This window comes from Pedobacter nyackensis (assembly GCF_032678475.1).
Classification (GTDB): Bacteria; Bacteroidota; Bacteroidia; order Sphingobacteriales; family Sphingobacteriaceae; genus Pedobacter; species Pedobacter nyackensis_A.
Map to the genome: position 1 here is coordinate 288,358 of NZ_JAVTSF010000001.1, position 115,343 is coordinate 403,700.

A 115,343-nucleotide genomic window follows, 5' to 3' on the forward strand; every position below is an offset into this window, starting at 1 on the left:
AAAAGCTTGCAGGTTCTCCCTCAGGACAGAAATATCCGTTTCTTTACAAAAGACACTTAATTTTTCTGCATCCAATTCAAACAACACGTCAAGAAATTTCCTTTTCCCGCAGTACAGTACCAAACCAACATTAATAAATTCTTCACGCTCAACCCTCGGTACAACGCGAACTACAGCATACTCAAATAAGTCCTTCTCTTGCATCTTGTGCTGCTTTTACAAAAATTTCTGAATTAGCGACCCTGGTTTCGAGGAAGTGAACATAAGCTTGCCGGTGTACTTCAGAGCTTTCAAATGAATACTCATCGGTTAACCATTCGTCGGGAACAGCCGCTGCAATCGATTCAATAAGCGAAGGGGTTACTATCGCCCGGAACTCCGCGTCTACCTCCTCCAGTTCTGTAGCCAGCGGTAGCAATACGTGATCTTTTATTAAAGCAAAAGGGCGTAATGCCTGCTCTTCCCAGTTCTGCCAGGAATGGTGGAAATACAATGATGCTCCATGGTCAATCAACCAAAGTTCCTTGTGCCACATCAACATATTTGTATTTCTTGCTGTACGGTCCATATTCATCAACAGACAATCCAACCATACAATTTGTGAAGCAAGCTTTGCATCGACCTTAGTAACCAGCGGATCAAAAGTAATTGCGCCGGACAAATAATGTAACGCCAGGTTCAAACCTTCACTCGCTCTTAACAAATCCTGTATTTCTTCGTCTGGTTCTATCCTTCCAAAAGCTTCATCCAGACTTGCAAATACAATCTCGGGAACACGCAAGCCAAGTGCCCTGGCTATCTCACCTCCAAATATTTCAGCGATAAGCGCTTTAGTGCCCTGACCAGCACCCCGGAATTTAAGTACATAAAGAAAATCATCATCTGCTTCTGCAATAGCCGGCATGGAACCTCCTTCTCTTAAAGGAGTTACATATCGTGTTACGTTAACAGATCGCAAGGTCAATACACTATCGTTCATATTGTGCTTTGTAATCATTAATAAACGGAGGTAAAGATATAGAAACAATTATAGATTGGAGCGCTATGACCGATACATCTGTTGGGAACAGTTTTCCGGCATCATTGTTCTATTGAGGTTCCTGGGCCAACGGCCCAGGTTATGATCAGCAGTGTAATGCAGTATTGATAAACAATTATTGCTTTGCTACGCGTTTTTCGGACATCAATTCATCTACTACTTTCTTTAATTTCGCTGGGTCCTTAGCGTATTTTTCAAGGTTGATGATCTCCACTTTACGAAAATCAATAGGATGACTTTCACTTTGCAACGAAATACTTCCACTTTTTATCAATTCACCTTCTGCAGCATTTCCTACGGGATCAAGCTGAGGTCTTTCGTAACGTAATACCTCTTCTCCGTTTACATAATGTACAATTAGAGAATCGCCCAATACCAGCACTTCTACTCGTACCCATTGTTCACCATTAAATGTTTTAGAGCTTGATTCAATACAGTGATTTTTAATCACTTTGCCATTTTTAACAAACTGGGTTCCTGGTGTACAAAGGTTGGCTGTCGAACGCTCACCGTTACCTGCACCACCTAATAACTGCACTTCTATTGAATTAGGAAAATCCTGATCTTTCTTCATCGTCAAAGGATCCTGACCATGGATCATAATTCCGCTATTGCGATACGCCCATCCTGGTCCGTCTTTCAACTGCTCACCTACAAAACGGTATTCAACACCAATCAGATAGTGCGAATATGGCTTATTGAAAAACAAATGCCCAAATTGTTCACTAAACTTACCTCCTGAATATTGATCGTATCTTACTTCGATGTTTCCATTCTGAACACGAAATGTATTCCCATAATTCTCCTTAAAATCATGATATCTTATTTTAGGCTCCCAGCCTTTCAGGTTCTTCCCGTTAAATAATTGGGTCCATTTAATAGTCGATGGAGGCTCAGAAGCCTTAAAGCCAGAAAATAGAACAAATGAAGATAAAATAAGGGCCGTGCCCAATAAAATTAAGGATTTAGGATTTGGTTTCATTCTACTAATATAGTTTCAGTATTCATAAAATCATAAAAAAATATGCAAAAAGCGTATATCTTTGGGCTCAAATTTTACAACTATATTTTTATGGCAAAGGCATCTGAAATTAAAACAGGAAATATTTTACGATTTAACGGCGAATTGGTAACTGTTACCGAAATCTTACACCGTACCCCGGGTAAAGGCGGCGCTTTCTATTTAGGTAAATTTCGCAACATTAAAACTGGAAAAATTGTTGAAGCAAGGTTAGGTACCGACGAGCAGGTTGAAATTTGCCGCGTAGAAACTAATGACTATCAATATTTATATGAGGAAGGTGATTATTTCGTAGTAATGGACAATGTTACCTTCGATCAGTTCAATATCCCTAAAGTATTATTTGGTCCGGCGGCTAAATTCTTAAAAGAAGGCATGGACGTAATCGTTTCTATTGAAAGTGAAGAGCCAATTATGGCACAGGCACCAAACTTCGTAGAATTGGAAATCACTTATGCAGAACCGGCAGTTAAAGGAGATACTTCTTCAGGTGCACTGAAATCTGTTACGACCGAAAATGGCATTGAATTGAAAGTACCTTTATTTGTTAACCAAGGTGATAAAATAAAAGTAGATACCCGTACCGGCGAATACGTAGAACGTGTAAAGTAACCTGATTTTCAAAATCAGACCGATACCTGAATAACAACTTTCCCGCTGACTCCATGAGATTCTACCGCCTGATGTGCCTGGATGACATCATTCAGTGGGAAAGCTTTTTCAACTTTTACTTTTAGCTTTCCTTCTTCCAGCAGATTTGCAAACAATTGCAGGGTTTTCTTTTCGGGATGCATCATCGACCAGATCAATTCGACATTCCTTTCTTTAGCCAAAGCAATGGCCTTAGGATCGTCTTTTGTTGACGAAGGCAAACAAAGCACTTTCCCTCCTCGCTTAACACAACCTATGGAACGATACAGTACTTCTCCGCCCATCGTATCCATTACCACATCAAGATCCTTGGCTACTTCTTCAAATTTTATCGTTTTATAATCAATCGGCACGTCTACACCCAAATCTGTTAAAAAGCTTGTATTTTTTTGAGAAGCGGTTCCATATACAAAAGCTCCATTGAGCTTTGCAAATTGTACTGCAAGATGTCCCACTCCCCCCGCAGCAGATTGTATTAAGACCCTTTGTCCCGGCTCAACTTTTAAATGATCATGAATAGCCTGATAAGCAGTTAATCCCGCTAAAGAAATTGCAGCTGCCTCATTAAATGATATATTTTCCGGTTTTTTAACAATTACATCGGGGCTGGCAGCTACATATTCTGCATAAGTGTTATTTATGCATCCAAAGACAGCATCACCAGGCTTAAAACCCTGTACATTTCTGCCTGCTGACTCAATAATTCCGCTCATATCCTTACCCAGAATTGCAGGCAGCTGAAGGCTTTTACAAGACACATGAGCTCCAGACCGGATTTTTGTGTCAACAGGATTTAAGCCTGCGGCCATAATCCTGATTAAAACCTGATCATCATTAGGGGTAGGTTTCAGAACCTCCATCAGTTGTAGCTCTTCGGCAGTTCCAAACTTGCTTATAACAATTGCTTTCATAAATTTATTGGGTACAACAAAGCTAAAGCTTATTTTTATAAGCTGATATTCAATTTGTCATTAATTCGCATTAATCAATACTCGTGTGCATTGATTAACGTGCCAATTTGTTCCGCCACCTGAAGGGAAATTTTTTCAGCTGCCCAGCAAATACCTGCAGCAGTTATATCAAGCCATAAGCTTGCAATACGCCTGGCACCATCTAGTATGCTATAAGTACCGTCATCAAGGGGAACTACTGTTAGTTTTTTTCCAGAAATTGTAATCTCATAAGGTTCCATGAGTATTAGCTTTAGGGATTCACACCTAAATTTAGCACAAATAAATGATATTTTATTCGTTTAATATCTGATTTTACAAAATTATTGCCGGAAAAAACAATATTCCCCGGCAATTTAAAGTAAACCTATTTCAATGGTACCTCTATTTTTTTAGCAGATTGGGCCCTGAATACCTCCATGGCCGCTTTTGAATGAAACTGCAGTCCCATTTTTATGTTCAACAGCTCCTTCACATTCTTTACAGGCAATTCATTTAATTTGAGGATCACGTCATTTGGATAGACAATCCCCCTAAGGATACTCTTCTCAGGTACGTCCAAAACCAATACACCAGTTTCACTTGCCATTCCGGTTGCAGAGCGTTCGCCCAGCGTATTTAAGTTTTTTACTTTCGCACCTAAAAATTCAAAGCTGCCCTGCTCCTCCGTTTTCATTTCTCCTTTAAATGCTGGTATACTTACTTTTTTTGCTTTCGCCTTCAACACTGGAGAAACCACACCAAAATTATCCATCGGGAAATTTTTAAAGCCAACTTTGATTGCTAAAGATCCTGGCTTTACACGATAATCGCCGATAGTAGGATCTATAAACGCGGCAGAACCAAAGACCGAATGTTTGTCAGTACCGGCTTTTTGCGCTTCATTAAGGGCTTCCTTGTCAGGAAAAAGATTATAATCAACTTCCTTACCCCAATCATTCACCCTAATAGGAAAATAATTCCTCGTTACAATATTGTGTTTAAACACATCACCACTGTTCTTAAACCATACGTGGGGATGAAAAGAGTTGTTGATCATTATGTTATTCTCCACCGTCCTGAAAAAGCCTTCTCTAAGCTTTAATCCACCATTCAGACAAACATTATTATAAATACGGTAATTGCTCGAACCATCATCTAAATCTATATCCCAACCATGATCACAACGGAAGCGGTTGTTACGGATGGTAATTGTTTTAACAACATCAGCAGTAATCAAATCAGGTAGGTTTTTAGCAATATTTTCCATCGCATTATAATCAGGATGCCAAAAACGATCACGTCCCCAGGAATTGAACGCACCGTGATCGCCAGACTCCAGCACCGTATTAAATACATCATTGTATTCAATCAGATGCCCGCCCCAGGTACCTTCACTTACATTGATGCCGGCCCTTGGCACGTCATATATTGTATTGTGACTAACCTTTATGTCCATAGACATAGAAATTTCCACACCTGCTATTTGCTTTTCAACCTGACCTAGCCCATACATCAGGGTATTCTCTACAGTACAGTTTGCAGGATAATTATTTGTTTTTGGTCCCCTGACTGTGTCCATCTGATTTAATGGAACAAATTCATTGTATTCAAAACTAGGTGACCGTACAGCTTTAGGGTCACCGACGAAGCAAACACCACTTGCCCCGGCATATGCGATATGGCAACCAGAGACCTGGTTATTCCTGTTGTAATTACTCATGAAGACGCCATTTCCGCCAACTGTATTCAGAAAGCAATCTTTGATAACACAATTTTCCGCACCTTCCATAACCACTGCACCACCACGGTAAATAGCCCAGTCGCTCCGCAACAAAGGTTCTTTAGTCTCCATAAAAGTCCTCAAAGTATGACTAAGCTCGATACCTTCAATACGGATGTTTCTAACCGGATGTGTTGCAGTTCCACGAAATTCAAAAAGTGATTTTAATTGAGGTACTTCTATTGATGCTTTAGTTAAATTATCTTTCTTTGTGGGATAGTAATAAAGCATTTTTTCCCCCTTATTAAAGTACCATTCCCCTACAGTATCCAGCTCTTCAAAAACATTCTCCACGAAACGATATTTATCATGCATTCCCATCTGGCGGTTATTTTGAAATCCACCTTCAAGTTTTAAAACGCCCTGATCGTCTTTTCCTGAGATCAAATACTGATATCCTCCCCATTCATGTTTATGGAGCGCATGTACAAACCCACCTTCAGGATGGGCCCAGCTTTTAACTCGCTCCGGACTAATCGCATCCGCAGCATGACCACCAAAAAACCTGACCTCGGGATTATAGTTTGGATACCTGGCCATGCGCTGCTGATGTCCATCAACAAATAATTGATCGAATTGAACATCACGATCAACTTTAGCTCTCACCATTCCACCACGGTAGCTTTCCCATCTCAAAGGCAGTTGCACGGCACCACTTATGCGTACCTTTTCTTTCGGGTAGGCCTTATAAGTAACCTCTGATCCTTTTACCCGCGAATCCTGCGCTGTAAAAATTATTGGCTCAGCAAGATAGTAAGTACCACCACGTACATACACGACTACAGCGCCCTTAAGGGACCGGACTGCCATTTGGGCCTTCTTCAATGTTGCAAAAGGCTTTTCCTTACTACCGGGATTACGGTCGTTTCCTTTAGCCGAAACGTAGAGGTCTTTTGCGAAACCTGTCGTGCTAAAAAATAAAGAGACCAGACAGGAGGATAAAATCGTTCGAAATCGTATCATAGATTCATTTAAGTTAAAAAAATTATTTATATAATGGATTTTGGGGAATGTCATTATTTTCTACTTCTGTATCCGGGATTAACCAGGTTTGATTATAAAGTCCAATTGGATTAACTAAACCTGTACCTCTTAAAGTTTGTATCCGTTGAAAACTATTGGTTCTTTTTAAGTCAAACCAGGAGCTTCCTTCCAAAGATAACTCCCATTTCCTTTCCATCAATACCGCTTCACGAAATTGTCCAGGTGTTAAGCCGGTCAAGTCAGGCACATTTGTCGCATCTGCTTTATTAACACGTGCTCTTTTCCTTATTTCATTGATATATTGATAAGCATTTGCCGGGCCTACTGCCTCATTTTCTGCTTCTGCTGCAATTAAGTACATTTCAGCCAACCTTAAATACGGAAGAGTATAACCTACAATTGCGCCTGAAGAATTCACACCGCTGGCCACTCCAGATGCATCGGCGAATTTGTAAAAAAAGGTATTCAGCTTTGTGTTACCAGGACCTGGATAATTCTCTACAATCCCCCATTCTTTTCTGCGGTCTCCTTTTGGGAAGCTATTGATAAACCAATCCGCAGGAACCAGTAATGGATTGTAAGTTGCTGCTGTTAGTGTAATCGAATGTACCGGATTACCACCTAAGGCTGGGTCATAGAGTTTTTCCCATATAGATTCAGTGGTATAAGTTGTTTTATGAAAAACCTCTGCAAAGTCTGATACCAAATGAAACTTTGGAGAATTAATTACCGCAAGGGCCTTATCTCTGGCATTTACATAAAACTGGGTTTGTTTAAGGGGGTGACCAGCCATAGTCAGGTATACTTTAGCCAGCAAAGCCGTTGAAACTATTTTATATACCCTTCCTTGCATTGGGGCTACATCAGGAAGATTAGTTTCAGCGAAATTCAGATCATCCAGTATCAATTTATATACTTCTGCCTGGGGAGTACGGGGCATCTGAAGACTTGTATAATCCGCTGCAGGTTTAACAGGCATGGGAACATCTCCATACAATTGCACCAAATGAAAATAAGCATAAGCTCTCAGGAAACGGGCTTCTGCCATCAACTGATTTTTCTTATCGTCAGCTAAAGGCCCCTTAGGCAGTTCTTCAATAATGAAATTTGCATTCTTAATGATAGAGTAAGCTCCTGACCAGCTCTCTCTGGTATTGTAGTAGAATGCCGTCGGGGCATTTTGATACATAGGGAGTGCCTGTTCGAAAGCAGAGGATGGCTGACCGTAAATATCAGTACACATTTCCAGCAACATCGCTGTGTTACCTGAATATAATGGCAAGCGCGAATAAACACCTACAACAGCTAGCTCATAGCTCTCTGGATTAGTGAAAAATTTGTTTGGTGGAATAAATGTTTTCGGATTTTCATCCAATGCTTTTTTACATCCTGTAATACCAAATGACAGGACTACCAAGCTAAATAAAGAAAAAATAATATATCGTTTCATAATCTATTCTTTTTATGATTAAAAATTAACCTTAACGCCCGTGGTAATTGATTTTGTAGAAGGATAGTTCCCCCTATCCCATCCATTTACAGAAGATGAAGACCAGGAAACTTCCGGGTCATAACCGGAATAATTTGTTAGGGTAAAGTAGTTCTGGGCACTTGCAAATACATATACAGACGAAATTTTAAGTGATTTAAGTAATTTCGGAGCAAACGTATAGCCTAAGGTAATATCCCTAAGTTTTAAGTACGATCCATTTTCAACCCATAAACTATTGGCATAATCTCGGGTATACTGCATACTATTCTTCGAAGGTTTGTCTCCTGTATTACTGGTTCCAGGCCCTTTCCAACGTTCGTTAAATGCTTCCTGGCTAGTTGTCCACAATCCGTTCAGTGCAAGATTATATTTTCTAAATTCGTTTACAATGTCGTTACCAAAAGATCCGACAAAAAGAAGGGACAAATCAAAATTCTTATAGCTGAACGTATTATTAAAACCAAAAGTAAATTTAGGCGTTAGGTTAGCGAGTACATGTTTATCCGAATCATCAACCACTCCATCCTGATTGTAATCTAAAAATCTATATTCCCCAGCTCTTTTTTGCACTTCGCCATTTGCAATGGCCTCTTCGTCATTCTGATAAACCCCGGTAACGGTTTGACCATAAAATGAAAACATAGGTCTGCCAATAATCATCGGAAACCAGTTACCACCCGCCCCAACTTCTTTATAACTGATTGGGTTCCCATTAGCTGCTTTTCCTAAATCGACCACTTTATTCTTATTGTGTGAAAAAGTCAGGACTGAGGACCATTTAAAATCTTCCCCTTCAATATTTTTAGAGGATAACTGGAACTCAAAACCACGGTTCTGTACCGAGCCTACATTTTGTAAAACCGAGCTAAAGCCTGATGACGGCGGTAGTGTTACATTTAGCAAAAGGTCTTTAGTTTCTTTACGATAATAATCTGCAGTAAATTGTATCCTGTTATTTAACAAGCCCAGATCAAACCCCAGATCAAACTCAGTAGTTGTCTCCCATTTCAAATCTTTGTTAGGTAATGTGCCCAAAACATAACCAAGTATAGGTTTATTGTCAAAAATAGGGTTCACACTACCAACACGGGCAAGCGTTTGATAGGGTTCTATAGCCTGATTACCGGATGCACCGTAGCTGGCCCGTATTTTTAAATCAGAAACTGTCGCGTTATTTTTCAGGAAATCTTCTTCAGATATTTTCCAGGCCAGTGCGCCGGAAGGGAAAAAACCGAACTTATTATTTTCACCAAAAACTGAAGAGCCGTCGTATCTGCTGGTAAATGTCGCAAAATACTTTCCTTTATAATTGTAATTCAACCTACCCAGATAAGAAATAAGATTTCTGTCGCCATAGGAAGTCTCAGGTTGTCCCTTAACGGTAGCAGCCTGAATGTTGTTGTTCTGATAATCGTTGGTCACAAATCCCCTGGCCAAGCCACTATATAAACCTTCGCTTTTATCAAATTGATAAGTGATACCTGCCAATGCATCGAAATGGTGGTCTCCAAAAGTATGGTTATAGTTTAGGGTATTCTCATTTACAAAAGAAGAAGTATTACCATAAGTTTTTGAGGCATTTCCGGCAGGCTGACCAAATGTAATACTTGGTGGATTGTACACATCGGCTTTGTTGCTGTTTGCATCAACACTTGCGCTTGTTTTAAAATTCAAGCCTTTAATGATTTCATAAGTAAAAGCAGCATTTCCAAGGATACGTAGCGTATTGCTAGGGTTATATTGTTCTTTTGCCACTCCAACGGGGTTAGTTTGTCCCCAGCTTACTCCAGTAAAAACAGTATATTTCCCATTAGCATCATACACGCCTTGCGTGGCCGGCATTACCATCGTCTGAAAAGGTACGCCTCCAAAATCAGCTCCCTGATAGTTTGCCCTTAAATATCTGTCTTGCACTACTGATAAATTAGCTACAAATCGTAGTTTCTCGTTTAGTTTATGCTCCAGGTTAAGTCTGGATGACAACCTGCGGTAATTTGAATTTTCAATAATTCCATCCTGATCAAAATAACCAAGGGATGTATAGTACTTTGTATTTTCAGATCCCCCGGAAAAAGACAGTGTATGATTTTGAACAGGTGCGGTTTTATACACAAGCGCTTGCCAATCCGTTCCCTTACCAAAAGCCTTAACTTGTTCAGCTGTATAAGGTAATGGCTCACCATCATTCGCAGCGACTTCATTTTGCAATTGTGCAAATTCTGAAGCATCAATTAAGTCTTTTCTTTTTCTCAGGTTCTGAAAACCATAATATCCATTATAATCCACCTTCACTTTACCATTTCCACCAATTTTTCCGCTTTTGGTTGTAATGATGATTACCCCATTCGCCCCTCTCGAGCCATAAATGGCTGTAGAAGAAGCATCCTTTAATACATCAATAGAAGCGATATCATCCACATTTACCTGGGCGGATATACCTTGAGAAAGGATCCCGTCTATCACGTACAAAGGTGCGTTGCCACCACCAATGGAGTTTGTCCCCCTGATGGAAATCAACATCCCTTCACCAGGCTGCCCTGAGCCTTGATTCACACGTACTCCGGCCATCTGCCCCTGCAAGCTTTGCGCAACATTTGATATAGCTTTCACTTGCGTAACCTTATCTGCACCGATGGAGGACACAGATCCTGTTAGATCTGTTTTTTTTACGGATCCGTAACCGACTACCACTACCGCGTCCAGTTGCTCAGGTTCCTCTTCCAACGTAACATCTACTACCGTATTGTTCCCTACTTCAACTTCTTTCTTTTTAAAGCCTATAAAAGAAAAAACCAGAATATCCCCCTGTCTGGCGACGATAGAGAATTTACCCTCGCCATCAGTTGTAGAACCCTTGCCTGCTATACCTTTTACCATTACGTTCACACCTGGAACCGGTTTACCTTTTATGTCAACCACTTTACCACTAATGGTAATAAACGCACTTGCCCGGCTATTCAGCAAATTGGGAACTTCCTTTTCCCTTTCTATAATGGCTATGTTTTTGCCAATGATTTTAAAAGTTAATGGAAGATCTTCAAAACACTTACTCAACGTTTCATTAATTGTCTTATTCTTAACCTGGATAGAAATATTGAGATTGCTTACATCATAATTCTTCACCAGAAACACATAATCAGTTTGTTTTTCAATCAACCGAAGAACTTTATCTAAAGTAGTATGTCGTTCATTCAGATTGATTTGACCATATCCTTTTGCATGCACATACATCAGGCTTATCATCATCAGAAAAGTAGTTAACTTCATTACTAGTAGTATTTTTTGTGGTAGCCGCGTTTTGGGCATAGCTATGTTAAAAGCATTTATTTTCATACTTTTGAATGTTTGGGTTAAAACGAGAATTAGTTATCAATTGGTTTTTCATTCCTGATTTTCAGAAATCGGGGCTAACTCAGATACTTGCCGTAGAAGTACTTCGACCTACTTCTGCGGTTTTTTCTTTTCAGCCCATTGTCAGTACTCAGCCTGGTTCATTTGGTCTTTTCATTTGTTTAGATTTAATTTGGTTAGGATTGCTGTTTTAGTCTTAAGGATGAGGGATAATGCTAATTTTCTTCCCTTCTATTTTAAAATTGATTTCTGAAAAACTGAGTAACTCCAATGCCTGGGCCAGAGTTGTATTACGATGTACTTTGCCTGTAAATAGGGTTGCCGGAATATCACCTTCATATTTTACTTCCACATCATACCACCTGGATAATTCAAGTAGCAGCGCCTGGAGACTTGCGTTCTTAAACATAAAATATCCATTTTTCCAGGCTACAGCCAAATCCAGATCTGCCGTACCTACATCAAATTTATCTTGCTTGAGCGTAGATTGCTGTCCTGGCTTAAGTATCACGGATTGATTATGCTGGCTAACCTTTACCTTGCCTTCCAATAACGTAGTCTTAATGCTATGCTCATCGGCATAAGCATTGATGTTAAAGTGAGTACCTAAAACTTCTGTTTCCTGTTTATTGGCGATTACTTTGAAAGGCCTCTCTTTATCGGAAGATACTTCAAAATAGCCTTCTCCTTTTAACTCCACTCTTCTTTCTTTTGCTGCGAACTGAACTGGATATTTCAGAGATGATGCAGCATTTAGCCAAACCTTGGTGCCATCTGGCAAATTGATCTGATACTGACCGCCCTTTGGTGTCTCAATCGTATTATAGACTAACTTACCGTCTGTAATTTGTCCTTTCGACTTATCCATTGTATAGATTAACTGTCCATCAGCCGTTTTAGTGATACTTATACCGGCCTGTTCCGCAATCTTAAGCGTATTTGCATCTGTTAAAACAACCTTTTCCCCATTTGCAAGCGTGAGAATAGCCTTATTGCCACCAGGATTTACATCCTGTACATACTGCTTACCCTGACGCTTAACCGGTTTATTTTGCGTGTTATAGAAATATATGCAGATTCCTATAGTGAGAAATAACACTGCAGCAGAAAGAATGGGCCATATTTTAGAAAGTTTCCTTCTTTTAGAAATACCTGCACGTTGCAGGGTCCCCATCCAGATTTCATCATTTAAATGTTCAAAGTCCTGCGCATCTGACAAACTCCTCCCGGAAGCTTCATTTAAATACCAATGTTCAACCCATGCCCGTTCCTCCGGGCTTGCAGTATGCTCATTATATCTATCGATAAGTTTCTGTGCTTCTTGCTTGTTCATACGGTTTAGTATTTGGCAGGGACTATGTACCCTTTTAATAAAACACATGAAAGAAGTCGAGGGGGTATCGAGACTGAAAAAAAATCTAAATATTATGATGTTAACGCAAAAAGGTAAGCAGCAATACCGCTGCCCCACCCGTTTCCTTCAGATTCATTTTTATCATTTTCATGGACTTATGAATTTGTTTTTTGACTGTTTCATCAGAAGTTCCCAAACGCGCTGCAATCTCTTTATAAGACAGGTTTTCTTTGCGGCTTAATTCAAATACTTGTTTCATTCTCGGCGGCAGACTTTGAATTTCCCGTTCAATTGCCGCTGCCAGGTCACGCTCATTCAATTCGTCAAGCGTTACCGTACAGGCCTCGTCTACATATTTGGCTAAAGAAGTTAAATAAGCATTTTGATATTTATTGTTCCTGATCAGGTTTAATACTCTATTTCGGGCAGCTGTATAAAGGTACCCGGGTAAATTTAAATTGTCGGGAATATTTTTGGACTTTATCCATAACGAACTAAACAGTTCCTGAATTACATCTTTAGCTTCCTCTTCATCTAGCAGCATTTTATAAACGTGGCTGTACATAATCCGCCAGTATCTGTTATAAATTTCGGTGAAAGCAGTTTCATTCCCTTTTTTTAGTAAAGAAACCAGCTCATGATCACTAAAAGCAAGATAAGATGTCATTTTAAGTTTTGGTTCAGATTAAATCTACCAAAATAAATGACACCCGTTCGCGTCTTGCCAAAATAGCAGAATAAATAGACAAAATGAGCTAATAAAAACGCCCTACAAACTGTAGGGCTGGGTTTAATGAAAAAAATCGACATAGTTTATTACAAAATCTCATTTTAACATCTTCGAACTAAGAGCGTGATCCTTAATGCCGATATTAAATATATCGACACTAAAGGATCAATAAATTATAGTTTACAATAAAAGGTTTGCGTAAAAAATTACCTTTAAGTGTGTATCCGTTATTCCCTAATAGTGTTAAAATAAACACATCTATTACTAATTTTCGACAATGTTAACAATCAAAATCTCTTTTAGTGGTGACATAATAAAATAAATAATTACAACTGTCTGTATAAATTTTACAAACAACGTAAAAGCATATCGTTAATTTTAACGGCTTATATTTTCTGAGAAAAATGGCCCGTAAAATACCTGAAGGTGAAATTCGCAATAAGGAGCGCACTAAATTAAAACTGATTCATGCTGTCGGAGAAATTATTCGTGTTCACGGATATACTAAACTGGGTGTTAATCGAATTGCAGACACAGCAGATGTCAGTAAAAAACTGATTTATAGATATTTTGGCAGTGTCGAAAACCTCATCGAAATTTATGTTAAACAAAAGGATTATTGGATTTTATTTCCTCCCGATAATATAGAAGATACTCCAACTTTTGATACTGATCAAGGGAAAGAACTTTCAATTAAAATGTTTCATAACCTGTTTAGGTACCTCTCAGCAGAAACTGAAATGCAAAAGATACTCATCTGGGAAATAAGTGAAAAGACCAATATCATGAAAGAAGTTACAGCATTAAGAGAAAAGCTTGGCAGCGACTTATTCAAAATGATAGATTCATTCTTTGAAAAGAGTGATGCTGACTTTAGGGCCACTTATGCAATTATTCTTGGGGGAATATATTATATGATACTTCATTCAAATGGTACCGGAGGCCCTTTTTGCGAAATCGACATTAAAAATCCATCGGAACAAGCGAGAATTGAAGAGGTGATTCGAAAATTGATTAGCTGGACATACCAGGAAGCCAAAAATACAGCATTAACTACTGACTATCAACACTATACAGAATAAAAAATATATAACGATTAGACACGCCCTGGAGGATGATGCCAACATCATTCGTAGCTCAGCCCTACCTTGGAAGAGGCTACACCTACGAGGCACCTGCAATGTACGGCTGAGGTACCTACAATGTACCTACATGTACCAGACCAAACCTGGACCAATGCAGTGCCCGGCTATGGCCCTAATGCTTCTTTTACAGCGATGAACAGCCATTAGTAAGATCGAAACTAAGGAAAATTTTCACAAAAAACTGGAACACAAAGGCCGGAGTCTTACTTAGTCCTATAAAGTCTGCATTTGTCCAACGGAACAGATATATGGCTCAAACTGAAATTATCTTAATAGCTTTTAACTATGTAACATAGATTTAATTGATTGTGATTATTTGATCCAATACCTTAAATTTATAATGCTTTATAATTATCGAGGCACTAGTATAAATGTTCAATATAAATTAATTTAAATATGGAAAGAGATTCTAATGACATCAGCAAATGCCCCTTTCATAATGGCAGCATGAAACACAATGTTGGCGGTGGTGGCACCCGAAACCGCGATTGGTGGCCAAATCAGTTAAAGCTGAATATTCTTCGTCAACACTCCTCTTTATCAAATCCTCTCGCTGAAGATTTCAATTATGCTGAAGCTTTCAAAAGCCTTGACCTTTCAGCTGTAAAACAAGATCTTAATGCACTCATGACCGACTCGCAGGACTGGTGGCCAGCAGACTTTGGTCATTACGGCGGTTTGTTCATACGAATGGCATGGCATAGTGCGGGGACATACCGTGTTGGCGACGGACGTGGCGGTGCCGGAGCAGGACTGCAACGTTTTGCACCGCTTAACAGTTGGCCGGACAACGTAAGTTTAGATAAAGCGCGAAGATTGCTTTGGCCGATTAAACAAAAATATGGCAACAATATTTCATGGGCAGATCTCATGATCCTTGCAGGTAACGTAGCTTTGGAATCAATGGGCTTTAAAACCTTTGGCTTTGCAGGCGGGCGCGAAGATGCATGGGAAGCAGATGAATCCGTATACTGGGGAGCAGAAAACACCTGGTTGGGTGGCGACCTCCGTTATGCGCATGGATCACAAGGTGTGGAAGGCCAGGGTGTATTGGTATCTGACGATGATGCAGACGGCAACACCCATTCCCGAAACCTGGAAAAACCACTTGCTGCTGTACAAATGGGATTGATTTATGTCAATCCGGAAGGGCCTGATGGAAACCCTGATCCTATTGCTGCGGCTAAAGATATCCGCGATACATTTGGCCGAATGGCTATGGATGACGAAGAAACTGTAGCACTAATAGCTGGCGGTCATAGTTTTGGTAAGACTCACGGTGCTGCTTCTGCTGATCATGTTGGCAAAGAGCCGGAAGCTGTAGACCTGGAAATGCAGGGATTAGGCTGGAATAGCAGTTATGGTTCTGGCAAAGGTGCCGATGCGATCACCAGTGGACTGGAGGTTATATGGACCAAAACACCGACCCAATGGAGCAACAACTTTTTTGAGAATCTATTTGGCTTTGAATGGGAGCTTACTAAAAGCCCGGCGGGTGCACATCAATGGGTAGCTAAAGATGCTGAAGCTTTTATTCCTGATGCCTTTGATGGCTCGAAAAAGCATCGTCCAACAATGTTGACTACAGATCTTTCTTTAAGGTTTGATCAGGCTTACGGAAAGATTTCGCGACGCTTCTTCGAAAACCCTGATGAGTTTGCAGATGCTTTTGCACGTGCATGGTTTAAATTAACCCATAGAGATATGGGGCCTCGTGAGCGTTATCTCGGACCTGAGGTTCCACAGGAAGAATTATTATGGCAAGACCCTATTCCTGCAGTTGATCATGTACTAATAGCTGAAAATGATATTACAGCATTAAAAGCTAAAGTACTAGCCTCTGGTTTAAGTGTATCAGATCTTGTTTCAACAGCATGGGCATCCGCCTCTACCTTCCGCGGTACTGACAAACGTGGCGGTGCCAATGGCGCCCGTATTCGACTTGCCCCTCAAAAATACTGGCAAGTGAACAATTCGCCACAATTGCAAAAAACATTGGATACACTGGAAAGCATTCAAAAAGAATTTAATGCGGCTCAGTCAAATGGTAAAAAAGTTTCCCTTGCTGATTTAATCGTGCTGGCAGGTTGTGCCGGTGTTGAAAAAGCGGCCAGTGACGCAGGTCATGCCACTACTGTTCCTTTTAGCCCTGGTCGCATGGATGCGTCACAAGAACAAACTGACGTAGAATCGTTTGGTTACCTGGAGCCACTTGCCGATGGCTTCCGTAACTATCGCAAATCAAAAATCCCCGTGTCTACCGAAGAATTACTAATTGATAAAGCGCATTTACTTACACTCACAGCACCTGAACTAACTGTTTTAGTGGGCGGCATGCGTGCATTAGATACTAATTTCGACGGCTCTAAACATGGTATTTTCACCTCGCGCCCAAGTGTACTCAGTAACGACTTTTTTGTAAATCTTCTGGATATGGGTATTGTATGGAAAGCTGTATCTGAAGACAAAGAACTTTATGAAGGTCGTGACCGTAACACCGGGGAGGTAAAATGGACAGCCAGGCGTGCAGATTTAGTTTTTGGTTCTAATGCAGAATTAAGAGCTGTTGCTGAAGTATACGGAAGTAAAGGCGCTGAAGGCAAATTTGTAAAAGACTTTGTATCAGTATGGAATAAGGTGATGAATCTGGATAGGTTCGATTTAAAGTAGTAATTAAACTTAAATCTACCCCGTCTCGGGCACACAGCACAAAAGCCGAACTAAAAAAGTTCGGCTTTTGTGTTTGGAGTCGAAGGAGTTTTGCCAACTTGTTATTTCATGTACTTATAGAAATCCGCCATTAGATCATTATTCTCGTAAACTTCAATATCATAGCGACTAAAAGTTTCGGGAAATAACTTCCAAAGACAACAAAAACAAAATCACATCAATTCTGTTCTCCATACACAAACTTTAGCGTTATGGAAAAAGACCTCAACCCTTATGAGTTTACTCTTGAAATAGACGGCGAACCCCATGCAATAAGAATTGAACATCCCAAAGCACAGGACTTTATTGTCTACATAAACGGAGAACGCCTAGGCCATATTTATCCAGTCGTTTCAAATACCAGCCTTAAATGGAAATCAGAAGACGATATGGATCAAAATCTGGTAAATGAGATTGGACAACACCTAGAAGCAATGGAAAAAAAATCCCTTTAAAATGAATAAAGTAATTTTGTTAAATAAACGCCCGGTAGGCAAACCTACGGCAGACGACTTCAAATTTATAGAAGAAGAGCTCCCCGTTGCAATGAACGGACAAGTGCTGTTAAAAACACTTTACGTATCTGTAGACCCCTACCTAAGAGGTAGAATGAGTAGTGCAAAATCTTACATTCCACCGTTTAACTTAAATGAACCCATTCAATCGGGCATTGTTGCCGAGGTAATTGAATCCAAAAATCCTGATTTCAAAGTTGGCGACCATGTTTCCGGGATTTTGAGCTGGAAGGAACTACAAGTTTCAGATGGAAATGGCCTTATGAAGGTAAACAGTAGCGCAATCCCTTTGTCTGCTTATTTAGGCATATTAGGTTTGACCGGATTAACTGCATATCTAGGCTTAATGGAGATTGGTAAACCGAAAGCAGGTGAAACGCTTGTAGTTTCAGGCGCCGCAGGTGCCGTAGGCAGTGTCGTAGGACAGATTGGCAAGATTTTGGGATGCCGGGTAATCGGACTAGCAGGTTCTGATGAAAAAACCAAAATGCTGACATCTAAATTTGGTTTTGATGTAGCCATCAACTACAAAACAACTACGGATATGCAATCAGCTATTGCGACTGCTGCACCTAATGGCGTTGACATCTATTTTGACAATGTGGGTGGAGAGATTTCTGATGCAGTATTGGCAAATGTAAATCAATTAGCTCGTGTACCGGTATGTGGAGCTATTTCAGTGTACAATGAGACAGAGGTGCCTATGGGACCCAGGATCCAAACAACACTGGTAAAAAGTAGTATACTAATGCAAGGCTTTGTAGTATCTAACTACGCTGCAAAGTTTCCGGAAGCAATTAAACAACTAAGCATCTGGTTACAGGAAGGAAAATTGACTTATACCGAAACTATTGTACATGGCTTTGACCAGATCCCTCAAGCCTTCATTGACTTATTCGAAGGCAAGAATGAAGGCAAAATGGTTGTTAAAATATAGAAAAACCACTTTTTAAACGTAAAACAAAAGAATCTGCCTCATCATAAAGATGAGGAGACTCTTTTGCAATTTCTTTCCCTATACTTTTGGGAATTTACGTTCCAGAGTTTAACCGCATTTGGATGAACCACAATCCGAACAAGTCAAACAACCTTCCTGATAATGTAAATTAGTGGAATTACAATTCTGACAATGTTGCTTACGTGCTTCAGTTCCATCAGGCACATAGCGTTTCAATGCTCTGGCTACCCCATTTTTCCAGGTATTTATCGCTTCATCAAGCTGCAGACTATTGATCAGGTCCACTACCTTTTCAATAGGCATTCCATGTCTCAATGTGCTTGATATCAACTTGGCATAATTCCAGTACTCGGGATTAAATTTATGGGATAGTCCCTCGATGGTTGTTTTATGACCGCGTTTGTTTTTATACTGGAAGTCATATCTTGAGCTACCGTCTGCTTCACGACTTTTAATGATTGCACCATCATTTACCCATCTAGGTAACAATATACCGTCTTCATCGTCTACAAAACCAGTAAAAATCTCGTACGGTTTTCCGTCAATGAGACCAATAAAGGCAATCCATTTATCTTTACTATTCTGGAAACGAACTACATCAGCTTCCAATACCTGAGGTCTTTTAGTTGAAAAAACCTGATGGCCTTCAGTTTGCGTCTCTTCAGATTCTGGCTTATCATTAGAAATGAGTACTCCCGAACGTGAACCATCTCTGTAAACTGTAACCCCTTTACATCCTGATTTCCAAGCCTCCATGTAAACTTCACCAACCAGTTCTTCGGTTACGTCCGATGGCATGTTGATGGTTACACTAATGGAGTGATCAATCCACTTTTGGATTTCGCCCTGCATCTTAACCTTTTTCAAATAATCAACATCGTTTGAGGTAGATTTATAATATGGCGAAAGTTCAACAAGCTTATCAAGTTCTTTCTGTGCGTAGTTTTTGGTAAGATCATGGCCATTTACTTCCATCCATTGTTTGAAACGAGGGTGAAAAACCACATATTCTTCCCATGAATCTCCTACTTCATCTACGAAGTCTACACGTGCATCTTTATCGTTAGGATTTACCTTTCTTCTTCTTTTGTATACCGGCATAAACACAGGCTCTATACCCGAGCTGGTTTGCGACATTAGACTGGTTGTTCCTGTTGGAGCGATAGTTAACAAGGCGATATTACGTCGGCCATATTCCATCATATCATTATACAAACCAGGATCTGCAGTTTTAAGACGCTGAATAAATGGATTATTTTCTTCGCGCTTAGCATCAAATATAGTAAAGGCACCTCTTTCTTTCGCCGTAATCACTGACGAACGGTAAGCTTCAAGCGCAATAGTTTTGTGGATTTCTACAGCAAATGCGGTACCTTCATCACTACCATAACGCAGTCCCATTGCCGCAAGCATATCGCCTTCAGCAGTAATACCAATACCTGTTCTTCTTCCTTCTTTAGCTTTGGTTTGAATGTTTAACCATAGATTCATCTCAGTACGCTTAATTTCCTCCCCTTCAGGATCTTCAACAATCTTCTCTAAGATGGCATCTATTTTTTCCAATTCCAGGTCGATGATATCATCCATCATACGCTGTGCGGCATGGATATGTTGTTTAAACAACTCCCAATTGAAGAAAGCCTCTGAAGTAAACGGCTTTTCTACATACGAGAAGAGGTTAATCGCCAGTAAGCGGCATGAATCGTAAGGGCACAATGGAATCTCGCCACAAGGATTCGTCGAAACCGTTTGATAACCAAGATCTGCATAACAATCTGGCACAGAATCTCTAATAATAGTATCCCAGAACAAAATACCTGGCTCTGCAGAACGCCACGCATTATGAACAATCTTCTTCCATAACTGTGCCGGATCTATATTTTTTTTATAAAGAGGATTACTACTGTTTATTGGATACTGTTGCTGATAAGATTCACCCGAAGCAACAGCATTCATGAATGCATCGTCAATTCGCACAGAAACATTTGCACCAGTTACTTTCCCCTGCTCCATTTTCGCATCAATGAAATCTTCTGAATCCGGATGTTTAATCGCTACTGAAAGCATCAGGGCCCCTCTTCTACCATCTTGTGCTACTTCTCGTGTGGAATTTGAATAACGCTCCATGAAAGGAACTATACCGGTAGAAGTTAAAGCCGAATTTTTCACCGGAGATCCCTTAGGGCGGATATGTGAAAGGTCATGCCCCACGCCCCCACGTCTTTTCATTAACTGTACCTGCTCCTGATCAATTTTCATGATCCCACCATATGAGTCTGAATCCCCCTCATTACCGATCACAAAACAGTTGGAAAGAGACGCGATCTGATGTGGATTTCCAATACCCGTCATAGGGCTTCCCTGAGGAATGATATACTTAAAATTCCTGATCAGCTCAAATACTTCAATTTCTGTTAAAGGATTAGGATATCTTTGTTCTATGCGCGCAAGCTCGCTTGCAATTCTACGGTGCATATCATCAGGTGTACCTTCGTAAATTATACCAGCTGAGTCTTTCAATGCATACTTATTTACCCATACCCGCGCCGCAAGATCATCCCCCTGAAAATAGTCAAGAGATTTACGATAGGCTTCGTCAGAAGTATAAGTGATTTGGGCTTTTTCCAGGGTTTCGGCTTTCATAATATATAGTGTTTCTTTAAGTAAATATTAGATCACAAAGATACTTATTTGAAAACCCAACACAAACACCAACTTTACAAAGTTTCAAAAATATAACAACAAATATCTAATCATCAATATATTAACTTTTTAAACATTACAAAAAGTTTACAAATTTTTAAAACATAAAAAAAACAACAAAATCAAAAACAAGCTTAATAACCAATCCCTCAGTCTATTAACTTTTTTAACGAAATCATCTGTTATTTTATCCCCCCGAATGCAGCGAAGTTTGAATTTTTGTGCAATATTTCTGTTTCTCTAAACCCAACTTTCTGCAATAACGCAAGTTGATAATTCAGGGAACGCGGAGTATCCTCATATGCAATGTAATCAAACACCTTTTGTGCGTACGTCTGACCATCCAGACTTTCAAGATATGCCCTATATTTGTCTTCAAAGAGTTTGTTGACCGGTGCTGAATTATGCGTGATTAAATCAGAAATCCACAAGCTTCCTCCCGGTTTTAACGCCTTGTAAATTTTAGTAAAAACAAGTTCCCAATCAGCATCATCGCGTAAATGATGAAATGTCGCAGCAGCCAATACAATATCAAAATAATTATTGGGTAAATCCAGATTACGCATATCGCAGTGCATGATGGTCACTTTACCTTTTGTTTTCACTGACACCCGCTCCTTTGCACGCTGTAACATAGGCATACTCAAATCATTCAACGTACAATTTAAGTCTGATATCTTACTCAAGATGTTTAAGCTATAATTACCAGCCCCACAACCAACATCAAGTAATTCTCTCGCATGGGGATTGATATAACTAGCAGCATCAGTACATAACTCCATAGTAAGAGGCGCATCAATAGTGGACTGCTGACCTGTTTCCAAATTTGAAAAACGTTCAACATCGTTATCAAATCTTAACCTGATTTCTTCGTTAGTTGCCTTTTGGGAATAATCTGTTTTCATTAGTTCTTTTTTTGTTAAAGCTAATTGCATTTATCATATTTGAAAAATATCAATTTAATCAATAATTGATACCTTAAAGGTATTAGAATATGGAGATCAGACACCTATTGTATTTTAAAACTGTCGCTGAAGAATTGCACTTCACAAAAGCTGCTGCTAAACTTTTCATATCACAACCTCCCTTAAGCCGACAAATCAGAGAGCTTGAAGAAGAGCTGGGTGTATTGTTATTTAAGCGTAACAATAAAAGAATAACTTTAACCGATGCTGGCAAATACTTTAAAAATGAAGTCGATGGAATCTTCCAACGACTTGAAGAAAGTAAAAGCATTGTACGTCAAATTCACCTGAGTGTAAGTGGAGAACTGAAGATAGGCTATATCAGTTCTGTATATCAATCTGACCTTGCTGAAATTCTAAAGGACATGCGCAAAGAATTTCCATTCATAAAAATAGGTTTATTTGAAATGCCGACCATCGCTCAGGTAAAAGCCCTTGAACAAGGAAAACTGGATATTGGAATTTTACGAGCTCCTGTCCTATCAGAAAAGTTAGTTATTAAGACATTATTTTTCGACCCATTTGTAGTTGTAACCCCTTTAAATAATCAGGAATTCAATAGTGATGTAACGCTTGCAACCTATTTAAAAACCACTCCATTTATATTCTTCAATAAGGAATTTGCTCCCCATTACAACGAGAAACTTATAGAGATCTGCAAACGTATGCAGTTTACGCCCGACATTACCCACGAAGCCAATAACATTCATTCCATACTACAACTGGTAGAGGCTGGCCTTGGTGTATCCATTCTTCCTTTGTCACTAAAAAAGCAATACGCACACTTAAATGTCAGATTCATTGATTTGAAAGACATACTAATAAACACTGAGGTTGTGGTTGCCTACGAACAGACTAATAGAAATTCAGCATTAACATGGTTTATTGACCATTACAGTCAAAAGCAAAATAACAAAACACATAGCTTATCTATTGATTAGGGATCGTTATCTGAATGACAGTCCCCTCACCAGGCCTGCTATTGATCTCAAATTCTCCTTTATAATATTTCACTCTTTTTTCGATATTCTCAAGGCCAAACCCTTTTACAACTTCATTTAAATCAAAGCCCTTACCGTCATCGCTAAACTGAAACACATAAGCATCAGGATATCCGTAAAGCTCTAAAATAATAGATTGTGCAGCTCCATGCTTCAAAGCATTATTTATAATTTCTAAAGCGATTAGGTAAAGATCATATATCCATACCGCGTCCAGTTTTTCCGGAAAATCATAGACAAACAAGTCAATTTTTGCATTTGGAAGTCCGGTATTCAAACTAAAAATCTGACTATTCAAGCTGGATATCAAAGCCCCTTCATCTAAAGATTTAGGCAATATCCTATGTGATATTTCCCGGATATCGCTGGTTAACACCTTGATATTTTCTTCAGCAAGCCTGATGTTTTTAAGCTGGATCAATTGTAGTATATAAGCAAGTTTACTACCGAAATTATCATGAATAATATTAGCAATGGACCTACGCTCCCTAATCTGGACCTGAGTTATTGCCTGCAAGGATCTTTCCTTTTCAAATATGATTTCTTTAATGAGATTATTGTTTTTCTGAAAGGTATCTATATAATTTTTAGTAAGTACATATCCAAAGAGCAAAGCTTCGTATAAACAAATATACATTAACCAATCGGTGTGAAGATCAGTAGGTATCCAACTGAAAAATTTCAGTATAGAACACACACCCCATACAATCTGAGGAAAAAAAGCAATGATAACATAGATTGCAGCAGGCTTATTAATTTTTAAATGTAATATCGTACTCCAGTAAACCAAGACTATGGCTATCAAAAAATTAAAATACCCAATTAACATAGGGATTTTTAATGCACCTCTTTTATCTAAAGCAAAAAAGATAAGTGTTAATACCATAATAAAAATATTCATGGTATTAGCCCCCACGACGATCTTATATTTTACAGGCTCATATTTCCTTAGATTAAGATAATTGGACAGAAAAGCACATATCGCAACAATCCAAAGGCATGATGCATACATCCTGAATTCACTATAATATAAAAATTCCGGGAATAGCACATGTTTTGCATAATTGGCAGAAATCAAAATATAAACTATACTTAAAATCGAGTACAGAATATAATAGAGAAACAATCTTTTGCGGGAAATGGCCAGCAGAAGCGTGTTGAAAAGAATAAGCAAAAAAACTATGCCGACAAAAAAGGATACTACCGCAATTTTTAGATCCGACTTGCGGGCTAAAGCATCGGCATCAGTCAATTGATAAGAAAATGTTAATGCAGATATTTCCTTTTTCACCCTTATATAAAATACTTTCTCCTCACCAGGATTAAGTTTTAGGGATAAAGCCAGAGCTGTTAAAAAGGGACTTCTGTTTGCTGTTCGATCTCCAAGGATAACCACAGGCTTCATCTCTTCATACTTGATCAAACTATCGATATGACAGTTATCAAATGACAACCACGCATTTGCGGGACTGCTATTATCAGTATTTTTTATCCGAAAGTGGCACCAAACAGAGCTGTTTTTATTGTAGCCGATATCAAGCTGCTCACCCTGGTCAAAGGACTGGAGTTTTTTTGATTTAACGGTTGTAATATTCCAGGAAGAATTGGTATCTATCGCATATTTAGCATCAACCTCTAATTTATCCTGCCCATACGCAAATGATAAAACATGAACTAAAATGAAACTAAGAAAATAGATTATTTTCATTTGCAAATTTTATCAGTGACGCGCTATTACCTATTTCCAGCTTTCTGTTAATGTTTCTCCGGTGTGTATCTACTGTAGTTTTACTAATAAATAGCTTATCAGCAATTTCCTTACTTGTTTTACCTTCAATAATTAAGCGGATGATCTGCTTCTCCTGACCAGACAATTTGAACTTTCCTGCAACACTCAAATCAATTTCCTGAAACAAATTACTTGGCCTTTTAACTTCTTTATTGGTGTAAAAGGGAGCATCTGTACTCATTTCAATAACTGATATTAGCTCTTTGGCTTCCGTTTCTTTTTTTAAGAAAGCATGAATCCCTGCTTTTTCAGCTTTTTGTATTAAAAAATCTTCGTAATATGCGGTAAGAATAATCACTTTTGTTTCTTTTAACTCCTTTCGGATCTCATTGATTAAAATAAAACCATCTATATTATCAATATTTAAATCACATATAAATATATCGGCTTGCTGCTGCTGTAAGTGATGCTTACAAGAAATGGACTCATTAAAGCTGATGATATCATAACTGCTGTTATTTTTCTTTAACAACTCGGTTAATCCACTGGAGAAAAGGATGTGGTCATCACAAATAACAATTTTCTTAGTCATCGTTAGCTGATTTTTATGTTTTTTGTAAAGGTCTTTACAAAAAACAAGGGATGTAATTCTGCATCTGCGTTAAGTTCACAGCTAATGTAAGTAAAAAATCAAATCTAAAGGGGGAAACTTTTTTAACACAATATTGTTATTTTTAATTGTAATAACCCAGCTCTATCCCATGAAGATATTTGACCATAAAAGAGACGGCGACTGGTCTGCCGCTCAATATACTAAATTCGAGCAGGAACGAAATCGCCCGATAGCAGACCTCCTGACTCAAATCCCTACAGAAACGTTGAACAAAGTAGTAGATATTGGATGTGGCCCGGGTAACTCAACTGAATTACTAGCTTCCTATTTCCCCAACATCAAAGACATTTCAGGAATAGACAATTCTGCAGATATGATAAAAGCCGCTCAAAAGCGTTTACCACATTTCCATTTTGAAATTGCTGATATATCCACGTGGGAAGGTAAAGGACATTACGACCTTATTTTCGCTAATGCATCATTGCAATGGGTTCCTGACCATCAGGCCTTGTTCCCTGCAATGCTAAAGAAATTAAACCCCGGTGGCACCCTCGCAGTCCAGATGCCTGATAATTTTAACGAACCTGCACATGTGTTAATGAGAAGTGTAGCGGCAAATGGAACATGGGCATCAAGACTAAAGGATGCTTCAAAACGTATTGCCAGAGAAGATGCCGGGTGGTACTACCAGATGCTTAGAAGTAAGATTTCAACTTTAAACATCTGGAGAACAACTTACTTTCATTCGCTTTCAGGAGGCCATGAGGCTATTGTTGAATGGTTCAAGGGGACTGGCTTGCGGCCATATCTAAATGCGCTTGAGGAAGCTGAACAAGCTGAATTTCTTAAAAAATATACACAAGAACTTGCAGGTGCTTATCCCAAATATGAAGACGGGACTGTATTGCTTCCATTTCCACGTCTGTTTATTGTAGCCACCATTTAGTAAAAAGTTAAGCATTGTACTTTCAGGAGACTTTGGTATAACTGAAGATGATTTAAATAGTAAGCTTTACTATCTTTGCCGGACTAACTTATTATGTCGTTATTTAAAGAAATCTCCAATACCTATAAACAATCTTTTACTGGATTAAGTCGTGAAACCTGGATACTGAGTATCGTTATGCTCATTAACCGAAGTGGTTATATGGCAGTTCCCTTCATGGGGCTTTTTGTTACCCAGTCGCTACACAGACCAGCGTCTGATGCAGGACTCATCATTACACTTTTTGGCCTGGGCTCAATTTTGGGCTCCGCTGCGGGCGGCAAACTTACTGACGTGATCGGGTTTCGTCCCGTACAGGTAGTTGCAGCAATAGTAAGCGGTATATTCTTCCTCATATTCGCCAATGTTACACATTTTCATATCCTGTGTATTCTTGCGGTTGTAATCAGTTTTTTCTCCGAGGCGTTTCGCCCAGCTAACTTTGCAGCAATTGCAGCTTATGCAAAGCCGGGGTTAGAAACAAGGTCGTATTCATTAAACCGTCTTGCCACTAATATAGGCTGGGCGGTCGGCGTAAGTATGGGTGGATTAATCGCATCATACAATTATAAAATGTTATTCTTCGTAGATGGAATAGTGAGCATCATTGCCGGACTGTGCATCCTATGGTTTCTTCCGAAAATTAAAGGTTATCGAAAAGCAATTAAAGAAAAAACCAAAGATCTGACTGTAAGAAAGCCATGGCAAGATCCAGTATTTATCAAATTCGTATTACTAAGCACTATATTCGTCATTTGTGTACTCGTGATATTTAGAGTCGTTCCAGTATTCTTTAAGGAGGTATGGAAGATTGACGAGTTTATGATCGGATTGATTTTAGGGCTAAATGGAATTATCATCGCGCTTTTCGAAATGGTAATGATTCATAAAATCGAGAAAAAGCGACCAGCAATATTCTTCATCATTGTAGGTGTTTTCTTTATCGCAGCTTGCTTCCTTGTGCTATTATTACCTTTCAACCTTCCAATAGCATTAGGCTCTCTATGTATTGTTTTATTTACCATTGGAGAAATGTTCGCCCTACCTTTCATCAACACGTTTGTAATGAACCGCTCCAATGAATTTAACCGGGGCCTGTATGCTGCAGGATATATGCTGTGCTGGTCAGTAGCTCAACTTGTAGGGCCAACAGTAGGGTTTTTTATCGCCGAAAATTATGGTTACAATACACTTTGGGTGGCGATCAGTGGAACATTACTTCTTTGCGCCTACTTCTACTACCTGATGAGGAATGAGCAGTAACATTAATCTACAATACCATTTGCATCACCGCTAAGCACCGCACTCATGTAATCTAAAAACGGTCTCATTTCCCGGAATGACTCATTAACTAAATCAGCAAAATTACTGCTCAACAATTCTGTATCATTAAATCTTCTGATTAATAGAAACTGTTTATAACGCAATAGATCAATATCCGGGTGAGTAACTTCAAACCCCTTAGGTGCGGTTTTTAGCTGTTCACCTTGAAGGCTTCCAAAATTTGCGACAAAACTATTACTGTTAATAATCTGCCTTAATGGCTCAGCATCAAAAGCGATATCAGCTCTGATGAGTTTTAGATCAGGGGCTGAAGGTCCCCAGAAAGCAGCAGCAACAAAACTATTCCCTTTCTCAAAATGGTAATAATATCCACCTCTGCGTTGCTTTCCAGCCCTGGTAAAACTGCCACCCCAATAAGTTTTAAATGGTGTTTTATCTTTAGAAAACCGAATATCACGATAAGGTCTATACAAGCTCTTCTTGCCTGAAGCTGTTTCAATCACATCATGCAGATTCAATTTTTTCAATAAATAATCGACAAATTGTTCTACCTGATCCTGTTCTGCAAGAAATTCAGCCTTGTGTGCATTGAACCATTCACGATCATTGTGTTTTTTTAATTCTTCGAGGAAATCAAGGTTAGAATTGGATAAGGTCGGGACTTTCATTTGTTCAAATATACCTGCATCTATTAGGATCACAAAGAATAATAGTAAATATTGAAAATTATAGACTTAGTTAAAACAATATATACCGTTAACTAGTTAATTAAACTCATTATCTTTGAAAGAACAGGACGAAACATTAAAACACATCGTAAACCAGACATTATAATGTATGCTTAAAAGAAGGTTAATTTTATTGTTATGTCTGTTTACAGGAACCGAATATCTATATGGACAGGTTCAACCAATTACCGACTCTCTTAAGACAGCGGTTGTAAAAAAAGATACGGTCGACAACCAATATGATGTTGGAGATCTGTTTGTAAGCATCTTTCACCCAAAAAAGAAGGCAGATGTCACTCGCAAAAAATCAGCCGTGACCATTATACCCAATGTGGCTTACAACCCTAGTATTGGCGCACAAATTGGCATCAAGGCCGTTGCAGGAAAAGTACTCGGCAAAGACACGAAAACATTAATGTCAATTGCTGCTACATCTGCATCAATAACCACTAAAGGGATCATCTATTTTTACCTCAACCATAATGTTTACACCCCTGGCAACAAATGGAACCTCCAAGGAAGTCTGGTGGCAGCAAAAACAGTTGTCCCTGATTTTGGCCTGGGCATCGGAAACCCAGCACAAGGAAGTGAAGAGGATTTGATATTAAGCAACCCTGACCGGAAGAGTTATGTTCTACGTGCTGAATACTACAATTTTCGAGAAAAAGTATACAAACAGATACAACCAAACCTATTTTTAGGCGCTGGTGTCTCCTTCGAAATCAGAAAAAAAATTGAAGTTCGGGGAAGCGAAAATGCATTAACCCCATACAATATCTATAGTGATCGATATGGATTTGAAAGAGATCATTATCAGTCAAATGGGATGCTTTTCAATGTTCAGTACACTACTCGAGATAATCAGAACCGCGCATATAAAGGCATTTATGTAGATGCTGGAATCCGTATGAACCAAAGCTGGATGGGAAGTACAAGAAATGCTGTACAAATTACCACCGATTTTAGAAAATACTGGAGCTTATCTGATAGAAATCCTGAACACGTGATCGCCTTTTGGAACTGGGGATCTTATCTGGTTAGTGGCGCCTTGCCTTACCTTGAGCTCCCGGGAACAGGTAGAGATACTTATTTCCGCAGTGGACGCGGCTATACTGTTACTTATTTTAAAGGACCTCAGTATTTTTACTCGGAGCTGGAATATCGCTTTCCTATCATGAGAAACAAATTTATTAGTGGTGTAACCTTCTTCAATATACAAACGGCCAATGATGAAATGGGTACCCGCTTGTTTGAACAATGGCAACCTGCCGGCGGTGCTGGTCTAAGGGTACTGTTTAACAAAGCAACACGCACTAATTTATGTTTAGATTATGCTATCGGTAGATATGGTTCGAAAGGTCTCTTTCTAGGACTTACCGAAGCTTTCTAACTAAATCCTTATCTTTGGTAACGAAATGAATAGTAATCGACCAATACACACAAAAGGAAACCTTTACAGGCTAACATTAGTCCTGTTAATGGTCTTGTCCATTTTTAGTGTATCCGGATCAATCGGTTTGTCTTCCTATCAGCCACAAAAACCCACAACAGAATTACTGTTGACTGCAGGCCAAAAATCTATCTCTTGTTCAGGATATTACTGCAGTTTAAAGCGCAATCACAAAGTTGCTACGGAATACCAATTACAAAAACAGCAAAAGTATGCTGTGATAAGATTTAACGAACTATTTACCATTCAGTTCATTCATCAGTCCTACAAATTCCTTGAGATTAAACCAGCTATTCGGCATAACCATTCTTCAATACGCGTAACCAGACTCCAGTACAAACCATTACCTGCTTGATTAAGCCTCAAGTCGGCTACAAACCGACTTCATTTTTAAACTAATCAACGTTGTCTGAAAGGCAGCAATTCCTTATTTTATTTATCCATCAAAATGAAAAGTCTAAATAGAACTTTCAGGTTGATATGCTTGTCGCTGCTTATAATTCTGGCCTCCATAGGAGTAGGTATCGCAGGAGGTATAGCAATCCCCTTATCTCGAAAAAAAGATGATGAACCCGTGCAGATTGAACTACCTGAAACCAACAGAGAACATCAGGAAAACAGCACATTAGAAGCATTTAAGCAATAAATACACTTAAATCTTTCTATTATTAATTTGGTGAATATAGAATCAATTAAACAGGCATCGGCAACATCAGCGCTTCTACAAGTCCATAACTATCTTCCTGCAATCTGTAACGGATAATTTGATCACCACTAACTGTAAAATGAGCAGAAAACATAGACGAATAGATTTGTCCTGAACGATTCATTTTTGAACTGAAAGAGCCAGTAGCTATCGCAAAATCATCATCCACCAGGATTCGATCTATTTGTGCAGCTATTGGCTCAATATTCTGCCAAAGTAATTCAAAAGAGTCCTTCACTTCATTTCGTTTTGTACGTTTACCCAACCATGGTGCAAGTTCTTCATTGCCTGGAATATCCCAATCTATTTCTTCTGCAAATAATTGGATTAAAACAGCTAATTCCCTGCCAGCTAAGGCCTGGAAAAAGTTATTAATGACTTCTCGTGTCTGAATAGTTTGTGTTTGGGACATAATTCGTTTTGTTTAAGTTCAACACAAAGAAAATAACAGCCACTGACAACCTTATGGCAGTCGAATATTTATTTTCAAATAAAATTTCTTAGATTAGATATATAAATTATCTGCTATGGACGTTCAACAAACCCTCATTCCCTTCCTAGTAATCTTACATATCTACTTGTGTATCAGATTTAGCTTCCGTGCTTCTTTTAAATACGCATCAGTCTATTCATTTCCATATATACTACTCGTTATACTATTACCTATAGCAGGCTATATCATTGCCGATCGTATGCTCAACAAGGAACTTCTTAAATGCTCAGAAAAATAACTTTTCTTTTCGCACAACATTTCAAGTTCATCATCACATTAAACCTTGCTGTGACGCTATTCTTTTCAGTCCTTTTTTGGCTCAAAGGATATGATCATTATTTTCTTTATGTGGTGGCTATATTGTTTAAAGCTGTAGCTTATTCAATTTCCATTGGTACCGAGAAACTACTTTTTAAAGCCAGATCATATCATTATCGAAACCTTGGTTTTAGCTACAGAATGCTATTTGGCTGGCTTTTAGGCGTAGACTTTATTTTTTTTGTGTTTTTTTTAACTCTTAGTGGTATATGCAGGAGCTTTATATAGATAGTGTTGCACACAGGTATGAAAAGGAATACATACTTAACAATGTTTACATTAATTGTAAAATTGGTGAAATAGTTGGCTTGCTCGGTAGAAATGGCTCCGGAAAATCGACCTTACTAAAGATCATATTTGGCAGTATCCAGCCCAATTATATGCATATGCGATTAAACGACGAGCAAGTAAAACGTGCATATATTACAGGTAAAGTAGCTTATCTACCTCAGCATTTTTTCATTCCAGCTCATTTACGGGTTAAGCAGTTGGTCGAAATATATTCCAATAAGTACAAGAAAGAGTTGTTTGCTCAGGATATTATCCGGGAAAATATAAATCGGGCAATGGAGGATCTTTCGGGAGGACAAAGGCGTTTAATTGAATTTATGCTGGTGCTATATGGTGACAGCGATTTTGTACTTTTAGATGAACCATTTACACAACTGGCGCCAATTGTTATTGAAGAAATGCAAAGGCAACTATTTAATTTCAGAATGCTAAAGGGAGTTATTTTAACTGATCACTATTATCAGGAAATCATTAAAACCGCATCCCGAATTGTATTGCTTCACAATGGATGTAATTATAGGATCAATGGTGTTGCAGATTTACAACTACACGGGTATTTAAGTCACATCGTTCAGGAATATACATCATAATAAAAATTATCCTTACCTTTGCAACAATAACAAAAAACACATTTATGTAGGATAAAATTTCTTTCGGAAAAAATAGACACAACCGGCAACACAAAGCCGGTGTAATTGTTCAATCCCTAACAAGAAAGAAATTATGCTTATTCTTCAGGATACAACCTACATACACCCCAATAGAGATTTATTGTTTACGGATTTAAATCTCGTTATAAATAAACAAGAAAAAGTTGCATTAATTGGCAATAACGGAGTCGGCAAATCTACGCTTCTAAAAATACTGGCAGGAAATCTCCGGCCATCTGAAGGACATGTAAAAACTGACGCTCCCCCCTATTATATACCACAGATTTTCGGACAGTTTAATGATTACAGCATTGCCCGGGCGATTCAGGTAGACGTTAAAATTCAGGCCTTAAATGAAATTTTGAGTGGCAATGTTACAGATGAACAGTTTACCCTGCTCGACAATGATTGGTCCATCGAAGAACGCTGCAAAGAAGCGTTCGCACACTGGAAACTTGATGATCTTGATGTAAACCAAAAAATGGATACACTCAGCGGAGGCCAAAAGACAAGGGTTTTCCTTGCTGGTATAATGATCCATCGTCCGGAAATCGTATTGCTGGATGAACCAAGTAATCACCTGGACACCTGGAGCCGAAGCCTTTTATATGACTATGTACAGTCCACTAAAAGCACTTTGGTAATTGTAAGTCATGATCGAACCCTATTAAACTTACTCAACAAGGTATATGAACTCGGTAAAACTGGCATCACATCATACGGTGGAAACTATGATTTTTACGATGAGCAAAAAAAAGCAGAGCATGAACAGCTTAACCATGAATTAAGAACCAGGGAAAAGGCACTGAGAAAAGCAAAGGAAGTGGAAAGGGAAGCTGCAGAAAGGAAGCAAAAACTGGATGCACGCGGAAAGAAAAAACAGGAAAAAGCGGGACTGCCTACTATATTAATGAACACACTTAAAAACAATGCAGAAAAGAGTGCTTCAAAGATGAAAGGTGTACATGCAGAAAAGATTGGCTCAATTTCAAAGGAACTTACCCAACTGCGAACAACATTACCCGATATAGATAAAATGAAAATAGACTTCGAAAGTTCTAATCTTCATAAAGGAAAGGTTTTGGTTACTGTCAAAGATGTTAATTTTGGATACAATGGAGATCTGCTTTGGTCGACGCCGCTAAACTTCCAGATCTTTAGTGGAGAACGCATCGTAATTACCGGCCCTAATGGTTCCGGAAAAACCACATTGGTTAAACTGATCTTAAAAGATCTTTTGCCAACGTCTGGAGTATTAGATAATTCAGCTTTTAAAGCCATGTACATTGATCAGGATTATTCATTGATCAACAATGAATTAAGTGTTTACGAACAAGCGGAACAATACAACTCTGGTGCTTTACAGGAACATGAAATAAAAATCCGCTTAAATAGATTTCTGTTTACCAAAGAATACTGGAATAAACCCTGCAAAGCGCTAAGTGGAGGAGAAAAAATGAGACTCATGCTTTGTTCTTTAACAATTGGCAGTATGGCACCCGATATGATTATTCTAGACGAACCAACCAATAACCTGGATATTCAGAATATTGAAATTCTAACCAATGCCATCAATGAATACCAGGGAGCGCTAGTAGTAATTTCGCACGACGAATACTTTTTAAAACAAATAAATGCGGAACGTGTGATTACGCTTAAATAAATAAGCGTTAAATACAAAGATGGCTTGTCTTTCCAGACAAGCCATCTTTTAAATATCAATGTTTATTACCTTGTGCAATCTGCAGTCCATGTAGCCCCATCTTTCGAAACCAACATTTTTAATGTGTTGGCATCGATGGTAATACCAGTTAAACCACTCCCAATACTTACATAAGTATTGTCGCCACTTTTTTCGAATTTCACCCCTGTAATATCAGGAATATTGCTGCCGAAAAAGAAATTATAAGTGTCACCAACTTTGCTAACCGTAACTTTGCCTTCGGAATTGGTAATGGAGGTCTCATCCTTGTTATAAGAAACAGAACCATTATAAGTACCCACGAAGAAGTCTGCGGTTGCAGGATCTTTATCCTTTTTACAAGAAATCATAACCGTTGTTACAATTAGGATTAAGCTTAGAATTTTTAATACGTTTTTCATGATATAATGATTTAATGTAACATGATAGTTACAAACGCTATGCCAACTGGAGAATACCCTATTTACAGAACAGCCTTGAATAGCCTTTAAACAATGTTTATAAATTGGATTTATTTTAATAATTCATTATCATGATATTTGATAAAATGAACTTAATGTTTCTGTTTACAAGTCCCTACCAGCTATTTATATGTTTATCCATACTGGTCGTAATCGTATTAAGTGTAAAAAAAAGAAAACTAACTTTTCAGGCAGCTATTACAGCCACAATTATTGGTCTTTTGGTATGGCAGTCGGCCCAATTAAAGGGCGTTTTTATGTTAATGACATTCTTTCTTCTTAGTGTTTTTGCTACTGCACATAAAAAAGCAGTAAAAACTAAAATCCACAAGGACAATTTAAGTAACAAAGCAAGGGATAGTAAACAGGTACTTGCAAACGGAGGCGTAGCTGGCTTGACTGCGATTATGGCGATTATAGACCCTCTGCACCATGAATTTTACATGATCATGATGGCAGCAAGTCTGGCTTCAGCACTTGCCGATACGTTATCGTCAGAACTTGGAATGATTTATGGACGTCGGTTTTACAATATAATCACCCTAAAAAAAGAACCCAATGGTTTAGATGGCGTTGTAAGCCTGGAGGGCCTTTTAATAGGTGCACTGGGTAGCGGAATAATTGCTGTAATCTATGCTGGATTTGAAAAGCCGGGTTTGCTTGTGTTTATTGCTGGCGTCACCGGCAATCTTGCAGATTCGATACTAGGTGCTACACTGGAAAGAAAACACCTCATAGGAAATAACATTGTAAATTTCTTAAACACACTTATCGCGGGGCTAATCGCAGCCTTTATCTTTTGTTTAATTTAGCATATAACAATATATTGTGTAACTAATTCACACTTACATTATCTATAACAGAAAGCATAACTATGAATTTATTAGGCAACATCATATGGATCATCTTTGGAGGAATATTCATTTTCTTTGAATACATTATAGGCGGTATCATTCTATGTCTGACCATCGTAGGTATTCCTTTTGGAATCCAATGCTTTAAATTTGCCATAGTTGGTCTTGCTCCATTTGGCTTTAAGATCACAGATACGTCTTCTAATACAGGCTGTCTTTCGACTATAATGAATATAATCTGGCTAGTATTTGGCGGCTTCTGGATTGTATTAACTCATCTGTTCTTTGGGATATTGCTTTGTATCACTATCATTGGTATCCCATGGGGAAGACAGCATTTCAAATTAATGAACCTTGCTTTTTCACCTTTTGGCAAATCCCTGAATTAACCTTATTTCGCTAATGCCCCAAAAGAGAGTTGAATATAAACAGGGACATGGTCAGAAATTGCCCTTGCATGTTTAAGGGTCTCAAAATCCCTATAAAAGTGAACAATACCTGCTTTTGATACCTGGAATACGGAAGCCTTTAAAAAGAAATTATCGTATTCAGAGGCCAGACAATTGTCATTCACACAATCCTGTTTTAAAGAAGTCTTCTGCCCCATTAAAGCTGGGAAATAGCCCATTTTCTTCAAAGGACTAAATACATTATGGGATTGAGGCAAATTAAAATCACCACAAAAAATAAGATCATGATCAGGATAAAGACCAGGTATGAACTTAAAATATTTGATTTCCGTTTCCGGTTGCTTTGATTTCGGCACCGCATGAAAGCTGGCTAATGTGAATGTCTTTTTTCCAACTGAAAACTGACAAAAAAAAGGCTCCCTGTCAATTTCCTCATGATGCGTTTGATCCAGCCAGGCAATGCCAATTTGTTTAACCTTAGCTGTTTTCCATAAAAAAGCATAACGTTCCTTTGAATTTTTTAAACTTGAAGTAGGGTTACTAATTACATAAGCCCACTTAGTACCCAAACGGTTTAATTCATCGGCTAACCTGGCTACAGCCTGACTACCACCATACCCAGATACAACTTCCTGAATTGCAACCACATCAAATTCTTTAATTACATTAGCAATATAGTTCAATTCAGCATCATCTTTAGATTTACCGAAGTTCTGGATATTCCAGGAACAAATACTTACATTTTGGGAATAACAGGAAAAGCTTATAAATATAAGCAGGAGGAAAATATACTTTTTCAAATCGGAAACGGAATAAATTGCAGTCTATAGTTGATTAAACGACTTCATAAAAGTCTCATAATCTTGTCGGGAAATTACTAAAGCAGTCTGGTAAAGGTTAACAGGTTCATTCTGTTCATCCAATGATTCAAAGATCAGCTTCATGGATTTATTGCCAGCCTGAAAATCCTCGTGAAAAGGAATCACACGAATAGATTTGTTTATTTTAAAAGTTTTTACGGCAAACTTCAAAAAGCCGTATTGTCGCTGATAACTTAGCGTGTTTCGGGTTAGCATGATTGTTTCGGCCCCATAAAGGTTCCAAATAGAATACCTCAAAAATAAGATTTCAAACACCAAAATGAACATTACAATTACGCCTACTCCACCAATTGTAAATAAAATTATGATGGCTATGAATAAAATATTCAATACATAAAGAGAGATTTTTAAAGCGATGGACGGTTGCACGCTTATCGTCATGGAGAGTTTTTCTCCATCATGGCTCACTTTAAAATTACCTGGTGTCATACTTATTTTTCGGGCAAAGCTAATAAATCATTACAAAAAGAGACAGATTAAAAAAATCTGTCTCCATTGATTATACCTTTTTCGGAGGAAGCTCAAATGCAACAGCCTCATGCTCAAAATGTCCATTATGTGCACCATCACAAAACGGTTTGTTTTTTGATAATCCACAACGGCAAATTGACAATACTGTTCTTCCCTGTAAACCATAAACGTCGCCGTTTCTATCTACAATTTCAAAATCTCCTTCGATCTTCACTGAACCGTTATTATTGATTGTAAGTTTTGTTTTTGACATACTTTGTTAGTTTGCCGCAAAACTAAAACATTGCCCGTACAGTCAGCAATATCATTTTAATTTAGAACCGTTATCTTTTAGAAAGATATTTACTGGCCAAATATATTTTTATAAGCAGACCAGCAGGCATTTTTTATTTCCTGAGGAAGATTATCCTTCACGTAAAACTGGATCCCCTTATCAGTATAAAAATATCTGAAGTAATTTCCAAGTTTATCAGGCTTTTCACCTGTATGGATATTTTCACGCTTATTTAACCAATGCGCATAGGTAACTTCAACCCCATTCAAAGCATCTTCAAGATCCTTTATTTTTCCCGAGTTTTTATCGACCAACATCAAATCACTGTAATCATTCATAACACCTATGGCTTTAATTGACAAAGGTACTCAATAATATTAGTCTTTAACCTATAACTCCCAATAAAGCAACCAGATTGGTGGTAAAAATGATTTTGTTACAACTAAAAATGAATAGAATATCCCCCCAATATGTAAATTTGCATGATTATGAATTTAAATGAAGGGATGTTTGGGTACGGGCAATCAAGTTCAAAAGACGAGTTAATTAATGTTTTATCCGCCTATCAAAGAGCAGTTGACAACAGTGTAATATCCTCAATAACAGACATCAAAGGCAATATTTTATATGTAAATAAAAAATTCTGTGAGGTTTCACAGTATAACCACGATGAACTGATCGGCAAAAACCATAGTTTGATAAATTCAGGCCATCATTCTAAGCTTTTCTTTAAAAACATGTGGCGTACAATTGCCCAGGGTGAAGTGTGGTATGGTGAAATAAAGAACAGAGCTAAAGATAACAGCCATTATTGGGTGGATAGCATTATTGTGCCGATCAAAAACAACATAGGTAAGCCTTTTCAGTATTTGTCTTTAAGGACATTAATCTCTGAACGAAAGGCAAACGAAGAACAGGAACGCATACAAAATGGAAAGAACCTGGAAGAAATGCTTTTTAGAATCTCCCATCAAATGAGGCAGCCCGTTGTTCAAATTCTTGGCCTGGCAGACGTAATCAGCTACAACAGTGAGGCTACAGCCGATTTAAAACAAAGTGTTGAGTACTTAAAAACTGCCGCTCTATCCTTAGATAAATACATCAGGGAACTCTCCGGGTTTGTAAATCAAATAAAGGAATAATGCTGTAATGCTGCGAACGCATAAGGAATATGAAATTTCTTAGATGTAATTATTACACTAACGTGTTTAAAAATCTGCTACCTGGAACAATGAAAACCTAACTTTGGACCATTAAAAATAACATCAGCTACGTTTTGAACAATACAAAAGTACTTACCCAACAACATCAAGGCATTTCAACCATACTTGCATTCGCGCTACTCCCATTATCTGGCTTCGCTACAGACATTTACATCCCCTCCTTACCCAGTATGGCGTCGACAATGCAGGTAAGTAGCTTACAAGTACAACTTACATTAAGTTTATTTTTAATTAGCTATGGGGTTTCTCAACTCTTTATAGGGAGTGTGCTTGATAGTTTTGGTCGATATAGGCTAAGCCTCATCTGCCTTGTCATCTTTGCTGTAGCCAGCATTATAATCGCCAATACGCATAACATATACCTCATTTATCTGATGCGTATTATCCATGGTTTTACTGTGGGGACTGTAATTGTTGCAAAAAGGGCTTATTTTGTAGACCTCTTTTCCGGTGACCAACTCAAACACTATTTAAGCCTTTTTTCAATTATCTGGTCAACCGGACCAATTGTCGCGCCATTCCTGGGCGGATATTTACAAACAGCTTTTGGCTGGGAGTCCAATTTTTATTTCCTGGCCACACTGGCAGGTTTACTTGCCATTCTGGAATATATTTACAGTGGCGAGACGCTAACTCATTTTTCGGAATTCTCTTTAAAGCGGATTACAGGCGTTTACATAGATATGATAAAAACCGCTAGCTTTAGTCTCGGTATAGTAATGCTGGGTCTGGCCTATACAATGGTAATGATCTACAACATGACGGGACCTTTTATCATTGAGCACCATTTGCATTTAAGTCCTGTCGTGGCCGGTTATAGCTCATTAATACTTGGATTTGCCTGGATGGTAGGTGGATTTATTGGTAAAGCCACCATAAACAATCCTTTCTTTAAAAAAATGGCGACAAACCTCCTGTTCCAAATTGTCTTTGTATTGATGATGATTGTAACGGTTCAGTTTATTTCCAGCCTCTTTACAATGGTATTATTTGCTTTCCTGGTCCACGTAACTGCAGGTTATATTTTTAACAACTACTTTACTTTCTGCCTCGGATTGTTTCCGAAAAATGCAGGTATTGCAAGTGGTTTGACTGGTGGAATAACCTACGTAATCGTATCTTTTTTAAGTTACAGCGTCATCTCTATTTTGCCAGCAAAAGATGAACATCATCTTAGCGAAAGCTATTTGGTTCTAACAGTACTATCAGCAATAATCATGTTTACCATCTATAAAATCAGCAAAAGAAAACCTGAGCTTATAAATTAAGCTCAGGTCAATCAGGCTTTCAATACGGTAAGCTTTTTAATGATGTGAAATTTCTTTTTTCCAGGTTATCCCACTAATATCGGTTAGTGTCAAAATGTAGCGGCCTGCCGACAAATTAGCAAGAACGGGATCAGCTATGGTGAGCTTTGCCTTTGCACCCAAGGGTATCACCAAACTATGTTTTCCAGGCCTTATTTTAGCTACATAGTTATTTACGATTGACGATTCAGGCAACTTTGCCAGCTCAGCTCCGTTTTTTTCTATTATCACGACTCCCTTGTCGTCTGACAGCATTAAGCCAATTAAAAATGAACCATAAACATCTGCTCCTTCTGTCCTGAAAGCTGTAAATGATATTTCCCCCTGCTGAATTACAACCTCTGAAAGCTCAACTTTCGGCTTTACGGACATATTGTGTAACGTTCCCCATACACCACCATGGAAATACTGATTTGTAAAGAGTGTAACAGAGAGAATTGTCATTGCCCCAATAAATGCCCAGCTGTGCAGCTTTTTAGCAAGCACAGGTAAAGCACCTGAGCCTACCCAGCTAAACCAACTATTTTTTGTGATTTTAAATGATCTGGACCGCATTAAATGATCAAGGCTATGTTTTCCAGATCCCGATAAAAACACTGTAAAACCAGCAGCAAGTCCTAAAATACCAATCTGCCACTCGTCCAGACAAGTTGTACCCAACCAACCCGCACCAAGCAAAATGCCCATTGCCAAACCAAATACACCTACGCTCATTAACCTGGTAAACAGTCCCAGCATAAAAAATAAGCCTACTATCCCCTCAATAATGGTAAATGCAACCATTGACCACCATAAAGACTCCGGATTAGAAACCAGGTACTCAATCATAGGCTTTATGCCTAGTGCATTAGGTAAAAAATGGTTGAATTTTTCGCCGATATAACCTGCCTCTTCCGGATCAAGTTTATTTTCAAGAATTAAGCGTCGCCAAAAGGCAGAAAAATAAGTCCAGCCTGCAACCAGACGTAGTGAAAGTGTAAATAACCCGGATAAAGAATAGGCATCAGCCATTCCGGAATGTTCATTTTTAGTATGCATTCAATATAGATTTAAGATTAAAAAATAACTAAACTACCTGCCAAATGCAGGTACAATAAAGTCATTATCTCAAATCAGTATTTTCCGATAAAGAATAAATAGTGTGCGCTGAATCCCCAAATCCGCCTTGCGGTTCAGGTGTAATAGTTGTACGCTTTCGTCTAAGACCTGAAAAGCCGGCAAGACGATTAAATCATCGCTAGTACGAACATCCGTTTTCAGAGAACGTTGTTGACTATGATTGGCTTTTCTATAATTACTACAAAATGAATTTAGACTGCTTTTGCTAAGTTGTACCTCTGTAGATAACGGAATACCTATATCCTGCTTAATCCCACGTTTTATCGGACAAGACAGACAAATTAACACCAGTACCAGGCAGGTAACAATTTGACTGCAGATATATTTATTGAAAAACTTCATTTTGTAATCTTGCAAGAATAGCCCTTTTATCTCAATTAACGTTGTTTTTAATGACTTTGTTACTTTGAACCAACTTTATACTGCATGTGAAAATACTTTCCACCCATAAAATCTTTTTTTTCTGCTATTACAAACCCTAAGTTCTCGTATAATTTTCTGGCTTGTGGATTTTCTTGATTGACCAGCAGACCTAAAGTATTTTGCTGATTGCGCACTGCGTGCGCAATCATTGCTTTAATTAATTCTTTTCCAATACCTTTTCCCTGTTTATCTGGAGAAACACTAACGCAGTCGATATAGTATTCACCGGGTTGCGTTTCATCTTCAGGATTGTGTTTAAAACCATAGGCCGTTTCAAGATACGCTAAGAATGGCGCTCTTAAGCTGTCAAGCTGAGCACCATCATAAGCGCTTATCATCCCATATACCATACCCTGGTCCTCGTAAACCAATATATTCTCATAGCTATATTGATTGGCTGGCAATGCTGCAAACTTCTCAAATAAGGGTACAGCATCATATGGATCATCAGCGCCAACGAATTTTGCTGCGAGATCATCCATTGCAAGAATAATTAGTTTGGCTATTTCGGGTGCGTCATTTACACAGGCTTCTCTTATCATTTCTTATTCGTTTTATTGTTTGTTGTTCTTATAAAATTCAGATATACAGATAACGTTGCTGCAATCGCAAAACCTATCGCGGTCGCTCCATCAATAAAATCAGCCGATACGTCAAGTCCCGTTACTTTATCTACATAATATTTTATAAAGGAATTCGGCAAATTGGTTTCTCCTAATTGCTCCTTAATCTGCCATTGCCAGTCTGTAACCGGACAATAACCTAAACCATACCAAATCCCCAATATTAACCAGGAGCAAATCGTAAGTAACACCAATACAAAATGTAACCTTCTTGTCCGCTTCCATATCCACCCCAACAAGTTGAACCCAACAATAAATAAATGCAATATTGTAAAACAGAAATCAAAAAGGTGATACATCATGCAAAAATATTTATTTTCTTAAAATGGCTACTCTTGTTTTTCTTATCTGCCGTGCTGCCTGCTGATTTAATTGCTGATTATGTAACAGCCAACCTCCCAGTACTCCAATTAAACTCCCCACTACAATATCGAGTAAACGCGCTGATATCAACTGATCCGGATTGATCTGCATCCCTCTTCCTATCTCGGCCAAAAAGACAGTCATTGGGGTGATAAAAATAACCGCAAGTCCGTAATGCCTTACAACAAGCATTTCTATTACAAACTGCAACAAAAGGATACTGATACAAATATTTAAAGGCGTAAGATTAAGCTGCAGAAACAGCCAGGTTAGCCCCATCCCGACAAATGTACCTGATATCCGGTGAAAACTTCTATGCCAGACATGCGTTACACTCACCCCCTGCATAATGGCTAAACATGAAATAGGAACCCAATAAGGGTTCTCCAGTTTAAAAGCATGTGCAATAAACAATGAGAGCGCAATGAAGCACCCGATAATTATAGACTCAGTGATATTGGCGTAGTTTCTTTTCTGTGGTACGACAATATTCAGTTTATATGGATATTTTTTTACGATATACAGGCTATAAAGAAAAGCCAAAACACAAGCAAGCATAGTCCCCAAAGCAACCAGACCTACCTTTACAGGGACGTTCATTAAATCAAAAGGTATACAGCTCCCCATAGAAGCGAGCATGATAAAAAAGAAATTTCGCGGCGACTGTAGTCTAAAGTAATTAGTTACCCAATTCACAGCGAAAGCATATAAACCCAAGGCGATTGCCGAAAAATAAGGATTAAAGCTAAATGCCAGTCCTATGGCAAAGCTTAAAATAAAACCAAAAGCGCACAACAATAAGGTAACCATGCGGTGTTCCAGTTTTGTTGAAGGCATGTACAAGATGACCAGGCCTCCAATACAGGCTTGAATACCATAATCTAACCTATCGGTGTAAAAGCCGATTAATAAAGGAATACCGGTTGACAGAGAGGCTAAAACAGGGATATGCCACAGTCTTTCAGTCTTCTTTAACTGGAACAGCTGCTTCAGCTCTCTGCCAATAATTACTTTTAGTTTTTCTACCATCTGATAAGCCATACAAAGATAAGACTTATCAGGAGCAACGCTTAATATTTGTTATGTCCGGTTAAGACAGTCATTAATGTGCGTCGTATATGATAACTTTCTCAAAAAGCACTCTAAATTCATCTAAAAATGCTTTGTGTACTTCATGCACCTGGTAAACATCATGTGCGGCAAGGTCTTCAAAAAACAAAACTAATGAAAAAGTATAAGTGGTATCTACTACAGCACGCTCAATTGGTGCAGGTGTACCGATGTGAAAGGTTTTAACTACTTCAATTTTTTCCAGTGATTGCAATCCGTTACGAAAAGCAGCTTTTTGTTCTTCTGAAGTGTCGGCTTTTAGCCAGAATAATACGTGATGAGCTATCATGATCTATTTTTTTATGCGAATATAATAATGATCTTGTAGCATTCTGCATGTGTGCTTTATTTAATAGAACTTAAGTAATTCCGAACAACGGGAATATCTGCGGCGGCCCAATCTAAATCAATTAGTTCATTAGTTTGTAACCAACTGTAAGCAGCATGTTCTTTTAAAACAACAGTGCCACTTGTTATTCTACAGACAAATGGGATTAACCTAATTGAAAAATCGGCATATTGATGTTCATTTATAGCTAATTGAGACACAGGTATTATAGCCACACCTAACTCTTCAAATACTTCCCTTATGATACAATCCCTTGCTGTTTCCCCGGGTTCGATCTTACCACCGGGAAATTCCATTTTCAAAGGGAGTTTCATTTCAGCACTACGCTGTGTTACAAGAACCTTTCCATCGTCACGTACAATAACCGCACAGGCAACTTCAATCATATCGACAATACTTTAACGCTGAAGTGTAAAGGAAACAGGCACATTGTGAGACACATTAACAGGCTTCCCTCTTTCTATCCCGGGATCCCAGGGTGGAGAAGCCTTAAGCACCCTAACCGCTTCGCTTGCCAAAGCAGGATGCACATCGTTCAAGACCTTAATATCCTCTATCACACCTTCCTTTGTTACCGTAAACTTCAACAACACTTTACCTTGTATACCATTTTTATAGCACTGCTCCGGATACCTGACCGTCTTCTTCAGGTAAGTATAAAATGCATTCATTCCCTTTTTAAACTGGGGCAATACAAACGTATTTGTATAGGAATAAACGGTACCATCATTATCGGTACTCTCACCCGAAATCAACTTACCATCAGCATAAATTTCCTTGTATTTACAATCTGTCTTTGTTCCCTCACCTACCCATTCCCCATCATAAACTCCATTCTTTATCCGGCCCCGTTCGGTAATCCTTTTAAATTGCGCATCATAAAAAGCACAGTCCCCATTGCCATCTATAACCAGATCCTTTCCAGTCGAATCTTTAACACTTTTTATATAAGCTGCCTTCTGCTTTCCGTCGACAGTTTCATCATAACTCACTGTCGTGTATAAATTACCATTAGGATAGTAATTATGTGCCGTATCTATTAGCTTTCCCTTTTTGTAATTGGCTATCATTTTCTTTTTGCCATTCGCGTAAAAGCAGATGTATTGTCCTTCATACATTGGCGGATCTATTTTACTGGAATAGCCCATGCTTTTTTTGGATCCGTCCAGAAAATGTTCATTTACCGGATACAGCTCAGATCCTTGCTCCGGTTCCTTAACAATGCGTAAATAATCAGCACTGTCTCGCTGTTTTACATATTCTCCGGTGTTCTTCAGGAAATAAAGGTTTTGTCGTTGCGCAGTTGCGGCCAGCGAAAAAAACAAAAGGGAAAAGAATAGAAAGGGCGTTTTGTTCATGTGAGGTAAATTGCTAGTGCAAGATAAAATAAAAATTCCTTTAAAAAAGAAACGGGAATAAGTCGGAGAGACTATTCCCGTTAATAAGGTCAATCCACCACAGATCAACCTAAACCAAACTAAACCGAAATGTTAAATACAAACACTGTGCCAATATTAAAAAACAATGAAATTCCTTGTTTTTAGCACAAAAAATGGCACTTTTTGCTATTTTTAGACACTGTTGTATTTAGGTCTGTCCACAAAAGTTAACGCCACCGTATTATTTTAGGAGCTTATCAATTGCACGGTAAGTCATCGGATGATAATTTGGTCTCGCTTGTTTATAAATATCCCTGGCTGTCTTTGCACCCTCCGCAGTTGTCATATATTCTTTATACAATGGTATAATGTGCCACATTCTACCATTCTCCAGCAAATAAGCTTTGATGTTATCCTTAGCTGCCGTATAGTGATGGCGGATGGCTAATGTATACCAGGCTCGCTGCAAATCTGTATTCTTTGAATTAGTGAATTTAAATTCAGCATCTAAAGTCGCCATATCACTAGCTTTCAGATCTTCTGGTAGCTGACTAATGAAATACCGTTTTTCATTGCTTGAAACGATCTCCTTGCTCAAGCCTTTCGCTACACCTGTTTTACGCCAGTTCGCTACCAGGACGTCAATTGCTTTAAATCTTTCCGAACTCGAAGCCACTACGTTCGATGGAACACCTGCCCCATATACCCATTTATCTATATTAATTTTAGCCTCCAGTGCTTTATCACCTTTTATTAAATGTTGATTCAAATAGTCTAAAAATTGCTCAGTCGTTAACGATTTAAAAGCATTTGTATCAAAATACCCTCTTAAAAAAACATCGAATTTCTCTCTACCTACCGCAGCCTCGATGGTTTTCAAAAAGTAAAATCCTTTTTCATAAGCAATATCATTCGTTCCATCATCAGGATTTCTACCTGTATAATCCGTTTTTAAATGCGTATCCTTGCTTTCAGCGCCCATATCTTCTACCGTCGCATCAAGTGCCTGCCTCGCAAACACTTCCTGCATTTCAGCTTCCTTACGGCCAAATATCTCTTCATCAATTCTACGCTCAAAATAGTTAGTAAAACCTTCATTTAACCAGAAATCATTCCAGTTAGAATTGGTCACTAAATTACCACTCCAGCTATGCGCTAATTCATGACATATGATGCTAACCAGCGATCTGTCGCCCGCTATAATTGTCGGCGTTATAAAAGTCAGGTTAGGGTTCTCCATACCTCCAAAAGGAAAACTGGGTGGCAATACCAGTAGATCATACCTACCCCAACGATACGGACCATATAATTTTTCAGCAGCATTTACCATTTTGCCCATATCAGCAAACTCATAAACAGCTTTATCCAACACTGATGGTTCAGCATATACACCTGTACGCTCGTCAATGGCCTTAAAAGTAATGTCCCCTACTGCTAAAGCCAGTAAATAAGAAGGAATTGCATGTGTTTGTTTAAATTGATAAACCCCTGTATTGTTCTTTGTCTGCGGATTTTCCGCGCTCATTAATGCCAGCAAATCAACAGGTACTTCCACTTTTGCATTATAGGTAAACCGTATTCCCGGGCTATCCTGACAAGGCACCCAGCTTCGGGCTGCGATAGTTTGCGATTGAGTAAACAGATAAGGTTTTTTCTTTCCCGCTGTTTGCTGTGGATTCAGCCATTGTAACGCACTAGCATCTTTATCCGTAGTGTAATAAATATTTACCAGTTTGGTCTCTGGCGAAATAGCCACTTTGAGTGCCCTACCAAGGAATTCTGTTTCAGGACCAAAAGTAAAGGTTGTTTCTTTTTCGTCAGTTCCCAAAGTCACTTTTGAGACACTTAGCTTACTGTTATCAAAAATAATCTCATTGGCTTTTGCTTTATTGTTTATTGTCCAGCTTGCCTTACCAGTAAGTTTTTGTTTTTCAAAATCAACTTTTAAATCCAGATCCAGATGCTCGACATAGGCTATTGATGGCTGAGCAAAAGAATGTGGATCTTCCGTTTTTTGCTGATCTGTCACTGTTGTTTTTTTATCCTTCTGCTGACAAGATAAAATCATCAGAATGGGAATCATTAATGTTAGTCGTTTCATGAAATAAGATTTGCACCCGCAATCTATACATTTTTTTATTGAAGAAATACCTTATGGGTTACTCACTTCCTGAACGTCTATCAATTCAGGGCCGCCATCAACGGGGTAACCAGCTACTTTTAAACCTTTTACCACCACATTTTTCCCTGCGTAGGTCTTTAAATCAACCTTACTACTTTTCAAGGCATAAGTTGTAGCACCAGAATTTAAAATATGAGTGCCATATTGAAAGGTTGACATACCCAGTGCCTCAAGTTTGCCACCTAAAATCACAAGATTTTGATCCGCGGCAGGCTTTACACCCGAGCAGCCAACTATGGCAAAGCCAATAACTAACAACAATACTATCTGTTTCATGATATGATATTTTTAGATTTTTACAACAAATCGTTGGCTAAATTTGCCAGTTCACTTCTCTCCCCTTTATCTAATGTTACATGTGCATACAAGTCATGATCTTTCGCATTTTCGATTAAATAAGAGAGTCCATTACTTTCCGCATCCAGGTAGGGCGTATCAATCTGATAAATATCTCCTGTAAAAATAATCTTGGTATCCTCTCCTGCTCTCGAAATAATCGTCTTTATCTCGTGTGGCGTTAAATTCTGTGCTTCATCAACAATAAAAAAGATTTTGCTCAGCGTCCTCCCTCTGATATAGGCCAAAGGTGTAATTACAATCTTTTCTGTACTTACAAATTCGTCAATACGTCCCTGCATTTTTGGATCATCATTGTACTGTTCTTTTATAAACCTAAGGTTATCCCAGATTGGTGCCATATAGGGATCTATCTTCGATTTTACATCGCCTGGTAAGAAACCAATATCCTTATTGCTTAACGCAACAATAGGCCGGGTTACATAAATTTGCCTATAGTCTTTCCGCTGTTCAAGCGCACTCGCTATAGCCAATAACGTTTTACCGCTTCCAGCTTTCCCTTGAATAGTAACCAGCTTAATATCGGGGTTAAGTAAAGCATTTACCGCAAAAGACTGTTCATCATTACGTGGTGTTATATTAAATATGGTTTGAGGAGCAACAGAATAAAGTTTGCCCGTTTTAGCATTGTAATAGGTCGTAACCGTTTTACGCTTACCTTTCAAAATACAGAAATGGTTGGCATCTGGCTCTATAATATTGAGTCCGGTAGAATGAATACTACCATCGGCTTTAAGTTGTTTAAAAACCTCATCACCAACATTTGTAAGTACAGCCTTTCCGGTATACAGCTCATCAACATTCTTGATTTTACCGGTCTCATAATCCTCGGCATGCAATTCCAGCGATTTGGCTTTTAACCGTAAACAAATATCCTTAGACACCAGTATCACTCGTTTTTCTGGAAATTCCTGCTTAAGCATTAAAGCGGCATTTAATATGCGATGATCAAACTTCCCTTTCCCAAAAACTTCTTCCGCATCAAACCTATCAGGTTTATGATCCATTACAACCTTAAACCGTCCACTTTTACTGCCATTAAAAGGTATCCATTCGTTCATGATCCGATCACCCGAAGTATTGTCCATTAACCGGATAAAACTCCGCGCCTCCGCATTTCGGGTTTCATTGCCGTTCTTCATGTTATCCAATTCTTCCAAGACCTGGATAGGAATGGCCACATCATGTTCCTGGAAGTTTTTAAAAGCATTGTGGTCGTAAAGGATAACGGAAGTATCGAGAACAAAAATCTTTTGCTCAAAGGAAGGATGTTTTACAGCTTTACTCATGATATATAAAAATAACAAAAAAGATTTGTATAGCTATGGGCAAAAACAATTAAAGCACCCCGAAGAGTGCTTTAACCATTGTATTAATTTGGGAAATTAATGTTTAGAATAATACATAAATTTTAAAGCCAAGGTTACTGAAAACGCCGCTACTGTTCAAATTAAAACTAGTATAATTATTTTCGTAACTACCTGGAGTACTTTGATCAATTCCTTTTTCCTTATTGGTCATATAAAATGCATTTGCAGATAATAAATTAGATTCAATGGCAAACCTGCGAGAAAAAAACCAGGTAACCCCGCCATTTACACCAGCCGAATAAGACCTGGATATCCTATCTGCATTATTAGGATCTTTATTATCAGTTTTCGAATAACTATAACCAACTGATCCCCCGGCAAACGCATAGAGCTTTTTAATAAGTGGATAATAATGCTGATAATTTACGCCAGCACCATAACTCTTAGAATCCCAACCTGAAACACCCCCCTCATAAAAATACTCTTGGTTACCGTAATTAACATCTATACCTAGTTTGGCATTGTCTTTAATAAAAAAGCCGTAACCTAATGTAAAGTTATTTAGGGTTCTTTCATCGGTTCTGATTATTCCAGTTTGATCCCGATAATCAGTTTTACTTTTGTCGGTGGTGATTCCAAAGCCGAGCGCACTGGTTCCCTTGGTCTGGGCGTATCCGCATAGGGATGCCATTACTGCAATAGCAGTTAAGATTTTGTTTTTCATTTGTGTATTTGTTTTTAAGTGTTAATCCTAAGATATGAGTAATAATTATCTCATTAGAACAATACCTTTCAAATTGAGTAACATATCAAATACAAACAAAAAATAATCTGAATATCAATTAGATAACTTATCTACCAGTAATCAAAAAAAATAATGTAATTAATAATTTAAGGTCAGTTACGAAATGCCGGACCATTTAGATATTCTGGAAAGTAAATATAGGATTCGTGTAAAAAAAAGAAAACGGAGACTCTCTTCTTTCGATTCAAGTTCTCCGTTTCCACCTTTCTTCAAGCCGTAGCTTTAAGAAAAGCACCAATTCGATTATATACTTAACATTTCGTAGTATTCTTAGTTCCTAAAAACTTTGAACCCCGTCTAAATTATTCTCCTGATCCTTTCCGTAGAATGTGATCATTTGCTGTAATGTCTGTCCTGACTACAATTCACCTCCGTATCTTCTCGACATCGGCGCGATTTAAATCTTCTTCTCCGTTTCCTTTGAATCCGATTCGTATTGTGTCTTCGAAATTTCCAGAGTCTTTTGCCCGGAGGCTAAGTATCTCTTTTTAGAACATTTCTTCAGACTGTCAAAGTACTTCGTAATTGATAGATCTAATTTACAGACAATTAGATCAAAAAACAAATATATTTAGATTTATTTTATTAACATGTTATCAACCTCTTATCAACAGTTTTTCCACATTAATTAAGCCTGATTTTATCTAGTTCTGCAACGGTAAACGCCTTTTCTCTCCCCTGATTATGTTTACGCACTTTTCCTACTTCATCAATACTAACCTTATCCGCATTATTTTGCCATGAACCACGGATAAAACTCAGCACCTGGGCCACATCATCGTCTGATATTTCCTCACTATGTGCTATACCCGGCATATCAGCAGATATTTCAGGGGCCTCATAAACATGTCCATTAATCTTTATTGGTCCGGTTAATCCATACAACACAATTGAAATGAGTTTATTCTTATCGCCAGTTACCCATTCTGATTTGTTTAACGGTGGAGCCAGCGAACTGATTCCATTACCATCAGCAGCGTGACAAGTCTGACAGCTCGATGCAAACAAAGCAGCACCTTTAGGAAATTCCTTATTCAATAGATCCGGATCCCGGTTCTTGCGCGTATTTCTAATCCTTGTAATCAATTTTTTTAGCTGTTTATTGATGACAACATTTGTATCAGGAAGCACTTCCATAATCATATCAGCAAAAGATTCCTCTCTATAGGTAAGGTTACTTAGCACAGCACTGGAAACATAAGCATCCTTCGGATACTTCTTTAACAGCGCAATCAATAGTTCCTGAGCTGCATCAGCCTGATACGGTTTTAGATATTCAGCCACAAAAGCGAGGTATGGGGCAATTTTGGGATCGCCTTTTTCAAGCAACTGCTCCAGTAGAGCAATGTAATACTTATGTGAACCGGCATTAATTACCGAAGGCAAAACACTTAATGCCTGTATTTTAACAGCAACATCCTCCGACTTCAATAAAGTAAGCACCTCGTTCGTCTGTAAAGCAGAAAGTCCTTCAAGTACCCACATAGCATGGATAACCATTAAAGGATGAGCATGATTAGTAATTGCTTTCCTCAAATACGGAATAGCCATTTTATATCTGCCATCAATTAATTGCTGTTGAGCCATGTCCCGCACAAGTCCATTTTCATGGCCGAGCAACGCAACCAAGGCTTCCGGATCAGCACTAAACTTAACTGCAGACAATGCTTTACCCTTTGGAACTACTTTATAAATCCTTCCACATCCCAAAGGCTCAGTAAGCTTTCTTTTCAGTATCTCATCCTTTAAATAAGGAGTAACATAAGTTTTATGCTGTATAATACCCCGGTACATGTCAACCACATATAAAGCACCATCAAGACCGTTATACAAACTTACCGGCCTGAAACGTTCATCAATACTAGCCAGGAACTCTCTTCCTTTATAAGCCTGTTCACCAGTTACAACAGTGCCCCTCTCCTGAAGTATATTTCTTTTAATTAAGTTAGCCGTAGGTTCGGCCACAAATGCATTGAATTCAAATGCTGCACCAAAGAGATCTCCTCTGTAAATCACCGGTCCACAAGCCGCAGTAAAATTCTTTAAGCGTAAACTATCATCTAAGACATCTGGCATGTATCCCCTATTTACGCCAGGTGTAGGACGCATCGGATACACCCTGTTATCATTAACTGTTCTTTCTTCATACCCTTCTACATGCTGCATATTTGGATTCATTGCACCAAAACCAGGAGTAAAATAATCACCTATGAGGTTGGTGGAGTTGTCGTTATAATACAACCTGCCATAATTATCCTGACTAATCCCCCACTGCCCTCTAAAATGAGTCTTCTCTATCAACCATTGCTTTCCTTTTTTACGGTACCTTTTGGTCGACTTTGCATTATAAATCCAATTGTCTATTGCACGCAACAGACCGTTTGGCTGATGTTCCACATTCCCGGCTGCAGCATATTTAGCGTCTACCAGCGTTCTATTGCCCGGTTTATCACCCTTAATTTCATAAAACCATAAGTTTGGCGATTCTGCGACAAGAATCCCTCCTTCAACCAGGCATATAGCCCTGGGTAACACCAATGAGTCCAAAAATACTTTTCTGGTATCCATCAAACCATCACCGTTTTTATCTTCCAGGATTACGATTTTTCCACTGGGTTTATCTTCTCCTTTTCCATAAACATCAGGCATATATCCAACCATTTCCACCGCCCATATACGACCTTTTGTATCAAATGTTAAGGCTACCGGTGCCGTAACTAAAGGCTCGGAGGCGACCAGTTTCACTTCAAAACCATCTTCTACTTTCATTAGTCTTATCGCCGCATCAGCAGGTATTACCGGAGATTGTGTGGTGTCGGGGAGAATTATATTGCTGGCATCGATGTTTTTTTTATGTGTCTGACATTGGTACAAGCTAAAAACAACAAGGGCTAGAATCGCGTAGACGTATAACTTCATGCAGGCTTACAATTCATTATTTTCCAATGATGTTATCTTCGCCAGTCTTTTGACATGTCGTTCTTCGCGCGAGAATTCAGCACTTAAAAATGCAAAAGCGATATCTTTTGCCAATTCAACACCAATGACCCTTTCTCCCATACAGAGAATATTTACATCATCGTGTTCTACAGACTGATGTGCTGAATAAGTATCATGACAAACCCCAGCTCTAATACCTTTAAATTTATTGGCAGCTATGCTTACACCAACAGCACTGCCGCATACAAGAATACCTTTTTCTCCTTTTTTTGTTATAATTGCCCTGGCAACATCAGCTGCATGATCCGGATAATCACTGGGCAGCTCAGTGTCTGTCCCTAAATCGATCACCTTATAACCTTTTTCCTGTAATGCCGCAACCAGTACTGTTTTATATTTAAAGCCAGCATGATCTGAACCTATTATTACCTTCATTATATTCTTTTTTACTAGTGAAACTGAGGTGTTTCTTTTAAATGCTCTAATGTAACTACATTTTTTTTAATTTTATTGTAGCGTTAGCATGACATTCTACGTCTTTATTAAAGTTAATTTCACAAACCCTAATCATTATGAACATGAACAACTTTACCACGTCACTTACACGAAACTTTAGAAAACTAGGTGCATTAACGTTATTTTCAATGGGAACTTTATTGGTGCAGTCCTGCTCAAAAAATGAAGTTCAACAACAAGAAGTCGCTTTTTTAAACATTACTAATACCTCACCTACAACAGGTACATTTAATATATATGTAGACCAAACCAAGACCAATACACAAGGAGCTGTTGATTTTGGTGGAACATTAGGTTATATGAGACTAACACCGGGCAATCATAGCGTTAAATTCACTACTGCCAGTAGCACTGAAAGCCTGATCACTAAAAATGTGACTTTAGAAGCCAATACTGCAAACAGCCTGTTTTTAATTGACAGAGGAACCAATCTGGATTTCCTAACTATTAAAGATGAGTTAGGGAATGTAACTTCCACAAAAGCCTTTATAAGATTCATTAACCTTTCACCTGGTGCACCGGCATTTAATCTGGCTGTTAAAGACGGTAATGTAATCGTATCTGACAAAGCATACAAAGCAAGTAGTGCCTTTATTGAAGTTGAAGCTAAATCTTATGTACTTGAAATTAAAGACAAAGCTACATCAGAAACGAAAGTAACTCTGGAGAGTTTTGAATTTAAAGCTGGTAAATCTTATACTGTTATTGCTACAGGATTATTAGAGCCTTCCGACGCAGAGCGTTCACTTGGAAGCAAGATCATTACCAACCAATAAAAGAAATCTACCTATGAAGAAAAGGGTGCAACCATTTAATATGGACTGCACCTTTTTTATTTTATCCGTAAGTTTCGTTACAATACAGCTCACTCCCCTGAATATCTCCATCTGCATCCAGCCAGATGTCAAATGAATTGTCATTATCTACAAAAATACTCAGGGGTACAATAAAGGTAAACCCTCCCAATTTTAATATTTTTTTCAATGTTACTTCGTCTTCAACCCATTCTGACATCATCATATCATCAGCTATACCTGGTATAATAGACACATCTATATATAAAAAGTACCAGCGTATAGCAAGGTCATTCAAATCTTCTTCATCCCAATCCATAACAATAGTGATTTAGTATTTAGGTACAGTCCTATTTGTAACAACAACGATACACACAAAAAAGTTTGTCATAAAACACCGCATCATTAAAAAACGTTATGCGGTGTGCTATACCCGAATTGAATGCAGATGATGGGTATTAGAAGGAAATTTCAGGATAACCTCAATCAGCTTATTAAAACGACTTTTTATTGCCTTATTAACCTGTCCTATGACTTTATTAAACTTATCAACGACCTCCTGGAAAAGCTTTTTTTCTTCCGGCGTTTTTGGCGTACGGAATACAGTTTCAAAATAAATTGTATCCATTTCGCGATAAATTTTCAAATGTTTATCAGCATGATGTTCATTCAGATAAGTTACAATATGATCAATCAACTGGTCATAATGATATGTCCTTATATGATCTTTACTTATGGAGCGCGGAACACTAAAATCCGAATAGTTATTTAACTTTAGTTTATGTTCGGGAACCACTGTACCTTCAAAATCGATCATATATGATCCATCATTAGCATTAACTTCCCTGATAAAAGTAAATACCTGATCACCTTCCTCTGTTACATAAATAACCCTGGTAGTTGGCTCGAATTCCATAACATTCAGTTTTTAAATGTTTAATAATTTAAAAACAATGTTGACCCGAAATTGATTTGAGTTCCTAAAAAAAGTGATACCTGCGTAGGGATGTCGATTTTTATAGTCGATACCGGAGCTTGATATTTCTTGCTATTGCCTTCAGCAAGTCAGGTTGATCACCAACCGTTGTATCAGCGGCATCCCAATCACCTTTTAAATTACGCGAAAGTGAGTATTCTACACCACTGAGGCTAATCTGAATCGAACTAGTTTCTTTTGTTATTGATTTCGTTAAAACAATGTAGGTATAATCCTTTTCCTCAAAGGTGATGCGTAATGGTAAACTCATAATGCAAATATAGCGTTGAGATCACAATTTTATTGTGTTGTTAGAAAAACAATCTGTTAACTTCGTTAGAAAAAAGGTTAAAACCCGCTGCAAGATCCTATAACAAAAAAGGGTGCACATTTTAACATGTAGCACCCTTTCGGTTTTAGTGTGTGTTTATTAATCTCTATTTTTAATCTCTATCCCGGCCACGCCCTCTGTGGTCTCTGCCGCCATGACCATGATCATCACGATCTCTACCTTTTTTCCATTTTCCATGTCCACGATCATTATCCCATCTGTCATGTCTCCTGTCATTATCTCTCGAATAGTATTTTTTCCCATGTCCGTAATGTGGATGTCCCTTTACAACATAGTACCTTGAATCATCGCTGTATCTGATTACCCTCTGTCCTCTATAATTTCTATATCTTGAATAGTGTCTTCTGTCGTAATCAAAGTTCCTGTAAGAATCCACCACTACTTTATAACCGCCGTAGAGGTCATAACCTCTGTATCTCGAAGGTAAAGAAGCCGAAAACCTCCACCTGTTACCTTCCATATAAATAAACTGACGTCTAGGCACATGATAATAACATTCGATATCAGGCATATAATAATAATCTACATAATCATAGCCGACCGGTCCCCACAAAGGCTGTGAGCCAATATTTACATTTATACTCACCTGCGCCTCTGCCTTGAATGGCATCCATCCTAATATACCGAGCATCCCTAATAAAATTAATCTTTTCATAGCCTTGTTATTTTAATGTTTCATTTGTGTGTTGTTAGGTCAAATCTCCACACCGAACATGAAATCAACATGAATTTTTTAAATTATTATTCTTTTTATTTTTCATGTTAATTTCATGTTCAGTAGTCAACTTTGTATCAATCTGTGTGGCGCAGATTATAATAGTACACCTGTTCTTATAATTAGGGTGCGTTAGTTTGCCTCCGAGGAGGCAAACTTTCCATATATTTACATCATGAGCATAAATCGTTTATTCCGATCCATTACAGCTGCACTACTTATAGTAGGACTTCCATTTGGTGCTTTCGCCACTAACATCACTCCTATACGTATAAAGTCTGACGTTGATTTTTTTCAGGATAAAAAAGGGAAAAAACAAGACCGTGGCAGAGACAGTAAGAAACCTGAAGTAAAAGAAGTCCCTCAGTCCCGCCGACAAGAGAAACCGGGAGAAGTTAAATCAGACAAAAAAGGAAAATCTGATAAGGATAACAGAAGAAGAAACTAATTAATTACGTGCATGAAAGTTTTGATTGTTGAAGATGAAAAAACACTGGCGTATGAAATGGTAGACTTCCTTAAAAAGGCTTTCTATATATGCGACCTCGCCCATAACATTAAAGACGGAGTTGACAAAATGGAGATGAACAGTTATGATTTCATCTTACTTGATCTCGGTTTGCCCGATGGTGATGGCCTTACCTTATTGCCAAAAGCAAAAAAACATAATCCGGATGCTGCATATATCATTTTAACAGCAAGAGGTAACCTTGAAGACCGCATTACCGGACTGGATCTGGGGGCAGATGACTACCTGCCTAAGCCCTTCTCCTTACTTGAATTACAATCCAGGATGCAGGCCATTGCACGTCGTAAATTTAATGTTAAAGAAGAGTTGCTTCCACTTGGAGATTTTAAACTTGATCTTCAAAAAAGATTTGTGCTCTTCAATGAAAAACAAATCGAATTGTCGCGTAAGGAATTCGACCTGCTCAGTTACCTCTTCCTGCATAGCAACCGTGTGCTTACCCGTATGCAACTTAGTGAACATATCTGGGGTACTTTTGCTGACGATGATTATGACTCCAATTATATTGACGCCCACATCAAAAACATAAGGAAGAAATTAAATGCCTGGGCACCTGCAGATTTTCTGGAGACGGTACGTGGTGTGGGCTATAGAATAAAAAAGTAAAGTGAAATTATCATCAAAACTAATCCTGTTTATAACCGGCTCGAAATTAGCCGTTGTATTGCTGTTTATCATATCATTACCTTTTCTGATCGACAGTATCGTTTCTGAATACACCAATTATTCACTGCGCCGACAACAGGATAAGGTAATTAATGTGGTACAGAAAAACGGGATAAACCATTACCTTCAGGGTGATGACAGCTATGGTAGTTATACCATGTTAAAGGAAGAATATATTGCTTTAGAACCAGCAGCTGTCGGTGTACCTGTAGACACCATAAAAACTGAACGTCGAGTGGTGGAGAGGGACACACTCACCTACAGAATTTTGATGCATACCTTTAATTTCCAGCAAAAACCCTACCTGCTCGAAATTGGCAAGACCGTTTCCAGTATCAATCAATACAACAGGCCCTTACAACGTATTGCTTTATACGTATTAATGGGATTAATTGCACTTAGTTTATTGTTCGACCTGCTCTTCACCCGAATGCTCATCAGGCCGCTTGGAAAAATTATCAAATCAAAACTAATCAATAAAAAATTCCCTTTTAAAGACCATACTTCTCCGGTACTGACCACCACCTATGATTTTAAGTACCTTGATGCTTCGTTAATATCTTTAATGGACCAGATCAATGAAGCTTTTGAAAAGGAACGTGAATTTACAGCCAATGCATCACATGAACTAATGACGCCAATTAGCATCCTTCAAAATAAAATGGAGAACCTGCTTGGCGATGAACAACTAAGCGATGCGGTGATACTACGAATAGTAGAAATGATGAAAACGCTGAACAGGCTAAAGAAAATTTCAAACTCATTGCTACTCATCTCCAGGATAGACAATGAACAGTTCGTAAAGTCTGACACCCTGAAACCAAGCGAACTTATAAATGAAGTAGTTGAAGAAATAACCCACCGGTTGGAGGAAAAAGAATTAAGCATCACATTGAACCTGATGTCGGACTTATCTTTAAATCATGTAAACAAAGACCTGTTGTTCCAGCTATTTTATAACCTGATTAACAATGCGATTAAGTACAACGTTACAAAGGGAAACATTACAATTTCCGACCAGTTATTAAATAGATCCGGATATCAGATTACGATCGCAGATACTGGTATTGGGATTGCTGTTGACGAGCAGCCTTTTATATTTGATAGGTTCAGGAAAACGAATCTTGCAGAAAATGTAGGACATGGGCTAGGTCTTTCGATAGTGAAAAGTATTTGCTTATACCATGGAATAGAGATTAAAGTAAGCTCTGAAGTAAATAAAGGCAGTATATTTAACCTTACTTTTCCTTCAGAGCTGTATAGTGGAGCTATTTAAAAATAGTCTTATAATATCCTGTTCACAATAGCTCCTTTACTATCTACCACTATATTTTTCTCCTGGGTAAGTGTTTTTAACTCAATTTTGTAAAAAAACTGTTTACCAACCTCGTATTTATCAACGTCATCAATCCAGAATCCTTTAAAATTTTGTTTTAAGCTATTGGCTACTGCCGCCGGAAGCTCTCTGGATTTAATTTCCTGCTTATGTTTAACAATAGCGCCTTTACTATTTATCCAAACCTCATGGTCTCTGCGTTCAACATCAAAATCAGCATTGTAAAGATCACCTTTCATTTCCCACTCTACCTTAACAGCTTTAGGAAAAGCTTTATTAAATGAGTTCATGACTACGGCTGGTACGCTGCTTACCGGAATATCCTGTGCATAGCTTAAACTTGAAAAAAGCAGGCAGGCTGCTAAAAATAATCTTTGTTTCATAAGAAATTGTTTACATTAACTGATATCATTGTCAGATACAAAACAACCTGAGGGTACATTTGTTTCATCCGATAATTGAATTAAAATGACAGTAATATTTAAATAGAATCAGATATTAGCAAACTAATCATCGACTATGAGAAAACTATTCCTTGCACTGATCGTCACAGCTTTTACATTAAATGCCAATGCGCAAAAACCAATCGTTGGAACAGATATGCCTAAGGCAATATTCTACAAGGCCGATGGCAGTAATTTCTCAACTGACTTAATTCCTAAAGGGACTAAATCAATGATCATATTATTTGACGCAACTTGTGACCATTGCCAGAAAGTAGCTACCAATATATCTAAAAGAAGTAAAGAATTAGAGAATGTAAACCTTTATATGGTTTCACAGGATGAATTTCGCTCTATCAATTATTTCATGGACAACTTTGGAAAACCATTGAAAACCATGAAAAACGTCTCCACGCTACAAGATCGTGATCATGTTTTCATCCCATTGTTTCATCCTAAACAATATCCTGCGTTGTATTTATATGGAAAAGAAAAGAAACTGGAGTTCTATTCAAGTGATGAAAGAGATGTCTCCAGGTTCTTTAGTCGTTTAAAATAAGTAAAGGGCAACTAGTAGCTGATTTTAAAAGAACGTCGGGCCAGTAATTTCCAGTCCTGGGTTCTTTTTTCCCATACCAATACCACACCCAGATTAACTTTGGCAGGAATCCCCCCATCATTGGTATTTCCTCTTAAAAGATGGCGTACTATAGCCGTATTACCAGCTATGGTAATGGCTACTTCCGATAGTTCAATAGTTTTAAAGTCTGATGTCTTAGTAGACAAAGCCGTAACGAAAGCCAACTTATCTTCAATATGTCCGTTTGAATGCCCATAAGTCAGATCATCCCAAACAAGGTTCTCCAGATCAGCTTTATTCCCGCTAATCATTGATGCGCGTAGTTTTTCAGTTAATTCTGCAATTTTAGTTTCGTCCGTTGATTGTGCCGAAGCAAGTGTACTCATAAAAATAAATGTAAATAAGATGATGGTTCGTTTCATGATCTGATATGTATTAACAGACCCAATATAGTTATAAATTATTGCAGGCTTTTGTATTCAAGTCCCATGTTGTAAAACATAAATGCCCATTTATCGGCAATTTCTTCAATCGCCTTATCTGTAGGTTTTCCAGCACCATGTCCTGCATTGGTTTGAATACTAATCAATACCGGAGCAGTTCCCCCCTGATCTTTCTGTAGTGTTGCTGCGAATTTGAAAGAATGTGCAGGTACCACCCGATCATCATGATCTGCCGTGGTAACCAAAGTTGCAGGATACGCCACACCTGATTTTAAAGCATGTACTGGTGAATATTTATACAAATAGTCGAACATTTCCTTCGAATCCTCAGAAGTTCCATAATCATAGGCCCAACCGGCACCAGAAGTAAATTTGTGATACCGCAACATATCCAGCACACCTACTGCCGGGAACGCTACTTTAAATAACTCCGGACGTTGTGCCATCACAGCCCCAACCAGTAAGCCGCCATTCGAGCCGCCCATTATAGCCAGATAATCGCTGGAAGTATACTTTTCACGGATCAGAAATTCAGCTGCAGCAATAAAATCATCAAATACATTTTGTTTTTGCAGCTTGGTTCCCATAAGGTGCCAGTTCTCGCCGTACTCGCCCCCCCCTCTTAAGTTAGCTACTGCATAAATCCCTCCCTGTTCTAACAGTGCAAGCACAGAGGTACTAAATGCTGGAGTAAGGCTCACATTAAAACCACCATATCCATATAAAACTGTAGCATTTTTACCGTTTAAAGGGATATCCTTTTTATAAGTGATGATCATAGGTACTTTTGTACCATCTTTTGAGATATAAAAAACCTGCCTGGATTCGTACATCAGCGGATCAAAATCAACACCGGATTTTTTATATACAACAGAGTTACCTGCAGTCACGTCATATTTAAAGATTGTGGTCGGATACACATAAGAAGTAAAGACATAAAACAGCTCCTTCTCCTCCCTTTTACCACTAAAACCTCCTGCGGTCCCTAACCCTGGAAGTTCAATTTCATGTTCCAGTTTACCCTCCATATCATATTGCAGAACTTTGCTTACTGCATCCACAATATAATTAGCAAACAACTTTCCTCCGCCTACCGAAGGTGTTAAAACGTTACTTGTTTCTTTAATCAGTTCCTTCCAGTTAGCAGGTTTTGGATCAGCTGCGTCTACCGTAACAATACGTCCGTTAGGTGCCTTTAAATTCGTATAAATGTATAACTTACTATCTCTGTTATCTATGATTGAATGATTCTGATCAAAACTATCGACAACAGTAATAATTGCGGCATTCGGATCTTTAAGATCTTTAATATAAAGCTCATTACCTGAAGTTGTATTTGCAGCCGAAATGATCAGATAACGTTCGTCTTCCGTAAGATCAGCACTAACATACCTGCGTGGTGTTTTTTCTCCGCCAAACACCAGTATATCTTCCTTTTGAGGAGTACCTAATTTATGGAAATATAATTTGTGGTATTGGGTTAAACCAGATAACTGACTACCGGCAACAGGTTTATCATAACTCGAATAATAAAACCCATCATTGCCCTGCCAGGCTATACCCGAGAATTTAACATCTGTAAGCGTATCACCTACAATTGTTTTATCTGCTGTTTTCATGACCACTACACTTGTCCAGTCCGACCCTCCGGCAGAAAGCTGATAAGCACACAGGCTCCCGTCTTTCGAGAAATCAATACTCGACAAAGAAGTTGTCGCGTCTTTAGAAAAGGAATTCGGGTCTAAAAAAATCTCGGGTTCCCCTCCTTCTAACTGACGGTACAATACACTTTGATTTTGTAGTCCTGTATTCTTATAGAAATAAGTGTAAGCGCCTTCTTTAAAAGGCTGGGAATACTTTTCGTAATTCATTAAATGGGTCAAACGCGCCTTAATATCGTTGCGATAAGGGATTTGGGCCATATATTTCTGAGTAACAACGTTCTGTGCAGTTACCCATGCTTTTGTTTCTTCAGATCGATCATCTTCAAGCCAGCGATAAGGGTCAGCTACCTCGGTGCCAAAATAATCGTCTTTTACAGCAATTTCTTTCGTTTCTGGATACTTCATTATAGTTTTTCCTGGCTGCGTTATTTGAGCATTAGCCAGTATCGGCGATAATATAGCCAAAAGTAGTAACCCTTTATTGGTAATTTTTTCCATAATTCAGATGTTTAAATACTAATTACTGAATTATAGCAAGTTACTAAAAAAGATAAATTTATTATTCCTCTATGCAGCTATCGCCAGTCTTTTATTCCTTGAAATGAGCATCCATGCAAACAGGGCACCAGTTAATGCCATTAGCGTTCCCACTGCAACTGGTGATGTATAACTATAACCAGCAGCTAAAGGTAAACCACCTAAGAATGCACCAAGTGCATTACCGATATTGAAACTGGCCTGACTAACAGATGCGGCAAGCATCTCTGAGCCTTTCGCTGTTTTAATCATTAACATTTGTATAGGCGCCGCTAATGCAAAAGCAACTGCACCGGTAACAAAGGTCATAACCAATGAAAGTGTCTGATTCGTAGAGATAAAATGTACGATAAATAAGGTGATTGCCATGGCAATCAGTAAGGAAACTGAGGCTTTAGCAGGAGAAAATTTATCAGCTAATTTACCACCGATAAAATTACCTACCAACATTCCCAATCCTGCCAATACTAAAATGTAAGTAATTGAATCTGCTGAAAAACCAGCTACATCTGTCAATAAAGGTGCAATATAACTGTACCAGGAGAACAAACCACCTGTTCCGATGGCAATCATAAGGATGATCAGCCATGCTTCAGGAAGCTTGAAAAACCCTAGTTCTTTCTTCAAATCCCTGTTTTTGGTTGCCGGAATTGCTGGCATCCATAATTTTAAACTTAACAACGTAATCAAACCTACAATAACGATGATGACAAAAGTGTATCTCCAGGAGTAATTGTGACCAATAAAAGTACCCAGGGGTACACCAATTACGTTTGCAATGGTTAAACCGGCAAACATTAATGATACTGCCTGAGCTTCTTTTCCTTTTTCAGCAAGCTTACTAGCTACAACCGACCCCACACCAAAAAATGCACCATGAGGTAGACCAGCTAACAAACGTGCAATAAACATGGTGGTATAATCAGGAGAAAATGCTGAAAGCGCATTAAAGGCTACAAACATTGACATCAAAGCCATTAGTATCTTTTTTGGAGGATAGCTACCTGCAATGGCAACCAATACCGGAGCACCAATAACCACGCCCAATGCGTAAGCGGAAATTAGGTGACCAGCTTGCGGGATGGTGATGGCTAAATCCTTAGCAATATCTGGTAACAAACCCATCATTACAAATTCTGTAATGCCAATACCCAGCCCCCCAAGGGTTAACGCAAGTAAACTTTTCTTCATTTTCCGTATCGTAGTTAGTGTAAAAAATACACTATACAAAAGTAGACAATAAATCGACGCTATTTCGTCTGTTTAAGGTAAATTTTAGGTTAATTATCAAACAAAACTCCAATGTTCGATAGGAAACCAATGGAGTTTCTGTTAGTTTTTGGTCTGTGTTTGTATGTTCCTGTTCTGAGTTTATATTTACCTAGGCATTAACTTATACTTAACAGGGCATTACTAGGGCCTTAGTAGGGCTAAGGGGTAAAGCAAGGCCCTAGTAACGCCCTACTAAGGCCCTACTAACACCCTAGTAAGACCGAAGGCAGAAACTCAGGTGAATTAACTCTTACGAAATTTTTCACAGTGTTTTTTTCAAGCATTAAAATCTTTCTGTCGGAAGAGGTGATTTCTATAATAAGTTGGTATTTGCTGTTCCAGCATCCTGCTCAATTTTGCTTTTGTACAACACATAATTGTAGCTACATCTGTTTCATTAATCGCCATAAGCACAACTCCTGCAAAAGCATAATACTCATTTATATCCTTTAAAGTCAGCAACTGAATACCTTCAGTCATGCCATGAGGCAGTTGCTTGTTCTTTCTGCGTTCTTTAACCAACATTTTACTGATCGTAAAATGGCAGGCCCAAATAAGCATTTTATTGTCTTCCGGCCAATGACTTGCAGAGTTTTGCCATAGGTTATGCATTATTGCCTTTAATTCGGCTAGTTTTGGCTCAGCTCTATTTTTGCTATTATAATTCAGGAACTTAATTAATTTACCAATATGATAATGGTACCGCTGGTGTTTAGGTTTTTCGGCTTCGATGATCTCCGCAATCAGCAATTCATCATCTTCTGGTTTAATCTGGGTCGTTTCCATATAGTTCTCGGTTTTAATTACTGTAAATCAATTTTTTGCTTGCCTGAACAAAGGCTTTCGGTTTAAATTCCTTACAAGCGAAAGCTTTATCTCTAATTTTTTGCGCAGTTTGTAAGGCTTCTTTTTCAGATACAGCCATTACATAAACGCAAATTTGTTCTTCTTCAAAGAAGTAATGTCCGTTAACGGCCAGTTCCGATCGTTCTAAATCATTCACGAGAGAAATAACGTAGACATCATTTTGCCAGTTCAGCTGGACAAAAAAGCAGTCTTTAGTGATGTTCGTGTAAAAGCCCGGATTAAGGCGGCATTTCACAATTTGCCCATCACTGTATGTTCTAAAGCGGTTTAAATAGGCCTTAGCTGCATCTGCATCATCAAAGGCTACATGTACAGGAATATCTGACTCGCAGCTTGGTTCCAGAATAAAAAAGATAGTTTCGCAATTTTCTTGCTGATTGAGTTTCATATTATTGTTTTTAAGAATTAATAATATGAGTCCCGACGGGGATTTAGAAAGAAGCTTGACGACCTGTTTTAACTATAAATAAGTTAAATGAAGATGCACTATAGCGGACTCTAAATACCGTCCCTCTGGGCTTCTCACGGCCTGGCAAAACGGATTAACAATAGAGCCCATAACGCTATAGTGCACCTTCAAAAGTACAATAATATTTGTTATGGGCATTAACCTATTGTCTCGTTTGCGAAAGTGTGAGAATTCAGAGGGCGAGACTCTTTAATTAATACCTCATTTAAGAAGTAATCGATATGTTATTTTAATTTTCTATTTCATATAGTGGATTTGAAGGTTTATAATTTTGTATTTAATTTACTATTCTATTCTCAGGGCTTTCCTGATACTTTGTATCCTATTTGCACTCTGGGATCATCATTCTTATCTACAAATTTGCTCAGATATGTAAATAACAGTTCTATTTTCTGGTCTTGTTTCATCATTTGCTTTTCAACCTGTTCTACTCGTAAAAAAACATCCTTATGTGCCAAGAGGAGTTCCCTTAATTTTGTATAAACACGAATAATGTGAATATTGACTTGAATAGCACGATTACTATTTAAAACACTTGATAGCATAGCAACACCTTGTTCTGTAAAACAAAATGGCATATATCGCAATCCTCCGCGCCCTTCATTTGAGGTGCCAATCTGGCACCTCAAAGCTGCATATTCATCAGGAGACATTTCAAACATGAAATCGTGAGGAAACCGTTCCATATTCCTTTTGACCTGCCGTTTTAATTGTTTTGTTTCTACACCATAGAGTTCCGCCAAATCACTATCCAGCATTATTTTCTGGTCCCGAATAATGTAAATTTTATTCAAAACAACTTCATCTGGAATGCCAATAAGTTTAGTCATAATTTCATGGTTTTGCCTGTCTTTATTCCATTACACCGAAAATGTAAGTTAATGCCTTTGAGCATTCAAGTTAATTCAAAGGTTATAATAAAACTTATAATAATAACAATTTATTTATCATAAAATTAATATTTATTTTTATATGAATTATTTGAAGCTATTTTAGAAAAATTCAAACTATGCCAGACCGGAACTCCTCTGCAGCCGTTACACGTGTCGAACACTTTTAATCAAGACTTGATGCTCTACTTTTGTAATGCGGAGCCGTACCTCAAGCCTTACATTTATCGAACACTTTTCAGGAAGATTTGATTCTTTTAGCTTTTTTAGATGGCAGTGGCGTTAAGACCAAGGTCAAGTGGAATTCCCAGGGGATGAAATTAAGGTGAAAATCAGTATTTTTAACTAGAAATATTTGTATTAGACTTTTACAGAAACAACGCACTTTACGATAAACCTTCTAAATGTAAATAAGATAATTATGAAGCGAAATAGAATTATGATTGTCCTTATGGGTTTCTTTTGCCTGTATTCCTTTTCAGCCGTTAGTCAGTCAATCATAAAGGAAAAGCTATTTTCTAAAATCCTTAATGACACACTGCTATTTAACGTATGGCTTCCTTACGGTATTGAAACTAGTCATAATCCTTTCCCGGTCTTATATTTACATAATTATGGGGCTCTTGATAACTATGGGATGAACATTGCCGCAGAGCTCAATAGGCGAGGCAAGAAATATCCAAAATCTGTAGTAGTAGAAATGACTGGAACATCAGATGGCATGAGCGGCTCATCACTTACTAAATTCAGTTATTTTGATAAAAACCTACCAACGGAAGGCGAAAAGTATATCAATGCACTTAAGAATGAATTATTTCCTTACGTTGAACTAACTTATAAAACATCTGGATTTAGAGCGTACTTAGGACATTCTTATTGTGCAACATATGCAAACTGGCTTTTCTCTCATCATCCAGACACTTTCGATGGGTATTTACTATTTGCCCCTGAATCATTGAATACCATTCAGGAAAAATTTGAGATGAGTAAAGATCAAGGGAAGCTGTATTTCAATAAATTTTACTGGATATCTACCGGCGCAAAGGATATCGAGCGAAGGCTTAAATTCAATGAGCTAGCAGCACAGCGGATAAAACCTGTTAATGGAATTTTCTTTTCAAATCAAATCAATGAATCTGCCGATCATAACTCGATAGTTGATGAGAGTTTAGGTACAGCGTTAAGCTTTCTGTTTAGTAAATATTTTACACCTTCAACTCTAGACTCTACTAATTTATGGATATCGCTCCAAACTGAACTCAAAAGAGTAAAATCATTATACAAAATGAAAGATTTTACGTTAAAAGATTACGCATACGATCTCTACGATCGTGGAGCAGAAGCCCGAGACAGTTCTTTTATTAGGAGATTAGCTGAAGCAAATGACTGCATAACTAATAATTACCTACATCTTTTTAATATTGGTTATATTTATATGAATGTTTTCAAGGATAAAGTCTCCGCTTTAAAATACTACAGAAAAAGTATTGATGTTTGTCTTTCTGATAACCGTCCTAAACATGCTTTCAATGCTTACTCGTGGATGGCAAAAATTTATTCTGATGAAGGAAATTACGAAAAATCGTTTCAGTGCTGTGAGGAAGGATTCAAAGTAACTTCGAGCTACATGCTGCTATATCAAGCCTCAAGCCTTGCAAAAAAAAATATTTCTTTGATTGATCAGAGTATAAAATATTTGACAGAAGTTATTAAGAACTATAAAGGATCAGATCTGGAAATATTTGGAGTTAAAGAAGCCGACCTAGTTACAAGTCTAAACAATTTGAAGTCTATTAAGAGAAAGCTTTAGTTTTGGAACATATCCCAGTAAACGAAAAAAAGTTGGTATTCAGCGGTATCGCCTTAAACCAACTTTCTTATTTCCCTGTAGCCCGTAGGGGAATCGAACCCCTGTTTCCAGAATGAAAATCTGGCGTCCTCACCCCTAGACGAACGGGCCATTAGTGCTTTTCAGCGCTGCAAAGGTAGTATTCTGTTTTAATCGTGCAAACTTTTTTTGAAAATTTTTAAGCACATAAACACCACTATTCCGGATAACTCTGATCCTGTTGCAATTACGCTAAAGATGAGCTTTAGCTCATCTTTAGTTTCTTTTCAATATCATTCACGTAAGCTCTGAATTTCTTATCTGTCTGGATCAAATCTTCCACAGTCTGACATGCATAAATTACTGTTGAGTGATCTCTTCCTCCAAAAAATGCACCGATTGTTTTCAATGAACTTTTCGTCATTCCTTTTGCCAGGTACATAGAAATCTGACGAGCTTGTACAACCTCACGTTTACGTGTTGGTGCCTTTAACAAATGAACAGGTACTTCAAAATAATCACAAACCAGTTTCTGTATATAATCCATAGAAACTTCTTTAGTGGTATTCTTAATGAAGTTTTTAAGCATTGATTTTGCCAATTGCAAATCAATTTCTTTCTTGTTCATGGTTGACTGTGCCAATAACGATACCATCGCTCCTTCCAGCTCTCTCACGTTATTATCGATGTTATGAGCAACATATTCAACTACCTCATCTGGTAAGTCAATACCATCAGCATACATTTTCTTTCTCAGGATAGCAATTCTGGTTTCCAGTTCCGGAATCTGAAGATCCGCAGAAAGTCCCCATTTAAAACGACTCAACAAGCGTTCTTCCAATCCTGATAAATCTTTAGGCGCCTTATCAGAAGTAATGATAATCTGTTTACCTGATTGGTGTAAATGGTTAAAAATATGGAAGAAAATATCCTGGGTCTTTTCTTTTCCTGCGAAGTTGTGTACATCATCCATAATGATCACATCCATCGCCTGGTAAAAGTTCACAAAGTCGTTGATGGTATTGTTCTTCAAAGACTCTACAAACTGCTGGCAGAATTTCTCGCAGGATACGTAGATAACCAATTTATCTGGTAAACTTCTTCTGATCTCATTACCGATAGCTTGTGCAAGGTGAGTTTTACCTAAACCCGAAGCACCGTAAATCATTAACGGGTTAAATGATGTTGCACCTGGTTTTGCTGCCACAGCGTGTCCGGCTGAACGTGCTAAACGATTACAGTCGCCTTCAACATAAGCCTCAAAGGTATAAGTTGGATTCAACTGAGGGTCTACATTCATCTTTTTCAATCCTGGGATCACAAAAGGGTTTTTGATATCCCTGTTGATGTTTACCGGAACTGGCATAGATTGTTTTCTGTTGGTAGAACCGTTTCCATTTGAAGGCATGTTAGTGGTATAAGGCAAAGCGCCATTTGTTGATTTGTCAACAACAATATTATACTCTAAACGTCCTTCATCTCCTAATTGTTGTTTTACTGTTTTGCGCAATAAGCCTACGTAGTGTTCTTCTAACCACTCATAGAAGAATAAACTCGGTACCTGTACAGTTAAAACCCTGTCCTCCAGTTTAAGGGCTGATATCGGTTCGAACCAGGTTTTGAAGCTCTGGGCCGGGATATTATCCTTTATAATTTGGAGACAGTTATTCCATACTTGTGTACAAGTGATTTGCATATAATTCTTTAATATTTTAAGGTTTCTTAATAATAAAACAATGGAACGACCCATCGTTTTGGGAGTGCGAAGATGGCAATTTTTACTAACATTTGGAGGAAAAATTTGACCTTTCTCATAACTCCTTAAGCAGCAAAAGAATAGAAAATCACTAAATCAGTTTCGCTGTTGATAACTCTGAAGAGTGTGCAAAACTTTTACCATTTCATCAGCTCCATCACCCTTAAAAATTCTGATTGCACGGGTGCCTTCAACTGAATTTCTTGTTTAGTAACAGGATGTAAAAACGTCAATTCTGATGCATGAAGCAACATTGTTGTCATTTCCCATGTTTCTTTAAAGAATTTATTCTGCTTATTACAACCGTGTTTTCGGTCGCCTATAATTGGATAAAATATATGAGCAAAGTGCCTGCGCAACTGATGCATACGGCCTGTTGTAGGCGTGGCTTCGACCAAAGAATATCGTGATGTTTGATGCTTACCAAAAGCAATATCAAGCTCCGCCCTTTTTAAAGTTACAAATGATGTGAAAGCTTCCTGAATCGTACCATTCTCTTTAGCCAGTGGATAATCAATATCCAACTGCTCCGGAGCATGCCCCCGTAGTATTGCAAGATACTTTTTTTGAACTTCACCATTTTGAAACTGTTGGTGCATCGCGATCTCTACATCCTTCTCAAAAGCGAACAAAAGAAGACCTCCTGTTTTTCTGTCTAAACGATGTACCGGACTAACATGTCGGTTCACCTGGTCCCTCAGCATCTGTAAAGCAAACTCTTTTGCATCATTCGCTATCGATGAGCGATGCACAAGCAATCCATGGGGTTTATTAATAGCAATTAGATGATCGTCCTGGTATACAATTTCAAGCATTTACTTTTTTGTCGCGAAGGTAAAGCTTTTGTTGTCTATTTCGCAATCCATGCTTCCGGATTCAGCTTTGTCTGTCCACGCATGATTTCGAAATGCAATACCGGACCATCCTCTTTGGTTGCTACTACACCCAAAACCTGTTTGGTTTCAACTTTATTGCCTCTTGCCACATTTACCGTCTTCAAATTCTGATAGATGGTAAAATAATCACCATGACGCAAAGCAACAATATAAGTACCATATAATTCTCTAACAAACAAAACATCACCCTCAAACACCGCTTTAACCGCTGCTCCGGGTTCCGTTAAAATATTGACGCCGTCGTTGGTATAATTAGCTTGTCCTTCGGTATGGTTACCAAACCTTTCCACAATAGAATACTGACTTACGGGCCATGGCAAACGGCCTCGGTTATTTTCAAATCCGGCAGATAACTTCGCCGATTCCGGAGAAGCTGTTAAATAACTACGAGTTGTTTTTTCTTTAGCAACAGGTACCGGTCTCCCTTCGGCAGCAGCTTTTTGCGCAGCAAGACGCTCTTCCTCTTCTGCCTTTTTACGGGCCAGTTCTATTTCACGCTGAATTGCAGAGCGGATGGCCCTGTCAATTTCACCTTGCTTACGTTTACGTTCAGCAATATCCTGGCGGAATTGTTTCTCCTGTTTACTGATCTGATTAAGCATCTGGGATTGCTCAACTTTATTCTTTCCCAGTTTAATTTTCTCCTGCTCCTGCTCTGTCAGCAAATGACTTTTCTCTTTCAGGTTTTTATCAAGAACAACAATCTTATACTCAATCTTCTTTTGGGTTCCCTGGATATAATCGGCTTGTTTTTTACGGTACTGACCAAACTGCTGAAAGTATTTTATGCGTTTATAGGCTTGATTAAAATTATCAGAAGCAAAAATAAACATCATTTTATCATAGGCATTCTTATTGCGTTGAGCAAAACGTACCATTCCGGCATATTCTTTTTTTAATTGCCCGAGTTGCCCTTTTAAGGTATGAACTTCATTGGTATTCTCATGAATCTGATTGTCCAGGTTCTTCACTTCCGAGTTGATGATCGAAATCTTATTCTGCATCAACCGAATCTTGCTATTGATGGTCCTGATTTGTCCCATAGTCAACTTCTTACTACTTGACGTTGCATTCAGGTTTCTTTGCAATAAGTCTATCTCACGCTGTATGGCCTCCTTATTTCTCTTCAGTTCAGAACTGGTTTGAGCTATGGCAGCAGTAGTAACGGAAACAAAAAGGAATAATAAAAGTAATCTCTGTAGCTTCATTGTGTAATCAAAAATAACACATTAAGGCTATCCAAACAAGTCACTGCTTAAATATCTGTCCCCTCTGTCACAAGCAATAAATACAATAACCCCCGATTCCAATTCCTCAGCAAGCTTTAAAGCACAGGCCAAAGCACCTCCACTACTCATTCCGGCAAATATCCCTTCAACTTTTGCCAGCTCTCTGGCTTTTTGAGTAGCCTCCTGTTGCGAAACGTCCATAACACGGTCTACCCTACTCGGATCAAAGATTTTAGGTAAATACGCTTCCGGCCAGCGACGAATACCTGGGATTGAAGATTCTTCGGTCGGCTGACAACCGATAATCTGTATAGAAGGGTCTTGTTCCTTTAAAAACATTGAAGTACCCATGATACTGCCAGTGGTCCCCATAGAACTCACAAAATGCGTTACTTGCTGCTGCGTATCACGCCAGATTTCAGGCCCTGTGGTTTTGTAATGCGCCAAATAGTTATCAGGATTGGCAAACTGATCCAATAAAAAGTAACCATTCTTATCGCGTTGTTCTTCCGCATAATCACGACAAACCTCAATAGATTCCAATAAAGTTACCTTAGCACCAAAAGCTTCCATCGTCAACGTCCGCTCCCTGGTAGAACTTGCAGGCATAACCAATTCAATCTCCAGATTATATATACTGGCAATCATCGCCAGCGCTATACCTGTATTTCCACTGGTAGCTTCAATTAATCGGGTCCCCTTTTTAATCTCACCACGTTCAATCGCACTGCGGATCATATTCAAAGCCGCTCTGTCTTTTACGCTACCGCCAGGATTATTTCCTTCCAGTTTTGCAAATAGCTTCACTTTAGGGTTAGGATTCAGTTTACTGATCTCTACCAAAGGTGTATTCCCTATAAATTCTACAATGTTTCCCATTAATGTTTGGTATCTTTTGTTTCTATAACTTTTACTGACGACTGATGGTATACCGTTGATCCCGAAGGGACACTTTTGGTTAACCAAACGTTTCCACCAATGATGGAATTTGCACCGATTACCGTTTCCCCACCTAAAATTGTGGCACCTGAATAAATAATAACGTAATCTTCAATGGTAGGATGACGTTTGGTATCGCTCATGTATTTTTCCACGCTCAAAGCACCTAAAGTTACCCCCTGGTACATTTTAACATGGTTTCCAATTACCGTAGTTTCTCCAATAACCAATCCGGTACCGTGATCAATGTATAAATACTCTCCTATTACGGCACCTGGATGAATGTCTATTCCTGTAACGGAATGTGCATACTCAGTCAATATTCTAGGTATCAATGGTACTGCTGCCTTTAACAATGCATGCGCAATTCTATATAAAGCAATAGCCAAAAAACCGGGATAACTTCTGATAATTTCAAATTCACTTTTAGCTGCGGGATCTCCAGTCAATATGGCCTGAATATCGGTATTCATCTTCCTATACAATTCAGGGACCCCTTCAAAAAAAGTCTGTACAATCAACTCGTTATTGAAATCTTCACATGCCTTTGTTGCATTTAACAATCTGGTCAACTCTCTTTCCTGCTTTAAAAACAAACGTTTAATCTCGTTTATTGAATAATCAGGTGTAGTTAAACGTTCAGGATACAACAAGTTCATCAGGCTCATCGCCCATTCGGCAATTTCCTGGTTAGAAGGAACAGGCTCAATGCTGTTTTGCTTACTAAAAATATGAAGATAAAATTCCTCGTTCATTGGTTTATGATTACTACTTACATTTAGATATTACAAAGAAATGAAATTAATGTCTATTTAACTAGTAGGAATTTCTTCTAATACATTTAAAAGGTAGTGCCAGAATTTATTAACCGAAGAAATCTGAACGGTTTCGTCAGGTGAATGCGCTCCATGAATGTTGGGGCCAAAAGAAATCATATCTATTCCAGGCAAGTGTGCTCCTAAAATTCCACATTCTAAACCGGCATGACAAGCATTCACATTAGGTTCATCGTTAAAACTCACCTTATATAATTTACTCATCAACGAAAGGATCTCAGAATCAGCATCCGGCTTCCATCCAGGATAATCTCCACTTGTAGTTACCGTACTGCCAATGATTTCAAATGCTGCACCAACAGCTATAGCCACATCGCCTTTGGTACTCTCCACACTACTGCGCTGCAAGGATAAAGTAATAAATTCTCCATCTTTAATGATAACCTTTGCCAGGTTACTTGAGGCTTCAACAAGATCAGGAATATCGGGACTCATTCTAAAAACCCCATTTGGCACTGCATACAAGGCGTTTACAATTTTATGGTAGTCGTTTTTATCAAGCACCTCAGCAGGGAGATCGGTTTCTTTTGCACTGATACTTAAAGTAGGTTCAATTGATTGAAACTCACCTTTTATTAATTCAGAAAAATCGTCTATAAATGAAAGAAATGCTTCTTTTTGATATTTTGAAACAGCAACAACAGCGTTTGCTTCACGTGGAATAGCATTTCTTAAACTACCACCTTCAAACGTACTCAACTGCAAGTCGAGCACCTTGCCACCGTTATAAAGCAAACGGTTCATCAGTTTATTAGCATTTGCCCTCCCTTTATGGATATCCATTCCAGAATGCCCACCTTTTAAACCTTTTATGGAGACTTTAAAAGCAGTACTATTTTGTTCAATAGGATGTTGTTTATATTTATATACAGTAGTGGTATCAATACCTCCCGCACAGCCTATAGTTAATTCATTATCTTCTTCCGTATCCAGGTTCAATAGAATCGTGCCCGATATATTGGATGGATCAAGTTGTTTGGCACCAGTCATACCGGTTTCTTCGTCAATGGTAAATAACGCTTCTAATGCCGGATGAGCAATGTCATCTGCCGCCAAAATAGCCATAATTGCAGCTACACCGATTCCATTATCCGCACCTAAAGTAGTTCCCTTAGCTTTTACCCAATCACCATCCACATACATGTCGATTCCCTGGTTATCAAAATCAAAATCGCTATCACCATTTTTTTGATGTACCATATCCAAATGCGACTGAAGTACTACTGTTTGTTTGTTTTCCATCCCTTCAGTAGCGGGCTTTTTAATCACAACATTACCAATATGATCTTTTATGGTTTCCAGTCCCAGTTGTTTCCCGTAGGCAACCATAAATGCTATAACACGTTCTTCTTTTTTGGAAGCACGGGGCACAGCATTTAGTGCTACAAAATTACGCCAAAGGGATCTCGGTTCTAAACTTTCTACTTTCATTATTCCTTTTCTACTAGTATGGTAACAAAAGTAGGAAGTTAAAACCACTATTTAACTCATTGAAGGGAATGATATTCCTTTGATCTTTCTAAACAACTCCACAGCATAGATGTCAGTCATACCCGATACAAAATCCAGAACGCTCTGAATTTTAGAATAAGCATCCTTCTTATCGGTTAAAAACTGTCTTGGAATGAGTTCTACCAACTTTTTATGGTATTTAGATTCATTGAGCAGATATGCAGGTATAAATTCTTCCAGTAGACCACCCATTACCTTGTAGCCAGCTACCTCAATCTGAACAACAGATGAATAATTATAAATCTTTTTAATAGAGACACTTTCAATTTCCTTCATTATTGAAAGAAAAGGCTCCTGAATGGCGTCCATTAAACTCTGGTTAAAATCTCCGGCTAAAATAGACTGTTGTTCTTTGAAAAACACCTCAGAGCATAAGCCAATCAGTGTACTAATCGATTTTGCCCTCATCAAAGTTATTTTAGCATCATCGTCATCAATTTCCGCCAGTCGGACACGCATCCTGCTATCGTTACACAGTGGTAACAACAAAGTTTCGACCTCATGATAAGACAGGATTTTTAAACGATGTGCATCCTCAAGGTCTATAATGTTGTAACAAATATCATCAGCTGCTTCTACCAGATAAACAAGAGGATGTCTTTTGTAAATGAGCGGCGACTCCTGAACTTTAATCAGGTCCATTTCGGTAGCAATCTTTTCGAAGCCACTTTGCTCCGATTGGAAGAAACCATATTTTTTGGTAAAAATATTCTTTTTATTGTGTCCTGCTACTGATGCACAAGGGTATTTGGCAATGGCAGCTAGCGTTGCATAAGTAAGGGCAAAACCTCCGGTACCTTTTCCTGTAAAAGGATGAGTTAAAATACGTAAAGCATTAGCATTTCCTTCAAAATGAATCAGGTCTTCCCATTGATCGGCAGTTACCTGATCTTTATAAATTCTACCATCACCTGTGGTAAAGTAATGTGAAATGGCTGATTCGCCGGAATGACCAAATGCAGGGTTACCTAAATCATGCGCCAAACAAGCCGAAGCAATGATGTTGCCAATCTCACAAAGCAAGGGACAAGTATCATCAACTGTGGGTTCATTGTCTTTTATTTTATTGTAGAAGATAGCACCTAAAGATCTGCCTACACTAGCTACCTCTAAACTATGTGTTAACCTGTTGTGTACAAAAACGCTACCCGGCAATGGAAACACCTGGGTCTTGTTTTGCAGGCGCCTAAAAGGTGATGAAAAAATAATCCTATCGTAATCGCGCTGAAACTCAGATCTTGATTCCTTTTGATTACCTACAAACCTGTCTTCATTTCCCCAACGTTTAGACGACAATAACTTTTCCCAAACCATATAAATTTCCGTTTATTCTGATGAATTACCTGATATAAAATAAACGCGAAGGTAAGTAATTATAGCAGAACAGCGCTTTAGAAAGGCATATTTCTAGAAAAGCTGAAGTTGCCCTGCTATGGGAGGTTTAGCATCACCAAAAACGGTTTTACCACCATATTTCCAGGAGTCTCTACGTTCTTTTTCAATAAGAGCCTCAAAATTATCATTGGCTATAAAATCATTTTCGGCCTTTCTGGATAACATGCTCAATTGTTGTATAGCGTGAATTTTGTCGCTCTGCCCTATTTTTGCCTGCTGAACTGCTTTGTTCAGTACTTTAATAGTTTCGTCATATACATGAACGGGTACTGGAAATGGATGTCCATCTTTGCCACCATGTGCAAATGAAAATCTTGCAGGATCTGTAAAGCGCGATGGTGTACCATAAATCACTTCGCTTACTAATGCCATCGACTGCAAGGTTCTTGGCCCCATTCCCTCCAACAGTAACAACTCCTCAAAATCTGAAGGTTGTTTTTCCTGCGTTAACCAAAGCATTGCCCCCAGACGCTTCAAATCAACATCTTTTGCTTTTACATCATGATGATTGGGCATAATCAATCTTTTTGCTTCCGCAATCATATGATTGGGGCTTTCAGTAGTCATAGCCATCATAGCTGATCTTGAAGGCTGTGCTGCTTTGGCAGTCAGGTTTAAAATTTGTCCCTGATTTTCACCACAAATACCGGTATGCGGTTCTTCTACGAAAGAACTTAGGCCTTCTGAGTGCCAGTGATATCGACGTGCTGTGGAACTGCCATTGCGCATACCTTGTTGCACAACCGTCCACAAGCCCTCCGTATTTACAACAAAACTATGTGTATATAACTGGAATCCATCCTGTAAAGCTGTATTATCTACCTTTGCACTTAACTTACTGCAACGCACCAGTTCAAGTCCATTTAAACCAGTTCGTTCACCAAATCTCAACAATTCATCAGGTGTATTACGCGATTTCTTTCCCTTCCCTCCACAGATGTAAATACCAAGTTCCTTATAATTCGGATTAATAGCAGCTTTTAATGCGCCCATTACAGAGGTAGTGATACCTGAAGAATGCCAATCCATCCCCATTACTGCACCAAAACTTTGAAACCAGAATGGATCGCTCAATCTGCGCAATACTTCCGCAGTGCCATACTCGGCAATGATGGCTTCAGTTATAGCCAAACCAAGACGAGACATCCGTTCAGCAAGCCATTTAGGCACATACCCATAGTGTAAAGGCAAATCAGCCGTCCCAGATCTTTTCATTACTAACAAAATTAGCAATAATAAATCTTTTATTTATTATACATCTCAATTAATCCAATCTAACTGCGCCTACCTTACCAAGGTAATCTGATATTAATCAGCCCGTAACGGTCTCAACGAAAATGCAGTACCGGTTCCCAGCAATGCTCCGGCTGCCACATCCGTAGGATAATGCACCCCCAGATACAAGCGCGAAAAACCTACAGATCCTGCCCATAAATAAGATGGTACAACTACGTACCATTTTGGATATGCCTGAGACAATGCGGTAGCTGTTGTAAATGCTGTGGAGGTATGTCCGGAAGGGAATGAATAGTGTGAAGGCTGATAAACTGCACGGATTTTTACGTTTGCCAAAAACGGCCTGGGTCGCTTTACAAGTTTTTTTATCAGCATTGTAGCTAGTGCATTTACCGCAGAACTGCTGGCTACATATAGTGCATTTTGCCTCATCTGTTTGTCGTTCCCAATGATCCCACCGGCAAGCAAACCAACTGGAACACCTACGTTAACCCAGTCGTTATGGTTAGATATAAAAAGAAAGAACCCCGTCTTTTCAGGAGTCCGGCTTTCAGCCAGATTAATTAAAACCTGATCGTCCCATTGTTGCAATTTAGATTGTGCCTGTAATTGTAATGGCAGGGATACCTGTAAAACAAAAGCCAGCAACAACAGGTACCTAAAACGTAAGCTCTTCATAATTCAAACAGATTGACGGCAAAGTACTAAGATTTATTTAATCTTTAAACACTTCTGCCATGAGCTCGTAAGATCTTAGTCTCGCTTTATGGTCAAAAATATGTGAAGTAGCCATAATCTCGTCAACCCCTGTCTGATCCAGAAACTGCTGAAGGTCTGTTTTTAGCGTTTGTTTACTTCCAACAAAGGTACATGCCAGCATCTGACTTGCCTGCTCCTCTTCATATACGTCCCAGATGTCGTTCATATTATCAACCGGAGGTTGTAATAAGCGGCGTTTACCCGTAACTATCCCCATAAACAGCTGGTAAAGTGAAGTAACTAATTTATTGGCTTCCTCATCAGTATCTGCCGCAACAACATTTACACAAGCCAGCACATATGGTTCGCTAAGATGCTCAGAAGGTTTAAAATTTTGTCTGTATAAATTAATTGCAGTCATAAACTGAGCTGGCGCAAAATGACTGGCAAAAGCGTATGGCAAACCCAAGGCTGCCGCCAAACGTGCACTATCGGTACTGGACCCCAATATCCAAATCGGAATATCAAGACCTTCGCCAGGAATTGCCCTTACATGAGCAGTACTATTGCCCGCAGATAAATAAGTCTGTAATTTAAGTACTTCCCGGGGGAAATCCTGGGCAGCCTGAAAACGCTGATCGCCTCTTATTGCCGCTGCCGTAACCTGATCTGTACCTGGCGCTCTACCCAAGCCTAAGTCAATACGACCAGGATATAATGACGCTAATGTCCCAAATTGTTCAGCAATAATTAAAGGTGAATGATTAGGCAGCATTATACCGCCAGAACCTACCCTGATCGTTTTAGTACCACCAGCAATATGTCCTATCACTACAGATGTAGCAGAACTGGCTACACTAATCATATTGTGGTGCTCGGCCAGCCAGTAACGGTGGTAGCCCCACTCCTCTACGTGTTGCGCTAAATCAAGACTATTTTTAAAAGTATCGGCAGGTGTTTTTCCTTCTATTACCGTGGCTAGATCAAGTACAGAAAAAGGAATCGTATTCAACAGTTTTTTCATCGGCATATATCAAATTATGATGATTTCATCAACACGTAATTGTTTTTCAAAAAGTGATTAAACCAAAACTACAACGTATAATTATGAAATTTTACCCTTACAATATGATATGACTTTAAATCTACACGCTTATGAAATTCAAATGAAATTATTGGATATATTTAGTGATGGAATCGAATGATGTAAAAATATCCCGCAAAAAGCCGATTTATCCGGTATCGGCTGCTTTGCAAAAATACCTTAAGAAATATCAGCGCGAATCAAAGCTTCCTATCACTTATAATGATCTTTTGATGTTTGATGAATCTTATCCTATAATGGATAAGTATGGCAAAGACTCCTTATGGGAGGGGCCTATTTACCCGGCCGACAAAATAGAAGAGTTGTACAATGGTTTAAAAGTAATCTATGCTAATCTAAAGGCCTCAGGTAATTTGCGTATTGTTCAACATAAATATATCGATAAAATTGAGTACTGTACTTTTGGGAATACCAACCCATTTCGCGTACGGATCGTAAACCGCTTGAATGATGTATATGATTATTTCTACATTAAAAAAGCAGATGCATCCAGAATCTATGGTCTCGAAATGGAAGAAATCCTTTCACCTAACCAGGTCAACTACCTGGTAGACAGAGAAACATTAGTTGAAGAGCATATTGCAGGCATCCCCGGGGATGTATTTGCAAAAAACTACCTGCACAATCCCGAATATAATCCAACCCGTATTGCCAAGGAATTTGTTAAATTTAATGAGCGTTGCCTTGTTATGCTTTTGGGCGATATGAGAGCATACAATTTTGTTGTTCAAATTACACCAGACTTTGACGACATTCAATTTAGGATCAGGGCAATTGATTTTGACCAGCAGTTCTATGAGGGTAATATAAAGGTCTACCTCCCTCAATTTTTCAAAGAAAACTTCCCTTATGTAAAAATGGGAATGGATCAACTGACCGACAAAACCTACCTCCAGTATCAGCAGGAAGAGAAATCATCAATTTTACATAGAGTGCGGAGCGAAAGGCACCGTCTTACCGATCTGAGAGATGTATCAAATACAGAAATCCTTACCACTCCCGAAAATATTGAAACATTAAAAAATGGAATGGCCAGCTACTTAGGTGATCCCCAATACCTGGAATGTACAAGTATGACGGATATTATTGAACTAAATATTAAAAACATTATCCGACAAGTTAAATTGTAAAACAGAAAAGAATATTAAAAAAAAGCGGAGGCTAGTCTAAAAGACTTGTGCCCCCGCAAATTAACGCTCTCACTATAAAATTACAAAAAATATTGATTTTCAACAAAATAATAGTAGATTTTTTTCCCCCTCAAAAGTCACCCCCTATTTTTTTGTGCAAAAAATCAATATTTTTACGGATAAATAACCTAGAAATTTCATCACATTATTATTACTTTGCAATAAAAAATCATATGTCTTTGAAAGCAAATATAGACCGGATTTTAAGAGATAAACACAGGTCTCTTAGTTGGCTGGCAGTTAGTATGGGAAAAACATTTGACGGTTTAAGACTTAGCTTAATTAACGAGTCTATCAAATACAAGGATATGCTGGTTATGGCCGAAATCCTTAACGTATCTCCATGCACCTTCTTTAGAACACCCGAAGATGAATTTAGCACATCACAAAGCAACATTGTGACCGAATCTGTTTCAGAATACGGTGATAGCTTAAAAAGCTGTAAAGAATTAGCTGCAACGCTAAAAGATCAGCTTAAAGACAAAGAAAGAATCATCTCATTATTAAGCAAAGCAAATGGTATAGGCCATTAATTGCCTATACCAATTACTTTATAAGTTACTTTATCACCTTCCACTATTTTTTCATAATACACGCCCTCTTCAGAAACATAATAAAGCGTTCCTTTAATCACCACATCTCTTACATTGGCTGGCAGTTCGGTTACAATATCACCTTCTTTAGGAAGATCACTTATTTGCTCAGAACCAGCTTCTTTATCTGTATCTAAAACACCGTCTTTACCTGCTACCACATAAATAGTCTTACCGTTTGCATCCAATTTGCTAGTGTAATACACCCCTTTATATTCGTAGTAGGTTTGTCCATTTATTGAAATGGCTTTAGCTTCCGTTGGAATACTTGGCACCTCTGCTCCTACTGGTGGCACTACAACTTTATACCCATCAGTATCTTGTTTGTAAAAAAATCCTCCGGAATAATAAAATCTATCTGGTCCATAATAAAAAGGATAATACCCAAATGGCAATACATTTATTCTAACGCCTATAAAAGGTCTGTAGTAACTGTAAAAACCATAATATGGTCTATGGTAATTATATCCGGGTCTGTAATGATAATTTGGTCTCGGTCTATAAGCAGGAGGTCTCACACCCGGTCTATTACCTGGTGGCCTCTGACCAACACTAGGCGGGCGCTGACCACCAGGAGGTCTACTTCCTGCATTTCCTGGCGGACGAGTACCTGGAGATGGCCTCGAAGGTCTTGTCGTTCCAGGCGAGACTGTAGCCCCACCTCTGTTAGGTCTTTGACCTAAAACATCACTAGTGGTAAAGCCACTAACAAGAACAATTGATCCTACAATAGCTAACCATTTAAATTTTCCAGTTTTCATAATCATTCTCAGTTTTGATAGATAGACAAATAAATTATTAAAAGGATTATCCTACAGCTAGTATACTATTAAAAACTGACAAAGCCTGATAAATTGCATATCAACTGACACTGTTTTTAAATACCGTGCATTTAACGTATTTTAGAACAACCATTCCTATTATTACATTATTATGACCTACCTATTTGAAAACGTTAGTGGGATCTTTAATAAATTATTAGCTAAAGAAAGAGATCCCATTAACCAGGCACGCATAAAAATGCTAGCCTATATATTGGTTTTATATCTGTTGTTTACTGGTGTATTAATTTTTGCCTATATAGCTGGAGGTGAGATGTTACATCTATATAGAGTAAGTATTGTGTTCATTGCCACATTACTACTAATAGGGACTGCGTATTTTACGCATGCCTGGAAAATTGTTTCCCATATTGTAATTTGGTTTCTCACACTTGCAGTGTGGACTAACCTTTCCATCTATGTCCAGGACATTAATATAGAGACACTGCAATTTATATGGCTTAGTTGTGCGCTTAGTTTTTATATGCATGGTTTAAAATGGGGTTGGTTCTACTCCGTAATTAATGTCCTCCCTGTATTGATATATACCGCGATTGACAATAAAAACTATTTTTATATCGGAGCAGGAGCGCACGAAGTCAGCCAGCTTACCTACCTCTTTGTTACGGCTTACAATTTTTCTCTGATTATTTTCCTTCAATACTACTTCTTTAAAGTATTCAACAAAAATTTCATTACTCTAACACAAACAAAAAATGAGCTTAATGACCTAAATAATAAGCTTAAAAAGACTTTATCAGAGGTAAATACACTATCAAATTCGAGGATGGAGTTTTTATCAACGATGTCACACGAACTGCGCACTCCTCTAAATGGTGTAATTGGAATATCAAATGCCTTGTTACTCCAAAATCCCCGTGAAGACCAGGAAGAGAACCTGGCTGTACTTAAATTTTCAGCTGAAAACCTGCTGTTACTAATTAATGATATTCTCGACTTCAATAAATTTGATTCAGATAAAGTAGAACTCGAACGTATTTCCTTCGATTTTGTGGCACTCGTTAAAAACAACTGCGCCAGTCTGAAGCTTAAAGCACAGGAAAAAATGCTGGATCTGAATCTTCATATTGACGAAGAACTATGTGGTAAACACGTCTGCAGTGACCCCACTCGCTTAACCCAGGTTTTACAGAACCTGATAAACAATGCCATTAAGTTTACTGAAAAAGGGTCTGTTAGTCTACATATCGAAATCAATAATATTTCCGAGGAGACAATGAGGCTTCGTTTTATGGTAGCAGATACAGGAATAGGAATTGAAAAGCACCGACAAAAAAGCGTATTTGAACCTTTTGTACAAGCATCAGCCAGCACAAGCAGGCGTTATGGAGGCACAGGTTTAGGGCTACCTATTGTCAAGAAAGTTCTAGCCATGTTCAATAGTCATATAGAGCTGGTCAGTACGCCTAACTTAGGCACTAAAATAATATTTGATATAGATTTCAAATATGAAGATCACAATACCTGCATATTTCCCAAATCAATAAACATAAAACATGACCTCGCACACCTCAAAATTTTGGTTACGGAGGATAACCCAGTGAACATTCTGGTGATCAAAAAAACATTAGAACAATGGAACATCATTCCAACAATCGCTGAAAATGGGTTAATGGCATTACAAAAATTGGAACAAGAAACTTTTGATGTGATTTTAATGGATTTGTATATGCCTGAAATGGATGGGTATGAAGCCGCAACACTTATCAGAAACCTCGATGATACCATCAAAGCCAATACACCAATCATTGCGCTTACAGCAAGCGCCAATAATAATATAGCTCAGAAAATAGTTGACGCAGGAATGAATGATTATCTATCAAAACCATTTAACCCTGAACATTTGTTTAGAAAACTTAAAAATCTTACTGATGCGGTGGAACGGTAAAACTTGCAGAATAATCTGCCAGTATACCAGAGATTTCTTTTATCATGTTCACACTAAAAGAATGCCTACCCGTCAGCCATCTTTTGATTTCGTCTGGATTAATGTCCAGCGAGACAGCAAGGTCATTTTCTGAAAGACCTTTATCTGCTAACGTTTTTGCTGCTTTGGCGGCAACGTCCAGATTCAGCCTGGTTAACTCCTCAATAGCGGGATTCCCGCTTTCCTCCAGCCAGATAGATACAAAATCGTTCTCTTCCATTTATATTCTTTGTAATCGTTGAAAGTAATTCCGGTCTTCCCAACCGTTTGTTCATTTAGGCGGCAAATGTAATAAATTAAAAAACGAATTATATTCTATTCAATATTTTGATAAGTTCAAAACAATAATTAAATTTAATAAGCATTTCACGTTCAGACTTTTAGCAACCATCCCCTTTGGTCAATTAGCGTTTAAAAAAGTAAAAATTGAGGTCAAAAATTTGGTCTCAGGTAACCATTGTATTAACAATTTTCACCTAACCCCCAATCAACATGAAAGCAAAACTGTTTTTAACTGTCTTAATGATTTTTAGCCTGCTGGATGTGGACGCGCAAAATCCTTTTAATATTGAAACTAAACTTGAGTTCATAGATGTCAAAAAAACTTTAGCCGCAAGCAAAACGGATAATATTGATCCACTCCAGACACTATCAACGAGCTACAATAACAAAGGCTTCAAACTAATAAATATGATGCCTGTTAAAATCTCAGGTGACGAAAAAATTATTTTAATTTTTGAGAAATCAAGCTCTTATCGCGAAGCTGAATTGTACAAACTCATTACCGAACTCACCACCAGAATAGATACTACTTCAAAAAAACATACAGATTCGGCAATGGTAACCATCCAAACCAATGTGCTTAATTATTTAAAGTCTATTCCGAATGATGTTATAACCCAGGCTTATAAAGAAGAATTAACCAAAATGATTATGCTGCAAGCCGATACACAACTGAGGGCCATAGTCGAAGAGTTAAAAAAAGAAATCAGAGAGACAGCTCAAAATAAATAAGCGTATGAAAGGCATAACCTATTTATTACTCCTGCTTTTACCTGCAGCTGCAATGGCACAAACGGCAACAGATAACAACAGCTACATAAAACAGCTGGGCAAGGTGCTTAAAAGATCTGACGTTAGTGTAAACACCATGCAGTATTTTGGTGGCCTGGCCAAATACACTTACAGGCAAATAAATGAGGATGATAAATGGGGAAGCAAATATCAGGCAGTCCTTCAAAAAGCCAATAACAATGTTGAGCGTTTTAATACTGAACTCACAAAAATCATTGCTAAAAACAATACCCTGGCTGATAAAGAGAAAATGCTTTTTAAAACAGTTGTATGGGCGGGCAGCCCAATTCTATCTCCAGTTGAATTCCTTCCTCTTTTCTGCCCTATTCAAAAAGAAATCAATAACCAGATTTTTATCGCAATAGAAAATGAATTAGACAATAATTTTAAACAAAAACTAGCTTATTCATTGGAAAGCATTCGCAAAACGAATCAGGGAAAATACAATACCATTATCAAATCGGGCAACTACAACCAGGTCAAATCTGCCTTAAAAGAGGCGAATTTCTTTTCCAGTACTGATACATCAAAAGTAGGTCCCGAGTACCGGGAGATTATTGAAAAAAACCAGGAAAGGTTTCTGCGTAAAGCAGTAAGCACCACCTTAGAAAAGATTGTTAAAGAACCTGGTAAAAAAGAAATTAAAATAGTGGAAATTGATAAAAACATTACCCAGCTTTCTCAGTTCACCTACAAATTTGCCGAAGAATCAAACATCAGATTTGAAAACCTGGTTGAAAGACAGGCTATACTCAATACAAAACTTAATAATTTTTACGATCGGTACCAAACCGATAAAAATGCCCTCGATTTTATGCAGGATTTCCTGCATTCCAAAATAAGTCCTACTGAAAGCAGCGCTTTTAAGACGCTAACCAACTTCAACCTAAGTAGTACTGATGGAACAATGATGACCGAAGCACTGGCACTGGAACAAGAGAAAGACACGGTAATGATTTCGGCTAAAGAATATTTCAATGCCGCTGCCATGTCCATTAAAATTCTGTATGATCTGGGCGTTGGAGATTCTCTACTAATTCAGCATATATCAACGGCAGTAAATATAGGGCGGGCAGCAATGTCGGCTGAAGGCGTTTTTACAAATAGTAACTACATGGGTTGCATCTCATGCATTACGAATCTATTTGGTGGTGAAGATGTGGCCACCTTAAGACATCAGCAGATTATGCAGTATTTTAATAGAACTGACACTTCAATAACCAGAATAGCGGGAAAAATAGACACCTTGTTTAGGGCACAGCAAAGTATCTACGAATTTCAAAAACAGAACTTTAATACCTTGATTAATATTTCCGATAAAATAGACAAACAGTATAACCAGGCTATACAGCAATTAGCCACCATTGAAAGCGCATTGTATAAAAACGAAGCGCTCATTACGAGCGATTGGGAAAGCAAATGCCAACCCTGCCTGGAAACTATGAAAAGGTTAAAAATGGATATAGACAAGGGCATATTACCTGATAAAGAAACCCTTGAATCTGAATATGCAAACCTAAAGATGACAACTTTAAGCGCATGTGAAAGTTACCTGGAAAAATTTGTTTTTGATATAGACAAACCCAATGACAACCCAGACTATAATTTAACTCCCTTTATCAACGACGTAGATATTAGCACAAGTTATAACAAGCTAGATACGATAAACCGAATATCTTTCGGATTGTTATTTGGCTATCGCGATTCCGTTGCGAATTTGAAAAATCCAGAAACACTATTTTATTCGCTGTTTTTTCCATCAACCTCCATAAAAGAACTCAACAAAAAACTACAGGCTGATTCTATTATCTTCAAATCAACCTATTACCCATCAATCCCCAGTCTATTTATGACCATAATTAAACCCGAAGTAAGTATCAGGCACGGAAATATTGTACGAAATATCGGTTTTTTACAGAACCTTACGGATGGGGACCGAAATCTCATTTCCTGGGAACAATTTAGTAGTGAAACCCCACCGAAACATAGAAATTCCAAATACCTCCTCGAAAATGCCATACGATTAAATAATGTAGCTATTGCTCAGCAGGTTATTTTAAGTGGTGATATATTGTTACCGATCCTATTTGAAGAAACTTACAAAAATGCAATTGGGAAAGGCGACACGGCTAAAACAGCAGCTTGTGTTTCTCTGTTAAAAAGAAACGAGATGCTCGCCGAAAACTTTACTAACTACGCAATTGGTGCCTCCTTAAGGAAAACCCAAACCAGTTTAATGCAGTATGCCTATGTCTTCAATTTAAATGATTCAACAAGTATGGCGAAAGTGTTAAAGTCAATGTTTCCGGTTGCATACATCAAAACTAAGGATCCAAGGTTAGCTATCAATAAACAGAAAGAAGGTTGGTACATGACAATTGGTAAGGCCCTCTACCCCTTACCTGCTCCTGCGGCTGTTGATCAAGTGTCCATCCTCCAATCCAAATATCTGCCTGGCCTATTAGACAACCGCGAAAAATTGCTGCTGCAGATTGTTGGTTTTTCTGCCTATGACAAAAAAAACATCGAAAATATGAATTACCTGATTATGAAATAACTAAAGGTTATTTTTCACCTATTATTTTAATCAGTCTTTTTACTTTCTCTAAAAGCCGTAGCCCCTATACTTGCAGAGATCACACAAGCTACGGATATCCATTGCAAAAGTGTAAGCTTTTCTGATAAGAAAATCAACCCTGAAAAAGCAGCAAAAGCAGGTTGCAAACTCGTTAAAATACTAAATATTTTTGCGGGCAGCCTCTTTAACGCTACCAAATCTAATGAAAAAGGCAATGCGCTAGATAAAATAGCTACACCTAAGCCTTTAAAAAAAAGAATTGGTGTAAGATTAAAAACTCTGCCATCCCATAAAGCAAATGGCAAAATAATCAAGGTAGCAAAAAGCATTCCTGTGGTAACGGCATCCTTTCCTTGCATTACTGTAGTTACCTTACTACCCATTACAATGTAAACTGCCCAAAAAACACCTGCCAGAAAAGCCAGAAAAAGTCCTAGCAGATCAACATGATTACTTTGCCAGGGAACAATGAGTAAAATGCCGGCACATGCCAGTAATCCCCAAACAATATCGATCCATTTACGCGATAAAGACAAAGCTAAAAACAAAGGGCCAATAAATTCTACTGTTACAGCCAGCCCTAATGGAATCCGTTGTATGGCTAAATAGAAAATGAGGTTCATTGCAGCAATTCCTATTCCGTAAATAGAACAATACAACCATTGTTGTTTAGTGAATGTAAACAACTTCGGACGATTAATTATAGTAAGCATTACAGCAGACAGACCAATTCTTAATGCACTTGTTCCTGTTGCTCCTATAGCGGGAAAAAGATGCTTAGCTATAGAAGCTCCACCCTGGACACAAACCATAGATAACAATGCAGCTGAAACGGCCTTATTTGATTTTTTCATTTATAAAATAACTCTAGCATTAAGTACTAATTAGAAGGCCTGGTGCTCCTAAAAAGTTTTTAATTGGTGAAGTGGGATCAAACCTGCGTAAGATACATATTTCATCGAAAAAAAGTCAAATCAGTCCTGTATTTTAACTTGTCTTATAGCTATACTACGTCGGGACACAAGTCCAACATTAACTGTTATGCAACAGCCACACTTTGGGTACCCCTTTTAAAATTTTAGGTTTTACACCCCCGCAAAAATCAGCAAACCGAGCCCAACGATAAAAAAACAAAACATTGCGATTAATAAGCCATTGGTACCTTTTGGTGAATTACGGAATTCCTTCCAAATGAAGACACCCCATAGTGCAGCTATGAGTGTTGCCCCCTGCCCCAATCCATACGATATAGCAGGTCCCGCTTTTCCGGCAGCGATCAGATTTAATGAATTCCCGAGGCCCCAAATCAGACCTCCCAATACACCTGTCATATGCGTACTAAAACTTCCTGAAAAATAAGCTTTATAATTAGTCGGTTCACCTACAATCGGTCGTCTGATAAGGATTGTATTGAATACAAAATTACTTAAAAAGATACCCAGCGAAAAGGTAAATACAGCTGTATATGGGGTCATTTTGCCAATGGCCGGAGATATAAAATTCTCCAGATCCATAGCTGCCGCCACAAACCGGTAAAAGAAAGCCATCAACACCCCCGCAGTTATACAGAGGCCTATTCCTTTTGCAGATACTTTCTTCTGCTCGCCCATGCTCTTCTTTTTATAGGCGATTGCATTCAGAAGTATCGCCACAACGATTAATGCCACCCCTGCAAACAACAGAATTGGGTCTCCCTTTTGCGCAGCAGTATAATTGATCAACACACCTAAAACCAGTGCTAAACCTATGGCTAATGGAAAGGCAACAGACATGCCTGCTATGGCTATGGCAGCCGACAGTAAAATATTCGCAGCGTTAAAAATTACACCTCCAAACAACGCGCTTATTACATTTGAGCTGTCTGCCTGTTTAAGATCTGTCAGAAAATCACGTCCCTGCTGACCTACACTGCCCATAGTAAAAGCAGAAATAACTGAAAAAAGTAAAATGCCGATTACATAATCCCAATAAAACAGTTCAAAGCGCCATGTTTTGGCAGCCATTTTCTGTGTATTGGCCCATGATCCCCAACATAGCATAGTGATAAGGCAAAATACGACTGCAAGTGAATAACTCTCAATGATAAACATATTTTCGTTTTTTTAATTCTGGTTTATATTTAAAAAGATTTGATTATGTGCATGATACAGTTCCATCGAAATTATACGTTTGCAATAATTTCGTTTCTTGATGGTGCAGATGATTGTGCGCCCAAACGGGTTACAGATATTGCCGATGCACTACAGGCAAAAGTTACCGCATCCCGGATATTTTTATTTTCCGATAATGCGACTGTAAATGCCCCGTTAAACACGTCGCCGGCAGCAGTAGTATCGATAGCTTCGACCACCGGGGCATGAGTATGCATAAATTCGTTATCATGTAATATCAAAGCCCCTTCTCTTCCTAAAGTAATGATCACTGTTTCAACACCTTTCCCTTTGATAATCTGAGCCGCTCTCTTTGCACTTTCCATATCATTCACAGTAATACCGGATAGTATTTCCGCCTCTGTTCGATTTGGTGTAATAACGGAAATATTATTTAACAGGGCATCTGGCAAGCTGCATGCAGGTGCAGGGTTCAGCACAACTTTTACACCTTTGGCTGCCGCCATTTGTACAACATGCGCTACCGTTGTTAAGGGGATTTCCAATTGAATCAAAACTATTTTTGCCTGGTCAATTAACTGCTCAAGGTTCCCGAGGTCGTTTACGCTAAGTGTTGCATTTGCACCCGATGCGACAACAATACAATTTTCGGCATTCTGGTCCACCGTAATCAGGGCTACACCAGATGGATTATCTGGATCAGATAAAATATGATCTGTATTAATTCCCTCTTCCTGAAAAAGCTGCTCAGACTGTCTGCCGAAGATATCATTTCCAGTTTTACATATAAACGTTACATTTCCTCCCAGTCTGGCGGCTGCAACTGCCTGATTCGCACCTTTGCCACCTGGGTTCATAAAGAAAACTCCACCCAGAGTTGTTTCTCCTGCAACAGGCAGGTGGTCAGTTTTTATAACCATATCTGTATTTGAGCTTCCTACAACTAAAATCATTGGATTCATTTTTTAATTTCTTTTATTATTTAAAAATAGATTTAGCCTACGTTCAATATTTTATGATTTAATACTGAACCTCGATCACGTTTACCGGCCCGGTTAAGCCCGATAGCTCATATTTGTTATCCGCAGGAAGATTAATGACATCCGTGCGTGTTAACCTGTCCTTCGCGTCAAGTTTGCTATCTCCTATTAAGCGGTTTATCCAGGTGTTTACCACCTCTATCTCCACATTATTCTTTCCTTCTTTAATGACTTTTGAAATATCAACCTGCCAGGGGGCTGTCCATACTGAGCCCACATCCTCGCCATTGACTTTAATTCTGGCCATTCCATTAATATATCCTGTATTCAGGAAGATGGTCCCTTCCCGATCCACCTTTTTCAGGTTAAAGCTTGACTTATATACAGCGGAGCCAGAGAAATTCTTTATACGCTCATCGCTATGATCCGACCAGCTAATCAATTCATTAAACACAACTGGTTTTTCCGGGCCTCCGGATATAGGAGAATTGAGAAAGCTCACTTCCCAGGGAGCAGATAAAGTAAGCAGCTGCCTGGCTACAGGAAAATTCTCCCTTGTACCCGAACTCTTCTTCGATTCACCTTTATTAAAAACTACAAAACCACTTTGATTGGTTTCAAGTCTGAAAGAAATGGACGTTTTACCGTCAGCATTGCTAAAAACAGGTAAATCTCTCATGTTTCCGGTAACCGGGTCCCACCAGTAAGGCTGAGCATTAGTCACTCTAAATACAGCAGAAAATTCAATATCACCACCAGATTGGTTGGTCATAAAATATAGCTCATTAGCTTCGGTACTTCGATGGGTATACAATATTTTGTTGCCAACAGTAGATTTCAGGTCGGGAGCCAGACCGATATAGTCCAGTGCTTCCTGCATAGAAATACCTTCCATAACCAGGCCATTACCATATTTTCTTATTCCTTTCTTCAGTACTGTTCCGCCCCATAAATTTTGTGCAAGCGTTTTAATACGTTTATCAGCTTCTGGATAGTCCTGTAAACTTGGCGATCTTTCCGGTGCATTCCCTAATACGACAGCACCATCTTTTACAAGTGACTCAATTTTCTCCAGCAAAGCAGGACGCATGGTTTTAAGTGGTGGCAGAACCAACACACTATACTGTACACCATCGGGCAATAAGAGTTTTCCATTTCTAACAGTTATCCTGTTTAATATCACATCTGCATTAATGTAATCGTAAGAGTAGCCTTCAGGCAATTCAGGATTTCTAATCCCTGTCATCTTAGGTGCATCTTCTCCGATAAAATAAGCGACATCATTTACCGGGGTTCCCTGCTGAAGTAAATAATTACATCTCCTTAAATAATCTATAAAAGCTGCTCCCTGATAAAACCAGGTATTTTTTCTGTTAAACTCTGTACTAAACCATGCATTCAGACCAGGATAACCTGATTCTTCGGGCTGGTGGACATAGAGGTGCAACAAAGTCTGATTCACGCCTTCTGTAAAAGACCAGTCGCCTCTTTTCTTCAATAAAGCCGGATAGCGGCTATACGCACCACCGCCAGCGGTAAAAGATTCTGCCCAAACCCTGTTTTTACCGTATATATGAGCCGCTGACGATGCTGATTTATTTTCGATATTTCCCAGTTCACCTTCGTTCCAAAATTCACCTGCCACTTCATCAGACGCTCCCCCGTATTTTAAGAATTCTGACGGAAAACCCCAATGTCCATAATTTTCAAGCCAGAGTTTAAGGCCTGCTTTATTACCAAGTTTTTTTAAACCACCAACATATTCAGTGGCAACCAGATCAGCAACAAGTCTTCTAAGGTCCCATAAAAACCTATCCGATTGATCAGCACTTCCTACGATATTACCTGTCAATACGGGAAGCCATGGCAAAGGATCATACCCGTAAATTAGTTTAAAGGTATGCTGCAAACTGTCAGTCCAGTTTTGGGAGCCCATTTCATAACTATCAGCAACTAAATACTTAAAAGTTTTACGTTTTTCTTCCGGTACGCGGGCGAGTACTTTTCCTATAAAAGAATCAAAATGGGAAGCCAGTTTTTTATGATCCATTTTATCTACTTCCAACCCTTTTCCTTCAGGTGATGCCGGGCTGTTCGTTACACCTGTTGTGGCAAGATAATAATTCATAATCAGCCACTTTCCAGCAGGCACCTTCCAGTTAAGCTGGCCCTGTTGATTTACAAACGATTTTAAATTGATTACTTTTTGTGGGTCTATTACCAATTGAGCATCTTTAGTTTCCCCTTGTGTCTGCCATTGATATTCCGGCCAAAGCGGTAGTGGCGTTGCGTACATCTTAGCCAGTTGCTTTTCCATGTAATTTTCCAGGTAAGCAGCCGGAGATAAATTTATTTCTTTGAACCCTGCCTGCCCTTCTATATTTTTTAATACGATCTTAAATTCTTTTGAGCTAACCGGATCAAAAGCAATAGCTAAAGGCGCATAAGGAATAAAACCAACTTGCTTACTTGGATTAATCCTATTGATATTAAACGTTTTAATTGTCTCCATTTTCCCGTTTCGTATTATCTGTAGCAGTACATCGGCGGAAAATGGTACTTCAGCAGGATGCAGAACCAAACTTCGGATGGTTAAAGCCTTTTTTAGTTTGATATGGATACTGCTATTTTTAATACCAGACGAAAACATGGAAGAACTTGAAAAATTGCCATCCGTTAAGTTTGATATATGACTAATATCTGCATCCGTTGTCAGTTGTGGCTGATAAGACTTCAGATCAAAATCAGCATAATCAGGAGCAGGTACAGCAAGTGTAAATAAATAACCCGTATCTGTATTTGCCGGCATTATGTTCATGGCAAGTTGCCGACCTCCTTTTACCATTAACCTCGTGCTTGTTATATAACGCATAGAAGAAGCTGGTTTTATCCAAGGGCCGCCACTCTGACTCCATCCAGGACTATTGAACATTCCCAAAGTAATTCCGTTCTTTGTTGCAGTTTCCATAGCTACCTCAGTCGCTTTCCACCATTGATCAGAAAACAATTTCACATTTCCAAAAGAGGTCCCTTCTTCTTTAGAAAGCCCTATATTGCCTATGAATGCGCCGCCAATCCCCACTTTTTTCATTGCTTCCAGATCTTTTACCACACCAGCCGGTGAGATATTGTCATTTATCCAATACCAGTAGACATAAGGCCTGACAGAATCCGGCGGAGCTAAAAATCCTTTTGAAAGTGTTGAATTTCCCGCTTTAAATTGAGCTGCCAGATTAAAAACGCCAAATAAGGAAACCAATAAAACCAGTGCAGTTCTAATGGTGTATTTGTTTAATTCGTTCATGTTTTATTTATCAATTGTTACCAATAGTGTCTGCCATTTATCAAGGTTCAGCTCTAACACATCTCCATTGTTTGTAGCCCGGGTTTTTCCCGGTATCACCAGTCCCGATACCGGGTCCCAGACCATCAAACCTTTATCAGATTTTCTGAAAGTTACGTTTATATTCTGCGCTTTATCGGCCGCATTAACAAACAGATATACTTCTGCTGTTTTACCAGACTTAGCCAAAGCAACAATATTTTCAGTTCCAGCTTCAATTCGATATCCTGAATCCGTATCAGCCGAAATTTGCAAAGCGATCTGAGTTACATTGTCCAAAAAAACAACATTGTTGTAAGCGCTAAATTTTTCTTTAAGGTCAAGGGTATCACGCTCAACCCCATCCCCATTTAGTAAGACCACTTCAGTATTCTGGAAATAAAGGTTCATACCCTGATCTGCAAGTCTGATCAAATGATCCAGCAGCTTTTTCTGCAACACTGCCAGCTTTGGAATAATCAATTTTTTAATTTCTTTTCCGGGTTCAGGTAATTTTTCCTGATCTACATAATTGAAATCAATATGCTGATCAACCAGTGCCAACCCCAGTTCAGTAAAATTATCACTTAAAAGCAATGCTTCCTTGTCGAAATGTTCCCTTCCAATAGATAATGGGATTAAGGTTTTGGCCCAGATACTCTCAATCGGATAATAAACTGCAACTTGCGGTTGCCTCTTTCCCTGGTCCAGTAAATACCCTACTCTCCCAATGTAATTCGTAAACTGCTTATTTTCCTCGACACTCATTTTTTCATGCCTGTAATAAGAATTGAACAGATCAACTCCATAGGCAAATTGAATACCTACCGCAGCCATTTGACCATTTATACCAGCATCATTGCTATCGAACGCGCTGGATATTTCGCTCATCACCTGTTTTTTCCCATAGGTATCTGCAACCGAAGAAGCGAACTTAGCAGTAGTAACGCCCCAGCGTTTTGCAATCAATGGATAAGCGGTAAGCAGATCTATCCCCGGAAACTGCATATGCTTATACATTTCCATCAAACTTCCTTCAAAAATAGGGTGGTAAAATAAATCTTCTTCCAGTAGTAAATGTCCGGATGAGGCGACATTATTCTTTGCGGCAAATTCCTCCAGCGGTTTAAAATAACATTCCGCTACCAGCTCCATTAATGTCTGATAGTAATCTATCCTGACCTTAAATGCAGCTGCCGATTGCCCTTCCACAAGGTAGGGAAGCTTATTGAATAAGTCGTATCCTCTTCTTCTTTTAAACTCGGTCAGCAAACTTTCACTCCAGTTTAAGGTTGGAAAAGCAGGAATATTAAAATCTGGCTGATCGCGGACTCCAGGTGTTACAGGTGGTTTATTGTTCAAAAAATGGGCACCGACTAAGGATGGTTCATCTGTAAAAAAAGCTTCAATTCCTTTTCCAAAGTAGTCACCGACATAATGTTTATACTGTTCATGTGTAACTTTAATAAAATCGGCTGTAGCTTTCTTTTCCAGCAAATTCACCATTTTCCGCTGTTCAAACCAATTGTGTGTAGCGTGGGTGTTTTCATAAAAAGGTTTCTGTACAAAGTACTGCACTTTCCAGTTCCCTTTCCCTTTAGGTGCTGTCCACTTCAAGTTCCCTTTCCCATCGGTGTACTTTCTAAGATCAATTATTGCACTGCTGCCAGAACCAGCTTCGGGATAAGCAAATGCTGCCAGGAACCTGGTATGTCCATGCGGAAAAGGTATAACCAGTTGTTCTCCTTTATTCACGAGTTTGGATATAACAGACAGGCCAAGTGCCTGAGCAGAAGGATCATCTTTCAATACTATACCACCTGCTGCGCCGCTCGGATATCCCTTTTCGTCATAGATCCATATCCTTACACCCAGTTTATCAATTGCATAAGCAATATCGGAACGAAATTTCTCCCAGTTTTGTGTCGAACTCAGGTAATCCTGATATGATACATTTGTAACTACACCACCATAACCCAGCTCTTTTAAATTCCTGATCAGGGCAGTATCCAAATGTTCATGAATGATCCTTAAAGGCCGGTACTTCAGTGCAGGATTTAGGAAGCCCTGAACATCAATATTACTTTTCAGGTCCGTTGACACCGACTTCGCAGTCATGATTAATTCTACAAAGCGGTTTTTAATTTTAGTGCGTTCTGATTCGCCGGGGGTATGTAAAAAATAGTGCCTTCCCCTGTTCTCCTCTTTAAACTCTGTATAGCCCTGCTCATCCACAATAAATTTACCGGGCACACTTTGTTTAAAATAGTGTGCTGATTTTTCTACAGCAAACAACACAGAAGTAAGGTCCCAGGTTTCCCTGTTATAGGGCATAGTAATGTACTCCTTGTAGGCGGTAACCAAAGGTTGGTTCCCACGATAACCAAGGTTAGCCTCAATAGCTTTAGCAGGAAAATGAACACTTGCCCCTACTTCAAACGGACTGATATAAATAGCAGTGGGCCAGCGATCAAACATTTTCCTGGTGGCAGGAAGATCACTGATCACATTGAATTCTTTTTGCCTTGGATGGCTAAAATTCCCTGCCATTGTACTCAAAAATTTCACCTTTCGTTTTACCAGCTCCAAACCATTCAATTTTGAATATTGATCGGCTTTAGATTCCAGCAATTCCGCAAGGTTGGTAGAGAAACCCACCGAAATAATCACTACTGAAGTGTCTTTAGCTTTGGCCAGCATGCGCCGGTAAAAGTGGACAGCCGCTTCAACATCGCTATATTTTTTTATACTGCTCGAATATAGCAACTGGCCTTGCTCCTTGTAGTCCATCACCTTTTTGGCAAAGCTCTTAGCTTCAATTTCACCCTCGACACCATTTTTTACCGTTGCTATGGGCAACTGGCTGTAACCGTACTGGCGCCGCATCAGATCTATAAACTGCAAGGAACTTAAACTTTGTTTATTATTACTGATGCCAAGAAAATTAATTTTTCCCTGATCAGCATATCTGAAAAGCATAGCCAGTGCCAGCCCATCATCCACATCATTTCCCATATCGGTTTCAAAAATTACCGGAATGGGTGTACTTTTTTGTGCTTTGCAAGGGATGGCTACCGCCATCCCGAACACAAGAACGATGAAAAATATATTTATTATCTTAAATCTGAACAGCTTCATACTTCTCCTTAATTAATTATTTTGACGTGTTGAACCTGGAAATACCCATTAACAGGTGTTCCAGGAGTAGCATTGGAAGGATCAATGCGTAATTGTTTTAAAGTTCCTGTCCATCCCGGAACGGTACTCATGTCGATAGTATAAGTTGTAAAATCAGAATAAGGATTCAGCGCAAAAGATACCTGTTTCGCATTATTCCATGCCAGATCAGTAGTTGTAGTAAAATAAACCTGTCCGATCGTTTGCGGAGAAGAGTTCTTCATCCTGACCACTACATACCGACAATTTGCGAGACTGAGATTCAGGTTATCACCTGATAGTATAAACGCATCGGCACCAGTTATCTTTCCACCTATATAATTCCCGGCAGCAGCAGACCAGCCAAAATTATTAATCTGTTGTCCGGCCGTCCAACCTTCTGAAGCAGACATGAAATTCCAGCCCTGACTACCCACATGTATATAATCTATACTAAAATTACCTGAAGTGGTACTGCCGGGAACGGCATTGGAAGGATCTATTCTCAACTGTTTAAGCGTTCCCTGCCAGGTTGGAATATCCGCCATATTGATGGTATAATTGGTAAGGGAGCTATTCGCCACCATTGCAAAGTCCTTTCTTTTATCCTCCGACCAGCCTGTACTTGACGTAGTTGTAAAATAAACCTGTCCAACCGTGTTTGCAGACGCATTACTGATGCCAATCTGAACGAGTTTTTCAGTACCCATATTATACCCCATTGAATTTGCTGAAAGTATAAAAGCATCATTTCCAGTTAGCGTTCCACCTATTTTACCTGCATTTTTCCATCCGAAACCACTGATATCATTTCCCGATGTCCAACCCTCAACACCTGCGGCAAATGACCATACTTTCACTTCATTGCTCAGCCATTTTTTTGCGGCCTGCACAAAGGGGCTTGTGGGACTATGCGACACGGCGAAAGCAGAACTTGCAGGTTCTCTTCCCCAGCCGAATACAGCGACCATAGAAGCTCCATGACCAAACATATCGCCAAAATAGGCATCAGCCTGTGCAAAAGAGCCATTCACGCCAATGCTATAGCCTTCCGCATTGGCAAAGTTTTTCTGCTGTGGATCCACCAGATTAATCTCTGCTTTTAAGGTGTTCAGGTTGTAAGGACAGCTTACCGGTGAAAGCGTAAAACCGGGTGTTGAGTAATTGTTAACAGCGGTCCAGATTGGTGGCGCAAACGTGGTCGACAAACCGGGCTGGCTGGATTTTACCCCCACAATGTGTGAGAAGATCTTTTCCCTTGGTATCCCGGTATCATAAGCTGTTTTAGCTAAAAACTCAGAATAATCATGGATTACCTGATACAGTCTGTCCTTGTTATAAGCCGTATAACCTAAAGTATGCAGCGCCGCATATCCAAGTTTTCCGGCCTCCCAACTTTGCATCTGGTCTCCTAATATTGCATTTACCGGAAGCGAAGAGGGGTTCACGTTATATAGCGTATTATCAGCCGAATAATCGGGAATGTGTGTTTCCCAGCCAATAGCCATTCCAGCAAACAAGTATCCTTTTCCATTTGATTTTAGTTGGTTATACCGGGTATTCAGGACCGACAACACACCATTTTCAAGCTGACTTTTCACAAAAGCCCTAAACCCCGGTGATTGCAGATTTGGGAAAGCCTGGGCATGCATCCAGGCACCCCAGTTAAACCAGTAATATGGAAGGCGACCGTTAGACTGCCCGCCCCAGGTTTCTGTTCCCGAGGGGAATGATACCCATTCGCTCCATGAGGGATCATTGTAAAACTTAGGCATGGCGCCGCCGCCAAATTCAGTCGTATAATTATTGATGTCATCCAGCTGGAAATATACCGGAACGTTGTATTTTTCCGCAATATCAAAAGCTTTATTAACCTGGTATTGCATCTGCTGGACCGATTGGGTGAGCAACATTGGCCCGGGTAAACCAAATGCGTATTTATAAGGAGCATCAGCATTAACTGGTCCAAAAATCTGTGGAAGTTCCCCTACAAACGTATAGGCAGAATTGGCATCTTTACCTGTATTTTCGCTATCGGCCTGATCAACGCTGGTATTGGTTAGAAAAAAAACAATATAACGTTCCTGTGCAGCCGTTAATGATGTACTACCGGTATTTTGCACTTCATTTGCTTTAATAGTTTCTTTATTTTCCTCAGCAGGCTTTTTACAGCCCAAAGCAGTGGCAACTAAAAGCGTTAAGCTGATAAGTTTTATGGCAACCATAACTATTTGATTAAAGTTTACATTCGTTCAGGTGATGTTTACCAGCCAGGGTTCTGGTTCAGGTTAAAATCAGGAATTATAGCAGTTTCCTTGATTGGAATAGGCATAATCAGGAACTTATCACTCCAGGCATTTCTGCGTTCAGTTACAAAGCGGGCATAAGTAAAACTATTGTTCGGTTGCTTTGTAATCTCCATACCTGTAACCAGCTTATCTGTCTTATCCAGTATTTTCCATCTGCGTACATCCCAGAAACGGTGTTCTTCAAAAGCGAGCTCTACCCTGCGTTCCTTACGGATACGGTTCTGAAATTCCTGCTGTGATAAAGTGGTTGGAAAATTGGGCATATTCGCCCTAAATCTCACCTTATTGACTGCATTTTGCGCTATTGTGGTCGGTCCATTGGCCTCATTTTCTGCCTCCGCCAGGTTAAGATAAAGTTCTGCAAGGCGATATTTTTTCCAGCGTGTATCCTCTGGCTGACCAGATTGTAAACGGGGATCAATAAATTTGCGCAGATAATAACCAGTTCGCGTAAAGGCCCAACCTATGGGAGCTTTCAATAACTGATCTGCCCCGCCTACGTAAGTCTCCATAATATGTACATTTCCTGCTATATTATCATAAGCAGCCCCGTTGTACCAAACAGTTGCATAAAATCTCGGATCGCGCCCCAGATAAGGCTGAGACGGGTCATATCCCGAGGCTGGATTGAGGATTGGCTGTGTATGATCTAAATCCTGATAACCAGTAATAACCGGCTCACCTGTCGCTTGCATATCATAACTGTCAACCAATTCCTGGCTTGGAGTGGCCCCAACTTTAAACATTCCAGGTTTACTTGGAATACTATTGATGATACTGAATACAGGGTCTATTTGCCCCTCAAAAACCTCGTAAATTGTTTCTTTATCCCTTGGTGAAGTGCTGATATCGGTTTTGCTCAGAAAATAATCTCCATAGTTGTCTACCAATGTATAACCTTGTGTGGTTAGTGCATTGATGGCACTCTGTGCCGCCAAAGAAGCAGCTTCCCATTTACTTTTATCGTTACCGGCATTCCACAACGGACTGGCATTATACAACAAAGCCTGAGACTTTACCGCATAGGCAACAGCTTTTGTAAAGCGTCCGCGCTCTGCTTCCGTAGTGATACGCATTGGCATACTGTTGTTCGCAATGACTTCATCACACTCTTTTACAATAAAATTTACACAATCCTGGAAAGACGGACGTTTAAGCGTGGTATAATCAAAATCATTTGTGAAGGGTGCCGTCACCACAGGCATCGGACCATATTCTTTAATGAGTTCCCAGTAATAAAAAGCCCTTAACAACTGTGCTTCCGCACGAAAACGCTCCCTGTTGGTTGCACTGGGAATATTGGCAGTCTGAATGTTTTGCAGGAATACGTTCGCATCTCTGATACCCGCCCAGAAAGTACCATAATGATAAACGCCTTTACCTCTCTCCTGGTGGGCGTGCAAAGGACTACCGCTGGCATTCAGACTACCTGCAGACCAAGCCATTACTGCACCGCTGTAAGCGTAGGCCTCATCAGAAAAAGGTGCCAGGAAATCAAAAAAACCATACTTCCAGAAATAACTTGGCATTTGTCCGTAAACTCTGTTCAGGTAAGCCTCAGTACGTTTCTCGTCTTTAAATATATCATCAAGTGTTGTCCGGCCATCAGGTGTGATGTTCAGATAATCTTTCGTACAACCTGCTGCCAGGAAAGAAAGCAACATAAAAATTCTTAAAATATTTTTCATCTTATCTTCTGATTAAAAAGTGAAGTTTACACCAAAATTATACAGCCTTGTAATCGGGTAATCGCGACTGTTCGTCAGCTCCGGATCAAACTCTGTTGTCGGTAGCTTATCCCAGGTAAAGAGGTTCAAACCATTGGCATAAATACGCAAACGTTTTGCGCCAATTGCATTGCTCCATTTTGATGGCAAACTATAGCCAATTTCCATGTTTTTTAATCTCAGATAGCTCGCATTGAGAATGAAAAATGAGTTTGGCCTTTCATTGGGATTAGATTGGGTAGAAATACGTGGGTAATTGATTGGTAATCCGTTGGCTGCACGTTCTGCTGTCCAGCTCTCCAGATGTCTGGACACGTAGTTTTTGTCAGCAAAAACCCCCTGATCACTATAATAGTTAGAAACATTTGAAATCCCCTGAAACAGGACACTAAAATCCAATCCTTTATAAGTCAGGTTAAATGCTGCTCCATACTGATATTCAGGAACTGTTGAATAACCAATCGGTGCCATATCTCTTTCATTGATCAGATTATCGTTGTTCAGATCCTTGTATTTAAAATCGCCAGGTCTGGATTCATGTCCGCCTACATTTTGTACAGGAGAATTGGCGATGTCATTCGCATCCGTGAAATACCGGTCTACCTGATATCCAAACATCTGTCCTATCCGGTAGCCAGTTTCCCTATAGCGATAAGCATAATCTTCAGGTAACAAAGGTTCATCCGCATAAATTTGTCTGTTTGTTGCATAATTCAGATTGACGCGGGCCAACACAGACAAGTCCTTGTTGAATGATTTCTTATAATTCAATTCAACTTCAAACCCCTTATTTTCTACTACACCAATATTTACCGGTGGCAATACTGAGATAGGAAGTCCGTTCAGTTCCGGAATAGTTCCCCTGTTACGTAAAATATTATCTCTCTTTTCATAAAACACATCAGCCACGAGATTAAACTGATTGAATAATCCCATCTCCAATCCGAGATTGTATTTTTTTGCGACCTCCCATTGTAACTGTGCATTTTTTAATAAATTGTAATTGATGGTTTGAGCATTGCCCAGGCTACCGGAAAAACCACCTCCAACCACTTGTATATCATCCAGGTACAAAAACCTTCTGCTTCCTATGCGGTCGTTACCCACTTTACCGAACGAACCTCTTAATTTCAACAGATTCACGACAGGGTTATTCTGTAGAAACGATTCATTGGAGATGAGCCAGCTGGCAGAAACTGCCGGGAAAAACCCGAACCGCTGGCCCTCGGCAAATTGTTCAGAACCGTTGTAACCTGCGTTAAACTCCAGAAAGTACCGAGAATTATAGCCATAGGTAAATCTGGAAGCCAGTCCCATTAACTTAAATGGTAACTCATTGTTGATTACATTATTTTGTTGCTGATATAGCAACATACCTGAGAAATCATGTTTTCCAATAGTTTTTGCATAATTTATGAAACCCTGAAAATTAGATAAGGTTTCAAAATTCCGTCCTCCTCCAATGGATAAAGGAGTATTCTGGTCATTATTGAACGGCCGGTAATACACGCTGTCGCGCCCGTCCGCTCCTTGTAAATTAGGATTAATGATCTGTATGTATTTTTCATACTTCCTTGTCGCTTCAAGGTTATTAACTGTGCGTGCATCGAATGAAACTACCGCCCTTGCCGACAGACCTTTGGTAATGAAGTCAAGGTTTTGCTCCATACCGTAAGTAGCTAACACATTGCTTCTTTTCTGCTGTGTATAACCAGAACGGTTGATCAGGCCATAGGCCGGATGGTCAATATCAGAATAGGTAATCACCTGCCCATCAGGTGTAAGTGGACCTGGAACAACTGCCGGCATACGGTTCATAAAATAGATGATCCAATCCGTTGGATTGTCGCCCCCTAAAGCGTATGGGCTGTTCCTTTGCTCCAGGTAACCTGCTACATTTAAAAATGCTTTTAAATTTTTATTTAGCTGGATATCGATATTAGATCTGAAGTTATAACGGTTAAGTTTAAAGCTCGGATCATAACTAAGGTCTTTTTCAGTATTAAACTGTCCCCCCTGATTGAGATAACCGGCATTTACAAAATACTTAGTGGTTTTACTTGCCCCCGAAACATTCAGGTTATAGCGTTGCTGATAAGAATAATCCTTAATCAACAATTTACGCCAGTCTGTATTTGCGTAACGCAGGGGATCTTCCTGTGTTTTATAATATTCTAATGACTGACTAGAATATTCAGCAGGTAAACCATCATTCGTAAGTGCCAGATTTTTTAGTGTTGCAAAGTCGTAAGCATTAACCGGGCTGATAAAGCGTGGAAAATCCTGTGCACCCGCCTCTGCTACAAAATTGATTTCCGGAGTCTCAGAAGTTCCTCTTTTTGTGGTCACCAAAATAACCCCATTAGCTCCTCTAACTCCAAAAATAGCTGTAGATGAGGCATCTTTTAAAATTGTCACTGACTCTACCTCATTCGGATCAATATAGGTCAGATCACGTTCAATTCCATCTACGAGGATAATCGGGCTTTGCGCATTTACTGTTCCCTGTCCGCGGATAAACAATTGTGTAATATCCCGGCCAGGCTGACCGCTACGTTGGATAGAAGTTAATCCAGGTAATCGTCCTGCCAGAGTCACCGCTAAATTTGCTGCAGGACTTTGTTTAATTTCTTTGGTTTTAATAGAAGAGATTGCTCCGGTAACTGTTTCCTTTTTTTGTGTACCATAGGCTACCACAACCACTTCATCCAGACCACCTGCTATCGCGATCAACGACACATTAATATTGCTCTCCGTTCCTACTGTAACTTCTTGTGTCTCGTAACCAATATAACTAAACACCAGTACTGATCCAGGTTCAGCCTGAATGGTATAACTTCCTTCCGAATTGGTAACGGTTCCCGTCTTGGTACCCTTTATTAAGACAGAAACCCCAATAAGTGTTTCTCCTGTCTCGTCCTTCACTTTACCAGTAACAGGCTTTTGCTCAGTCCTTGCAGATGGTTTGTCCAGGGAGGGTTTGATGATTACCGTTTTATCTTTGATCTGATAGATCAATGGCTGTGCAGTAAAAATCTTATTCAGCGCCTCCTCAATGGTTACATCATTGAGCTGAGCCGTTACCGGCTTTGCTCTACCGAGCACCTCTTTTTTGATATACAAAAAATTATAGCCGCTTTGTTTTCTCAGCTGTTCTATGACGTCCTGCAGATCGGCATTCTTTGATGAAAGGGTTATTCTCTGTGCAAGGCTGGAAGCGCTTACCTGCATCAGCCCCATCAGCAATAACAACACAGTTATTCTCATAACTAATAATATTTTTTTATATCGGCCAGCTATGGGCATAGCGGTCTTGATAAAAGCATTTAAATTCATACTTTTGGTTGTTTGGGTTTATTCAAGATTTCTTTTCGATTATTTTATCCGGATATTATCCAGGTATTGAATAGCCCAGGCCTATAACGTGGAAGTGGTGAGACACTTTCACGTTTTTATTGCACTAAGCTTCCCTAAAAGAGGTCAGGTAGGTCTTATTTTCATACGTCGTTTAGTATTTGGTTAAATATTTGGTTATTTGCTTACTATAATTTTGTTTTTGATGATGCTGAATTTAACGAGGCCGGTAGACTGTAACATGTCCAGTAACTGTGTAATATCCTGATAACGGGACACCGTTCCTTCCAGGCCACTCTGCGGAATTTCTCCTTTATAAATAACTTCTACATCATACCAACGCGATACTTTGCGCATGATACTCTGAATATTTTCATCTCTGAATTTAAAGAAGCCCATTTTCCAGGCGATTGCCTCTTCTACATCTGCCTGCCTAACATTGAGCTCATCCGCTGACAAAAGGGATTGTTCGCCCGGCTTCAGGATAGCTTGCTCTGTCCCCAACATTTTCTGATTTGAATTAAATCTTTGCACTTTTACACTGCCTTCAATCAAAGTCGTTTTTACATTGTTTTCGTTAGCATAAGCGTTCACATTAAAATGTGTTCCTAAAACTTCAATCCGCTGTTCCATGGTCTCTACGATGAACGGATGCTTTTTATCCCTTGCAATCTCAAAATAAGCCTCGCCGGTCAACTCTATCTTTCTTGTTACATGTTTTGCAAAACTTACCGGGTATTTAATTGTTGAAGCGGCATTAAGCCAAACCTCACTCTGATCAGGTAAACGTATCCGATAAGTTTCTCCATTTGAGGTTGAAAGCGTATTCAATTGATTAGAATTGCCATCTGTGCCGATTACTTCATAAACGATCTGACCATCTGCCGACTTTGAAATCTTTACGCCGGCCTCTTTAGCGAGTTCACCGTTGGCCATATCAGAAAGGACTATTTTCTTCCCATTTGCAAGGGTAAGCGTAGCACTGTTTTTTCCCGGTACAATGGCATGAGCAACTGTTCGCTCATTAGGCGACATGGCGGTTTTATGATTAAAAAAGAATAAACCACTGGCCATTACCATCAATATACAGGCGGCGGCGACCAAATATTTATAACCTGCTGGTTTTTTATTCACTGGTATACTACGTACATCTCTTTCATGTGAAAGTATAACCTGCAGGATTTCCTCTTCATTCCGGATTTGCAAAGCAGATTTATCTTCAGCCGTCGTGTCTGTCCATAGCTGATCCCAATACATTTTAAGCTCCTGCTCTGCCTGTTTATCCTGTAGCAACTGATCAAACTCCAGCTGCTCCTCTTCAGAAGCTATTTTTCGTTTAATCTTATCATAGAGAAATATAATTCTATTCGGTTCCATTATTGTAAAGACACCATACCCCCGATGACCGGGGGTACTGAACATAAAATAAATTAAAATATTATTTACCGCCTGCTAATTTCATTTCGCATTCAAAATGATAGTTACCGGAGCCAATTTCGATCTGACGAATATTTTCCTTATTGCTTTTCAATAGCGGAGCAGGCAAAGTTACCGTTGCAGAGGTATTTACAGGAATTTGCACATCCAGTTTAAATATGCCGTTCTCGATTGTCCAGGAAGAAATCACCCAACCATAAGGGGTATTTAACTCTCCTCTGGCGTTATTAAGGCCGCCACCCGGTTTAGGCTGAATATTGATTTTTTTATAACCCGGTGCATCAGGATCCGATTTGATCCCTGCCACATTGCGGTACATCCAGTCACCGATAGCACCATAAGCATAATGATTATATGAGTTCATTTCCGGAGTTTGAAAACTTCCGTTGGGTTTAATTCCATCCCATCTTTCCCAGATCGTTGTTGCGCCCATTTTCACGGGATATAACCAGGAAGGATAAGTTTCCTGCATCAACAGCTGATAAGCCACATCATCATGTCCATAACGACTGAGGACATGACAGAGGTATGGGGTACCTAAAAACCCTGTGGTCAGATGGTTTCCATAATCTCTGATATTTTTTACAAGCCGGTCTGCTGCGGAAGTCCTAAGTGGTTCAGGGAGCATGTCAAACTGCAATGCCAATACATAGGCAGTTTGCGTACTTGAAACCAATCTTCCATTTCCGGTCATATATTCTTTCACAAAAGCTTCCTTTATTTGCTTGAGCAATGCAGTGTATTGATCTGCATCCTGGGTTTTCCCCAATACCTTAGCCACATTGATCATGATTTGGGTAGAGTTTGCATAGAATGCCTGTGCAATCAGATATTTATCAGTGACTGCTGCCCTGCCATCATTATCATCATCCGGGCGGTAGAATAACCAGTCGCCAAAGTGAAATCCAGTATTCCAAAGGTTATCAGTAGATTTAGCGGTCATATAACCAACCCATTTTTTCATACTTTCATATTGCACTTCCAGTAAATGCTTATCTCCGTAAGCCACATACATATCCCATGGCACAATGGTCGATGCATCAGCCCATCCGGCAGAAGCGCCATCAGTTGCGCCCAGCACGTTTGGAATTACAAAAGGCACCATTCCATCTGCAAGCTGGTCAGCACTCAAATCTCTCAACCATTTGGTAAAGAAAGCAGCCACATCCATATTATATGCAGCTGTATTTGCAAAGGCTTGTGCATCGCCTGTCCAACCCAAACGCTCATCGCGTTGTGGGCAATCTGTAGGTACATCAACAAAATTGCCCTTTTGCCCCCATTGTATATTATGCTGTAACTGGTTCAGTAAAGGGTTCGAGGTATGGAACTTCCCTGTTACCTCCATATCAGAATAAAGAGCGACAGCAGTAAGATGCTCCGGCTTTAGTTCCATTGGATAACCTTCAATCTTTACATACCTGAACCCTTGAAATGTGAAATGTGGTTCAAATATCTGCTCGGTATTATCCTTAAGGATATAAGTATTCTGGGCTTTCGCCGTCCTTAAATTCGTCGTATAAAAATTACCATCTTTATCCAGTACCTCAGCATGACTCAGTGTAATCCGGGTACCTTCCGGGCCTTTTGCCTTAAGTATCACCCAACCAACCAGATTTTGTCCAAAGTCTGCCACTGTTTCACCTTTAGGTGTCTTAAATATTTTTAAAACTTTAAACTGCTCTTGTTTTTTTACCGGGGCTCCGACCATGCCGATCAGTTCCTCGGTACCCTTTTCCTCAATCTGCACATTTTTCCAGGAGTGGTCTTCTGTATACCCTGGACTTGACCAACCGTTTTTTTCTAACCTGGCATCATAATACTCTCCATCATAAATATCAGCCATCAAAATCGGTCCATAGGAGCTCTTCCAATGCTCATCGGTATGGATTGTCTTTTTTGTTCCATCCATATATTCAATTTCCAGCTGCAACATTAGCGCCCTGGTATCCCCATAAAAGCTATGCTGCGTTCCGAAACCAATTCTTCCTTTAAACCAGCCGTTTCCAAGCGTTACACCAATTGCATTGAGCCCATTTTTTAAAGATGCTGTTACATCGTACACCTGATACTGAAGCCTTTTTCTATAGCTTGTCCAGCCTGGGGAAAGATAACTGTCCCCAATACGTTTTCCATTAATATGCGCTTCGTATAAACCTTTTGCAGTGATATAGGCAGTTGCAGATTTAATTTTATTATTTATTGTAAACTCATTTCTGAACAAAGGGCTCCTTGCCGAAGTATCTTTTCCGGGAACAGTAATCCAGCTGGCAGTCCAGTCGGCCGCCTTAAGCCCAGTCTGCCAAAACTGAACACTGCTCCAGGCAGAGGTATTCCCGTGATTGTCTTTAACCCTAACCTGCCAGAAATATCGCTTTTTTGACTGCAATTTATCTCCGGCATAAGGAACAAGAACCGACTGATCTGTTTTATTGCTTACTTTCCAGACCAGTCCCTTATTTAAATTCAGGCCCGTCTTTTCCGTGCCAACCCTAATTTCATAAGATGTCTGAAAAGTATTTTTCAATTTTGAGCTGATCTTCCAGCTAAATCTAGGCATCGCTGTTTCTACCGACAACGGATTATCCTGGTGTTCAACTTTGAGCTCAGCAACACTGATCTGCTGAGCAAAACTGATGGGTCCCGTTGTTAAAAGTAACATCAGGAACAAATTTCTTATGGAAATGGGCTTCATACATTACGAAGACACCGGCCAGGATAATACCGGGGGTATTGAAAATTAAAAAAGTTTTAAAGTAATCAAAATAGCTGCTATCCCACCATGGTTACGCATCGTATTTCGCACCGATCTTAAAGCTATTTTCATATAAGACTGAACCGTTAAGACCGAAATATTAAGTTGTTTAGCGGCCTCCTCATATTTCAAACCTTGAATCTGGCACAAGTTATATACTTCACGTTGCTGGGCAGGTAACTTTGCAATCGCTTTCTCATACAAGCCTTTCGCTTCATTTAGTAGTATTGTTTCTTCAGTTTCATTACTTTCATCCTTCCACCCTGCCGTAGCTTTCTTGTTTTTACCGGCCTCACGCCTTAGCTGTCGCAATTTATTATAACAGCGGTTTCGACACATTACCCTTAAGTAGCTTTCCAGGTTATTTATATTATATAATTCATCACCTAACATCCAGATTTTTAACATGACTTCCTGCATTAATTCTTCAGCGTGTGACTCATCATCAAGAATACGATATGCAAAAAGAAAAACCGTTTTGTTATACTTATAGTAGAATAAGCTAAAAGCGTGCTCATCACCTGCTGCTATTTTCTGCAACAGTTCAGCATCACTATAAAACGGTTTTATAACCATACAGAATAATATTTGCTATAAATAAAGGCAAAAATATATTGCGAAAGGGTGTCGGCATTGAATAACTTCTAAGCAACCAATTTATATATTTTTAAACAATGATACTTATTATTCGCCAAAATTGCATGCGGAGCGATAGGATAATAATTGAACAATTCAATTATTGCGAGATGCATCTTCTTTCTTAGTTCTATGGTTATCGAACACAGAACCTGCCAGTTATCTATACAATGAAAGCAACAAAGCATGAAACCTGGTTCCAAATCTCTAGGAACCACCTTACAAACTCTTTTATAAATGATTTGATAAAGATCAATTATGTTCATATGTAGCTATCCATTTGCCAGAACGAAATTAAAGACTTTTACTATATTAAAAAAAATTTAAGCCTCTTAGCTCAATGAAATCTCTCTCCTTCTATGCCGGTATTCTCCTCGTATCACTGGCCTTTACCTCTTGTCAAAAAAACGTTGAACCTGAACAAAACATTGTCAGTTCAGGTTATGGAAACATCTCTTTTGTCGCCAAAGCATTCACCTCACAGTTGAAAGCTTCAGCATTAAAAACGGCGAAGGCTGGCAGCAGTGATTCTGCAGCTGCTCCGTTACAGGTAAACTGGTCCTCAGCGACAGTGTATGTTGAGAAGATCACCTTCACTGGTAAAAGCAGTAATTTATTAAATACGACTGTGATGGTTCAGAAGAATCTGGATCTTCTGACTGGAAATTCTACAGTAGGTAATATCAAATTGCCTGCCGGATCTTACAAAGATGTAGAGGTTAAAATGTATTGTAAAAAATTTGTTTGGCCTGAGCTGGCATTTTTCTTCAAAGGTACTTTCCAAAGTATTCATGGAAGCAGAGACAGTATTATATTGGCGAGTTCTTTCCCATTTGAAGCTAGTCTCAGCGTTCCTGAAATCCTTGTTAACCCTGCTGATACTTACAAAGCCACTTTCAATTTCAACTTAAGTAATCTTCTTAGCGGACTTTCGGTAGGAACGATGGAGTCTGCGACAAATAATGCTGATACCGGAATAAGAAAATATACTATTTTCAGAGGAGGTTCTGAATACCCACCTCTTTTTGATCGTCTTTTACAGAACTGGCACAATGTGACTGATGTTTTGATTACGAAGGATTAATCCCACCCCTACCTCTTATTCTAAGTCTGTTGGTAATGCGTGTCATTAATATAATGGACACGAATACAGTGGAAGGTGTTAGGCGCGTAATTATCTGACTTTGCTCCTATGGAGTTAAACCAACTCCGGCATAATATTACTCTAGTCTTTTGATGATCGTGTCCCTCACCTCAACAGGCATATCGTTGTCGTCCGTTATTACTTCGAGGGAAACAAGATATTTTTCGCCTGTTGGCAACTCTTTACGCCAATATCCATGATCTTCTGCAAACTGTGCATAGAAAGGATTGCCTAACTCGAATGCTCGCTGGCGGCCTAATTCATGCATGTTGCCCATGTTTTTTAAAAGCCGGTCTACAATTGAAGATGTTTTCATGAGAATAGAAGATAATAATTGCCATTGCAATACAATAGTGTCAAATAATTCAATAAATGAATTATCCAAATATAATTATAATGATTATAATATCACAGCGGAGATATTTTTATATATTGAGATTTTGGCAATCCGTTAATACAAAAAAGCCTCAATTTGCATTGAGGCTTTCTGTGATCCCGCTGGGATTCGAACCTTGTTCAAAAATCAGCGTTTAAATAGTATTTAGAGGTGTTTTTAAAATCGACTCACCGAATCGCTCACCATTTTTTCAATACGTTTTAGCTGCAATTGCTATAGATTAAATATACTGATTTTAGTTGTATTATTCAACAAAAAAGCACTTTTTCTAACCATATTTACAGCTTAAACTTAATTCCCCCATTAACAACAAACCCATCGACGGGAGCATAAATGTCCCTGAAAATAGGATTGGTAATTGTCCCTGAATAAATAGAATCAAATTTAGTCTGGCGGGTATTTGTGAAGTTCTCAAAGTTTACAAAAATAGAAAAGCGTTCCCAAATCTTTTCTGCCATTAAACCAGCCGTCCAATAGCTTTTTCCGGTAGAACCATCATTTAGCTTTTGTTTGCTAAAGTAATAAGCCTCTGCACCAATTTTCCATTCATCTTCCACTTCATACATTAAAACGTTGTTTAGCCTATGTTTAGATACCAAAGGATAAGTTTCCGAGGTGTTTCCAGTGTGCTGATTAACATCTGCAAGCGTATATCCAATAAATAATTTAAAATCACTGTAGGTAATCTTTACATTAGTTTCCATGCCTTTAGTATCTAAATTTCCTTTTGGCTGGATATATTGAAGATTACCGCCCACTACCGGAGTAAGCAAAATTGGGTTATTAATTCGAGTATAGAAAAACATTTGGTTAATGCTAAAACCTACTTTATGATCAAATAATGAAGTCCGGTAATTGACATCATAATTGGCACCATAAGAACGTTCAGCTTTAGTATTTGCTACATCTATAGGAAGTACATTTCTGAACTGAATACGTTCTGCATCTTCTGTGAAAACGCTAGGCGCTTTGTAACCTAATCCACCCCCTAAGCGTGTAGAAAAATGTTCATTAATTTTCCATAGACCGGAAAGCCTTGGTAAAAAGAAAAAACCATACTCATTATGATAATCCCCACGAATGCCAGATTCGACAGTGAACTGCTCCGCTACATTCCAGGTATTCTGGACAAAAGCACCTATAGTGTTGTAGTTATAACTTCTTAAAGCAAAATCACTGTTTTTGTCTTCTTTAAAGTGATCTGTAAGAAAATTTATCCCTGCTACCCAATCTGCTTTTTCGCCTTTACGGGAATAATTTGCTTCACTATAGGTTGAAAGCTGTACTCCTGAAAAAAGATAGCTTGGGAGACCAATACTTCGATCATAATAACTAACCGAGTTACGTATAATGAATTTTTCATTATCGCTTAGTTTGTGATCTAACTCAACTTGCGTACTATACCGTCCCGTTTTGTTCTCTTCAAAATAGCTGTGTTGGGCACTACCATTTCCTTTGATGTACTCAAGATCACCGCCTATACGTTTTTCAATGGTTGCATTTAATCCCGCCGAAAGTGTTGTTTCGTCATTGAAATAGACAAACAACTTAGGATTTAAAGTAAAACGGTCAAATTTTGGAATGGCAGTCAAACCAATATTAGACGGATCGTAGGCCGTTCCGTGGTTATAAGCGGCGTAAACTGTAGCACCGACTTTTTCAAACTTTTGAGCATAGAAACCACTTAAATCTGCTCCCAAAGCGGAATTTCCATTTAATAGAAAGTTAAGTTGACGTTCTTCTGTTGGCTTCTTTGATACAAGGTTTACCAAGCCTGCAATTGCACCCCCACCATACAAGGTTGATGACGAACCTTTGATAACTTCCACCTGTTGTAAATCTAAGGGTGCAATTTGAAGAAGCCCTAATCCCCCTGAAAAGCCGGAGTATAAAGGAAAACCATCACGTATGATCTGGGTATATTTTCCGTCCAGCCCTTGAATACGGATGCTGGAATTTCCGCTTGTTGCAGATGTTTGTTGAGTTTGAATACCGGTACTTTCTGCCAATAGCATTCGTATATCTCCGGGTTTCATATTTCCTTTTTCATCTAATTCTTCCCCCGAAATAACTTCAACTCTTGTCGGTATATTTTCTATCGTTCTACTGCTTCTGGTTGCCGAAACCGTAACTTCTTCTAATTCTTCACCTTCTTCAGACGTTTCTAGACTTATTTCAGCAGGTGCAGTCTGTACCAATGGAAAATTTAAAGTTTGCGTTTCCGGTTTAAAACCGATATAGCTAAACTGAATAACTTGTTTACCCGACGGGATATTATTTAATGTAACTAATCCGTCAGTGCCGGAAACTGAACTAATGTTCAATCCTTGTACCTTTACGATTACCCCGGGTATGTTTTGTTTTGTTTTTGCGTCTTTGATGATCGCTTTATAAGTGTTTTGGGCATAAACAGTGACTGTAAAAAACAGCACAGCGATAAGCACAACTAATTTCTTCATGTGTATTCTTAATTAAGTAATTTCAATAAAACCAGTCCATATTAGACTGTACTATGATTAACTTAATTTTGGCGGTTGCCAGATTATGGTAGGAATTTGATTAGGCTCAACAGTTAAGTAAATACTATTGTGTTGAACTGGCTTTATAATAACGGCAAAAGACAAAATAGAATAGCTATTTATTGTAAAACCAACACATGTCCCACAAACGTAGAATGGTGAACAACATTTACAACAATCCTTTCCGTCTTCTGAACAGGTATCTGGTTTCTGTTCCTGATGATGTACTTCGTTACTTTCTAAAGCGCAACACGGTACTGTTGTCAGGACAAATACGAAAATGGATAAAAGTAGTGCAAATAGCTTCACGTTGTAAAATTATATATTTTGTTTTAACTATTGTAATTAAAGATTTGTCTTTAGGTTCGTGGCTGTTTTTAGTTTATGTTTGCCATAACAGATTTACATGATCTTAATTTACAGCTTAGTAATTACCAGATTAGAATTTTGAAACGATATTATGGACATTATTAGATCACTGGCTCTTTTTATACTTGCAGGACTTTGTGAAATCGGAGGCGGTTATTTGATTTGGCTATGGCTGAAAGAAGGTAAACCTTTATGGTATGGGCTTATTGGTGCCTTCATACTTGTGGGATATGGAGTTGTAGCGACTTGGCAAACGGCTAACTTTGGAAGAGTATATGCTACTTATGGTGGGGTTTTTATTATACTTGCTTTACTTTGGGCATGGAAAGTGGACGGATTTAAACCCGATAAATGGGATATTATTGGAGCCAGTATAGCATTGATAGGTGCTTGCATTATTATTTATATGCCAAGAAGTATAAACTAGTTTGTTTATACTTCCTGAACATTAGGGTAATAGATGTGACTACCTTAACACTAAATAGCTGGTGCAGTTTTATAGTATTTTTTCCTAAACCAAAAGGCAAGATTTACCAAAGCAATCAAAGCAGGTACTTCAACCAAAGGCCCTATTACCCCAGCAAATGCCTGTCCTGAATTGATGCCAAATACACCTATGGCGACAGCAATAGCCAGTTCAAAGTTGTTTCCGGTAGCTGTAAATGCAATGGAGGTACTCTTTGAATAATCTGCTCCAAAATATCTTCCTGCAAAAAAGCTAACCACAAACATAATCGTGAAATAAATGACAAGCGGAATAGCAATTCTTACCACGTCCATAGGGATTTGAACAATGAGTTCTCCTTTCAAACTAAACATCACTACTATGGTAAAAAGCAAGGCAATTAAGGTGATTGGCGAAATAAGGGGTATAAATTTGTTTTGAAACCACTCTTCTCCTTTGATCGCAATTAATGTATACCTGCTGATCACTCCCATAGCAAACGGAATACCTAAATAAATTCCTACACTTTTAGCGATTTCGGCAATGGTAATATCGACATTCAAACCTTGGAGGCCAAAATATGGAGGAAGAACCGTAATGAAAATATAAGCAAATACACTGTATAATAACACTTGGAAAATGCTATTTAAGGCAATTAACCCAGCAGCATATTCACGGCTACCTTCAGCAAGTTCATTCCATACAACAACCATAGCAATACACCTTGCTAAACCAATGAGAATCAGACCAACCATATATTCAGGATAGTCACGTAAAAAGGTAATAGCAAGAAAGAACATCAGTATCGGGCCAACTACCCAATTCAATATTAAAGATACACTCAATACCTTTGCATCTTTAAAAACTTTGCCCATCTG

101 protein-coding genes and 1 tRNA gene (2 of these 102 only partly in view) are annotated in these 115,343 nt (G+C 38.8%); 29 read left to right on the forward strand and 73 right to left on the reverse strand.

Annotation, left to right across the window (positions count from 1 at the left end; translation table 11 throughout):
* The 3 genes from R2Q84_RS01110 to R2Q84_RS01120 all read right to left on the reverse strand — a co-directional run.
* On the reverse strand, positions 1-204 hold the 5' portion of the coding sequence (locus R2Q84_RS01110) for a DUF3037 domain-containing protein (RefSeq protein WP_316814674.1). 180 nt of this gene lie to the left of the window's left edge; only the first 204 of its 384 coding nucleotides appear in the window; the start codon lies at positions 202-204; its stop codon lies off the left edge, out of view.
* Positions 182-979, reverse strand: a complete 798-nt coding sequence (locus R2Q84_RS01115; protein ID WP_316815941.1) for a HipA family kinase — start codon at positions 977-979, stop codon at positions 182-184. The genes R2Q84_RS01110 and R2Q84_RS01115 overlap by 23 nt, the downstream gene beginning before the upstream one ends.
* A 175-nt stretch (positions 980-1,154) precedes the next feature.
* On the reverse strand, positions 1,155-2,021 hold the full coding sequence (locus R2Q84_RS01120; RefSeq protein ID WP_316814675.1) for a DUF1080 domain-containing protein: 867 nt from the start codon (positions 2,019-2,021) through the stop codon (positions 1,155-1,157).
* Positions 2,022-2,111: 90 nt separating this feature from the next.
* Here R2Q84_RS01120 and efp point away from each other — a divergent pair, with 90 nt between their 5' ends.
* On the forward strand, positions 2,112-2,672 hold the full coding sequence (efp, locus tag R2Q84_RS01125; RefSeq protein ID WP_316814676.1) for an elongation factor P: 561 nt from the start codon (positions 2,112-2,114) through the stop codon (positions 2,670-2,672).
* Between the two features lie 14 nt (positions 2,673-2,686).
* Here efp and R2Q84_RS01130 read toward each other — a convergent pair whose 3' ends face one another.
* The 7 genes from R2Q84_RS01130 to R2Q84_RS01160 form a co-directional block, all read right to left on the reverse strand.
* Positions 2,687-3,622: an NADP-dependent oxidoreductase gene (locus R2Q84_RS01130; RefSeq protein WP_316814677.1), complete on the reverse strand. Its 936-nt coding sequence runs from the start codon at positions 3,620-3,622 to the stop codon at positions 2,687-2,689.
* A gap of 74 nt (positions 3,623-3,696) precedes the next feature.
* Complete coding sequence (locus R2Q84_RS01135) at positions 3,697-3,903, reverse strand: hypothetical protein (RefSeq protein ID WP_316814678.1); 207 nt, start codon at positions 3,901-3,903, stop codon at positions 3,697-3,699.
* Positions 3,904-4,028: 125 nt separating this feature from the next.
* Positions 4,029-6,386 (reverse strand): right-handed parallel beta-helix repeat-containing protein, encoded by a 2,358-nt coding sequence (locus tag R2Q84_RS01140; RefSeq protein WP_316814679.1) that lies wholly within the window; start codon positions 6,384-6,386, stop codon positions 4,029-4,031.
* Positions 6,387-6,408: 22 nt separating this feature from the next.
* Complete coding sequence (locus R2Q84_RS01145) at positions 6,409-7,857, reverse strand: RagB/SusD family nutrient uptake outer membrane protein (protein ID WP_316814680.1); 1,449 nt, start codon at positions 7,855-7,857, stop codon at positions 6,409-6,411.
* 18 nt (positions 7,858-7,875) lie between these two features.
* The gene (locus R2Q84_RS01150) at positions 7,876-11,166 is read right to left on the reverse strand and encodes a TonB-dependent receptor (RefSeq protein ID WP_316814681.1); all 3,291 of its coding nucleotides are present in this window, start codon (positions 11,164-11,166) and stop codon (positions 7,876-7,878) included.
* A gap of 280 nt (positions 11,167-11,446) precedes the next feature.
* Positions 11,447-12,583 (reverse strand): FecR family protein, encoded by a 1,137-nt coding sequence (locus R2Q84_RS01155; protein ID WP_316814682.1) that lies wholly within the window; start codon positions 12,581-12,583, stop codon positions 11,447-11,449.
* 100 nt (positions 12,584-12,683) lie between these two features.
* Entirely contained in the window at positions 12,684-13,271 is a 588-nt protein-coding gene (locus tag R2Q84_RS01160; RefSeq protein WP_316814683.1) for an RNA polymerase sigma-70 factor, read from the reverse strand.
* A 467-nt stretch (positions 13,272-13,738) separates the two neighbouring features.
* Between R2Q84_RS01160 and R2Q84_RS01165 the strand changes: the two genes are divergently transcribed.
* The 4 genes from R2Q84_RS01165 to R2Q84_RS01180 all read left to right on the forward strand — a co-directional run bounded on the left by R2Q84_RS01165 (position 13,739) and on the right by R2Q84_RS01180 (position 18,640).
* Positions 13,739-14,416, forward strand: a complete 678-nt coding sequence (locus R2Q84_RS01165; protein WP_316814684.1) for a TetR/AcrR family transcriptional regulator — start codon at positions 13,739-13,741, stop codon at positions 14,414-14,416.
* Positions 14,417-14,875: 459 nt separating this feature from the next.
* The gene (katG, locus tag R2Q84_RS01170; protein ID WP_316814685.1) at positions 14,876-17,149 is read left to right on the forward strand and encodes a catalase/peroxidase HPI; all 2,274 of its coding nucleotides are present in this window, start codon (positions 14,876-14,878) and stop codon (positions 17,147-17,149) included.
* Between the two features lie 251 nt (positions 17,150-17,400).
* Positions 17,401-17,643, forward strand: a complete 243-nt coding sequence (locus R2Q84_RS01175) for a hypothetical protein (protein ID WP_316814686.1) — start codon at positions 17,401-17,403, stop codon at positions 17,641-17,643.
* Position 17,644: 1 nt separating this feature from the next.
* Positions 17,645-18,640 (forward strand): NADP-dependent oxidoreductase, encoded by a 996-nt coding sequence (locus R2Q84_RS01180; protein ID WP_316814687.1) that lies wholly within the window; start codon positions 17,645-17,647, stop codon positions 18,638-18,640.
* Positions 18,641-18,748: 108 nt separating this feature from the next.
* On the opposite strand, the gene R2Q84_RS01185 is transcribed toward R2Q84_RS01180, so the two are convergent.
* Together R2Q84_RS01185 and R2Q84_RS01190 are read right to left on the reverse strand one after the other, a co-directional pair.
* A complete protein-coding gene (locus tag R2Q84_RS01185) occupies positions 18,749-21,304 on the reverse strand; it encodes an adenosylcobalamin-dependent ribonucleoside-diphosphate reductase (RefSeq protein ID WP_316814688.1) in 2,556 nt (851 codons plus the stop codon).
* 242 nt (positions 21,305-21,546) lie between these two features.
* Entirely contained in the window at positions 21,547-22,269 is a 723-nt protein-coding gene (locus tag R2Q84_RS01190; RefSeq protein WP_316814689.1) for a class I SAM-dependent methyltransferase, read from the reverse strand.
* A gap of 89 nt (positions 22,270-22,358) precedes the next feature.
* On the opposite strand from R2Q84_RS01190, the gene R2Q84_RS01195 reads away from it, so the two are divergent.
* Positions 22,359-23,270 (forward strand): LysR family transcriptional regulator, encoded by a 912-nt coding sequence (locus R2Q84_RS01195; protein WP_316814690.1) that lies wholly within the window; start codon positions 22,359-22,361, stop codon positions 23,268-23,270.
* Here the strand turns inward: R2Q84_RS01195 and R2Q84_RS01200 are convergent.
* On the reverse strand, positions 23,260-25,038 hold the full coding sequence (locus tag R2Q84_RS01200) for a 7TM diverse intracellular signaling domain-containing protein (protein ID WP_316814691.1): 1,779 nt from the start codon (positions 25,036-25,038) through the stop codon (positions 23,260-23,262). The genes R2Q84_RS01195 and R2Q84_RS01200 overlap by 11 nt on opposite strands.
* Positions 25,016-25,651, reverse strand: a complete 636-nt coding sequence (locus R2Q84_RS01205) for a response regulator transcription factor (protein ID WP_316814692.1) — start codon at positions 25,649-25,651, stop codon at positions 25,016-25,018. The genes R2Q84_RS01200 and R2Q84_RS01205 overlap by 23 nt, the downstream gene beginning before the upstream one ends.
* 169 nt (positions 25,652-25,820) lie before the next feature.
* On the opposite strand from R2Q84_RS01205, the gene tam reads away from it, so the two are divergent.
* Positions 25,821-26,618 carry a trans-aconitate 2-methyltransferase gene (tam, locus tag R2Q84_RS01210; RefSeq protein ID WP_316814693.1) on the forward strand — a complete coding sequence of 266 codons (798 nt, stop codon included), beginning with the start codon at positions 25,821-25,823 and terminating at the stop codon, positions 26,616-26,618.
* Between the two features lie 93 nt (positions 26,619-26,711).
* Positions 26,712-27,920 carry an MFS transporter gene (locus tag R2Q84_RS01215; protein ID WP_316814694.1) on the forward strand — a complete coding sequence of 403 codons (1,209 nt, stop codon included), beginning with the start codon at positions 26,712-26,714 and terminating at the stop codon, positions 27,918-27,920.
* A gap of 2 nt (positions 27,921-27,922) precedes the next feature.
* Here R2Q84_RS01215 and R2Q84_RS01220 read toward each other — a convergent pair whose 3' ends face one another.
* Positions 27,923-28,642, reverse strand: coding sequence for a DUF2461 domain-containing protein (locus R2Q84_RS01220; RefSeq protein ID WP_316814695.1), 720 nt, complete (start codon positions 28,640-28,642; stop codon positions 27,923-27,925).
* 136 nt (positions 28,643-28,778) lie between these two features.
* On the opposite strand from R2Q84_RS01220, the gene R2Q84_RS01225 reads away from it, so the two are divergent.
* Together R2Q84_RS01225 and R2Q84_RS01230 are read left to right on the forward strand one after the other, a co-directional pair.
* Positions 28,779-30,059, forward strand: a complete 1,281-nt coding sequence (locus R2Q84_RS01225; protein WP_316814696.1) for a BamA/TamA family outer membrane protein — start codon at positions 28,779-28,781, stop codon at positions 30,057-30,059.
* Positions 30,060-30,567: 508 nt separating this feature from the next.
* Complete coding sequence (locus R2Q84_RS01230) at positions 30,568-30,765, forward strand: hypothetical protein (protein WP_316814697.1); 198 nt, start codon at positions 30,568-30,570, stop codon at positions 30,763-30,765.
* Positions 30,766-30,811: 46 nt separating this feature from the next.
* Here R2Q84_RS01230 and R2Q84_RS01235 read toward each other — a convergent pair whose 3' ends face one another.
* Complete coding sequence (locus R2Q84_RS01235; protein WP_316814698.1) at positions 30,812-31,237, reverse strand: nuclear transport factor 2 family protein; 426 nt, start codon at positions 31,235-31,237, stop codon at positions 30,812-30,814.
* A 608-nt stretch (positions 31,238-31,845) separates the two neighbouring features.
* Here R2Q84_RS01235 and R2Q84_RS01240 point away from each other — a divergent pair.
* Positions 31,846-32,517: an ATP-binding cassette domain-containing protein gene (locus R2Q84_RS01240; protein WP_316814699.1), complete on the forward strand. Its 672-nt coding sequence runs from the start codon at positions 31,846-31,848 to the stop codon at positions 32,515-32,517.
* Positions 32,518-32,650: 133 nt separating this feature from the next.
* On the forward strand, positions 32,651-34,240 hold the full coding sequence (gene abc-f, locus R2Q84_RS01245; protein ID WP_316814700.1) for a ribosomal protection-like ABC-F family protein: 1,590 nt from the start codon (positions 32,651-32,653) through the stop codon (positions 34,238-34,240).
* 65 nt (positions 34,241-34,305) lie between these two features.
* On the opposite strand, the gene R2Q84_RS01250 is transcribed toward abc-f, so the two are convergent.
* Positions 34,306-34,680, reverse strand: a complete 375-nt coding sequence (locus tag R2Q84_RS01250) for a hypothetical protein (RefSeq protein WP_316814701.1) — start codon at positions 34,678-34,680, stop codon at positions 34,306-34,308.
* A 131-nt stretch (positions 34,681-34,811) separates the two neighbouring features.
* On the opposite strand from R2Q84_RS01250, the gene R2Q84_RS01255 reads away from it, so the two are divergent.
* Together R2Q84_RS01255 and R2Q84_RS01260 are read left to right on the forward strand one after the other, a co-directional pair.
* Positions 34,812-35,552, forward strand: coding sequence for a DUF92 domain-containing protein (locus R2Q84_RS01255; RefSeq protein WP_316814702.1), 741 nt, complete (start codon positions 34,812-34,814; stop codon positions 35,550-35,552).
* 62 nt (positions 35,553-35,614) lie between these two features.
* Complete coding sequence (locus R2Q84_RS01260) at positions 35,615-35,983, forward strand: YccF domain-containing protein (RefSeq protein WP_316814703.1); 369 nt, start codon at positions 35,615-35,617, stop codon at positions 35,981-35,983.
* A 2-nt stretch (positions 35,984-35,985) separates the two neighbouring features.
* On the opposite strand, the gene R2Q84_RS01265 is transcribed toward R2Q84_RS01260, so the two are convergent.
* The 4 genes from R2Q84_RS01265 to R2Q84_RS01280 form a co-directional block, all read right to left on the reverse strand.
* Positions 35,986-36,804 (reverse strand): endonuclease/exonuclease/phosphatase family protein, encoded by an 819-nt coding sequence (locus tag R2Q84_RS01265; RefSeq protein ID WP_316814704.1) that lies wholly within the window; start codon positions 36,802-36,804, stop codon positions 35,986-35,988.
* Between the two features lie 24 nt (positions 36,805-36,828).
* Positions 36,829-37,314 (reverse strand): hypothetical protein, encoded by a 486-nt coding sequence (locus tag R2Q84_RS01270; protein WP_316814705.1) that lies wholly within the window; start codon positions 37,312-37,314, stop codon positions 36,829-36,831.
* Between the two features lie 70 nt (positions 37,315-37,384).
* Entirely contained in the window at positions 37,385-37,609 is a 225-nt protein-coding gene (locus R2Q84_RS01275; RefSeq protein WP_316814706.1) for a CDGSH iron-sulfur domain-containing protein, read from the reverse strand.
* A gap of 89 nt (positions 37,610-37,698) precedes the next feature.
* On the reverse strand, positions 37,699-37,968 hold the full coding sequence (locus tag R2Q84_RS01280) for a hypothetical protein (protein ID WP_316814707.1): 270 nt from the start codon (positions 37,966-37,968) through the stop codon (positions 37,699-37,701).
* Between the two features lie 150 nt (positions 37,969-38,118).
* Between R2Q84_RS01280 and R2Q84_RS01285 the strand changes: the two genes are divergently transcribed.
* The gene (locus tag R2Q84_RS01285) at positions 38,119-38,772 is read left to right on the forward strand and encodes a PAS domain-containing protein (RefSeq protein WP_316814708.1); all 654 of its coding nucleotides are present in this window, start codon (positions 38,119-38,121) and stop codon (positions 38,770-38,772) included.
* 134 nt (positions 38,773-38,906) lie between these two features.
* Positions 38,907-40,121, forward strand: a complete 1,215-nt coding sequence (locus R2Q84_RS01290; protein ID WP_316814709.1) for an MFS transporter — start codon at positions 38,907-38,909, stop codon at positions 40,119-40,121.
* A gap of 36 nt (positions 40,122-40,157) precedes the next feature.
* Here R2Q84_RS01290 and R2Q84_RS01295 read toward each other — a convergent pair whose 3' ends face one another.
* The 13 genes from R2Q84_RS01295 to rpiB form a co-directional block, all read right to left on the reverse strand.
* The gene (locus R2Q84_RS01295; protein WP_316814710.1) at positions 40,158-41,198 is read right to left on the reverse strand and encodes a TQO small subunit DoxD; all 1,041 of its coding nucleotides are present in this window, start codon (positions 41,196-41,198) and stop codon (positions 40,158-40,160) included.
* A gap of 482 nt (positions 41,199-41,680) precedes the next feature.
* Positions 41,681-42,244: a GNAT family N-acetyltransferase gene (locus R2Q84_RS01300; RefSeq protein WP_316814711.1), complete on the reverse strand. Its 564-nt coding sequence runs from the start codon at positions 42,242-42,244 to the stop codon at positions 41,681-41,683.
* Positions 42,241-42,627: a DUF2784 domain-containing protein gene (locus R2Q84_RS01305; RefSeq protein ID WP_316814712.1), complete on the reverse strand. Its 387-nt coding sequence runs from the start codon at positions 42,625-42,627 to the stop codon at positions 42,241-42,243. Before R2Q84_RS01305 ends, R2Q84_RS01300 begins: the two co-directional genes overlap by 4 nt.
* Before the next feature lie 10 nt (positions 42,628-42,637).
* Positions 42,638-43,729, reverse strand: a complete 1,092-nt coding sequence (locus tag R2Q84_RS01310; protein WP_316814713.1) for an FUSC family protein — start codon at positions 43,727-43,729, stop codon at positions 42,638-42,640.
* A gap of 61 nt (positions 43,730-43,790) precedes the next feature.
* The gene (locus tag R2Q84_RS01315) at positions 43,791-44,087 is read right to left on the reverse strand and encodes a Dabb family protein (RefSeq protein WP_316814714.1); all 297 of its coding nucleotides are present in this window, start codon (positions 44,085-44,087) and stop codon (positions 43,791-43,793) included.
* Between the two features lie 56 nt (positions 44,088-44,143).
* The gene (locus tag R2Q84_RS01320; RefSeq protein ID WP_316814715.1) at positions 44,144-44,533 is read right to left on the reverse strand and encodes a (deoxy)nucleoside triphosphate pyrophosphohydrolase; all 390 of its coding nucleotides are present in this window, start codon (positions 44,531-44,533) and stop codon (positions 44,144-44,146) included.
* 12 nt (positions 44,534-44,545) lie between these two features.
* Positions 44,546-45,505, reverse strand: coding sequence for a TonB family protein (locus R2Q84_RS01325; protein ID WP_316814716.1), 960 nt, complete (start codon positions 45,503-45,505; stop codon positions 44,546-44,548).
* Between the two features lie 262 nt (positions 45,506-45,767).
* Positions 45,768-47,627, reverse strand: coding sequence for a M1 family metallopeptidase (locus R2Q84_RS01330; protein WP_316814717.1), 1,860 nt, complete (start codon positions 47,625-47,627; stop codon positions 45,768-45,770).
* A gap of 51 nt (positions 47,628-47,678) precedes the next feature.
* Positions 47,679-47,984, reverse strand: a complete 306-nt coding sequence (locus R2Q84_RS01335) for a hypothetical protein (protein ID WP_316814718.1) — start codon at positions 47,982-47,984, stop codon at positions 47,679-47,681.
* Positions 47,985-48,004: 20 nt separating this feature from the next.
* Positions 48,005-49,354: a PhoH family protein gene (locus tag R2Q84_RS01340; RefSeq protein WP_316814719.1), complete on the reverse strand. Its 1,350-nt coding sequence runs from the start codon at positions 49,352-49,354 to the stop codon at positions 48,005-48,007.
* A 103-nt stretch (positions 49,355-49,457) separates the two neighbouring features.
* Positions 49,458-50,099 carry a hypothetical protein gene (locus R2Q84_RS01345; protein ID WP_316814720.1) on the reverse strand — a complete coding sequence of 214 codons (642 nt, stop codon included), beginning with the start codon at positions 50,097-50,099 and terminating at the stop codon, positions 49,458-49,460.
* 705 nt (positions 50,100-50,804) lie between these two features.
* Positions 50,805-53,099 carry a c-type cytochrome gene (locus tag R2Q84_RS01350; RefSeq protein WP_316814721.1) on the reverse strand — a complete coding sequence of 765 codons (2,295 nt, stop codon included), beginning with the start codon at positions 53,097-53,099 and terminating at the stop codon, positions 50,805-50,807.
* Between the two features lie 6 nt (positions 53,100-53,105).
* Positions 53,106-53,555, reverse strand: coding sequence for a ribose 5-phosphate isomerase B (gene rpiB, locus R2Q84_RS01355; RefSeq protein ID WP_316814722.1), 450 nt, complete (start codon positions 53,553-53,555; stop codon positions 53,106-53,108).
* 137 nt (positions 53,556-53,692) lie between these two features.
* Between rpiB and R2Q84_RS01360 the strand changes: the two genes are divergently transcribed.
* Entirely contained in the window at positions 53,693-54,412 is a 720-nt protein-coding gene (locus tag R2Q84_RS01360; protein WP_316814723.1) for a DUF4397 domain-containing protein, read from the forward strand.
* A gap of 61 nt (positions 54,413-54,473) precedes the next feature.
* On the opposite strand, the gene R2Q84_RS01365 is transcribed toward R2Q84_RS01360, so the two are convergent.
* From R2Q84_RS01365 to R2Q84_RS01380, 4 genes are all read right to left on the reverse strand, one after another.
* Positions 54,474-54,749 carry a hypothetical protein gene (locus R2Q84_RS01365; RefSeq protein ID WP_316814724.1) on the reverse strand — a complete coding sequence of 92 codons (276 nt, stop codon included), beginning with the start codon at positions 54,747-54,749 and terminating at the stop codon, positions 54,474-54,476.
* Positions 54,750-54,857: 108 nt separating this feature from the next.
* Positions 54,858-55,346: a hypothetical protein gene (locus tag R2Q84_RS01370; protein WP_316814725.1), complete on the reverse strand. Its 489-nt coding sequence runs from the start codon at positions 55,344-55,346 to the stop codon at positions 54,858-54,860.
* Positions 55,347-55,446: 100 nt separating this feature from the next.
* Positions 55,447-55,677 carry a hypothetical protein gene (locus R2Q84_RS01375; protein ID WP_316814726.1) on the reverse strand — a complete coding sequence of 77 codons (231 nt, stop codon included), beginning with the start codon at positions 55,675-55,677 and terminating at the stop codon, positions 55,447-55,449.
* Between the two features lie 172 nt (positions 55,678-55,849).
* Positions 55,850-56,413, reverse strand: a complete 564-nt coding sequence (locus R2Q84_RS01380; protein ID WP_316814727.1) for a hypothetical protein — start codon at positions 56,411-56,413, stop codon at positions 55,850-55,852.
* Positions 56,414-56,648: 235 nt separating this feature from the next.
* Here R2Q84_RS01380 and R2Q84_RS01385 point away from each other — a divergent pair, with 235 nt between their 5' ends.
* From R2Q84_RS01385 to R2Q84_RS01395, 3 genes are read left to right on the forward strand one after another with little or no spacing between them, the layout of a single operon-like run.
* Complete coding sequence (locus R2Q84_RS01385; protein ID WP_316814728.1) at positions 56,649-56,921, forward strand: hypothetical protein; 273 nt, start codon at positions 56,649-56,651, stop codon at positions 56,919-56,921.
* Positions 56,922-56,933: 12 nt separating this feature from the next.
* The gene (locus tag R2Q84_RS01390) at positions 56,934-57,608 is read left to right on the forward strand and encodes a response regulator transcription factor (protein WP_316814729.1); all 675 of its coding nucleotides are present in this window, start codon (positions 56,934-56,936) and stop codon (positions 57,606-57,608) included.
* 1 nt (position 57,609) lies between these two features.
* Positions 57,610-58,944 carry a HAMP domain-containing sensor histidine kinase gene (locus R2Q84_RS01395; RefSeq protein ID WP_316814730.1) on the forward strand — a complete coding sequence of 445 codons (1,335 nt, stop codon included), beginning with the start codon at positions 57,610-57,612 and terminating at the stop codon, positions 58,942-58,944.
* 8 nt (positions 58,945-58,952) lie between these two features.
* Here the strand turns inward: R2Q84_RS01395 and R2Q84_RS01400 are convergent, their stop codons facing one another.
* A complete protein-coding gene (locus tag R2Q84_RS01400; RefSeq protein ID WP_316814731.1) occupies positions 58,953-59,387 on the reverse strand; it encodes a PepSY-like domain-containing protein in 435 nt (144 codons plus the stop codon).
* Positions 59,388-59,523: 136 nt separating this feature from the next.
* Here R2Q84_RS01400 and R2Q84_RS01405 point away from each other — a divergent pair, with 136 nt between their 5' ends.
* Entirely contained in the window at positions 59,524-60,006 is a 483-nt protein-coding gene (locus tag R2Q84_RS01405; protein ID WP_316814732.1) for a hypothetical protein, read from the forward strand.
* Positions 60,007-60,017: 11 nt separating this feature from the next.
* Here the strand turns inward: R2Q84_RS01405 and R2Q84_RS01410 are convergent, their stop codons facing one another.
* The 6 genes from R2Q84_RS01410 to R2Q84_RS01435 form a co-directional block, all read right to left on the reverse strand.
* Positions 60,018-60,449: a nuclear transport factor 2 family protein gene (locus R2Q84_RS01410; protein WP_316814733.1), complete on the reverse strand. Its 432-nt coding sequence runs from the start codon at positions 60,447-60,449 to the stop codon at positions 60,018-60,020.
* 38 nt (positions 60,450-60,487) lie between these two features.
* Complete coding sequence (locus R2Q84_RS01415) at positions 60,488-62,632, reverse strand: prolyl oligopeptidase family serine peptidase (protein WP_316814734.1); 2,145 nt, start codon at positions 62,630-62,632, stop codon at positions 60,488-60,490.
* A gap of 69 nt (positions 62,633-62,701) precedes the next feature.
* On the reverse strand, positions 62,702-63,916 hold the full coding sequence (locus R2Q84_RS01420) for an MFS transporter (RefSeq protein ID WP_316815942.1): 1,215 nt from the start codon (positions 63,914-63,916) through the stop codon (positions 62,702-62,704).
* 303 nt (positions 63,917-64,219) lie between these two features.
* Complete coding sequence (locus tag R2Q84_RS01425) at positions 64,220-64,729, reverse strand: hypothetical protein (RefSeq protein ID WP_316814735.1); 510 nt, start codon at positions 64,727-64,729, stop codon at positions 64,220-64,222.
* A gap of 13 nt (positions 64,730-64,742) precedes the next feature.
* The gene (locus R2Q84_RS01430) at positions 64,743-65,198 is read right to left on the reverse strand and encodes a hypothetical protein (RefSeq protein WP_316814736.1); all 456 of its coding nucleotides are present in this window, start codon (positions 65,196-65,198) and stop codon (positions 64,743-64,745) included.
* A 377-nt stretch (positions 65,199-65,575) separates the two neighbouring features.
* A complete protein-coding gene (locus tag R2Q84_RS01435) occupies positions 65,576-66,109 on the reverse strand; it encodes an ORF6N domain-containing protein (protein WP_316814737.1) in 534 nt (177 codons plus the stop codon).
* Positions 66,110-66,590: 481 nt separating this feature from the next.
* Here R2Q84_RS01435 and R2Q84_RS01440 point away from each other — a divergent pair, with 481 nt between their 5' ends.
* The gene (locus tag R2Q84_RS01440; protein ID WP_316814738.1) at positions 66,591-67,979 is read left to right on the forward strand and encodes an alpha/beta hydrolase-fold protein; all 1,389 of its coding nucleotides are present in this window, start codon (positions 66,591-66,593) and stop codon (positions 67,977-67,979) included.
* A 78-nt stretch (positions 67,980-68,057) separates the two neighbouring features.
* Here R2Q84_RS01440 and R2Q84_RS01445 read toward each other — a convergent pair.
* From R2Q84_RS01445 to R2Q84_RS01495, 11 genes are all read right to left on the reverse strand, one after another.
* Positions 68,058-68,129: transfer RNA gene (locus tag R2Q84_RS01445), tRNA-Glu, on the reverse strand.
* Between the two features lie 133 nt (positions 68,130-68,262).
* A complete protein-coding gene (gene dnaA, locus R2Q84_RS01450) occupies positions 68,263-69,693 on the reverse strand; it encodes a chromosomal replication initiator protein DnaA (RefSeq protein ID WP_316814739.1) in 1,431 nt (476 codons plus the stop codon).
* A gap of 197 nt (positions 69,694-69,890) precedes the next feature.
* On the reverse strand, positions 69,891-70,568 hold the full coding sequence (locus R2Q84_RS01455) for a pseudouridine synthase (protein WP_316814740.1): 678 nt from the start codon (positions 70,566-70,568) through the stop codon (positions 69,891-69,893).
* A gap of 35 nt (positions 70,569-70,603) precedes the next feature.
* Positions 70,604-71,857: a murein hydrolase activator EnvC family protein gene (locus R2Q84_RS01460; protein ID WP_316814741.1), complete on the reverse strand. Its 1,254-nt coding sequence runs from the start codon at positions 71,855-71,857 to the stop codon at positions 70,604-70,606.
* Positions 71,858-71,884: 27 nt separating this feature from the next.
* Positions 71,885-72,757, reverse strand: a complete 873-nt coding sequence (cysM, locus tag R2Q84_RS01465; RefSeq protein WP_316814742.1) for a cysteine synthase CysM — start codon at positions 72,755-72,757, stop codon at positions 71,885-71,887.
* Entirely contained in the window at positions 72,757-73,572 is an 816-nt protein-coding gene (epsC, locus tag R2Q84_RS01470) for a serine O-acetyltransferase EpsC (RefSeq protein WP_316814743.1), read from the reverse strand. The genes cysM and epsC overlap by 1 nt, the downstream gene beginning before the upstream one ends.
* A gap of 57 nt (positions 73,573-73,629) precedes the next feature.
* Complete coding sequence (locus R2Q84_RS01475; protein WP_316814744.1) at positions 73,630-75,084, reverse strand: aminoacyl-histidine dipeptidase; 1,455 nt, start codon at positions 75,082-75,084, stop codon at positions 73,630-73,632.
* Positions 75,085-75,135: 51 nt separating this feature from the next.
* Complete coding sequence (locus R2Q84_RS01480) at positions 75,136-76,479, reverse strand: deoxyguanosinetriphosphate triphosphohydrolase (RefSeq protein ID WP_316814745.1); 1,344 nt, start codon at positions 76,477-76,479, stop codon at positions 75,136-75,138.
* A 93-nt stretch (positions 76,480-76,572) separates the two neighbouring features.
* Positions 76,573-77,775 (reverse strand): DUF763 domain-containing protein, encoded by a 1,203-nt coding sequence (locus tag R2Q84_RS01485; protein ID WP_316814746.1) that lies wholly within the window; start codon positions 77,773-77,775, stop codon positions 76,573-76,575.
* Between the two features lie 93 nt (positions 77,776-77,868).
* A complete protein-coding gene (locus R2Q84_RS01490; RefSeq protein ID WP_316814747.1) occupies positions 77,869-78,474 on the reverse strand; it encodes a phosphatase PAP2 family protein in 606 nt (201 codons plus the stop codon).
* 37 nt (positions 78,475-78,511) lie between these two features.
* Positions 78,512-79,519 carry an LLM class flavin-dependent oxidoreductase gene (locus tag R2Q84_RS01495; protein WP_316814748.1) on the reverse strand — a complete coding sequence of 336 codons (1,008 nt, stop codon included), beginning with the start codon at positions 79,517-79,519 and terminating at the stop codon, positions 78,512-78,514.
* A gap of 167 nt (positions 79,520-79,686) precedes the next feature.
* Here R2Q84_RS01495 and R2Q84_RS01500 point away from each other — a divergent pair, with 167 nt between their 5' ends.
* Together R2Q84_RS01500 and R2Q84_RS01505 are read left to right on the forward strand one after the other, a co-directional pair.
* On the forward strand, positions 79,687-80,730 hold the full coding sequence (locus tag R2Q84_RS01500) for a hypothetical protein (protein ID WP_316814749.1): 1,044 nt from the start codon (positions 79,687-79,689) through the stop codon (positions 80,728-80,730).
* A 233-nt stretch (positions 80,731-80,963) separates the two neighbouring features.
* Positions 80,964-81,323 (forward strand): hypothetical protein, encoded by a 360-nt coding sequence (locus R2Q84_RS01505; RefSeq protein WP_316814750.1) that lies wholly within the window; start codon positions 80,964-80,966, stop codon positions 81,321-81,323.
* Here R2Q84_RS01505 and R2Q84_RS01510 read toward each other — a convergent pair.
* A complete protein-coding gene (locus R2Q84_RS01510; RefSeq protein ID WP_316814751.1) occupies positions 81,320-82,144 on the reverse strand; it encodes a DUF6515 family protein in 825 nt (274 codons plus the stop codon). The two genes, R2Q84_RS01505 and R2Q84_RS01510, sit on opposite strands and share 4 nt — an antisense overlap.
* A 172-nt stretch (positions 82,145-82,316) precedes the next feature.
* Between R2Q84_RS01510 and R2Q84_RS01515 the strand changes: the two genes are divergently transcribed.
* Positions 82,317-84,113 (forward strand): response regulator, encoded by a 1,797-nt coding sequence (locus R2Q84_RS01515; protein ID WP_316814752.1) that lies wholly within the window; start codon positions 82,317-82,319, stop codon positions 84,111-84,113.
* On the opposite strand, the gene R2Q84_RS01520 is transcribed toward R2Q84_RS01515, so the two are convergent.
* Entirely contained in the window at positions 84,091-84,372 is a 282-nt protein-coding gene (locus R2Q84_RS01520) for a hypothetical protein (protein WP_316814753.1), read from the reverse strand. The two genes, R2Q84_RS01515 and R2Q84_RS01520, sit on opposite strands and share 23 nt — an antisense overlap.
* Before the next feature lie 272 nt (positions 84,373-84,644).
* On the opposite strand from R2Q84_RS01520, the gene R2Q84_RS01525 reads away from it, so the two are divergent.
* Positions 84,645-85,166: a hypothetical protein gene (locus tag R2Q84_RS01525; protein WP_316814754.1), complete on the forward strand. Its 522-nt coding sequence runs from the start codon at positions 84,645-84,647 to the stop codon at positions 85,164-85,166.
* 4 nt (positions 85,167-85,170) lie between these two features.
* Complete coding sequence (locus R2Q84_RS01530) at positions 85,171-87,783, forward strand: hypothetical protein (RefSeq protein ID WP_316814755.1); 2,613 nt, start codon at positions 85,171-85,173, stop codon at positions 87,781-87,783.
* Between the two features lie 26 nt (positions 87,784-87,809).
* Here the strand turns inward: R2Q84_RS01530 and R2Q84_RS01535 are convergent, their stop codons facing one another.
* The 11 genes from R2Q84_RS01535 to R2Q84_RS01585 all read right to left on the reverse strand — a co-directional run bounded on the left by R2Q84_RS01535 (position 87,810) and on the right by R2Q84_RS01585 (position 109,531).
* Positions 87,810-88,658, reverse strand: a complete 849-nt coding sequence (locus R2Q84_RS01535) for an EamA family transporter (RefSeq protein ID WP_316814756.1) — start codon at positions 88,656-88,658, stop codon at positions 87,810-87,812.
* Positions 88,659-88,889: 231 nt separating this feature from the next.
* Positions 88,890-89,894 (reverse strand): GRP family sugar transporter, encoded by a 1,005-nt coding sequence (locus R2Q84_RS01540; RefSeq protein WP_316814757.1) that lies wholly within the window; start codon positions 89,892-89,894, stop codon positions 88,890-88,892.
* 71 nt (positions 89,895-89,965) lie between these two features.
* The gene (gene rbsK, locus R2Q84_RS01545; protein WP_316814758.1) at positions 89,966-90,868 is read right to left on the reverse strand and encodes a ribokinase; all 903 of its coding nucleotides are present in this window, start codon (positions 90,866-90,868) and stop codon (positions 89,966-89,968) included.
* A gap of 67 nt (positions 90,869-90,935) precedes the next feature.
* Positions 90,936-94,199 carry a glycosyl hydrolase gene (locus R2Q84_RS01550; RefSeq protein WP_316814759.1) on the reverse strand — a complete coding sequence of 1,088 codons (3,264 nt, stop codon included), beginning with the start codon at positions 94,197-94,199 and terminating at the stop codon, positions 90,936-90,938.
* A 3-nt stretch (positions 94,200-94,202) separates the two neighbouring features.
* Entirely contained in the window at positions 94,203-97,355 is a 3,153-nt protein-coding gene (locus R2Q84_RS01555; RefSeq protein WP_316814760.1) for a glycosyl hydrolase, read from the reverse strand.
* Between the two features lie 8 nt (positions 97,356-97,363).
* Positions 97,364-99,598 (reverse strand): hypothetical protein, encoded by a 2,235-nt coding sequence (locus tag R2Q84_RS01560; protein ID WP_316814761.1) that lies wholly within the window; start codon positions 99,596-99,598, stop codon positions 97,364-97,366.
* A gap of 38 nt (positions 99,599-99,636) precedes the next feature.
* Positions 99,637-101,370, reverse strand: coding sequence for a RagB/SusD family nutrient uptake outer membrane protein (locus R2Q84_RS01565; RefSeq protein WP_316814762.1), 1,734 nt, complete (start codon positions 101,368-101,370; stop codon positions 99,637-99,639).
* 12 nt (positions 101,371-101,382) lie between these two features.
* Positions 101,383-104,676, reverse strand: coding sequence for a TonB-dependent receptor (locus tag R2Q84_RS01570; RefSeq protein ID WP_316814763.1), 3,294 nt, complete (start codon positions 104,674-104,676; stop codon positions 101,383-101,385).
* Between the two features lie 264 nt (positions 104,677-104,940).
* The gene (locus R2Q84_RS01575; RefSeq protein ID WP_316814764.1) at positions 104,941-106,140 is read right to left on the reverse strand and encodes a FecR family protein; all 1,200 of its coding nucleotides are present in this window, start codon (positions 106,138-106,140) and stop codon (positions 104,941-104,943) included.
* A gap of 61 nt (positions 106,141-106,201) precedes the next feature.
* Positions 106,202-108,862, reverse strand: a complete 2,661-nt coding sequence (locus tag R2Q84_RS01580; protein ID WP_316814765.1) for a glycoside hydrolase family 78 protein — start codon at positions 108,860-108,862, stop codon at positions 106,202-106,204.
* Positions 108,863-108,940: 78 nt separating this feature from the next.
* Positions 108,941-109,531 (reverse strand): RNA polymerase sigma-70 factor, encoded by a 591-nt coding sequence (locus R2Q84_RS01585; protein ID WP_316814766.1) that lies wholly within the window; start codon positions 109,529-109,531, stop codon positions 108,941-108,943.
* Positions 109,532-109,931: 400 nt separating this feature from the next.
* Here R2Q84_RS01585 and R2Q84_RS01590 point away from each other — a divergent pair, with 400 nt between their 5' ends.
* On the forward strand, positions 109,932-110,675 hold the full coding sequence (locus R2Q84_RS01590; protein WP_316814767.1) for a hypothetical protein: 744 nt from the start codon (positions 109,932-109,934) through the stop codon (positions 110,673-110,675).
* A 136-nt stretch (positions 110,676-110,811) separates the two neighbouring features.
* On the opposite strand, the gene R2Q84_RS01595 is transcribed toward R2Q84_RS01590, so the two are convergent.
* The 3 genes from R2Q84_RS01595 to R2Q84_RS25240 all read right to left on the reverse strand — a co-directional run bounded on the left by R2Q84_RS01595 (position 110,812) and on the right by R2Q84_RS25240 (position 113,960).
* Positions 110,812-111,051, reverse strand: coding sequence for a hypothetical protein (locus tag R2Q84_RS01595; RefSeq protein ID WP_316814768.1), 240 nt, complete (start codon positions 111,049-111,051; stop codon positions 110,812-110,814).
* Positions 111,052-111,410: 359 nt separating this feature from the next.
* Positions 111,411-113,591, reverse strand: a complete 2,181-nt coding sequence (locus R2Q84_RS01600; protein ID WP_316814769.1) for a TonB-dependent receptor domain-containing protein — start codon at positions 113,589-113,591, stop codon at positions 111,411-111,413.
* Positions 113,592-113,648: 57 nt separating this feature from the next.
* A complete protein-coding gene (locus R2Q84_RS25240) occupies positions 113,649-113,960 on the reverse strand; it encodes a DUF6660 family protein (RefSeq protein ID WP_410478399.1) in 312 nt (103 codons plus the stop codon).
* Positions 113,961-114,111: 151 nt separating this feature from the next.
* Between R2Q84_RS25240 and R2Q84_RS01605 the strand changes: the two genes are divergently transcribed.
* Positions 114,112-114,447: a YnfA family protein gene (locus R2Q84_RS01605; RefSeq protein ID WP_316814770.1), complete on the forward strand. Its 336-nt coding sequence runs from the start codon at positions 114,112-114,114 to the stop codon at positions 114,445-114,447.
* 50 nt (positions 114,448-114,497) lie between these two features.
* On the opposite strand, the gene arsB is transcribed toward R2Q84_RS01605, so the two are convergent.
* Positions 114,498-115,343, reverse strand: the 3' portion of a protein-coding gene (arsB, locus tag R2Q84_RS01610; RefSeq protein WP_316814771.1) for an ACR3 family arsenite efflux transporter. Its footprint extends 231 nt past the window's final position; the window shows 846 of its 1,077 coding nt (coding positions 232-1,077); its start codon lies off the right edge, out of view; it ends in the stop codon at positions 114,498-114,500.

Bases quoted from the DNA above. Each gene is read 5' to 3' on its own strand.
- R2Q84_RS01115 (WP_316815941.1), bottom strand. From the start codon at position 979: ATGAACGATAGTGTATTGACCTTGCGATCTGTTAACGTAACACGATAT.
- R2Q84_RS01120 (WP_316814675.1), bottom strand. From the start codon at position 2,021: ATGAAACCAAATCCTAAATCCTTAATTTTATTGGGCACGGCCCTTATT.
- efp (WP_316814676.1), top strand. From the start codon at position 2,112: ATGGCAAAGGCATCTGAAATTAAAACAGGAAATATTTTACGATTTAAC.
- R2Q84_RS01130 (WP_316814677.1), bottom strand. From the start codon at position 3,622: ATGAAAGCAATTGTTATAAGCAAGTTTGGAACTGCCGAAGAGCTACAA.
- R2Q84_RS01135 (WP_316814678.1), bottom strand. From the start codon at position 3,903: ATGGAACCTTATGAGATTACAATTTCTGGAAAAAAACTAACAGTAGTT.
- R2Q84_RS01140 (WP_316814679.1), bottom strand. From the start codon at position 6,386: ATGATACGATTTCGAACGATTTTATCCTCCTGTCTGGTCTCTTTATTT.
- R2Q84_RS01145 (WP_316814680.1), bottom strand. From the start codon at position 7,857: ATGAAACGATATATTATTTTTTCTTTATTTAGCTTGGTAGTCCTGTCA.
- R2Q84_RS01150 (WP_316814681.1), bottom strand. From the start codon at position 11,166: ATGAAGTTAACTACTTTTCTGATGATGATAAGCCTGATGTATGTGCAT.
- R2Q84_RS01155 (WP_316814682.1), bottom strand. From the start codon at position 12,583: ATGAACAAGCAAGAAGCACAGAAACTTATCGATAGATATAATGAGCAT.
- R2Q84_RS01160 (WP_316814683.1), bottom strand. From the start codon at position 13,271: ATGACATCTTATCTTGCTTTTAGTGATCATGAGCTGGTTTCTTTACTA.
- R2Q84_RS01165 (WP_316814684.1), top strand. From the start codon at position 13,739: ATGGCCCGTAAAATACCTGAAGGTGAAATTCGCAATAAGGAGCGCACT.
- katG (WP_316814685.1), top strand. From the start codon at position 14,876: ATGGAAAGAGATTCTAATGACATCAGCAAATGCCCCTTTCATAATGGC.
- R2Q84_RS01175 (WP_316814686.1), top strand. From the start codon at position 17,401: ATGGAAAAAGACCTCAACCCTTATGAGTTTACTCTTGAAATAGACGGC.
- R2Q84_RS01180 (WP_316814687.1), top strand. From the start codon at position 17,645: ATGAATAAAGTAATTTTGTTAAATAAACGCCCGGTAGGCAAACCTACG.
- R2Q84_RS01185 (WP_316814688.1), bottom strand. From the start codon at position 21,304: ATGAAAGCCGAAACCCTGGAAAAAGCCCAAATCACTTATACTTCTGAC.
- R2Q84_RS01190 (WP_316814689.1), bottom strand. From the start codon at position 22,269: ATGAAAACAGATTATTCCCAAAAGGCAACTAACGAAGAAATCAGGTTA.
- R2Q84_RS01195 (WP_316814690.1), top strand. From the start codon at position 22,359: ATGGAGATCAGACACCTATTGTATTTTAAAACTGTCGCTGAAGAATTG.
- R2Q84_RS01200 (WP_316814691.1), bottom strand. From the start codon at position 25,038: ATGAAAATAATCTATTTTCTTAGTTTCATTTTAGTTCATGTTTTATCA.
- R2Q84_RS01205 (WP_316814692.1), bottom strand. From the start codon at position 25,651: ATGACTAAGAAAATTGTTATTTGTGATGACCACATCCTTTTCTCCAGT.
- tam (WP_316814693.1), top strand. From the start codon at position 25,821: ATGAAGATATTTGACCATAAAAGAGACGGCGACTGGTCTGCCGCTCAA.
- R2Q84_RS01215 (WP_316814694.1), top strand. From the start codon at position 26,712: ATGTCGTTATTTAAAGAAATCTCCAATACCTATAAACAATCTTTTACT.
- R2Q84_RS01225 (WP_316814696.1), top strand. From the start codon at position 28,779: ATGCTTAAAAGAAGGTTAATTTTATTGTTATGTCTGTTTACAGGAACC.
- R2Q84_RS01230 (WP_316814697.1), top strand. From the start codon at position 30,568: ATGAAAAGTCTAAATAGAACTTTCAGGTTGATATGCTTGTCGCTGCTT.
- R2Q84_RS01235 (WP_316814698.1), bottom strand. From the start codon at position 31,237: ATGTCCCAAACACAAACTATTCAGACACGAGAAGTCATTAATAACTTT.
- R2Q84_RS01240 (WP_316814699.1), top strand. From the start codon at position 31,846: ATGCAGGAGCTTTATATAGATAGTGTTGCACACAGGTATGAAAAGGAA.
- abc-f (WP_316814700.1), top strand. From the start codon at position 32,651: ATGCTTATTCTTCAGGATACAACCTACATACACCCCAATAGAGATTTA.
- R2Q84_RS01250 (WP_316814701.1), bottom strand. From the start codon at position 34,680: ATGAAAAACGTATTAAAAATTCTAAGCTTAATCCTAATTGTAACAACG.
- R2Q84_RS01255 (WP_316814702.1), top strand. From the start codon at position 34,812: ATGATATTTGATAAAATGAACTTAATGTTTCTGTTTACAAGTCCCTAC.
- R2Q84_RS01260 (WP_316814703.1), top strand. From the start codon at position 35,615: ATGAATTTATTAGGCAACATCATATGGATCATCTTTGGAGGAATATTC.
- R2Q84_RS01270 (WP_316814705.1), bottom strand. From the start codon at position 37,314: ATGACACCAGGTAATTTTAAAGTGAGCCATGATGGAGAAAAACTCTCC.
- R2Q84_RS01275 (WP_316814706.1), bottom strand. From the start codon at position 37,609: ATGTCAAAAACAAAACTTACAATCAATAATAACGGTTCAGTGAAGATC.
- R2Q84_RS01280 (WP_316814707.1), bottom strand. From the start codon at position 37,968: ATGAATGATTACAGTGATTTGATGTTGGTCGATAAAAACTCGGGAAAA.
- R2Q84_RS01285 (WP_316814708.1), top strand. From the start codon at position 38,119: ATGAATTTAAATGAAGGGATGTTTGGGTACGGGCAATCAAGTTCAAAA.
- R2Q84_RS01295 (WP_316814710.1), bottom strand. From the start codon at position 41,198: ATGCATACTAAAAATGAACATTCCGGAATGGCTGATGCCTATTCTTTA.
- R2Q84_RS01300 (WP_316814711.1), bottom strand. From the start codon at position 42,244: ATGATAAGAGAAGCCTGTGTAAATGACGCACCCGAAATAGCCAAACTA.
- R2Q84_RS01305 (WP_316814712.1), bottom strand. From the start codon at position 42,627: ATGATGTATCACCTTTTTGATTTCTGTTTTACAATATTGCATTTATTT.
- R2Q84_RS01310 (WP_316814713.1), bottom strand. From the start codon at position 43,729: ATGGCTTATCAGATGGTAGAAAAACTAAAAGTAATTATTGGCAGAGAG.
- R2Q84_RS01315 (WP_316814714.1), bottom strand. From the start codon at position 44,087: ATGATAGCTCATCACGTATTATTCTGGCTAAAAGCCGACACTTCAGAA.
- R2Q84_RS01320 (WP_316814715.1), bottom strand. From the start codon at position 44,533: ATGATTGAAGTTGCCTGTGCGGTTATTGTACGTGACGATGGAAAGGTT.
- R2Q84_RS01325 (WP_316814716.1), bottom strand. From the start codon at position 45,505: ATGAACAAAACGCCCTTTCTATTCTTTTCCCTTTTGTTTTTTTCGCTG.
- R2Q84_RS01330 (WP_316814717.1), bottom strand. From the start codon at position 47,627: ATGAAACGACTAACATTAATGATTCCCATTCTGATGATTTTATCTTGT.
- R2Q84_RS01335 (WP_316814718.1), bottom strand. From the start codon at position 47,984: ATGAAACAGATAGTATTGTTGTTAGTTATTGGCTTTGCCATAGTTGGC.
- R2Q84_RS01340 (WP_316814719.1), bottom strand. From the start codon at position 49,354: ATGAGTAAAGCTGTAAAACATCCTTCCTTTGAGCAAAAGATTTTTGTT.
- R2Q84_RS01345 (WP_316814720.1), bottom strand. From the start codon at position 50,099: ATGAAAAACAAAATCTTAACTGCTATTGCAGTAATGGCATCCCTATGC.
- R2Q84_RS01350 (WP_316814721.1), bottom strand. From the start codon at position 53,099: ATGAAGTTATACGTCTACGCGATTCTAGCCCTTGTTGTTTTTAGCTTG.
- rpiB (WP_316814722.1), bottom strand. From the start codon at position 53,555: ATGAAGGTAATAATAGGTTCAGATCATGCTGGCTTTAAATATAAAACA.
- R2Q84_RS01360 (WP_316814723.1), top strand. From the start codon at position 53,693: ATGAACATGAACAACTTTACCACGTCACTTACACGAAACTTTAGAAAA.
- R2Q84_RS01365 (WP_316814724.1), bottom strand. From the start codon at position 54,749: ATGGATTGGGATGAAGAAGATTTGAATGACCTTGCTATACGCTGGTAC.
- R2Q84_RS01370 (WP_316814725.1), bottom strand. From the start codon at position 55,346: ATGGAATTCGAGCCAACTACCAGGGTTATTTATGTAACAGAGGAAGGT.
- R2Q84_RS01375 (WP_316814726.1), bottom strand. From the start codon at position 55,677: ATGAGTTTACCATTACGCATCACCTTTGAGGAAAAGGATTATACCTAC.
- R2Q84_RS01380 (WP_316814727.1), bottom strand. From the start codon at position 56,413: ATGAAAAGATTAATTTTATTAGGGATGCTCGGTATATTAGGATGGATG.
- R2Q84_RS01385 (WP_316814728.1), top strand. From the start codon at position 56,649: ATGAGCATAAATCGTTTATTCCGATCCATTACAGCTGCACTACTTATA.
- R2Q84_RS01390 (WP_316814729.1), top strand. From the start codon at position 56,934: ATGAAAGTTTTGATTGTTGAAGATGAAAAAACACTGGCGTATGAAATG.
- R2Q84_RS01400 (WP_316814731.1), bottom strand. From the start codon at position 59,387: ATGAAACAAAGATTATTTTTAGCAGCCTGCCTGCTTTTTTCAAGTTTA.
- R2Q84_RS01405 (WP_316814732.1), top strand. From the start codon at position 59,524: ATGAGAAAACTATTCCTTGCACTGATCGTCACAGCTTTTACATTAAAT.
- R2Q84_RS01410 (WP_316814733.1), bottom strand. From the start codon at position 60,449: ATGAAACGAACCATCATCTTATTTACATTTATTTTTATGAGTACACTT.
- R2Q84_RS01415 (WP_316814734.1), bottom strand. From the start codon at position 62,632: ATGGAAAAAATTACCAATAAAGGGTTACTACTTTTGGCTATATTATCG.
- R2Q84_RS01425 (WP_316814735.1), bottom strand. From the start codon at position 64,729: ATGGAAACGACCCAGATTAAACCAGAAGATGATGAATTGCTGATTGCG.
- R2Q84_RS01430 (WP_316814736.1), bottom strand. From the start codon at position 65,198: ATGAAACTCAATCAGCAAGAAAATTGCGAAACTATCTTTTTTATTCTG.
- R2Q84_RS01435 (WP_316814737.1), bottom strand. From the start codon at position 66,109: ATGACTAAACTTATTGGCATTCCAGATGAAGTTGTTTTGAATAAAATT.
- R2Q84_RS01440 (WP_316814738.1), top strand. From the start codon at position 66,591: ATGAAGCGAAATAGAATTATGATTGTCCTTATGGGTTTCTTTTGCCTG.
- dnaA (WP_316814739.1), bottom strand. From the start codon at position 69,693: ATGCAAATCACTTGTACACAAGTATGGAATAACTGTCTCCAAATTATA.
- R2Q84_RS01455 (WP_316814740.1), bottom strand. From the start codon at position 70,568: ATGCTTGAAATTGTATACCAGGACGATCATCTAATTGCTATTAATAAA.
- R2Q84_RS01460 (WP_316814741.1), bottom strand. From the start codon at position 71,857: ATGAAGCTACAGAGATTACTTTTATTATTCCTTTTTGTTTCCGTTACT.
- cysM (WP_316814742.1), bottom strand. From the start codon at position 72,757: ATGGGAAACATTGTAGAATTTATAGGGAATACACCTTTGGTAGAGATC.
- epsC (WP_316814743.1), bottom strand. From the start codon at position 73,572: ATGAACGAGGAATTTTATCTTCATATTTTTAGTAAGCAAAACAGCATT.
- R2Q84_RS01475 (WP_316814744.1), bottom strand. From the start codon at position 75,084: ATGAAAGTAGAAAGTTTAGAACCGAGATCCCTTTGGCGTAATTTTGTA.
- R2Q84_RS01480 (WP_316814745.1), bottom strand. From the start codon at position 76,479: ATGGTTTGGGAAAAGTTATTGTCGTCTAAACGTTGGGGAAATGAAGAC.
- R2Q84_RS01485 (WP_316814746.1), bottom strand. From the start codon at position 77,775: ATGAAAAGATCTGGGACGGCTGATTTGCCTTTACACTATGGGTATGTG.
- R2Q84_RS01490 (WP_316814747.1), bottom strand. From the start codon at position 78,474: ATGAAGAGCTTACGTTTTAGGTACCTGTTGTTGCTGGCTTTTGTTTTA.
- R2Q84_RS01495 (WP_316814748.1), bottom strand. From the start codon at position 79,519: ATGAAAAAACTGTTGAATACGATTCCTTTTTCTGTACTTGATCTAGCC.
- R2Q84_RS01500 (WP_316814749.1), top strand. From the start codon at position 79,687: ATGGAATCGAATGATGTAAAAATATCCCGCAAAAAGCCGATTTATCCG.
- R2Q84_RS01505 (WP_316814750.1), top strand. From the start codon at position 80,964: ATGTCTTTGAAAGCAAATATAGACCGGATTTTAAGAGATAAACACAGG.
- R2Q84_RS01510 (WP_316814751.1), bottom strand. From the start codon at position 82,144: ATGAAAACTGGAAAATTTAAATGGTTAGCTATTGTAGGATCAATTGTT.
- R2Q84_RS01515 (WP_316814752.1), top strand. From the start codon at position 82,317: ATGACCTACCTATTTGAAAACGTTAGTGGGATCTTTAATAAATTATTA.
- R2Q84_RS01520 (WP_316814753.1), bottom strand. From the start codon at position 84,372: ATGGAAGAGAACGATTTTGTATCTATCTGGCTGGAGGAAAGCGGGAAT.
- R2Q84_RS01525 (WP_316814754.1), top strand. From the start codon at position 84,645: ATGAAAGCAAAACTGTTTTTAACTGTCTTAATGATTTTTAGCCTGCTG.
- R2Q84_RS01530 (WP_316814755.1), top strand. From the start codon at position 85,171: ATGAAAGGCATAACCTATTTATTACTCCTGCTTTTACCTGCAGCTGCA.
- R2Q84_RS01535 (WP_316814756.1), bottom strand. From the start codon at position 88,658: ATGAAAAAATCAAATAAGGCCGTTTCAGCTGCATTGTTATCTATGGTT.
- R2Q84_RS01540 (WP_316814757.1), bottom strand. From the start codon at position 89,894: ATGTTTATCATTGAGAGTTATTCACTTGCAGTCGTATTTTGCCTTATC.
- rbsK (WP_316814758.1), bottom strand. From the start codon at position 90,868: ATGATTTTAGTTGTAGGAAGCTCAAATACAGATATGGTTATAAAAACT.
- R2Q84_RS01550 (WP_316814759.1), bottom strand. From the start codon at position 94,199: ATGAACGAATTAAACAAATACACCATTAGAACTGCACTGGTTTTATTG.
- R2Q84_RS01555 (WP_316814760.1), bottom strand. From the start codon at position 97,355: ATGAAGCTGTTCAGATTTAAGATAATAAATATATTTTTCATCGTTCTT.
- R2Q84_RS01560 (WP_316814761.1), bottom strand. From the start codon at position 99,598: ATGGTTGCCATAAAACTTATCAGCTTAACGCTTTTAGTTGCCACTGCT.
- R2Q84_RS01565 (WP_316814762.1), bottom strand. From the start codon at position 101,370: ATGAAAAATATTTTAAGAATTTTTATGTTGCTTTCTTTCCTGGCAGCA.
- R2Q84_RS01570 (WP_316814763.1), bottom strand. From the start codon at position 104,676: ATGAGAATAACTGTGTTGTTATTGCTGATGGGGCTGATGCAGGTAAGC.
- R2Q84_RS01575 (WP_316814764.1), bottom strand. From the start codon at position 106,140: ATGGAACCGAATAGAATTATATTTCTCTATGATAAGATTAAACGAAAA.
- R2Q84_RS01580 (WP_316814765.1), bottom strand. From the start codon at position 108,862: ATGTTACTTTTAACAACGGGACCCATCAGTTTTGCTCAGCAGATCAGT.
- R2Q84_RS01585 (WP_316814766.1), bottom strand. From the start codon at position 109,531: ATGGTTATAAAACCGTTTTATAGTGATGCTGAACTGTTGCAGAAAATA.
- R2Q84_RS01590 (WP_316814767.1), top strand. From the start codon at position 109,932: ATGAAATCTCTCTCCTTCTATGCCGGTATTCTCCTCGTATCACTGGCC.
- R2Q84_RS01595 (WP_316814768.1), bottom strand. From the start codon at position 111,051: ATGAAAACATCTTCAATTGTAGACCGGCTTTTAAAAAACATGGGCAAC.
- R2Q84_RS01600 (WP_316814769.1), bottom strand. From the start codon at position 113,591: ATGAAGAAATTAGTTGTGCTTATCGCTGTGCTGTTTTTTACAGTCACT.
- R2Q84_RS01605 (WP_316814770.1), top strand. From the start codon at position 114,112: ATGGACATTATTAGATCACTGGCTCTTTTTATACTTGCAGGACTTTGT.